Genomic DNA, 114,515 nt, shown 5'->3' on the forward strand with positions numbered 1-114,515 from the left:
AGGCAGCCCCGGCCCGCCAGGCACGCCTCAACGATTTAGAGGCCACACTCCACACCCGCCTGTAATATCTCAGCAAAAATCAAAGAAAACAGACAAAGCACAAATCCCCCAGCCACACCATACAGCACAAAAAAAACCCTTCTTGCAGCGAGGCCTGTTCGCGTAAGACCGGTGAACCGCAGAAAGGAAGACAAGGTTATTCCGCCCGGACGGCGGAATAAGGCGAACCGAGGCATGGATGCCGAGTCGAGCCGGCCGCAGGCTGACTGCCCGGAGGTGAACGCAGTGCGCAGCACCGGTCGCCCGCGAAAACGGGGATTGCAAAGGGGGCGAGCCCCCTTAGCCCGTTCACAGGCTGTGAAGCCGCATTAACCACTCGACTTCAAGTGAACGGAATAGTCACACCAGCCCGGGTGAACGGAAACAACCACACCACTAACACACATCAAAAAAACAAAACACTCACAAACTCCCCGACACCAACTCCGCCGCCCCGGCACGCCTCTTCTTCAGGTAATACCCCACCCCAAGCACCACCAGCCACACCGGAATCAAACACACCGAAATCCGAATCCCCGGTGTCATAAACATAATCACCAAAATCGCGGCCAGGAAAACCAGGCACAGAATATTCGTCAGCGGGTACCCCAGGCTTTTAAAACGCGTAGTTTTCCCGGCACGCTGCATCGCCTGGCGGAACTTCAGGTGCGTAATACAAATCATCGCCCAGTTAATTACCAGGGCAGAAACCACCAGCGCCATCAGCAATTCAAACGCCTTACCCGGCATAATGTAGTTAATCAGCACACACAGCGCCGTTGCCAGCGCAGAAACCCCGAGCGCTGCCAGCGGAATGCCGCGACGGTTGATATTTAACAACCCGCGCGGTGCATTACCCTGTTGCGCCAGGCCAAACAACATACGGCTGTTGCAATAAACACAGCTGTTGTAGACCGAAAGAGCCGCAGAGAGCACCACCAGGTTAAGAATATTGGCAACAAGGTTGCTGTCCAGCGCATGAAAAATCAGCACGAACGGGCTGCCGCCCTGCACCACTTTCTGCCAAGGATACAACGACAACAGCACCGCCAGAGAACCCACATAAAACAACAGAATGCGCCAGATAACCTGGTTAGTGGCGCGGGGAATAGTTTGTTCCGGGTTATCAGCTTCTGCAGCGGTGATCCCCACCAGCTCCAGGCCACCAAAAGAGAACATAATTACCGCCATCGCCATCACTAACCCGCTAATGCCGTTGGGGAAAAAGCCGCCCTGCTGCCACAAGTTAGTCACTGTGGCTTCAACACCACCATGGCCGCTTATCAGCAAATACGCGCCAAAACCAATCATGCTGACAATCGCCGCCACTTTGATAATGGAAAACCAGAACTCCAGCTCGCCATACACTTTTACGTGGGTCAGGTTAATCGCATTAATCACCAGGAAGAAAACCGCAGCAGAAACCCAGGTGGGCACTTCCGGCCACCAGTACTGAATATAAATTCCCACAGCACTTAGCTCAGCCATACTCACCAGCACATACAGCACCCAGTAATTCCAGCCAGACATAAACCCGGCGAATGGCCCCCAGTAGCGGTTAGCAAAGTGGCTGAAGGAACCAGCAACTGGCTCTTCCACCACCATCTCACCAAGCTGGCGCATAATAAAAAAGGCGATTAAACCGGCGACGGCATAACCCAGCAGCACCGAAGGCCCGGCCATATGAATGGTCTGCGCTATTCCCAAAAATAGCCCGGTACCAACCGCGCCTCCCAGTGCAATAAGTTGAATGTGGCGGTTTTTTAATCCACGTTTTAATTCGTTATCGTTTTGCTGAGTAGCCATTACCATCTCCGGGTCCAAAAGGTTACAGCCGAAGAGAGCAACTATCAGGCCAGGCTTAAGGTTCTCCTCAAGAAGAAAACACTAACTAATTGATACAAAGAATAATTTAAATTATCCCCACCACTCACAAAATGTGAATAATTCGTTAACAAAGGAATGATATGCGTATTTTTAGAACATATTACGCATCATTCGCGCACAAAATAGCCATTGAGTGCACGAAACAGTTCCATTTTGGTGCAGCACAAAAAATGCACATACAGCAAAGCTTCGCCGGAGGGAAAAAACTGCTAGTCTGTAAGCCACTTTTTCTGCGCTGATACCGGGCTTATGTACAATATCGACGACTTTGATGTGAAGATCCTCAACCTGCTGCAGTCCAACGGCCGCCTGACAAACCAGGAACTTAGCGAGCTGATTGGCTTGTCTGCCTCCCAGTGTTCACGGCGGCGCATCGCACTGGAGCAGGCGCAACTCATTCTTGGCTACCACGCCCGGCTGGCGCCAGATGCTGTGGGCCGCGAAGTGCTGGGGCTGATAGAAGTGCGCCTGCTGAACCACACCGCTGATTGCGTGGAAAGCTTCCATACCATGCTGCGTGATGTCGATGCCGTGATTGATGCCTTTAAAACCACCGGCGACGCCGATTACCTGCTGAAAGTCGCCGTCCAGGACCTGCAAGGACTGAGCGATTTAATCAGTAAGATCCTCTCGCGCAACAAGAGCGTTGCCCACCTGAAAACGTCCGTGGTACTTAACCGCCTGAAGGAAAACGGCCTGATGATGCCAGGCAGTGACATGTTGCCCTGAATCGGGGCATAACGCTTTATTATGGTGCAACACACAAGCCCGATTCGTGTACTAAAAAGCAATTAAATGCACACATCAACCAATATAAAGTCTTTACATGCACAAAATACGCAAAACCCAGGCCTGATGTATCAGTATGTTAGCGAATATGTCGGTGAATAATTCACCATTCAGCCTGTTTGCATGGTGATTCTGGCGTGTTTTTTGCTGGTTATGCTTATCCTGTGCCACTGAAAAATTATGATTTCTTATGGATAACGTTATAACGCCCAATAAACTCGCCCACACCTGGCTGGAAGATGCACTGGCCTTGCTGTTTGGCACACTGATGATCTCATTTGGTGTGGTTTTGCTACGCCAGTCTGGCGCACTCACTGGTGGGACTGCAGGCCTGGCTTTCCTGATTCACTATGTCACCCATATCTCCTTTGGCGCGGCATTTTTCGTGATTAACCTGCCTTTCTACTGGCTGTCTGTCCGCCGTATGGGCATGCAATTCACCCTGAAGACGTTCTGTGCCGTCGCACTGGTTTCACTATTTTCTGATTTGCATGGCCGTTTTATTCACATCGACCAGCTCAACCCGTTTTATGCCACGCTGTTTGGCAACGTCATGATGGGGATTGGTTTTGTGGTGCTGTTCCGCCATAAAGCGAGCCTTGGCGGCGTGAATATCCTCGCACTTTACTTGCAGGACAAAAGCGGGATCCGCGCTGGAAAATTCCAGATGGCGGTAGATGCCTGCATAGTGACGGCTTCTTTGTTCGTTGTCAGCCTGCCGATGCTGGTTGCCTCAATTGTTGGCGCCACCCTGCTGAATCTGATTATTGCCATGAATCACCGCCCCGGACGCTACGCGGTGTAACCTCTGACTAACCAGGAGTATTAAATGTTGTTCCAGCATGTTGACGCCTACGCGGGCGACCCGATTTTGTCGCTGATGGAAAAATTTCACCAGGACCCACGGCCAAACAAAGTCAACCTGAGCATTGGTCTTTATTACAACGAGAAAGCCATTATTCCTGAACTGGAAGCGGTAGCGCGCGCACGTCGCCTGTTAGAACAGCATCCTGCCGGGGCCAGCGTGTATTTGCCAATGGAAGGGCTGAATGCCTACCGCAGTGCGGTGCAACACCTGGTGTTTGGTGAACAACACGCCGCGCTGAAAGCCGGGCGCATCGCCACAATTCAAACCCTGGGCGGTTCTGGCGCACTGAAAGTTGGGGCTGACTTCCTGAAATGCTACTTCCCGAATTCAGACGTGTGGGTGAGCGACCCCACCTGGGAAAACCATATCGCCATTTTCTCCGGTGCAGGCTTCAATGTGCACACTTACCCGTATTTCGATAAAGAAACCCGCGGGGTAAACTTCACGGCAATGCTGGATACACTGCGCCAGTTGCCGGCACACAGCATTGTGCTGCTGCACCCGTGCTGCCATAACCCAACCGGTGCTGATTTAACCCATTCACAGTGGGATGAAGTAATTGAAGTGCTGCAGGCAAGGGAGCTGATTCCGTTCCTGGATATTGCCTACCAGGGGTTTGGGGCAGGTATTGAAGAAGACGCTTACGCCATTCGCGCTATTGCCAGCGCTGGCCTGCCTGCACTGGTCAGTAATTCATTTTCGAAAATCTTCTCACTGTATGGTGAGCGTGTGGGCGGGTTATCTGTGGTGTGTGAAGATGCCGCAGCCGCCAGCCGCGTGCTGGGCCAGTTAAAAGCAACCGTGCGCCGTAACTACTCCAGCCCGCCTAATTATGGCGCGAAACTGGTTTCCATGGTGCTGAATACCCCAGAGCTGAACGCACTGTGGCGTGCAGAAGTGGATGCCATGCGCACCCGTATCAGTGAAATGCGCCAGGTACTGGTTGATACACTGAAAACGGCATTGCCCGGGCATAGTTTTGACCACCTGCTGACACAGCGCGGCATGTTCAGTTATACCGGCTTCAGCCCGGAGCAAGTGGATAAACTGCGCAACGATTTGGGTGTGTATTTGATTGCCAGTGGGCGTGTCTGCATGGCCGGGCTTAACCATAATAATGTCGTGCCGGTTGCCGAGGCATTTGCTGCAGTGCAGTAATAACGATTTCTTAAATGTGATTATTGGTCTGGCTTGTTTTTACCCGCTGTTTTACCAGCGGGTTTTTTGTTTGTCAGCAAACAATATTCGCTATAGCGGCGATGAATATGCACTAACTTCTGGTAACTCACTGGCTAAAAAATATTGTTATGTTTCATGCAAAGATAACAGACTCAATACAATATCTGACAGTATCCGGAATGAGCATAGTCTGCATACTTTTATCGCCAGGAACGCATTATGAAAAAACTGACAGTCAATTTCCTATTACTGATGATGGGATCAACCAGCCAAATCCCTATTACCAGTGCCGCACAAGCCCCCCAGTACGTACTCGAAAAAGTGGTTACCCTGAGCCGCCACGGCGTGCGCCCACAAACCGACAGCGCCTCACTACAGAAAGCCACTGGCCAGGCGTGGCCTGAATGGACAGTGCCGGATGGTTTTCTGACTGGTCATGGCTATATGGGCGTGGCACAACAAGGAGCTTACCAGCTCCAGCAATGGCTGGCACAAGGTTTACCCTTAAAAGAACAGCAACACTGCCCGGCAGAGGGCAGCGTTTGGGTATGGGCCGCGCCAGACCAGCGCACCAAAGCTACCGGAATGGCACTGGTCGATGGCATGTTCCCGGGCTGTGGTATTGCTGTGCATTCCGCCTCCACCCCACAAGATCCATTGTTCGACACTCTGGACATGGGGCTGGCACACCCGGATATGGCGGTGGTGAAACAAGAAGTCATGGCGCGAATGGGAAGCCCGGAAGAAGCAGCGAAACGTTATCAGCCAGCCGTTGATTTATTGCGTCAGGCGGTATGCACACCAGATAAAGACAGCTGTAAGTTTCTGGATAAACCCTGGAAAGTCAAAATTAGTGATGACGGGAAGGTAAAACTGGGCGGACCGGTTTCTGAAGGGTCTTCAATGGGGGAAACCATTCGCCTGCAATACAGTGAAAACCTGCCACTGGAGCAGGTAGCGTTTGGCCACGCAGCCAGCGCGGAGCAAGTCAGTGCTTTGATGGCCTTGCATGCCGCGAAATATGACCTGGTGAGTGATACCCCAGAATATGCCCGCCACGGGGGTTCCATTCTGATGCGCCAGCTACTTAATGCGCTCACTGCCGGAACGCAAAACCCAACCAGCCAAACCATTAACCTGGCACTACAACGCCCACTGGTGATGCTGGTTGGCCATGACACCAATATTGCCCAAATTCAAACCATGCTCGGGTTTAACTGGCAGTTACCGGTTTACCCACGCAACGACATTCCCCCCGGCGGCAGCCTTAACCTGGCCCGCTACAAAAATACCCAGACCGGCGAGCAACTGGTGCGCATTACATTCAGTGCCCGTACTCTGGACCAGTGGCGCCAGCTTTCACCACTGAACGCACAACACCCGTTACCCGAAGCGGAATTCCAGGCCGCATGGTGCAAGAAAACGGATGTTGGCACCTTGTGCCCGCTTACTGAATTTGTCAGCCATGTGCGCCAGCAACTGGTCGACGATGGCAAAGATGTGGCTGTGTTTAAGTAATAACGTTTGCTCTCCATGAACAGCCTGCTGGTGGGGCTGTTCATGGTTTCAGGGGTTTACCGCTTCACTTGCCCACATCACTGATTGGCTGACGAACCAGCAGCACATAAGCCGCAGCACCAAGCACGGTAACACAGGAACAGATGGTCAGCGCCAAATGGAACGAGTGCGTGGTATCAACCACCCAACCAGTCACTATCGGTGCAAAAGAGGCACAGATGAAACTGGCAAAGTTCTGGATACTTCCCACAGAAGCCGTCATTCGGGAAGCCACCGCAACATGAATCAGCCCCCAGCAAGAAGTTCCGGCAAAGTGAATGCAAAACAGTGCCATACCAATCAATAATACAGCGTTCATGGACGAGGTAGCTTGCGCCACCAAAAATGTAAAACTGGCTGACAACAACATGCCGGCAATAATGCAAATTTTACGGCTTTTTAACGGTGCAACCCCCCTTTTTACCAGAGCGTCAGTTACATAACCATTCACCAGCATGCCAGCAGCCCCAAATAAGAAAGGTATCGCCGCCATCAAACCGGTGCTTTTCAGGTCCATGTTATAGGTAGTTTGCAGATAACCAGGCAACCAGGCCAAATAGAGCCATGCGGTGTAGTTGATGCCACTGAAACCCAGCATCATGCCCCACATCGTACGATTGCGGAACAACCCTCGCCATTCAGCGAAGCTAAGCGGCTCCCGGCGTGCATTGACACTCCCGGCATTAAGGTAAGCCTGCTCTACTGGCGTCAGAGAAAGTTGCTCACGGTTGCGATAGAATAAATACCAGCCTATTGCGACAACGATACCGAACAGGCCGATTGTAATAAACATACCCCGCCAGCCAATCAGCAGCATCATCGCAGCCAGAATCGGTGGGCTGATGGCAACCCCTATCGTAGAAGCGGCATTAAAAAAACCCATTGGGCGGCCGCGCTCTTTGATGTTAAACCAGTCATTGATAACTTTAACTCCGCACGGATTCATTGGCGCTTCACCTATTCCCATGCCAACCCGTACCAGTACAAACTGGGCAAAACTGTGCACCAGACCTGACATTGCCTGAAACAACGACCAGAAAAACATTCCCAGGCCCAGCATAATTCGCGGGCCTTTCCTGTCCAGCAAAGGTCCACAAGGAAGTTGCGCTATACCGTAAGCCAGTGAAAACACCGAGAGCAAAGCGCCAATCTCAGTGGCACTAAGCCCAAGGTCATGGCGTATTGTCATATTGGCGACAGATAGTGAACTACGATCGAGATAATTCACAACAGCAGCAAGAAATAATAAAGCCATCGCAGTAAACTGAATTTTCTTAATTCTACTACTGCGCTGTAATAAACCCTCCGGAGGTAAAACCGCTTCACCTTCCGGGCGAGTATTTATTGTCGGTGAATGCTCTGGAATAACATTTACTTTGTCCACATGCTGCTCCTGAATATTTTTTGGCAACAAGAACCTCTCGCCTCATGGAGAAGCGAAAATACAGTCAACTGTGAGCGTTAATAACGCATTGAGATAATCTTTATAAAATATCCCTTGACTGAATATGAGCTTAATCACCGACTTCCAGTGAATTGAATTAAGATAACAGTTTCGTGCTCTACTCTGAGGTTTTCTGTTTTTTATCTGTCTTTAATTTATTTTCCTGTGAATTGATGAATTGAACGAATCATCGATTGTTTTGCTGTGTTCAGGTGATCGCGTAACGCCCGAATTGCCTCAAGGTCATTACGGCAAATCAGGGCGCTCAGAATGGTCATATGCTCGTCAATGGCAATAATATTGCGCTGTTTAAGATCGGCCTCATCCCACTGGTAATGGAAATGGAAAATCACAGATATAATCTCAAGCGATTGATTAAAAAATATATTCTGTGCAGATGATAGTAACAGCGCATGAAAATCGCGGTCCAGACGGGAGAAAGTTCGGTAGCTGTCACCCACGGTATCACGCAGCATACGGTGGCGCTCCAGCAGATTTTTAGCCTGCAGCCATAAAGGGTGGTTATCTGGCAAATTCAGAAAGTGCTGCATCGCATGCATTTCCAGCATCTCACGGAGCTCGAACAGTTGTTCAGCATAGGCTTTATCGAACTGCTTCATGCGCCAAAGCCCGCGCTGTTCACTGGTTACCAGGTCATAACGGCAAAATTTTAGCAAATATTCACGCACAGTGGCGGGGCTGACATTGGCGGCTTTTGCCAGTTGTAACTCCGAAAACACTTCTCCGGCTCTGAGTTGCCGCTGGTTGATCATTGTGAAAAAAGCCATTTCAAACAGGCGGCTTTGCTCCTCTTGTGGCGGAGTGACAGCCTCATAGCCATCTGCAGTATCAGGGTTTCTCAGGCGGATGTAATCTGTGCCTATTTTTTCCAGCACACCACATTCGACAAACCAGGCCAGCGTATGCCGTACCGTGGTGCGGCTGATAGCATACATCTCTGCCAGTGCTGAAATAGATGGTAAGGGGGAAGGAATATGGTTTAACGACATGTCATGGATGAATTGATTAATCACATTTTGGCGTAAATTCTGTGAACGGCTCATAAACACTCTCCTTTTTTCCTCATTAAAACCATATTTAAGACACTTTTTTGAGTTTATTCTCACACTTTTACGCTCTGATTAATCGCAGCATTATTTTTTTAATCAATAACTCTCGCAACACAAAACAGGAGTATTGATCATGGCGATGATGAACACATTGGTATGTACTGAGCCAAAAAAAATGATATATCAACAACGCACCGTACCTATTCCTAAAAAAAATGAAGTGCTGGTTAAAATAAAAACTGTAGGTATTTGTGGGACAGATATTCATGCCTGGGGCGGTAATCAGCCATTCTTTAGTTACCCAAGAGTGTTAGGCCATGAAATATGTGGTGAGATAATTAGTGTAGGAGAAAATATTGGGAATATGCACGCTGGACAACAAGTCGCGGTAATTCCTTATGTTGCCTGCGAACATTGTCCAGCCTGCCTGAGCGGACGAACCAATTGTTGTGAAAACATCTCTGTGATTGGTGTTCATCAGGACGGTGGGTTCAGCGAATATTTAAGTGTTCCTGCACGCAATGTGCTTTTAGTGGAAGGTATCGATCCGGAAGCGGCGGCGCTGATTGAGCCTTTTTCGATCAGTGCCCATGCTGTGCGCCGGGCACAGGTAGAAACCGGTGATGATGTGTTAGTGGTGGGTGCTGGCCCCATTGGCTTAGGCGTTGCAGCTATAGCCAAAGCAGACGGTGCGCGTGTAGTAGTGGCAGATACCAGTGAGATGAGACGCCAGCATGTTAAGGAACACCTTGGGCTACCAACACTGAACCCAGCAGACAGTGAGTTTGATGAGGAATTGCGCCGTTATTTTGAGGGTTCTCTGGCGAAAAAGGTGATAGATGCTACCGGGAACCAGCGCGCGATGAACAATGCAGTGAACTTGATACGCCATGGAGGGATAGTGGTTTTCGTTGGGTTATTTAAAGGTGAGTTACAGTTCTCTGACCCTGATTTTCACAAGAAAGAAACCACGCTGCTGGGTAGCCGCAATGCAACCCATGAAGATTTTGCCAAAGTGGGGCGACTGATGTCTGAAGGCCAGTTAAATGCCAGCATGATGCTGACCCACCGATATGCATTTACCCATCTGGCAGACGTTTACGAGCAACAAGTCATTAATAACCAGACACTGATTAAAGGCGTTATCGCATTTTAAAACTATAACAGACCGGAATTACAGATTGCCTTGCTGCGCCCGGGGAGGTGTTGGGCGCTTTTTTTTTGCTGTTTCTAGCAACACCGTGCAAATGGTGAACAGGTGACAATGCAATCAATTACCACGGCTTAACACGCACAAATTGGACAGTTCCTCTTCCGAAAGGCCTGTTAATTCCATAATAAAATTCCGGTCCGAGCCACGTTGCAGAAGAGTTTTGGCGAAATTGTGCACAGCCAGCTTCTGGCCCTTTCTTATCCCGATTTGTTCGCCTTCCCGTATACCCTGCTCACGCCCGAGTTGTTCCAGTTGTTGTGCAATGGTTGCCATCGTCTTGCTCCAGGGGTGAATAATCAGAAGTCAATTTGCGCCAGTTCCTCTTCCGAGAGGCCGGTTAGTTCCATAATAAAATCCCGGTCTGAGCCACGTTGCAAAAGAGTTTTGGCGAAATTGTGCACAGCCAGCTTCTGGCCCTTTCTTATCCCGATTTGCTCGCCCTTCCTTATCCCGATTTGCTCGCCTTCCCGTATACCCTGCTCACGTCCGAGTTGTTCCAGTTGTTGTGCAATGGTCATTAGTGCCTCTCCATGTTGTGGTACACGTTGTGCCAGTGTCTTAATAAACGCTCTGGCATCTGCTGCTTCACCCGCCCGTAGAATATAGTTTACCAGGGTAACTACCTGTGATGACGAAAGATAGCCAGTAAGTAAAATTGGTGCAAGTTTATCCACCAGTTTTGCCAGATCACGCTGGTGAATATGTTTCTGTAACAACGTTAGCCCGGCCATACTGCGATGGTGCGCAATTTCATCATCAGGAATTACCGTAACATCCACCAAAGGGAAAGGCTGGCTGTACAACCTGCCCGCCTGTTCCGGGTCTGCAAATGCATCCAGCCAGCGGCTGGAGTAGGGGTAAGGGCTGCGTTTCCCGGCATAAAAGAGCACCGGGATCACCAGCGGCAGTGTGGTATGCCCGGCATCCAGGTGGCGTTTCATGGCTGCTACGGAATAACGTAATAACCTGAACGCCATCTGTTTATCTGGTGTGGACTGGTGCTCAATCAACACATAGATATAGCCTTCATCACCCGTCGTAGTCTTCAGGCTGTAAAGGATATCGCTGAAATACTGGCTCATGTTATCTTTCACAAAAGAGCCGGATTCCAGTTTCAGCGTACTGAAATCACAAACAGCCCGTAACGGTGGCGGAAGGTGAAGCTCCATAAAATCCCGGGCGATTTCTGGCTGGGTAAGAAACTGGCGAAATGCCGCATCATGCGGCATCGCCCCGGTGGTTTCCTTGTTCATTTGCTCCGTCCCTGGTCTGTTTCCTGCGCAGGCTAGCACTGCCTGTTTGCCCGGATCATGGTCTTTCATTACACAACCCGTACTTTCCTGGATTTTTGCGTACCGGTACGCAGCCCTGGTGCATACCCTATGAAATATGCACCAGCTTTGTTGATTGCCTGCACAGGCACGCAGGCAATATTTTTCCGGTGTTATTCACCCAGGCGGCGCATTAGCTGGCTTCTGTCGATTATCTTGCCATCTTTGTAATAACGCTCCGGCCAGATTTCAGACGGATGCACACCAATTGCCTGAGCTATCAGGTATTCGCCTTTCGGCCAGGGGCGGGTTAGCGCATTCGACAACGTTGAGGAGCTTAACCCTGCATGGCGCGATACCGCCGCCATTGAGGTGTCTTTCTTGCGCAGTGCTGCAATGATATCTGCCGGGTGCCAGTTCTCTTTTTGCATGGTGATTTCCTTATTAGCGTAAGCAATGAGAGGTACACGAAGATATTACGAAGGTTTTTTATGCGGGGATACTACGAGGAACGTAGTGGGGAGACAGATTAAAAATTCACTGATTACTATTCACTGAGGCGGGCAACAACAGGAAGGGAAAAAGAATATAAGGGAAAAACACCAACAGAATAATCACAAACCGCGAATAACCGGCGTCATTGATTCTGCGAACCGCGGAAGCCAGTAACGGCAGGATAAAACACAGTAACAGAATAATGCTGGTATCCTCCGCAGAGGATAATCTCAGCCAGCCGAAGTACCACAGGCACTGAAAAATGAACACGACACCATATTCAAACCGGGTATCCCTCCCTTCGTAACTGAACGTGGAGAAAATACCTTTTTTCAGAACCCTGAGTATACGCATTGAATGTCCGCAGTATTAAAAAGATGGTTGTATTATTGTGCAGGTTAGAAAGCAGGAAAGGGCGAGATAACAGTCACGCCCGGGTACGCAGGCAGCCATTATTACGCATCAGAATGGGAAGACAGCTGAAACAGCCTGTCAGCAAGCGACACAATATGCTCATGCTGCGCCAGTTTCGTTCTCCACTCTTCCGGGATGCCCTGCCAGCCATAAAGTGCACCAGCCAGTTGCCCGGCAGTGGCTGCCACACTGTCTGCGTCATCCGCCAGGTTGGCGGCGAGAGCACGGTATCCCGGAAATTATCGGTGTACCAGACAGCCCAGAGCGCGGCTTCCTGGGTATCAATCACATAGCCACTGGAACGGATTTCATCGCGGGTTTTATGCCGGTAAGTTCTGGCTGAAAGGGATCAAACTCATTGTGAAAAGAGGGGTTGATACCTCAGCTATTGCATTCAATATCAGGCGCGCCTATTTAATTCATTTAAAGAATCACTTATTCAAAACCAGCTAAACAAAACAGTAAAAATGGACATCATTAATAATAACTAATATAAATTCCACAATTAAATGATTTTGTTTCGAAAGAGACCGAGATACGCCCCCAAGAAAACTCCCATCTATAGCCATGATCTATTTTCACATAATCATCCGATAAGCGAAGCTCATTGAAAAGCCAGTTAAAAAGCTCATCAATCTCATATTCCAACATATTAATATCACTCCTTTCCTCCCAGTTAGATAGTGAGCGATAATATACCCCACCCTTATTAACAAAATATAACATGAATGGAGTATTTTCAAAACATGCAGGCCTAATCGTTAATTCAAAAACTCTCCCCATCCATAAAATATCATTGACCAAATAATGATAAGGAATTATCTGATTAGCTTCATTTACATTTTTTAATTTATCATAAATCGACGAAACGACCCACTCATTGTGGTCTTTAGCCTCCAAACGCTCACCATTAAAAAGTAGCACACCTGAAGAAATATCAATATTAAAATCAATCATATATCTATTACCTTGCCAGGAATCAATAAATGCCTTAATTCTTCTGGAATGAAGAATTGCAACCCACCACCTTTACCATATATTTCATTCGCACCAGCTCGCCCATAAGCAACATTAATATCTTCTGAAACATAGTATGCTCTAGCTTGTGTTCTAACAGGCCATCTAGGATCTAACTTAATCTGTAATGCTTGATGGTAACCAATAGGATCGCCTTTGAATTGTCTTATAGTTGGATAAGTAACTGTATAGGCTGGTTGTTGATTTCCATTAGGATGTAAAGCATACAATATTGTTCCCTTCTTCAATTTCCTATTAGTATAAACATCGACCCCTGGATAGTCATCATTCCCTGGACCTTGCCATTTAGTCGCTTCTTTAGATGGGTCATTACACTTACTCAACCCCAGCGGATCCACCCAGCCCTGCGCATTTGGCGCATACTGGTACAGGTTCAGCCCACCCGCCAGCCCTATCGGGTCCTGCTGCGTAAACCGCCCGCTGTCCGGGTCGTAATACCTGAACAGGTTATAATGCAAACCGGTCTCTCTGTCCAGGTACTGCCCCTGCATCCGCAGGTTCTGCGCAAAGCCTGCCGCATGGACCGGCGCTTCGCGTAACAGTTTGCCCCAGGCACCCGTCTGCCCATCCCAGCGCACCTGCCCTTCGTTGTCCGTCAGCCGCTCCGGCGTGCCGTTGGGCTGGCAGTGGAACCAGTAGATTTCCGGGTCAGTGATGCCGTCGATACGCGCCAGCGGTTCATAGCTCCCCTGGTCTGCATACACATAGGTCAGCGGGATGTCGCCGTGCACTTCCTGCAGCAGGCGCAGCCCTTCCCACACAAACCCTGTCGTCACCCGGGTGCTTTCGCTGCCGTCTTCCCGCACCTGCCAGCGCGTTTTGCTGACGCGCCTGCCCAGCGGGTCGTACTGGAAGCTCACATGCACCGCCGGGCGGTGCCGGGTTTCGCTTACCACGTCTGTCAGACGATGTTCCGTGTCGTAACGGTAGCGCCAGCGCTGCTGGCCGCTGATTTTCTCCACCGTGCGCCCGTGAATGTCGTAACGCCAGCGAATGCCGTTCAGTTCCGTCACCCGGTTGTGCAGTACACGGCCGCCACTCTGTGCCAGCGGGTTGCCCGCGCCGTCCTGCGGCCAGTTCACTGTGCCACTGCGGCTGTCTTCCTGCTGCTGCAGTTTGCCCGTGCTGTCGTAGGACCAGCGGCTGGCATCGAACGGGTCGCGGTTGCGCTCTTCACGCACCAGGTTATTGCGGAAATCGTATTCCCAGCGCTGCCGCCAGTGCATGTCCCCCGGGCGTTGCGGGTGACCGCTGAACACATCACGGGCCTGCAGGCGGCCCAGCGCATCGTAGCGGGTGTGGCTGCCCAGCACGCCCTGGGTACGGCTGGTTTCACGGTGCAGCACGTCCCGGGTGAAGTCCGTGACCGGCAGGCTGTCCAGCGCAATGCTCAGCAGGTGCCCGCTGCCGTAGTAGAACTGTTTTAACTGACGCCCGTCCGGCAGCGTGGTCTGCGTGCGGTTGCCCAGCGCATCGTATTCCCAGGCGAGGGTGGCGTTATCGCCGTCTTCACTCACCAGTTGCCCCAGCGCGTTATAGCCGAAGTGCAGCACCTGTTCGGCCGCATCGCTGTAAGCGCCGTCACCCAGTGCCGGGTGGCGGGAAACAGACACCATCTGGCCGCGTTTTGACCACTGGTAGCGGGTGCGCGCATCCGGGCTGGTGCGGGCCGTCAGCAGGCCCCGTTCATCATAATGGAAGCCGTGGATGATGGCGTCGGCATGGCCTGCCGCGAAGGTGCGCCGGAGTGTGCGCCCGCAGGCATCGTATTCATAGCGGGTGGACACACCGTCCAGCCCGGTTTCTGCCAGCAGCAGGTTGTCATCGCCCCAGGTGAAGCGGTATGCCTCGCCGTTTTCATTGCGCAGAGCCACCAGGCGGCTGCGGGCATCGTATTCGCGCTGAACAGTGTTCCCTTCCGGGTCCTGCGTGGCTGTCAGCCGCCCGGCGTTATCGTAGCGGAAACCGTGGCGCCGCCCGTCTGCTGTCTGGTGCCATTCCGGCAGGCCGCGCGCACTCCATTTCAGGTTCTCCTGCCAGCCTTCTGGCCGGGTCAGCCCGGTGGGGCGCCCTGCTGCATCGTACTGGTAGCCGGTCACTGTGCCGTCTGCCGCGGTTTCTTCCAGCAGCCAGCCCAGCGGGTGGTAACGGTAACGGGTGGTGCGCCCGGAGCAGTCCGTTGCCGCGCTTACCAGCCCGGCACGGTTATAATCGGTATGGCGGCGGCCGCCTTTCGGGTCCGTCTCACTAATAACCAGGCCGTATTCATCGCGCTGCACGGTGGTGGTGCCACCCTGTGCGTCAGTGATGCTTTTCAGGCCGTGGTGTGCGTCATAAGTGTAGTGGGTGCTGTTGCCGTCCGGGTCCGTCACCTGAACCGGCAGGGCACGGTGTGCCAGCCATTCGGTGGACTGCACGTTACCTTGCGGGTCAGTCACGCGGACCTGGTTGCCGTTGATGTCGTACACATATTTCCAGGTGTTGCCCAGCGGGTCGGTTTCGCTGAGCAGCTGGTCGTTCTCATCCCACTCAAACAGCCAGTTTTCACCGCGTTCATCTTCCAGGCGGGTGACCATTTGGCTGGCATTCCAGTGGTGGCGGCGAACGGCACCGTTTTCCCGGGTGACGGTAGTGATACGCGCCACCAGGTCATATTCGATTTTGCTGTGTTCCCCGGTACTGGTGCGGTTTTCCACCACGCGCCAGTGGTCTTGTTTTTCCCAGCGGTATTCACTTTCCAGCCCGCCGGGCAGTCGGTGCCACACCATTAACCGGTCATCGTTGTAACGGTATTCACGGCGGGTGACGCCGCTGGCATCGGTGGCAGAAGCCAGCAGGCCGCGGCTGTCATAGCCCCACTGCATCAGGGGCCAGTGCTGGTTGCCGTCGAAATGGCTCAGGGCGGTGACACGCTGCGGGAAATCCGGGTGTGTGTAAGCCAGTGTGACGTCCACCGCGCCAGCGGCATCATGAATGCGCACCAGGCGGCCCTGTTCGTCGTAGCTCATTTCCAGACTGTTGCCGTAATCATCACACAACATGGCCAGTTTCAGGTGCGACGGGTTCTCCCGGGTGGGTTTGAACAGCCGCCACTGGCTGCTGTCCTGGTCGCCAATCACCACATCGCCGTGTTCATTGCGGCGCACCAGGATCCCTTCGGCCGGGCTCAGCAGCATGCTGTCCGGTTTGGGCAGGGTAAACTGCACTTCGCGCCCGGTTTCTTCATACCAGGTGGCCTGGTCACCGTCGACGTGCAGGTAACTGTCGAAGGCGGTGCTCCAGCCGGTGCCGAACAGGCCGTCACGGGTGTTCAGGCTGTTGTAGGCGCGCTGCATGCGGAACGGGAAACGCCCCGGCAGCGCGACATCCAGTTCGTTGTCGTCATTCAGGACTTTTACGCCACTGGCGGCATGGACCGGGTTACCCGCCGCCATCACCGCACTGGTCAGCAGGTTGGTCATGTACCCCGTCACCCCGGACATCATAATACAGGGCAGGTTACGCAGTATTTTACTGGGGCGGCCCAACAGCATCATGATGACCGAAATGCCCAGGTCGAATCCGGGTAATTTACCGCTGTGGATCGGGCGTACTGTCAGTGTGCCGCCGCCGATGGTGACATCGGGCGACACACTGGTGGAGATGGTGGCGTCACAGGTCGTGCGGTCATTAGCACGCACGGCTGGCTGCCCGTTGATGAACACATTGCTGGAGCCTTCTGCCAGGTACTCCTGCGGGGAGTGTTTTTCACAATCAATGGTGTCCAGGGGTGAAGACTTGGTGTTAGCATCCGCGCCTGCGACTGTGGGTTGCCACATATTCGCTGCCACCGAGCTGGCAAAACCCAGCACACCCGCTGCCATATCAAGGAAGCTGATACCCGAATCCGACTCTTCTTTCTTCTCCGGTTCAGTGGCGTGGCCCGCAGCCCGGGCCGCCGGTTTGCCATTGATATTCACATTACTGGAGCCAGAGTTGATTGTCCCGGCCGGGGATGGCGGTGAAATCAGGTTGCCCAGTGCCGTGGCGGATGAACTAATTTCATCAGCCAGACCCGTTACACTGGCAAGTACGCCACCCACCATTCCGGATAATACGCAGCCCGCACCGGCAGCAAGGCCAGTAGCACCTGCCGCCGTTCCACCCATGGTTGCCATTGCGGCGGTCAGTGCGCCACCTCCGGCCAGGGGAGCGGCGGCGGCAATGGCACCACCCACCACCATACCAATGGCAGCATAGGTAGCTATCTCCGCCACAGAACTGACAATATCTGCCAGTAATGTGGTGTGAATAATTTGATCGCCCAGGCGAGCTGCGTGGTTGTCACTCATTTCAGGCGTCCTGCTCCGTAGGGTTAAACGTAATGCTGGCTTTTAACTGGCTCCAGTGTTGTTCATCCTGTTCGCTGAACGGCCGCAGAGCTGAAAAGGTAAACAGCAGCATTTGGGGTTTATCCGCCACCGGCACTGCCAGCTGTTTTTGCCACAAATCCACGCCATTACGTGCAAAGTGGCTTTCCACTTCCACACCGCGGGTCAGGTTGTCCGGGCCTATACTCACCCGGGTGAATTCGCCCTGTTGCAGGGAAGTCATTTGCGGGCGCATGCCATCCCACTGGCGGTGAAATTCTTTCTCGAAGTCGCTGTCTTCCAGCACCGGCCCGCGGGTGATCACCACAGAAAGCCCGCTGTCGGTATCTCGCAGGATATGTGTTGAGGCATCCGCCCACTGGCCGGGGAACAGGGCTATCTGCCCTTCGTTAAAGGTGTAATTCATAGGGGTCTCTGGAATGGCATTATCTGTTGCGCCGGGCGCGCAGTAACTGGCCCGGCGGCGGTGTTAATGTGAAGCGCGGTAAAGGGTTTTCAGTGCCTGGAGCGTGGCCGCGCCCTGCGAACCCAGTTTTGCTGTCAGGGCATTGTCTGGAGTGAAAGTGCCGGTTGCTGTGTTAACAGAGAAAATAACGGATTCAACCGCACTGGCGTTGGGCGATTGCGCATCATAAATAACAGCAAGCTTGATACTGTCTTTATCATCAGCCAGCACGCCCACAGCACGGGTTCCGGCACAAACTTCAGCTTCCCAGTTATCGAAACCAATGGTTGGCACCAGATTCTGAATTTTTCCGTCAGGGGCTGCCCATGAAACAAAACAAACATTGTCGTCGTTAGCATTAAAGCCCTGGCCTGCAAGAATATTCCCCAGGACCTTATCATCACTTTTTACTGAGAAAGCCTGTTTATCAACCGGCGCACCATTTTCAATTTGTTGTTTTGCCGCAGCCTCATAAAGGCTTTTTTCATAGCTGTGGGTATTTATTGCTTTGAGTGTAACGCCCGCTAAAGCAGAAACAGGGAAAAGTAGTGACAGCGCTAAGGCACATACACTTATGCGTGCTTGATTCATTCAGATAACGCCTTTTGGTAGTTATGAGCCAGTTTATTATCATAATTATTTTTACGATACGCTGGCCCATTATAATTATAAGCAAATGAAGCCCAGTTTTTATTAATCAGGGCATTTTTACGATGCGCATTATTCGCGATAAATCTGACAAAGGCATCCAGTTGCCCCTGGAGTGTTCCCATCGCTTTCACAAAATCATCAACCGAAGAAAAACCGGCTTCCTTGAAGTTGTTACCCATAATTTGAAAAGCGCCCCAGGATGCCGACCGTAGTGCAGCATTTTTATCGAGTTTCATGGCTTCTTCAAGCTTGCCATACTGGGCGCTGTATTTTCCATACCCACCCGCTGTAGGGTTAGACAGCACCGGATTGCTGTCATACTTTCCGCCGGTTAACTTATGGAAGTAATGGCGTTCATATAAAATTGACGGGCGGCCTTTTTCATCAAATGCTCCACGGGGAGACTCGGTGTACACCACCGCTTTGATGGCAGCCACTTCACAGCCTAAAGTTGCTGCGGCCTGAACAAACTGTTCCTGAGTAATGCCAGGTACCCGCGTTGTGCGGTTAACCGTAGTATGGAAATTGGCATGCAGGGTCAGGTTACGCATGGTGATGCCGTTCGGGTCAATCACGCCATCCGGGTTACGCATCCGCACCACTTTTTCCTGAAATAACCGAATTCTGGCGATGGTATTTGGGCCAATTTTCCCATCTTCTGCTAATAAATGACCCGGGGTGGGAACAACACTATTTTTATTCAATAAGGTTTGAATTGTGCGAACATCACCATATAAATTACGCTGATTTTCGCCAACAGGTGAATTTATCCTTGCCATAACGCCCTCAAAATATTTAATAAGTATTATTGTCTTAATGAATTAAATAAAAATATTTACTTCCCATGTTGAAAACGAATTCCGCGAATCATTTTACGGTACTGTTCGATATCGCTTTCGCTGTAATCACCCACGCAGGTGCCGATATAACAGACCTTCTTTTTGCCCAGAGCCGGGTCATCCAGCAATAAAACGGTCTGCTTTTGGTGAACGGGTGTGTTGTCGCTTTTAAATTCGTAGAACAGTTCAGCGGCTGGAAGGCCGTCTACATCAATAATTTCAAAAGAGTTCAGCCTGAAATCGGCCAGGCTTTCTCCCAGTTCGCGGATCATGCTGGCCGCGACATCGTGCAGTTTGTCGTCAATACTGGCGGCGCTGCGTGAGACGCTGAAGGTAAAGGCTTCGGTGGATTGCTCACTACGCGTAGATTTCTTCATAGTACGGTCTTAACGGTTGCTGGCGACTAAAGTCGGGCCACAGGCAGTGTATAGCCACTCCCCCCACCCCGTGTCGATGAATAAAATAAACGTGCTGCCCTGTGGTATTAAGCACCGCCCGTTCCCGGGCGATTCAGGCAAATTGTCGGTGCTGGTTATTCTTCGCTGGCATTAAACACAAAGAAGCTGTCCAGATCTTGCTGGATGACGGATTTAAAATTTTCACCCGGTGCTGAGATATTAGAGCCATTACCTGAGTTCAGATTTAATGGCTGCGCATTAATATCTCCCTGGCCGCTTACAGTGATATTCAATTTGGTGCCAATAATCGTTACCGAACCGTCTTTGGCAAGCTCAATGGCGCTATCACCACATGCCAGGCGAATACCCTCTCCGGTGGTCAGAATGTAGTTATTAACCACTTCTTCCTTCATATTGCCGCCGGTGATGGTTTTCACTTCTCCCTTCACACCCACCGTCTGGTCTTTAACCACGCGTTGCACTTCATTTTCACCTACAAAATGGGTGTGGTTTTTGTCGATGTTATGGTTTTCATCGTTTTCCACATCCACGTCCAGGTTACGTTCGGCGTGGAGCCACACCTGTTCTGAACCGGCTTTATCTTCAAAGCGCAGGGCGTTAGCGGTACTGGCGGTGCCGTCTTTTGAGCGGCTCAGGAAACCCATTTGGGTGGCGGCAGCAGGCAGCGCCCAGGGCGGCATGCTGGCATCGTTATACACACGCCCGGTAATGATGGGGCGATCCGGGTCGCCGTTGATAAAGTCCACCACCACTTCATCGCCCACGCGGGGAATTTGTACGCCACCGTAACCCTGGCCTGCCCAGGCGCTGGAAACACGTACCCAGCAGGAACTGGTGTCATCGCCTTTTGCCAGGCGATCCCAGTGGAATTTCACTTTTACCCGGCCGTATTTATCGGTCCAGATGGATTCCCCGGACGGCCCCACTACTTTTGCCGTCTGCGGCCCGCCGGTTCGTGGCCACTGGGCGCTGAATGCCGGGCGGAACGGAATGGAAGACGGGATAACGGTAAAATCAGTACGGTGAATGGTTTCGCCGTCACTGCCGCTGGCATAGCGGTTTTCTTCATACATGTAGTCTGCGCTAATGGTCAGGTATTCGCCGTTATCGCTGAAGAATGGCGCATTAAGCAGAGTAAAGGTATAACCCGGTGCTATACCAATTGCCGTACCGGTGCCGTAAACCTGTTGGTGTTCTACCTGCCAGCGTTCCTGGCGGATACGGGCGTAAAATTCACCGTGCCCATGTTCCACAAAGCGCCCCGGCCAGTCGTAAACGTCTATGCTGCCCGGTGCAGGTGAAACCGGGTTCTGCCGCGCCTGGTAAAGCCAGGCGTTGGGTTTGCGGAAGTCGTAATCATCCAGGCTGTAAATACCTGGCGTTACGCTGTCTTCCAGCGCCCACTGGCTGATACCTTCTTCATCGGTACTGCCGCCAGAGCCGGTTACATGGTACGGAATGTTTTCATACCCGGTGAACGGCACATGCTGCTCTACCGCATCTGTCAGCACCATCGTGTGCTTGTCTGCCTCGTGGCGGAAGTGGTAGCTGATACCTTCCAGTTCCATCAGGCGGCTGATAAACGCAAAACTGCTTTCCTGGTACTGAACGCAGTATTCCCACACCCGGTAGCTGCCGGTAAGTTTATCTTCAATGTTGACCTGATATTCGCCCAGCAGGGTTTTCACTATCTGCGGCACGGTCTGGTTCTGGAAAATACGCAGGTTGTGGTCGCGTTTCATCGGCCACAAATCGGGCTCCACTGTTAGCGCGTAAACGGCATAACGGGTGCCACTGATTTCCGTCGCGCTCACTCCCACCCGGGTGATTTTGCCGTTGATATAACGGGAAGTGAGCAGGTTTTCCGTTGGAATGGTGACGGTAATGGCTTTTCCCAACAAGCTGCTACGGTCGATACGGGCATCTGTGCCCAGCACAGTCACCGTCAGCGCAAAGGATTCAGATAATGCTTCACGCCCGGAAAGTTTCCAGAATAACAGCCCTTCAACCGGGAGCTGGACGGTAATTCGGTTCAACATAAATTCATTCCCAGGATGTGTTGTTTGCAACCGAGAACACAGCAGCACACCTGTTGGCGGCACCGCTGTCTACTGGCGAATCAGAGGACATACTCTTTTATATTTCACATTACAGGCAGGCCGCGCTTACGGAGCCTGTCACGCGAATTATTGGAGTAAAGATGAGTTAAACACAGCAAAACCGGGCAATAAGCCCGGTAAATTTACTGGTAAGAATCAGGCGGGCAGTTAACTGGCTGCCCGTTTCAGGTACTCAGGATTGCGGGTTGATAAACCAGGTGCCGGGGCGGTCAACGGTAATGTTTTCATTACGCGCATCGCCGTGGCCGGTCACTTTTAGTTCGTACTGCCCGGCTGGCAGTTGCAGTGAAGCGAAACCATTGCTGGCAGGGACAACCGCTTGTTGCTTGCCATTCAACGTCAACTGGTCGCCTTCGCGCATACGCACATAAACCAGGGCAACAGGCTCTGCGTTGGTGGCAACCGGCGCAGTTGTTGTTGCCGGGGCTGACGGTGTGTTAGCCGCCACCGCCGCGTTATTATCACTGGCAGTATCTGCCGGAGTTGCCGGTGTGGGGGCTTCGCTGGCGGTTGGCACAGATTCAGAACCACCACCATGGAATAACACGCCACCCAGCGCAATACCGACCAGCACCCCGGCGGCAACCAGGCCCGGCACCATAAAGCGTTTCAGCCCGGCAGGTTTCTGGGGTTCTTCTTCGGTTTCTACCGGCACCAGCATAGTGCCCGGGCGGTTAACCTGCGCGACATCATCAATACCGGCTACCGCGGTTTCCACCAGCGCCGCAAAGGCATCAACAGATTGCGGGCGGTCTTCCATTTTCAGCGCCAGCGCCTGGTCAATCGCGTTCAGCAACGCCGGTGAATAGCCCTGCGGGCGGCGTTTCATTAGTGGCTGGTAGTTATCTTCAATGCTACGCACCACGCTGACTGGCGGCGGTGCGCCCACAACCAGGGTATGCAACACGGCACCCAGTGCGTAGATATCCGTCCACGGACCTTGTTCGCTGTCGTTGTCATCGGTGTATTGTTCGATGGGCGCGAAACCGGGGCGCAACATGGTTTCGGTTTCATCGGAAATATTGCCGATACTGCGCCGGGCAGAGCCGAAGTCCAGCAATACTGGCAGGCCGTTGTCCTGAATCTGGATGTTATCCAGGGAAATATCCCGGTGCAGGTAACCTTCCTGATGGATGGTTTTCACTGCGCCCAGCAGCATGGGCAGCATGCGGCGGATCCAGGTTTCATCGATACGTTCCGGGTGCTGTTCGCGCAGGCGGGACAAGGTGGTGCCGCTATAAAATGCGGTACCCATATATGCCGTATCGTTATGCACCCAGAAACGCAGCACATGCAGCAGGTTCGGGTGGTTAAAGCGGGCCAGCAGGCGCGCTTCCTGAATAAAGCTGTTCAGCCCGGCGGTAAAAGCTTTGCCGAAGCGTTCGCTACGCAGCACCAGGCGCATATCGTCGTTGCGCACCGCCAGCGACGATGGCATGAACTCTTTAATGGCGATAGTGCGTTCCAGTTGATGATCCCAGGCGCGATAGACAATGCCAAACCCGCCACCACCAATGACTTCCTTAATTTCAAACTCATTGAAACGGTATCCAACGGGGAGTGCGTTAGATACAGTCCGATTGTTTTCGTATTCCGACATAATGGGAAAACTCGCTTCCTGTGGTAATGGCGTTACGCCTCAAACTGACACTGAAATTCGCCCTGTTCAACCGTGATACGCAACCGCCGGAATTGTTCATCCCGCGCACTGGCGCTCAGTAAAAGGGTACTCATTTGCGGCAGTAGCGTGTTAGTGAGAATGGCATCAACCATGCGCCCGCCAGACTCCACTTCTGTACAGCGTTGAACGATTTGGGTGATAACGCTATCGTCCACGTCTGAAATAATGCCATGGTTTTCTTCCAGGCGGCGCTGAATACGGCGCAATTGCAGACGGACAATTTCTGCCAGCATAGTATCACTAAGTGGGTAATAAGGTACGACCAGCAAGCGCCCCAGTAAAGCAGGCGGGAAAACTTGCAGTAACGGCTGGCGCAGCGCACCACTCAGGGCTTCGGGGTCTGGCATCAAATCCGGGTCAGCACACATGGCGCTGATTAAATCCGTCCCCACGTTGGAGGTCAGAATAATAATGGTGTTGCGGAAATCAATATGCCGCCCTTCACCATCTTCCATCCACCCTTTATCAAATACCTGGAAGAAAATTTCGTGCACATCCGGGTGTGCTTTTTCGATTTCGTCCAGTAACACCACGCTGTAAGGGCGGCGGCGCACTGCTTCTGTCAGCACACCACCTTCACCATAGCCAACATACCCCGGAGGCGCGCCTTTCAGGGTGGAAACGGTGTGTGCTTCCTGGAATTCACTCATATTGATGGTAATGATGTTCTGTTCACCACCGTATAAAGATTCCGCCAGTGCCAGCGCGGTTTCGGTTTTCCCGACACCAGACGGGCCACACAGCATGAAGACACCAACGGATTTGTTCGGGTCGTCCAGCCGGGCTCGCGTGGTGCGCACCCGGCGGGCAATCATTTCCAGGCCATGGCGCTGGCCAATCACACGCTGGTTGAGTGTATCGGCCAGTTGCAGCACTGCGTCAATTTCGTTTTTCACCATGCGTCCCAGCGGGATACCAGTCCAGTCGGAAACGACAGCAGCAACCACATTGGCATCTACAGCGGCAAACAGTAACGGAGCATCGCCCTGTAATTCACGCAGTTGTTGCTGGCGTTCGCTGAGTTGCTGATTAATGCCTGATGCCCGGTCATCATCGGCCTCTGGCGTTTCTGGCAATGCGTGGCGCTCGGCACGTAACGCAATAATATCATCCACCAGCGTGCGTTCCTGCTCCCAACGCGCAGTCAGGGTTTCACGCAGGGCTTCTTCACGGGCTTTGTCTGCTTCCAGGGTTACCACCCGGGTGCTGTCACCCAGGCCAATGCGCCCTTCGCGGTGGGCAATTTCCAGTGCCACTTCAATGGCTTCCAGGCGATGCAGGCAGTCTTCCAGTTGCGGCGGTGGAGCACTCTGGCTGACTGCCACACGGGCACAGGCGGTATCCAGCAGGGCAACGGCTTTATCAGGCAACTGGCGTGCCGGGATATAGCGGTGAGAGAGTTTCACTGCGGCAGCCACGGCTTCATCCAGCAGTAATACATGGTGGTGTTTTTCCAGCGGGGAAACCGTGCTGCGCAGCATTAACAGCGCTTTTTCTTCATCCGGTTCATGTACTTGTACAGTCTGGAAACGGCGGGTAAGCGCCGGGTCTTTCTCAATGTATTTTTTGTATTCCGCCCAGGTGGTGGCACCAATGGTGCGCAGTTGGCCACGCGCCAGCGCCGGTTTCATCAGGTTGGCGGCATCGCCAGTTCCCTGCTGCCCACCAGCGCCAATCAGGGTGTGGATTTCATCAATAAACAGGATGATGGGTTCCGGGCTGGACTGGACTTCGTTGATCAGGCTCTGCAGGCGGGCTTCGAATTCGCCTTTCATACCAGCACCAGCCTGCAGTAAACCGATATCCAGCAGCCAGAGCTGTACCGCCTGTAAAGGTGCCGGGACATCACCTTGTGCAATCCGGCAGGCCAGGCCTTCAACAACCGCCGTTTTACCCACCCCGGCTTCACCAGTGAGCAGTGGGTTGTTCTGGCGGCGACGCATCAGGATATCCACCATCTGGCGAATTTCTTCATCGCGGCCAACCACCGGGTCGATTTTGCCGTCACGGGCTTTTTCCGTGAGGTTCTGGCCATATTGCACCAGGGCGCTTTGCTGGCTACCCGGGGCCGCCTGTTCGCTTTGTGGTGCGCTGGCAACCTGCTGGGTTTCTTTGCTGTTGGCAAAAATCGTGTCGAACTGGTCAATAAGCTGGTCGGCGTTCAGGCGGGTAAACTGGCCGGAAATCCCTTTAAGTACATTGGCAAGGTTCCAGGTTTTCAACAGGCCAATCAGCAAATGCCCGCCGCGAATGCGCCCGGCACCAAAAGTGAGGGAGGCATATACCCAGGCGCGCTCAACTGCTGTGTCCACATGTTCCGACAAATCAGAAATCGCGGTTGCGCCACGGGGCAGGCTGTCCAGTGCGGCCACTATGTCGCGCGCCAGAGCCGCTTCGTCGAGGTCGAAGTGGCGAACCAACTGTTGTAAGTCGCCGTCCTGCTGCTGCATTAACTGATGCAGCCAGTGTGCAAGTTCAACGTAGGGGTTGCCGCGCAACTTACAAAAGGCGGTTGCGCTCTCCAGCGCGGTAAATAACAGCGTATCCAGTTTGCCGAACAAAACGGCGCGGCTGATCTCTGACATGATTATTCCTGTTGACGGTTGGCACCTGGTGCCTGAAATACAGTGTTGTTATTGTTGTAAACCCAACGCGTGTGTTAGCTGTGTTCTGGCTCAGGCATAAACACCAGATCATGGCGGTCGGGTTTTTCCGGGCGCTCGCCCAGCCAGGCGCTGTACCCCAGGCGGTTATTGCCGCCCAGCGTCGCACCCGTTGCCTCGGCACCTTTAAGAATAAGGCGCACATCCCAGGCGTAGTCCGTTCCCAGGTACTGGCGCACCCAGTCACGTAATTCGGTTACTTCTCGCTCGCCTGGCAGAAAACGCTGGTAGTCCTGCAGGCTTAACGGGCCAATTTCGAGGCGGAATTTATGCTGCACATCGCGCACGGCAATACCCACAAAGGTGGATTCCCCCAGGCGCGGCGCCCGCCGCCCCTGGCCACCCAGCCGGGTTTGGTCTCGCTGGTCTATCGGCATCCAGTGCGGAATATTGCCACGCACCCGTACCGGTACCTGGAAATAGTGGCGCAGCATTTTTTCCAGCCCTTCGGCATCGCGACCACTGCGTGTCAGGTGGCCGGCCAGCCCAAACCGGGCATGTTCGCTCAGGCTTCCCCGGTGGCGCTGCCCGGGCAACCCCATGCCAGTGAGGCAGGCCAGGTATTCTTCGAAACGGCGGTTATCCGGCCGGTCCAGCGAAACGGTGGGTTGCGCATCGGCCCAGGCACGGAAAAACAGCAGGCTCAGGCGGTGATGAAACAGGTCAGCAAACGCGCTCAGTGAGTCGTCCTGGTGGTGATAGATACGTTCACGCACGTATTCTGTCATGTGCACCGGTAACGGGCCGTTGGGGCCAAATAACCCGAAACTGAAAATCGAAACTTCGTGTAAATCGCGGCCTTCGAGTTCTTTTACCGTTGCCAGCGTGGAGGGCGCAAATGCCATTGAAGGTTGTTGAGCAACCCGTAAGGCATCAAAACGGGGTAACGGCGCACGCCCCAGGGGATAACGCCCTCCGCCCTGGGCATCAACCCGGCGCAGTAATTGAAACAGGTCATAGCGCCAGGGTGCGGCCATAACAGCCGGCCAGAAGTTATCTGCCAGGCGGGTTACCCGCTTAACAGTGGGTAGCCGGGTTTCAGGTGTTGAGGTCTCGCTCATATCAGTGCCCGTTTCCCCATGCGTGGCCCCCACCAGCCAATTTCACCGCGTTGCTGGCTGGTCAGTGTCACTTCCGTAAAACTGTTGATTGCCACCAGGCGGGAGAACACACGCTCGAGCACACTGCCGAGCAGCCAGGGGCTGAACCCGGAGAAATCCTGTTCATCCACTTGCAGGTCAATGGCGATACCCCGGGCGAAAACAATCGGGCCGGGTTCTGGTACCCGGCGGTGTACCGGGCGCAACTGGCAGCGGCGCAGGCCATCTATCTGGCGGGCGACAGGCACTTCCGCCAGGTTGCCATACAGCCCGAGCAACTGGCGCAGGGCTTCAGCCCCTTCGCCGTTTTCGCTGTCCATCAGGCTGAGGTAGTTCATTTGCAGATGGCTGATAAGCCGCCAGGTGGCAACCCCTTCGGCCAGCGCCGGGCGCGGCGGAGTGGGGCCTTTAAGCAAAGAGATACCGGCAACGGGTAGCGAATCCGGCATCACAAACTCGCCCAAATCTTGTTGCAGCATCAGCGGTAAATCCCGGCTGGTGCACAGCACTTCTGCTGTCAGGTGGCTCAGGCTGTCGGACCAGGGCGCATGGCTTTCATCTACCAGTGAAACAAACACTTCGGAACCGACATAGCCAGTACGGGTGCCGTAACGCAGGGCATGTTCTGAAAGCGCGCGTTGTTCACGGCGCAGGGAGAAGTAAGTGCCATAGTTGCCGTGGTCACCACTGAATGATTGCCAGAACGGGCGGAATAGCTGCTCTTCCCGGCGATCAGAACGTGAGCCATAGATATTTTTTACCGCATAGATTTCGTAATCCAGCGGGCGAACATTATCAACAACCAGGTGGTATTCGCCCTGGCTGTCCTGAATTTTTTGCCGCTCGGCATATTTGGGGAACAGGTTAATGACCGGTGTGCAGTGCAGGGCAAGGTACGCTTTATCTACTATGCGCTCCAGTGCACTGTCGGCTTTATCCAGCAAAATAACGATATCAAAGGCACTGGCACCGGCGCTTTTCGCCAGCAGGCTGTGCAACTGGCTGACAGCAATAAACTGGCAACGCGCCGGGAATGCGAAATATTCCTGTAGCAGGCGGTAGCCATCGAAGTTTCGCAGGTCATCGGGCAGCATAGCCTGTTCCGGCGCGAACCCTTCCTGGGTCAGGGCATCATCGCCCAGCACAATACGTTGCGGTGATGGCGCCACAGTCTGGCAAAACAGGCCCACAGAGTGCTGCATCACCAGTTCAAGTAATTTCTGCGCTTCAATGTCCGGGCCACTGAGGAAAAAGTCCAGCCGGTCGAAGTTCAGGTTTTCCAGGGTATTTTTGCCATTGCAGCTAATGCGAATGCGCAGTGCGCTGGCGGCGCCCCGTTGGCTCAGCCCCATCGCCATCAGTGGTGCATCGGCCGGTACGCCACCCAGTTCCACATTGCTGATATGCAGTGGCAACAGCGTGACATCATGGGCAGTAGTCCAGGCACAGGTGACGCCATTTTTTTTCAGCGCCAGGCTGTCCATCATGGTGCCACGCGGTACGGTGAAGCCATCACTCAAGTCGCCTTTTTGCATATCTGGCTGGAGCTGGGCAATCGCCATAGAAGGCGTGGGAGCAAGGTAGTTTGGCGCGAACATTTCCAGCAAACGCTGAGAGAAACGCGGAAATTCCGCATCCATTTTTAGCTGGACGCGCGAGGTCAGAAAGGCAAAGCCTTCCATCAGGCGTTCGACGTAAGGGTCTGCGACTTCGATACCCCGCATCCCGAGCCGACCGGCCACTTTGGGATAGCGGCTGGCAAATTCTGCGCCCATTTCGCGCAGATACGCCAGCTCGCGGTTGTAATAGTCGAGAAGTTTACTGTCCATAATCAGCCTGCGTCTTTTAACTCAAAATGCCCGTTTTCCAGATCCACATCGGTGCGGAACAGGAACTCCAGCGGCCAGGGTACACACCACAACCGGCCTTTTATTTCGATGGACAAAACGTTGTGTGCATCCAGCGATTGCGGGTCAGACAAGCAGCGCACTTGCAGCCCCTGCGGAATAATGCGGGGCTCAAAAGCCAGAATAGCTTCGGTGAGTTTGCGCTGAATATCCTGCCATTCAATTTCCGACATCCGTTTCCCGGCCAGCGGGGCGATACCGAAATTCACAACCGAACGGCGAATATGGGCAAAATCGCGCAGATCATTCTGCGCTTCATTGTTGATGGTGTTGAACAGCCACTGTAAGTCGCGCAGCACGTTGCGCCGCAGTGTGCTGTGGGAAATCAGATTATGGCTGGCCGGTTCTTTTTGCTGGTCGGGCGCGTCATCTGTCAGCCGGTCCAGCAGGGATGGCTGCATTTTGTCGCGCGCGCCTGGCGCCTGCTTACTGGCTCTTTGGCGGTAGCCGGTGCGCAGCAGATCAGAAGGGTTAGTGTTCTGGTCGCGATTACTCATGGTCAGATTCGGAGCCAGCGAATGCCAGCGTTTCCAGTGTCAGCAAGGAATAGGCATCATCGGCATTGAGCAGCACTTTCTGCCCCTGGCCGAGACAAAACGCACCGTCTTCGTCCAGTGCTGCCCAGTGGGTTTCGCGCCCCAGCAGAAAACGGTCTTCTGTGCGGGCATCCACCGGGTAACGTGCCGGGATTTGGCAAACTTGCTCGCTGCCATCCACCAGGGTTATCCGCGCATGGCGCCACACCAGGTCGGTGACACTTGCCGGAGCCTGAAAAATGATTTCGCGAATGGCGCAAAATGGCGCCCAGAAGTAATGCCCGTTGACGATAAATTCGCACACCGGCCCCAGGCGGGCATCGCCATCCATCAGCCAGTCAAACGCCACGCTGTCCTCGTTAACCTGCAGCGTACCCGGGTTCAGCTCAGCGGCTTCCAGTGCCTGTTCGCGCAGTGCCAGAGCAGCAGCACTATCGCCAGCACTTTCCCGTGCCAGTGCGGCAACCAGGTGGTGAACCCAGGGCCAGGCTTCTTGCGGCATTCTGGGTGCGGTTTCACCGGCAAAAACCTGTGCGCGCGTTAACTCGCCTTCAATAGCCTGTTCCAGTAAGGTCACTGTGGGTTGTGCCTGGGGTTTCAGCGCCGCCCAGCTTTTCAGTTGGGTACGGGCTCGCTGCCAGTTGCCCGCCAGACAGAGCAACTGAACAAACGCTGCGCGCAGGTCCGCATCCGCAGGCCGGGATTTGATGTCACTTTCCAGGCGCGTCAGGGTTTCTGCCAGCGAGTCTCCGGCCATCTGTTGGTAGAGGGTGTGCATAATCATTCCTTGTGGTGGTTAGGTTACTTCAGCGTATGGTATGCGCCTGCTGCCGGGTCTTTGAGTTGCAGATGCACGGCTTCCACCAGTTGGATAGTCAGCGCGGTATTCGGCTCCAGGTATGGGCCCCATACTTTGCGCACTTCATCCAGGCGGGCTTTCAGTTTGTCGCCATCACTGGCCTGGTCACGCGGCATTTCTACCGCTACGGTGCCATCCACCTTCCAGCCGTTAATCCGCGGGACATACTGCATAATCAGCCAGCTTTGCGGTGAACGCTCGTCGCTCACCACCATGCGTTCGTTATTCACAGAGGCAATCAGCAATGTGTTGGTGTTGGCTGTTGGGTTAAGCCCGGCCACCGGGAAGCCGTGAACAAAGGTCATGGTGATAGTCTGGCTACCATTCTGGCCCTGTTGGGTAACTTTACCCCGGCCATTCAGCCAGCCACCTTTTTCACATTTCCCGTCGTCTTTTGCCGGAATAAACAAAGCCTGTGAGGCACTGTCACCCTGCCAGAAGGTACGCAGGCGGCAGCCATCTTTTAAGTTAAATTCAAACCAGGGGGTGCGGTCTGCCTGCGGCGAGAGGTCCTCTGCGCGTTGGTTATTAGCAGGAGGAATTGCCGCAGTAATAACCTGGGCCGCCGGAGCAATATCGACACGCCAGTCATGTTTTTTCTCGGCGGTACCGGTAGCCAGTTTATTGCCATCCGGTGCTGTCATTTCCCAGCGCAGGGTATTCAGTGTGCCACACTGGCTTTGCAGCAATTTGCCAACCTGTGGCAGGAACCCTTGCAGGATTTCCGGTTTTTTCTCGCCATTCGCGACAATACGCAGCGGTAATTCATTGGTACACCAACTTTTTGCTGTGTTGTCCTGGATGTTGTCTATCCAGACATCCAGTTTCAGAGACGGTGACTGAACAATCCGGTAATTTTCTGCCCACGCGCTGGACGATGCCGCCAACAACGCCAGTAAACCCGAAAGCCAATATTTCATATAAATCCTTGTTCGTTTCAATCAATCACGAAGGGGAAAAAATTGTGCGGCTTCTGCCAGTGTGTGGATCAGCGTGGTTTCTTGTGGCTGACCAACCCATACGGCTATCGCACTGTAATTATCCTGTGTATCGTCACTGGCTTCGCCATGTTTTCGCAGGCTTTGGTGCATCAGTGTCAGCCACTCTTGTGGCGTGTTCACCATTTGTAACGACTGCTGCATCTGTTCTTGTGTTACACCATGCCAAAAGCCATCAGTACACAGCAAAAAAGCATCGCCGTCTTCTACAGGAACCACATCGCTGTAACTGGCTTCCCGGCGTTCATCGCCCATCCCTAAGGCAAAATAGAGCAGGTTGCTGCTGACACCTTCTGTCTGGTGGCCGGCATCTTTTAACTGCTGGATCAGGCTGTGATCGGTAGTGACCTGGTATAAAAAGCCACGCCGGAACAAATACAGGCGGCTGTCACCCGCATGTGCCCAGTACGCCAGGTGGTAATCGCGGTCAATAAACAGGCTGACCAGCGTGGTGCCCATTTTACTGTTGTCCTGGTCGTTTTTCTGTTCGCTGCGAATCGCCTGGTTGGCGTTATTCACATACAGGCGAATGAACTGCGGGTTAAGGTGCTGCTCGCCATCAAACTCCGCCAGGATAGTATTACGGGCGATACGCGCGGCGACCTCGCCACCTGAGTTACCCGCAACACCATCACACACCAGAAAGCATGCCGCGCGCTCGCCAATCACCTCACCGGTTTGATCCTGGTTGCTTGTCCGCTCTCCTTGTTGGGAGAGCGATGCCATGGTGATATTCATTCTTCTTCTGATCCACTTTGTGAGTCTTTGTACTGGTTCACTTCCATGTCGTAAGCGTGCAGGAATGCTTCACCAAACAAGGTGTGGAAGTCATCTTCAATTTCCCCGGCAGTTTCGCCGTAGGTTTTCACAAAGTAATCCCACAAGGCGGCTTTACGGCTGCCGGGTAAACCAATGCGCGACACCACACCATCTTCCCGGGCCTGCTCTTCGAGCTGTTCCGGGTTAAACGACTGCAGCATAGCGGCAATAATGGCCCGGATACCGGAGATCATGCCCAGTTGGTGAGCCTGCAAGTCTATCAGGGCATCACGCACGGACTTACGCGGCGGCATAAAGCCCGGCATACGCGTGCCGAACATTTGCATTAACACCGTTTTACCGGATGGCAGCAGTTTGAACGGGTTGTTGGCGTCGTCCAGCACCATGGTCATATCGGCTTTGACACCGCGTTTGAGAATGGAGCGGGAAGAGAGCAGTGCCACCGTACCCTGCGAAAACATGCTCAGCATTTGCCCAAACTGGCGCATGTTTTCTTTGTCGAACTGCGGTACGGGTTGCATGTCGCCAAGGCCCATACCTTCCAGTAATGCAGCCAGTAACTCACCCTGCAATACATCGCCTTCACCCTGCTGGCTGGTGACCGGCGCAGATTTGTCGGCAGACGACGGTGAGGCAACCGGGTCGATACGCAGGCGGCCTTTAGGGGTCTGCACATGGGCGCGTTGCACAGTCTGCGGAGTGGGCAGGGTGATGCCTTCGTAGCCGCTGGTAGCTTGTGTTGCACTGGCTGGTATGGTTTCTTCTGCGGTTTCCTGTACCGGCGGCGGCGTTACTAGTATATCGGCTGGCGTGACAGTAGTGGCTGTCTCGTCTTCAGCAAACAAGGGTGAAGACGCCAGTGATGCCGTTTCAAACAGTGCAGAAACCGGGTTTTCGTTGTGTGTGGCCGCAGGTTCTGGTTCTGCTACCGAGGGTTTTGCGACCGGCGGCTCTGCTGCATGATGCCGCTCTGCTGGTGTTACTGCTTCCTGAGGTTGAGTGATGCTGTCTGGCGCCGTTAATGGCACTGCATTACCCATCATCAGGCCCAGTGGGTCATCGTGGTTACGTGCCGCGGGTGCGGCTTCGCTGGCACCGAATAAAGCCAGTGGGTCCAGTTCACTGTTACCAGGCGCAGGTTTATTTTCTGCGGTTTCCGGCTGAACCAGCGAAGACGGGGTATTGTCTTCAAAAATGCTGTCGCCACTGAACAGTGAAGACTCAGCGAATAAGTTATCAGTCTGCGGTTTTTTCTCGTTAAACAGCGGCTCGCTGGTATTGAACTGAGCGAGCGGGTCTTCCGGGTTACGCTCAACACTTTCTGGTTCAGCGAAGGGATTGTGGCCAGACTCCGTTGTGGTGTGCTCGCCTTTCCCACTAACCGGGCTGCTGGAAATGTTGTCGGAAATGGAGAATTCCTGCATCAGGCTGTCCCAGATTTCACTGGGAACCGCCGCTGTACCATCGGCGTTAACCGCTGATGGTTGCGCTGGCGCAGCAGGCACCGGGCGAACCGGCGCAGGTGCTGCCTTATGAGGAACGGCACTGGCGGCATGGTGTGCAGCAGGTTGTTGAGGCGCAGTCGGCTGCGCCCCCAGTGCCGTAACTTGCAGGCGGTATTCGTCAATGCCCAGAATATCGCCATCTTCGAGCTCGACCTGGCGGCCGCGATCCAGCGGAATATCATTCAGCAGTACGCGGGTGATGTTGCCACGGTTAGTAATGCGGCAGGTGCCCTCTGCTGTGATATGCACTATCGCCTGCAGGCGAGAAATGGTGCGCGTTTCATCTGGCAGAACCAGGTTGTTATCGGAACCGCGCCCAATGGTGCCGCCTGGCGGATAGAAATCGCAACTGGTCTGCGGCGGTTGTTGACCCGGTTTATTGGTGATTATCGTGAATCGCATAGCGTATTCCTGCCTGGGTATGATTAGCGCTCAAACGTTGCAGGTCTTTCGGTAAGGCCTGCAGCGTTTGGGGAGCGGAGGTAGAATATCAAAATGAAGTTGAGATTTGTCTCACTTTGTAAGATAAAACGTGCTGCCCAGATAGTGGGTAGAGTTTAATAACAATCAGTTTGCAAATGATTTATAGATTTTGACTGCACCAGTGCTATTGGCAATCAAAGTACAACGCAACACGTTATATTCACCCTTGACTGAACCAGATAAACTAATTTTTCCCTCTTCATTAATCAGTTTATCTGCATTATTAAATGCATCTACAGGTAACTGGCTGTACTCTAACCATACCGCCGCACTCTGGTTTGCATCCTGCTTCAGGCGTTCTGTCTCGGCAATTTTTGCGATGCAGCGATTTTCAATCCAGTGAATGAATATTTCCTGCTGCGAAAACGTTGATAAATTTGGCAAGGCGCTTCCTGCAGGCGATGTAAAAAGGATAAAAAACAAAAAACGATTAATTTTCATCAACCTTACCCAAATTTAATATTGCCAAATAGTAAGAGCTACTGACTATAGTTTTTTCAGGAGTATCAACTCTGTCTTTTTGGCACATACAATCAATTAATCACGCCCTTATCCTCTGAAATTAATTTACTACCATGGTAGACGGAGTAAACCCATGTTTCGAAGTCATCAGTAACCAGTGAATAAGTATAAGCACCATTTTTAAACTCATAGCCTCTGAAATCACAAGTTTCCGGGCAATTAATATTTATTTTTTTCCCTTTTAAAGTAATGCTCCGCCCTGTGGCTTTACTTTTTGATTCAATAGAAACGTTATCACACGAAACGTTGCCTTCAGCACAATGCCGCGTAATCAAAGCAGTGAATTTATTGCCGCTATATTGAACGGTGCTATCCGCGTAACATAATGAAGAGCACAACACCAATGCAGAACATGCTATAAGTATTTTTATCATTACTAAGTTTCACACTAAAAGGCTGCATTATTGATATGGCATTGCTGCCAGTTGTGTAACGCGCTCATTATCCATACGTGCCACACATTTACTCTCCAGCATGTTGTTAGCATTGGTACCTTCTTCAGCCAAAAAAGCTTCCAGCCTGCACTGCCCATCCCTGAATTTAAGCCATCCACGCTGGGAATCGAGTAATGTTTTAAGGTAGTTTTGAGCTAAGTTTTTATCTGCGGCGGAAGAGTTATTAACCCGTTTTTTTGCTGCTGAATACGCAGCGTTAAGGCTGGCTTCAGCCTGTTGCTTTGCTTTCAGAGTGCATTGCAGTATATCACTGCCAGATGTCTGGCTTGCACAACCGTCATCAGCATAGACTTTCATTGTTAATATCAACCACACAGCGAGAAACAATGTTATTGTTTTCATTCCACAACCAGCAGTAATTAAAAGAGATTACTTTAACGATATTAAATAGCGCTAATGGGAAAATTCTCTCTATATTTATTTATCTGATCTTTCCAAAATCAAGAATGTACCATCCACCCAATCCATAAATAATTTATCTTTATATATAGCCGGCTCAACAGATTCTCCAGTGTCCGAATTAGAGATATCACCTGAATGGCAAGTTATTTGATAACTATTAACTCGTGTATCGCCAGGAATATTGAAAGTATAATCAGAAAAATGAGAACCATCTGAATTACTCATAATACTGTCAACATAAGTAGATATTTTAACACTGGTGTTGTGATAATTCGGTTGCTTACAAGAACCGAATCCATCAATAGTAGAGGTTATTTTTTTATTTGAAAATACAATAACTTTACCAACCAGTCGGTTATCATCAATTTGATAATCAACTGTGCGTTCTGTGTTCATATTAATGAGAACATGCTCAACTTGCCAGGCATTGATGATTTGATCATTATCCGGTATATCGGCAAATGCTCCCCGAGAGAGAAAAAAAACTCACCAATAAAACTATATATAATGATTGGCTCAATTTACTCTCCATCATATATCAAACAACCAATAGCATATCAATATGTTGATCTATGATATATCATCATAACTCAGTTCAGTGGTTGAAGTTGACTAAGCAGAATAAACCCCTGATTTTTTCCAACAGAGTCTGGCTGGTTGGCATCATATTGCGCTGCTTTAATCCACTGTTGATTTACACGCTCCAAAGTCACAATAGCCATATCAGCAGTAATTATTGCTCCATTTTTAGCGCTAACATCTGGTTCCTGTTTAAAATGCGCATCAGTTATACCGGGTTTGAGTGTATAAGAAAGGCGATAAGGCCAGGCTTCACACCCTGCAGCATTTTCCAGTGTATTAATATCGAAGTGCTGGTCAGTACCAACAGTAAATTTGATCAGTTGCCCACTGTAGTAATGGTGGTCGCATTCCGTGTTCGATGACAAATGATTTATAACTGCGGTACCCGAACGTTCCAGGTGGCCTTCTTTGAACTTCAAAAAGTTTTCAGGAACCGGGCTAAAATAACGAGTTAACAGCGCTTCACTATTTTGCTTATCGAGGTTAACAATTTTTTCAGCCTGGTTGTTAGCACTTAAAACAAAATAGCGATAGTGTAGTTCAGGTGTATTGACTGTGCCGGTATCATTCCAGACTGGCAACCAATAGACCTGAAGCACCCCTTGTTTAAGGAGATGTTCTGCGTTAGCGATGGTGGAAAGACTAAGTAGCAGAACTGAAAATATCAGTCTCCTGACCATTTACGGATCCTAACCTGTAAACATCAAATTAAAGAAGCTGACTAATTATCCTGCACGCCTTTATATTTCAGGATGATATCTGATAACTCTTTACTATGATATAAATCAATGCATTTGGCAGCAATCATAGAAACGGCGGATTTATTTGGATAATCTTTTTTCAAATACTCTTTTGCTAATTCCCTTACTGCAGTGTGCGCTGATAAAGAGTAATCACCAAACTCCAAATATCCCCGGGCTGCTGCAGATGCATCATTTTTAACTTCCTGGAATGAGTAACCCATAGCAAGGCAAGCGCTGAGAGCATAGTTTTTCAAATATACTTCAGGGCTATAATCAACTCTGGCTATAGCAGGTGCAGACAAAAGCAAGCTTAGCAGAAATAGCTTCCCGATTTTAACAGCCATATTGAGTCTCAGTAGCCAGTAGGAAGAACTGCCTTGAAAATATCTGATTTGCCAAAATATGGTTAAAAGCGATCCCTTCCGGGATCGCCATCAACAACCCGCTTACGCTTCGCTGTTTTCTTTGATATTCCAGCCAACGGAGCTTTCAGCGCCTTTGCTACCGGAAGAAGTTTGTTCCCAGTACTGCTGTTTCACTTTACCAGCCTGGAATGCATAGGTAACACCAACGGTGTCGCCGTTATCAGCGCCAGTGTACTGAACAGAAGTTACCAGAACTTCTTCCAGAGTGATGCGTGCGTATTCCACCTGCTGACCACCTGCTTTACATACAGACAGTTCAACTTTAGTCAGGTGTTTACCATTCGCACAGTATTTCATGATAGCGGTTGCTGATTTGTCGATCAGGGCATTAACGTGCAGGTCGTTAAAGTTTACTTTACCGGCACCGCCGCCACCGCCAACGCTCATGTTACCCGGCTGAGAAGCACCCCAGGAGAAAGAAGTGATATCAGTCCAGCCAGAGTGATTAGAGTCTTTGGACTCACCCGTCACACCGTCGACTTTCAAAAACATATCAATAGCCATAATAATCTCTACTCTTTGATTGGTTAGTTTTGCTGGTTACAGCACTTAATATGGCAAACAGGAAATCATGGGGCTTCATAAAACCATCCATATTTTACCTCTGCCTCGGCACTGGTTTATTATCTGGAATAATAAACCAGTAAACTCATTGAAACTGCTTAGTTGCTTTTCTCAGCAAAAGCTGAGAATGTGTAAGATGATTTAGCACTATTCATTCAGATGACAGGTTAATGGCATGAAAAAAATAATACTCTGGTTTTTATTTACAATAACATTATTTATTAGCCTGATTGCTCTGCGCAACACTTTGCTGATGATCTATTACGCAGTAACGGCTCATATTACCGCCATTTACACTCTGGGGTTTATCATGGGTAATGCCATTTACACACTTTTTATATCAGCACTTTGTTTATATTTTTTCACATCCGCCATGAGAAATAAATAAAAAAGAGCGGGATATATTATTTTCGCCATCAAGTGGTATCATAGCCATAAGTGTACCACCAGAAGTTTTAAATTATTTCTAACTCAATTCCCAAAACCAAACTTCGCGACAGTTAATATAACAATCAGAATGACATTGGATCATATTATCATTTACTGGTTCAACAAGGTCAATATGGCCGCCACCATATCCTGTTATGGCATTAAAGAAAATAACACCTTTTCTCTTTTTTAAAGATTGCCCAGCCTTACGTATGTCAGTATATATCTCAGCAAGACCAAATGCGCTGTCTTTATTTAGCTGATCTGCCAAAAGCTTTGCTCCCGGCTCAATTCTCCTGCCTTTATAAGGTCCACTCTTAATCAACAACCGCCCTTGAAAATTCACACTGGTCTTTAATAAAGCAAGGCTCATTCGGATGGCGCAAGTATTTTGGTAAGCTGGGTTTTTACTCAATAAATCTTCTTCACTATAGCCCAACTCATTAAAAAGAGCTTCCCTTGAGATAAAGTCAGGACTTGATTCATTAGACGAATAGTGGTGTTTTTTCAATTGTGAATACAGGGGTTTCATTATTTTTCCTTATTTAGAGCAAGGCAGTCTTATTTCAAGTGCCTCTATAATCAATTTTGATGCTCTTTCTTTCAATCTTTCTTTTGGAAGATGCTGGAAAAATGAATAAATATTCTCACGCAGCGTATCTGGTAATGCCGCGGAGTAACTGCACCAGCGAGTCCCTTCAGAGGCATCTATAACCCCCAACAAATACATATTTGCTTTCATTCTTTCACGCTCATCATCTTTTGAAAGCCATGCCTGATAGAATTTATCTCCGCTCAGGTTAATGTCATTTCTCGACAACAGTGTCTGATCAGCTAAGAAATTAGCTGAGTTGTCCCGGCTATAGACCGGTTCTGATGACGCATGAAGATTCACAGAGAATAGCGCCGAATAAACAAGCAAAAATGCCACACTCACTTTTCGTCTGTTCATTAAACATCCTTATTATAAACAATGATCAGCAGTGAATAAGAGATTATCGGGCCAAAAATAACCTGGCCCGATACTTCAGCTATTACTTACGCATCATTGGTTTTCAGTGATGGCAGTTTGGAAACCAGACGCAGCGAAACAGTCAGGCCTTCCAGTTGGTAATGCGGGCGCAGGAAGAATTTCGCGGCGTAGTAGCCCGGGTTATCTTCAATTTCTTCCACCTGCACTTCTGCCGCGGCCAGCGGTTTGCGGGATTTGGTTTCCTGCGAGGAGTTCGCCGGGTCACCATCCACATAGTTCATCACCCAGCTGTTCAGCCAGCGTTCCATATCGTCGCGTTCGCGGAATGAACCAATTTTGTCGCGCACAATACATTTCAGGTAATGCGCAAAACGGCAGCAGGCGAACAGATACGGCAGGCGGGCGGCCAGACGGGCGTTCGCAGTTGCATCGGCATCGTGGTATTCCGCCGGTTTTTGCAGTGACTGAGCGCCAATAAAGGCCGCAAAGTCAGAGTTTTTGCGGTGAACCAGCGGCATAAAGCCGTTTTTCGCCAGTTCTGCTTCGCGGCGGTCGCTGATGGCGATTTCAGTGGGGCATTTCATATCCACACCGCCATCATCACTTGGGAAGGTATGGCAAGGCAGGTTTTCTACTGCACCACCAGATTCCACGCCGCGAATAGAGGTACACCAGCCAAATTCTTTAAATGAACGGTTGATGTTGGCCGCCATGGCGTAAGCGGCGTTGCTCCAGGTGTAACTGTCGTGGTTAGCGCCATCCACCTGTTCTTCGAAATCGAAGCTGTCCACCGGGTTAGTGCGCACACCGTAAGGCAGGCGGGACAGGAAGCGCGGCATGACCAGGCCCAGGTAGCGGGCATCTTCGGATTCACGCAGGCTGCGCCATGCAGCATATTCCGTGTTCTGGAAGATTTTGGTCAGGTCGCGCGGGTTAGCCAGTTCCTGCCAGGATTCCATTTGCATCACGCTCGGCGCAGAACCGGTAATGAACGGGCAGTGTGCTGCGGCACCAATACGCGCCATTTCGCTGAGCAGTTCAACATCCTGCGGGCTGTGGTCGAAGTAGTAATCGCCAACCAGGCAACCAAAAGGTTCGCCACCGAACTGGCCGTATTCTTCTTCGTAGATTTTTTTGAACACCGGGCTCTGGTCCCAACCCACGCCTTTGAAGCGTTTCAGGGTACGGCCCAGTTCCTGTTTGGAGACGCTCATAAAGCGGATTTTCAGCATCTCGTCGGTTTCGGTGTTGTTCACCAGGTAGCTCAGGCCACGCCAGGCGCTTTCCAGTTTCTGGAATTCGTCGTGGTGAATAATCTGGTTAACCTGTTCGGAAAGTTTTTCATCAATTTCCGCGATCAGCGCCTGAATGGTGCGGTAGGTATCGCTGGAAATGGTGACGGTATTTTCCAGCGCCTGTTGTGCCAGGGTTTTTACCGCGCTTTCTACTGCTTCACGCGCCTGGTCTGTTTTCGGGCGGAATTCTTTGCTCAGCAGCGCGCTGAATTCATCCTGGGTAAACGTCTGAGCGCTGTTTTGCTGTTGTTCAGTTTGGTTACTCATCGATTACTCCTCGTCACCTTTGGCGGTGTCTGCCGCTTTGGGTGCCTGGCTCAGGGATTGCAGTAATGTCGGGTCCTGCAGCACTTTCGCAATCAGGGCTTCCGCGCCATTTTTGCCATCCATGTAGGTCAGCAGGTTGGACAGTTGGGTGCGGGCTTCCAGTAATTTGTTCAGCGGTTCAACTTTGCGGGCAACGGCGTCTGGCAGGAAGTCATCCATGCTGTCGAAGGTCAGTTCGACATTCAGTTTGCCGTCACCAGTCAGCGTGTTGTCGACCTGGAACGCCACACGCGGTTTCAACGCTTTCATCCGTTCATCAAAATTATCGATATCAATTTCAAGGAACTTGCGTTCATCTACCGGGGCTAAAGGCTCGACAGGTTTACCGACTAAATCTGCCATCACGCCCATAACGAAAGGAAGCTGGATTTTGCGCTCCGCACCGTAGATTTCTACGTCGTACTCAATCTGTACGCGGGGTGCGCGGTTACGGGCAATAAACTTCTGCCCACTGTTACTCATTGCCATGGTGTTCTCCATCGAATATGCGCGGTGAAGGTGAGGCGACGGCGCTGTGCCTTCGCCACAAGAGGGTGCGCCGGTTAATCACGGCGCCCGAAAATATTTTCCAGTTGGTGGACACCATCGGGCGCGAGGTCGCGAATGATGTCCATAAAGTTCATTTCAATCAGCCGCTGTACGCGCTCAATCAGCAGCGGTGCCGGGTGGCTCGGTTCATACAGCAGGAAATACTGGCGCGCTTTTTCCAGCATCAGTTGTGCATCTTCACGCGTTGCCGGTTGAACACTGCGCCAGTCCACATTACGTGGTGCAGCCGCAGCGGGTTGTTGCTCATCAGATTCAGCCACTGTGTTGCCCTCCGTCTGGCTTTCGCCTGTCAGGCCGGGGATCAGGGTGGATAAATCCGTTGCATCGCAAGCCTGAGCCACCGTATTGACTGTTTTCAGCAGCACTTCCATTTCCGGCAGCGCGCTTTCGCCCAGTTGCTCGCTGAGCACTTCACGAATGGTGAGCAGGCGTTCACGAATATGCAGCAAGGCTTCAATGCCTGGCTGCCCGCCGCGTGCCAGTTCATCTACCAGGCGGGGACGCCCGCCGGGGTAATCCGGGCACTCGGCTTTGCTGCCATCCAGTAAACTACAGGCATCACGTAGCGAAAGTGTGTCGGCCGCGCTGCGCAGTAATGCGGCCTGGCGTACAGCAGTGGTAAGTTCGGAACCATCACCCAGTGCAGCCAGCGCGTTTAAGCGGTAAAACGGATCCCGTTCGCCGTATTCTTCCAGCAGGGGATACAGCGGCTCCCAGTAGAGCACCAGTACCTGTTGAATCAGCAGCAGGCCATCTGCATAACCTTGCAGGCCGCGTCGCCGGGTCCAGGCATGGATAAGCGCCATAATTACCCGCAGGTCTTTACTGCGTTCCAGCAGGCTGGTGGCCAGTTTCTCGACTTTGGTCCAGTCTGCCGGTTCTGCCGGAATGATGGTGTCGCCAAACTGTTGCTCTGCTTTCCCCTGGCTTGCCTGTTCCATTGCCTGGAAATCGGCATCGTACTCCAGGTTATCGCCACAAGGTTTGTCGGCGCTGACCGGGGCCAGAAAAGCGTCTATGTTCATGAATTACCTGTCAGTCAAACATGGGAGGATACAGCCCGTGGCGGCCAGGTTGAGCACCACCTGCAGGGTCAAACAGCATGGAAAATAACTGGCTGGTGAAATTGCCACTGTGTACATGGGTGTACAGCGGGTAGCCATCGCAGCGGTTTGTCCACCAAAAGCTGGTTTGCCGTTGTGGTTCAAAACATTCAGCAGCCTGGCGCCAGCTCAGTGCTGCGGGTGCATCGTCATAACCAATTACATCCAGAATGTCTGACTGGGCATCCCCGTCCGGCACCACTGGCGACGGAATGCTTAATATCGCCTGGTCAAGTTGCTCACCGGCAAAACCGTTTCTGACAGCGGTCATCAGGGTGCGGCCCAGTTGTTGGTACCAGGGCTCCGCCAGCGCCAGGCACTGGGGCGACCATTCGGCCGGGCTGAATGCGCTCAGGGCGCATACCGGATACTGCCGCCCAACACTGTCTCGCCCGGGGAGCAGGCAACCCAGTTGGATAACCTGGCTGCCCAGCATGGGCGGTACTGCAAAATTCCACACGGGTGCTTTATGGAATTCGCGCTTGGCACTGTGGGGCGGGTCATTCTGGTTTTGCCAGTTATGCAGGCCGACCTGGAACCAGTGCGACCACTGGCGTTGCAGCGCATCGGGAAAGCGGCGCTGCAAAAAGTCACCGGTGCTGGGCAATTTCCCAAACCAGCACGGTACAGGGTAGTTGCTCATTCAACATTCCTTGCGGTTAAGGGCATGAGAAGCCAGAAAGCTGGAACGGGTTACGAATGCTGTTTGGGGTGAACTCAAGCGTCACACTGTGCCCGTCAACAGTAAATGTTGCCTGGCGGCTCAGGCTGTTGCTGCCAGGGGACTGTTTCGCCCGGTCAAAGAACCGGTTCAGTGCCCATGGGCCGCTGCTTACCAGCGTGGATGTCGTGCCATTGGCGAGCCCCAGTTGCATGCGCACCTGGTTGGTGCCGCCGGTACCCGGCCAGCTCACCAGTTGTACCGCCTGTGGCCCGTGGCTGTAACGCAGCAGTTGCCCGTCTACATCCAGCGAAAGGGTCAGAATATCGTTATCCATACGGATGGTGCGTATCGTCACTTTGTAACCCGGTGTGGTTGCACCATTCGAGAAGAAAGCATCGCGAATGTATTGCGCCTGCTGGAAAGGCCGCAGGATAGCTTCACCGCCTGGCAGGGTTTTGCCATCAATGCCTGGGGTAAACCGCCAGCGCGCCTGGGTGGTATCGACCCGGTTTGTCAGGTTGTCCCGGAAGAAGGCATCCATTAAGCCAGTTCCCGGCGCAAACATACGCGCCAAATCATCCGGGGTGATATCCGCATGCGCACTGCGCACCAGCGGGTAGCGCCCGGCAACAGCCTGGCGGCAGAAGCTGCCAATTTCGACATTCAGGCGTTTGCGAATGTTGTCCATGTCGCGGCGCTGGGTATCTGAGCTTGCGCCCACCGCCATGCTGGTAAACATGTTATTGAGGCCACCAGGTAAGCGCCCGGCGCTGGCCTGCAGGCGGCTGATGGCATCGCCACCAGGTGCTGGCATGCCGCTATTTGCGGCGTCCTGCACGGCAGTCAGGTAACGGTACAAGTCATCAATCTGTTTGAGAAAATCATCAAACACGATGGCTTTGCCGCCTTTTTCCAGCGGCTGTGCCAGCTCAATGATTGGCGCATAGTGATCGGTAACTTGTTGTTCCGGTGTTTGTGCTGCGGCAATAGCACCGTTACTGGTTGCGCCAAATAAATTATTCAGTGAACTGCTGTTGTCATCCGCTGCGGCTTTTTTATCTTCCGGCGCATCACTCGCCCGGGAAAGCGTGAGCACTTTGCTCAGGTTCATGACTAACTGGCGTAACGGTGAATTGTTGCTGGATAACACGCGGGCCGTATTAATGCGGTGAGTCAGGTCTGCACTGTTATTCAGTTGGATATCTGCCAGGTAGTTATCCCAGGCCGCCATAAAATCACGCGCATAAAGCTGGCGCACGGCTTCATTAATGGCTTTTTGGTCTTCTTTCTGTGGTGCGCCAAGTACCCAGGCATCGTCTTCGTGTAGCGATGCAGTCACACTGGCGATTTGTTTCTCAAAGTGGTTCCAGTAGCCTTCCGGGGTATACAGGCCTGGTACGCCTTCGGTGATTGGCTTGCCTGTTTTGCGCGAGAACACCAGTTCACTTTGTGGCCCACCCAGAGTTGCCAGCGAGACCGGCTGCAAAGAGTCATCGTGCTCCAGTAAGCGTTTCAGGCGGCCATAAACCCTGACTGACAGCGGGTTTTGGTTAATCAGTTGCTGCTCGCGCTGGATGAGTTCGTCGTCTTTGGCGTAAGGCGAAGACTGAATCTGGCTTTCCAGCAGTTGGGTCAGGTGCCACTCCATTTGGTGCAGTTCATTCTGCGTAACATTGCGCGGCAAATTACGCGACAGGTTGAACATCACCCAGGCATGGAGGAACTTGCCATCGTAATGTTTCGGCTGGTACAGCATCTGGTAGGCTTTCAGCGCTTCATAGCTGTATTCCACATCACTGCCGTTGTCGTTACGTAACCAGGTGGTAATCCGTTGAGCGACTGCCGGCAATACCATTTCCTGCAACGCTTTTTGGTACAACGACTGGGTGGCATCGCTGACTTCGTTACCGCGATACAACCCCATCCGCCAGGTGATGCCCGGCGAGTTAATATCTACAGCATCGCTTTTCGGCAGGTTCTGCAGGCTGTTGAGGAATGGCAGGAGATCGAACAAATCGCTGCTGTCGCTGGTTTGTAACGCTTTACTCTGCGCCTGAACCCCTGGCACTTTCGCCTGCACTTCAGCCAAATAGCCTTTGTTGTTACCGTAGCTGGTGAGCCATAACCCGGCAAGTACCACCAGCACGGCTGCCAGTGCAGCATAGCCCGACCAGATAACCGCCCGGTTACGAATAGCCCACCAGCGGTTTTGCCCGGCAATCCCGGCTTCCTGGAAAATCACCCGTTGCAGCAAGTTTTTAATAAAGTAACTCTGGCCTTTGTTGCCAGGTATTGGCGCTTCTTTGCTGACACTGTCCCAGGCATCATTGGTCTGTTTCTTATCGCCGCCGCCGTTATCCTGCGGTAAGTTCAGGGCGCGCGCCAGGTCACCCATTACGCGGTCAAAAGGCAGGCCTTCCTGAGTACCACTGGCAAAGTAAATGCCGCGCGGAGAAAATTCGGTTTCGAAGTTGGAGCGGGCAAAAACGGTGCTCAGGTAATCAGCCAGCAGTGGGCGCAGTGCCGCAAACTCCTGCGGGAACAGGTAGCTTTCCGCGCGGGTTTGCGGGTCGCTTTCCTGTAGCATGATGTCGGGCAGCCCGGCATCAAGGCGTTGTTGCAACAGCGCATATTCTTGAGTAAATGCGCCCATCAGGTCGAAACTGGCCAGGCTTGATTGCGACCAGGGGAAGGTGAAGCCCCAGATTTGCTCACGCTGGGCTTTATCCAGCCCGGCAAAATAGGCACTGAACCCTTTAAGTAAATCCGCTTTGGTGACCATGACATACACCGGGAAGCGAATACCCAGTTGCTCATGGAGCTCTGCCAGGCGCTGGCGCAGGTTGGTTGCCTGCTGTTGCATTGCTTCCGGCGACAGTGTCAGCAAATCAGAAATGCTGATGGTCATGATGACGCCGTTGATGGGCTGGCGGCCACGGTATTTACGCAACAGCCCCATAAAACGCTGCCACTCGCTGGCATCCAGCGCTTGCTGGCTTTCGTGGGTTGAATAACGCCCGGCGGTATCCAGCAGGACGGCTTCGTTGGTAAACCACCAGTCACAGTTACGGGTGCCGCCTATGCCGCGCAGCGCCGTTTTCCCGAATTTGTCCGCCAGCGGAAATTGCAGGCCGGAGTTAACCAGCGCTGTGGTTTTCCCGGCACCCGGTGCGCCAATCATGACATACCAGGGCAGTTGGTACAGGTACTGCTGGCTGAAGCGCTGTAGCCACGGGTGACCATGTTGGCTGCGGCTGAAGTGCGCTTTTTTCAGGAACTGGGAGGCATCGTTAAAGCGTTCTGCCAGAACCTGTTCTTCATTGGTCAGGCGCTGGCGGTTTTCCGGTGCAGTGGTATCTTCACCAGCCGCATTCTTGTTGATGTTCTCCATCATTTTGCGGTTAAGCCATGCGTTATAAATCCGCGGAATGATATGGCTGTGGATCCACACCAGGTAGATAAGGCCAATACTGATCACCCGGTTTTGCACCGACTCCAGCGGGCGAGTATCCACAATGGAAAACAGGGGGCCAATCATCCAGATAACCGCCGCAAATGCAGTTACCCCAACAAAACCCCATAAAATGCGGTTAGTGAGTATGGAAAGGAGAACTCTCAACATCCTTTAGTTTCCTTGCGCAATGCCGTTCAGCTCAGCCTGGGTATTTTCCGGCGAGACAAGTAAAGTGATTTCAACACGGCGGTTACGGGCGCGATTTTCTGCTGTGTTATTCGGTGCCACCGGGTTGGTGTCGCCACGCCCTTCCGCTTTCACCCTTTCCGGGCGGGAAAGCTGTTTTTCCAGCATGTCTGTGACTGACTGGGCACGCTCAAGAGACAGTTCGTAATTCGAGGCAAAACGCGCACTGCGAATCGGTACGTTATCGGTGTAACCGACAACCAGAATTTTACCGCTGACGTTGTCCATCGCTTTCGCTACCCGATCAATTACCGGTTTATAGCGGTCGCGCACTACAGTGGAGCCTGAAGCAAACAGGCCATCACCTTTGAGAATTACCACACTACGGTCTGATTCATCGCGTACCGCGACCAGGCCTGCTTTGATTTCCGGGCTCAGGAATGCCCGCAGGTTAAGGACTGGCGGGTGGCGCGGTGCCGGATTTTTAATAGTGACGTCTGGCAATGTGGTCTGGTACACCGCGGCGAGCACCGGGCTGGTGTAATCACCAAGCCGCCAGTTCAGGCCGATATAAAACAGGCAGGCAAGGAACCCGGCCAGGGCTGTACACGCCCATACAGGCACTACCGGGCGCCATAACTTGCGCATCACTGGCTGGTCTTCCGGGTGAACAGAAAGTGGCGGAGCATACTGGCCGCGTACACCACGGATCATCTGCCATAAACGCTGTTTAATGGTTTCCAGTTGCGTGCGGCCGTTGTCCAGCACGCGGTAGCGCCCTTCGAACCCCAGCAACAGGCAGGTATTAATCATTTCCAGTAAGTTGATGTGCTCACGCGGGTTTTGTGAAAGCCGCGCCAGTAACTGGAAGAACTTTTCACCACCCCAGGTTTCATTATGAAAAGTAACCAGCAAACCACTGCCTGCCCAAACACTGCGGCTGCCCCAGGGGGTGAGCGACGCGGCTTCATCCAGTGCGGTGCACAAGCAGTAGCGCGCACCAACAATCACTTCATACGCCAGGCCTGATTGCTGGCAACGTACTTCGAAGCGGCGAATTTCGTCTATCAACCGTTGGCGTAATCCTGCCGGGTCGTTGTGTGAAACAGAGTGGCGGATTTGAACAATGGCATTGAGTAAAGGATTGGCTGCCGCCACCAGCGGATTAGCGCTGCTGGCGCCTGCAAACATGGCATCACCGGCTGTGGCTTGAGATTCCTGCATAATTGGCGCGTATCCTTGAATTATTCTGCGTGGCTACGAATAGCCCAAAATTCCATATCCAGCCCGGGGAATTCACCGGCCAGATGCAGCGCAAATGCGCCTGATTTCTCCATCTCTTTCCATAATTCCCCGCCCTTCTCCAGTTGGAAGTAGCTGTAACCGGCGTGCCAGGGAATTTGCGGAGGAGCAACCGGCATTGCGCGCAACACCATGCCGGGTAACTGGAGCTGCACCAGGTCGCGAATTTTGGTGACCGGTGCAATCTTCATTTGTGCCGGGAAATGGGTTTGCAAGGCGTCGCCCGGGACATTGGCCCGCACTGCCAGCACAAAGCCAAACTCTTTCACCATGCTGGTTTCCGGCACAGTGGCAACATTCAGGCCATGAGAGCGTTCGTTAAGCGGCAACTGAATCGCGCTTTCTTCCATAACCTGCGACAGCCCCTGGCGTAACAGCAGAATCAGTTTGCTAAAGCACCATGCCAGGTCGTCATGGTCGTAAACAGGCAGACCAGCGGCAGGGGCGCGTTGCGGCATCCAGGTGGCCAGTTCAGTTGCGAAGCCAATCCACTCGCGCCACAGTTGTTCCGGGTGGAGTAATGGCAGGCTGCGCAGGTGTTCAGATAACCCAAGGTGGCGGTTTACTAACGCCAGCAGGCTGAACTCAATCATTTCTGAGGTATTAAACCGGCCAGGTTTACTCAGGCGCTGGCCGATTTGCTGGCTGCGTTGTGCCAGCAGGCCGTGCATGTCTGTCAGGTAAGCAAATAAATGCTCATTATTAATAGCGTTGAGCATTGGGGGAATGTAGCTGTTTTCCAGGCGGACCTGGTTGTCGTTGCGCTTTTCGATAACCTGCGCCACACCAACCGCTGTCCATTCCGCTGTCAGGTCACTTTCCAGCATCAGGCGCAGGCGTAATTTGCCAAACTGGACGGTGGCGCTGCCCACCGCCATGTCGTTGTCGTCGTCCACATCGGCTTCCCAGGCGATATACCGCGCCAGGGAGTCAGATGCTTCACTGAATATCACCGCTTCACGGCCGGAACGGCTTACAGGTAAAGCCAGAACGACACGCGCGTTATTTACGTTATCGCCAATAGCCAGCGGAGCCGGGCCATCTTCCGCCCGGGTGAAAGAGAATGTTGTACCGTCGGGTAACAGGCCCGTTGCGCTGCTCAGCGCCACACAACCCTGGCGCAGTAAAGCTTCGTCAAATTCAATGTGCTGGAAACCCCACATGTACGGACGGGTTTGCATACCCCAGTCGCGTAACTGACTTTTCAGGTAGCTTTCCGCACGTTGAAAATGATGGGGGCGCAGGAACATACCTTCTGTCCACACGACCTTTTCTGCTTTGTTCATACTGCTTTCCTGTTGTAAGACGGGTTATTCGTTAACAACGCGTATGCCATTGATATCCAGGAACAGGTGCGCCTCAAGGGTGTCTGACGACCATTTCCAGAACTTGTAGAAGCTGTCTTCGCTGGGCGCGGGTAACGGCAAGGAGACACGCCATTTTTTACCGTCAAGGGACTGGTATTCAGCCATGATGCCGATAAAGCGGGCATCCGGAGTGCTCTGGCCTGTCAGTTGTTTATTCTGCTGGCCGGGCATCAGGAAGAACTGATCGCTGTTGAGCAGGTTGGCGCCCAGAACGCCCTGAGGGTTGTTTTGTAACGAATAAAAGTCGGCTGACATAAAGTCAGCGTCTGATTTGAGCAAAAAGACCCGGATTTTAAGCGGGGCAGACTGATTTATCTGCGGGTGCGCCATAAACACCAGGTTGTATTTGGCAGGCACAGTGCGCGATGAAGAAACACAACCTGATAACAGTGCCAGCGCCACCATGAAAAACGCCAGGAGTCCCTGGCGCATCAGACGAGTTTTCATCATGAGGATTCACACGAGAAAGCGGCTTACTGGATTATCCAGGTTCCGCTGTTGGTGTTTTTGCATGCCTGGCTGGTGTTATCAACAGACACACAGTTGGGTTTTTTCGCTGCAGCACGGCGTTTGCGCGGACGATCTTTACGCAGGGTGGATTCGTACAAATCGCTTTTTACGACAGCACGCAGAGGAACATAACCAATCAGCTCATCTTTACCTTGTTCAGCAACCGCCATCCAGTAATCCTGAACGCGACCGAGAACCTGGTAAGTGCCACCGTTATCCAGATAGCGCACAACGTTACCGCCAAAATCAGGGCGGCTCATTACAGAAGCTTTGTACAGCGCACGGTACTCTTCATTAATCGGGTGGAATTCAGTCGGCGGCGTAATGGCATGACGGTAAGTCAGTTTCACACCGTCAACGGTGCTGCTGACGATAGTGTCATCATTCACTGCAGGTGGATGCTTCACACAACCAGACACACCGAACACAAATAACAGAGCAAGGACGATTCGTAATTTCATCGTATTCTTCCATTGAAAGAGGGAGTGACAAAAGTTTGATGCCGTACCTGAAGCGTTGTATGCACAGGCATGGACGAAAGCGATTGCCTTCACCGTCGCGCATAACGGCAAACCAACCATAAAAAACTTCATGCAGATTGTGGTGACATCACCACGAGTAACCCCGCTAAAAAGCCACAATGCCAGCAAACAATCTGAAGGTATAACGCGTATAAGATTAATCGACCAGCGTATCTGGCACTATACCTTTGCAACATTATTACACAGTGCTGTGATGCTCCGGCGTGAAATAATAAACCACCGAAACAATCTGCAGACACAATCTTAAAGGCAAAGCTACCGCACGAACCTTACTCAATAAGGACCGGGTTACAACATCAGATTTTATTTTCACTGCCACAAAGGCAACACAACAACCAGATGGATATATTCACCCCACCGGTTTTAGCATGGATATATTTTACTTAAGGAGCCAAAAACCCTTGTATGTAATTACAAACTGAGGAGCTGTTTGCTGGAGGCACTGCTGTGTGCTCTACATATGTCCACAAGGGGATTTTGACACGCTTATGCATCAGAAAAGTCATTCAAGCTACTGATATTTATTAAATATCAGTATGAAGTACATTTACATGTACAAAAAATACACATAAAAAAATGTGTAATCAGGTATTAATTTTATAGGCCATACGATATTTTATCACGACCACAAAAATAACCAGGAATAGTCCTAATAGTACGAAGGAATGAGGCCCAAAAAGCCCATACCTACAATATTTAGTAGGCTTTTTTAGTAACTTTTCTACTATGATAGAAATATTACGAATATATTTCGTATGCGTTTTATCCGAATATATCCTTTCAGTTGAAAGGCAATGTGATATTAATAATGAGCGGGTAAAAGGATTAACCTATAGATCATTTTTTTATGTGATTAAGATCACAGTTACCCATCACACAGACCCGCAAGGCTGAAATATGTACACAATTCAGACAATCCGCATACTCGGTATTCCAGCCAGTACCACCCCACAAAGGCCTGAACCGCAGTGATACAGAAGATGATTACCCCCGTTACTCTGCCGCTGCTGGGTTTTGCCGAACTCTGTGCAGCCAGCCAGACAGAAGGTTTCGCTATGCTCATGCGCCTTGAACAACACTGGCAGGATGGGAGCAACCGTTTTAATAAGCCAGGTGAAATTCTGCTGGCTGCCTGGTCAGGCGATGAGCTGGCTGGTATTGGGGGCCTCAACCGGTGCCCGTTCGACGCACACCCACAGGCTGCAAGATTACGCCATCTTTATATCAGCCCGGCGTTTCGCCGCCAGAAAGTGGGCCTCGCTCTGGTTAATGCACTGGAAGCCCACGCGAAGCTTGCCGGATTTCACCACCTCAACACTCATGCGCCTGAAACAGCTTTTGCTTTTTACCAGTCACTGGGATTTCTTCCCGTAACCGGGCAAGAACGGCTGACGCACCAAAAACACCTTACGCCTGCCACACACCACAACTGGCAACAATAGACTGGCAACAATAGTTGCCAACCCCTGTTTTCAGCCAAATACGCCCGAAAATTAAGAATTACCCGCGCCGAATAGAGGCATGAATATTTTCATGGTAGATTCCTCGACAAATTAAGCACCACGCAGAATCATAACCTGCAATTACAGAATAATTATCTAACCAATTTCCATGAAAACGCTTACGCACAAACCGCAGTTAATACTGCTTATTTTGTTGATCGCTGTCGGCCAGATGGCGCAAACCATTTATATTCCGGCAATGAGTAACATGGCGGCCAGCTTCCAGGTTCGGGAGGGCGCGATCCAAAGTGTCATGGCTGCGTACCTGCTGACTTACGGTCTTTCGCAACTATTTTATGGCCCAATATCAGACCGGACAGGCCGCCGCCCGGTAATTCTGGTGGGTATGAGCGTATTTATGCTGGCCACTCTCATTGCGGCAACAACTCCACACTTTTTGGTACTGGTGCTGGCAAGCGGGTTGCAGGGAATGGGCACCGGTGTGGCGGGTGTGATGGCCCGAACCATGCCGCGTGATTTATATGAAGGGCAGTCTTTACGCAAAGCTAACAGCCTGTTAAACATGGGCATTCTGGTTAGTCCGCTATTGGCACCGTTACTGGGTGGTGTGCTTAATACTTTTGCCGGGTGGCGTGCCTGCTTTCTTTTTCTGCTACTGCTGTGCCTGGCGGTTACCCTGTGTATTGCGCGTTTTATGCCAGAAACCCGCCCTCTGGCGGCACACCCTTCGTCGTTGCTGCGCAATTACCAGACCTTATTCAGCCAGCGCGCATTCTGTTGCTACCTGCTGATGCTGGTTGGCGGTCTGGCTGGTATTGCGGTGTTTGAAGCTTGTGCTGGTGTGCTGATGGGCAGTGTGCTTGGGCTTAATAGTGTTACTGTCAGTATTCTGTTCATTCTACCTATTCCTGCCGCCTTTTTTGGTGCCTGGTATGCAGGCCGGGCAGGAAAGCGGTTTGCTACGTTAATGTGGCAGGCCGTGCTCAGTTGCCTGGGTGCGGGTTTGCTGATGTGGCTCCCCGGCTGGGCCGGAATAATGAATATCTGGACACTGCTGGTACCTGCCGCACTGTTTTTCTTCGGCGCAGGGATGGTTTTCCCGTTAGCCACCAGTGGCGCTATGGAGCCCTTTCCGTTTTTGGCAGGTACTGCCGGGGCGCTGGTAGGTGGGTTACAAAATATGGGCGCAGGTTCGATGGCCTGGCTCTCGGCGCTGTTACCGCAAACCAGCCAGAACAGTGCAGGTATGTTAATGACCGCGATGGGCCTGGTGATGCTGGGTTGCTGGTTACCCCTGGCTTTGCGCCAGCAACACCGCCACCAGCAACCGGTTTAAGCTCAGTGATGGTGTGCTTTGGTTTTCCCGGGTGTTTTCACTTCTGCGGGTGGGCACTCGGGTTTTATCATTGCCTGGAGTAATGCGGCAGTCGCTGGCCGCCATGCGCCTTCTTCCCCATCGTAAAACAGGTTATCAACATTAAGCGCATAGGGAATGTGTGCCTGCTGGAGCTCACATGCCATAAAAGTCGCGAAAGCGATTTGGGAAGGCTGAACCGGGTTTTTCAATGTTGCCCCAGCTGACCAGCCACCAACCCAGGAGGCATGCCCGGTTTTTTGCTGCCAGTGCAGCGCAACGTTGATTCGGTTACGAATTGCAGCTTTTTCCGCAGCGGTTCCTGTGGTCCACGGGTATTTATTACCCACTTTAACCGGGCCCCAGGGGAAAATATGCCATTCGGCCAGCACATGGCCGTTACTTTGGGGAGGCCACTTTAGGTTGACCAGGTCTTCCGGGGTGGCGCGCTGGCGTGGCGCAATAAATACCATGCGCAGCGGGTCTGTATGGTGAATATCCCGCACGACTTTTTCATACAGGCGGTTTAGTGCCTGCTGGTCATGATTCAGTTTTTCACCGGGTTCATAAATGATATCGAACCCCAGTTCTGGGTGTGTGTTGCCAAAATAGCGGCTGACGGTATTCCACCAGGCAATAACTTTGGCTTCATTACTGTTGTTGGGGTCGTTTTTGAATTCATCTGCCTGGTAAGCAATGATGGGTATCACGCCGTATTGTTCGCAGGCCTCCACAATTTTACGCAAATGGAGCAGGTGCTGTTCAGTTGCGTCATCTGCCACCCGAATACGCACATGCCCCAGGCCTCGCTGCTGGTAGTCGCGCACCACCAGCGGGTCAAACTCACGAATGCCTTGTTCGGTTCTTGCCCAGTCAACATCCATACCCGTACCCAATGCCGCCGCATATTGCCGGGCAGTAAACCCTTCCGGCAAGGGAGAAGGCGCCGGTGTTGTAACTGGTGCAGGCACAGCCGAAGGCAATGCCTCCGTTATTGGCGCGGTGGCGGGCAATGATGTGGCACAAGCCATTACACTGACTGACCCTGTCATAAACGCGATGAAAGTCTTCAAGGCACTGACCTTCCGGCAATTGATATCAGAAATATATGTATTTATTTAGCATGCTTTGGGGAAGTATGTGCATAAATAAAATCGTTACTCTGGCGGCCCAAGATGTAACCAAATTTGGTGAATATGCACAGCAGCAAATAATAATGCCAGCCCGAGAACCCCCAACGCAATCATACATTTGCCACGAACAGTTTGCGCGCCAAGTAAATCCTGACGGGCGATGTCCATAAGCTGGCGTTGCCGGGCCCAGGCGTAAACCACGCCAACCAGGACAGCCAGCACTAACAACGACCCCCAAAATAACGGGCCTGCCCGGTGCCAGCTGTGGCGTAATGCCAGTGCCAGCAAGGCACCGTACCCCAGTAATGTGCGATACCAGGCAAGCGCGGTGCGCTCCGGTTGCAGCCCCGGGTCTTGTTCACGGCGCTGGCGGCGTGAAGATTCAGGCATAAACCATCATCACCATTGCGATGACCACCACCGCGACCATCACCAGGCTTATCAACTTCAGGCTGCCGGTGTAGGGCAGGTCTTGCTTCAGGCGCATCGCTTTTTCATTGCGTAACCAGCGTATATAGCTGTAGACCGCAAGGCCACCGGCAAACAGGCACAGAAACAGCGACAAGATTTCACGAACCAGGGGGGTGGCCAGGTCGGGAGCCAGTTGGTCCAGCCCGACACCAGCAGCAAGGAAACCTAAGGCGGTACGGATCCAGGCAAGAAAGGTGCGCTCATTCGCCAGAGAAAAACGGTAGTCAGGCGCTTCGCCCAGTTGGGTGATTTTCATTGTGCGTCTTGTGCTCCTGATGCATTTCCAAAGTGAGACCCGGCCATCCTCTTATATCAACATGTTATGGCCGGGAAATCACCAGGCAATATGCTCCGGCAAGCCGGGCTCTTTCAGGAAACGCCCCACAGCAGAATTGCCAGTAATTGTGGCGTGATAATACGCAAGAACATTACCAGTGGGTAAACCGTGGCATACGAGAGCGCGGCAGCTCCGCTGGTAGTGTGAAGATTATTGGCAAAAGCCAACGCTGGCGGGTCTGTCATGGAGCCGGCCAGCATCCCGCAAATTGTCAGGTAGTTCATTTTTGCCAGTAACCGCGCCGTAAAACCCACCACCAGTAGCGGAATGGCAGTGATTAGAATGCCGTACCCCATCCATAACACACCATCTCCCTGGGTCAGAGTGGCGACAAAGCCACTACCGGATTTTAGCCCGACAACAGCCAGAAACAGCACAATACCCAGTTCCCGCAGCGCCTGGTTGGCACTGGGGGGCATAAACCAGTAGAGCGTGCCAATACTGCCGATTCGGCCAAGGATCAGCGCCATAATTAGCGGGCCGCCAGCTAACCCGAGGCGCAGAGCCACCGGGAAGCCTGGAATAAACAACGGGATTGACCCCAGCAACACGCCCAGCGCAATACCAATAAACACGGGCAACATTTGCACCTGCTGGAGTTTTTGTTGCGCATTACCCAGTAGCGCGGCAACGGCGTCAATATCCACCTGGCGCCCAACCAGGTTGAGAATATCACCGAACTGCAGGCTGGAGTGGCTGCTGGCGACCAGCTCAACCCCGGCACGGTTCAGGCGGGATATCACTACGTCATACTTCGTTTTTATGCCCAGGTCGCGGATTTTTTTCCCCAACACTTTTTCATTGGTCACAACGACCCGCTCTACCCGCAAGTCTGTGCCGGTGGTGGAAAGCCCGGCATCAACTTGCTGGCCTATAACCAGTTGCGCACTGTGCAGGTCTTCCTGGCTGCCAACCAGGTACAACAGGTCTCCGCGCTCAATTAATGTGGAAGATGAGGGCACCATCAGCGAATCGCCGCGTTTTAACCGGGAACAGACAATGCTGTCGCCATTAAGTAGTGGGATATCCTCAAGTGCCAGATTATGGAGGTTAGGGTTCTCCACCTGAACGTTAATGGCGCTCAACTGCTGGGACTGGCCGTTAACTTTCTGGAAGCGTGCAGCTTCACGGTTGACGTTAATGCGCAGTACTACGCGTAACAACCACATACTGAACAGAATGCCGCAGATGCCAAAAGGGTACGCCATGGCATAGCTCATTCCCATTTCGTTACGTAGCGCCGCCGGGACGCCCAAGTCAGTAAGAATTTGCTGCCCGGCACCCAGTGCCGGTGTGTTGGTCACGGCACCCGAGAAAATCCCCAGCACCACGGGCAGCGGGATATCAAACAGCCAGTACAGTAATGCGGTCACCAGCCCACCCAGCACCACAATCAACACGGCAAACAGGTTCAGCCTTAAGCCAGAAACCCGCAAAGAAGAGAAGAAACCGGGGCCCACCTGAATACCGATGGTGTAGACAAACAGAATCAGGCCAAACTCCTGAACAAAGTGCAGGATATCGCTGTTGATATGTATACCGGCCATATACAGAAAATGCCCGACAATAATCCCGCCGAACAACACACCACCGACGCCAAAACCAATACCACGGATGCGAATATTGCCAATCCACAGACCAACGATGGCAACCAGTGCCAGTATGCTGACAGTCAGCGCGATGTCACTCATCATTCAGCTCCTGTTTCTGCGTTGGTTTGATTGTGGCAGAGCGTTACAAATATAACTGCCTGATAGCGCACAAAAGACCATGTATTACTCATGGTTAAGTACAATGCTTACCGGCAAAAAACAGGCAAAAAAAAGCCGCACCGGGTTACCGATGCGGCTGGGGATGCAAGTACCAAAATTAGCTGTTGAGTGCCGGGCGCTCGCTAATGGCGATACGCTGCGGTGCCAGGGCTTCAGGTACTTCACGGGTTAAATCAATATGCAGCAACCCGTTGTTGAAGGTTGCGCCAGATACCTGCATATGGTCGGCCAGAGTAAAACTTAAACTAAACGGCTCTGTTGCCAGGCCATGGTGCAACCAGGTGGTTTCCTGTTCGGGTTTTACCGGCGTACCTTTAATGGAAAGCCGTGGCCCTTCAAGCTGAATATCCAGGTCTTCCTGGCGGAAACCGGCCAGTGCCAGTGTGATGCGGTAATGGTTATCGTCCGCTTTTTCAATGTTATAGGGAGGGAACGACTGAGCTTCGCTGCTGTTCAGCATGGCGTTAGCCAGTTTGTCAAAACCGATCCACTGACGGAATAAGGGGGAAAAATCATAATTACGCATAAATAATCTCCTTCTTTGAAGCGAGTTGATACTGCCGGTATACGTAACCGGCCTGTGCTCCCTGACGGCAAGCACGTAACAGGCTGCACCACCCACAGCAATGCAGCACAAACAGAATTAGTTAATGGCGATGCGACGCGGTTTGTTGGCTTCGGGAATAACGCGTTCCAGTTCGATATACAGCAAGCCATTCACCAGGTTAGCCCCTTTAACGTGAATGTTGTCAGCCAGTTGGAATTTGCGCTCGAAGTTGCGTTCGGCAATGCCCTGGTACAGATAAGTGCGTTCTTTTTCTTCCGCTGCATGTGCGCCTTTCACTACCAGCAGGTTGTCCTGCGCAGTGATATCCAGTTCGCTCTCAGCAAAACCGGCAACGGCAATTGCAATGCGGTAGTGGTTTTCATCAACCAGTTCAACGTTGTACGGAGGGTAACCCCCATTGCTTTGGGTCTGGCTATTTTCCAGGTGGTTAAACAGGCGGTCAAAACCAATGGCAGAACGGTAAAGCGGGGAGAAGTCAAAATTACGCATCGTTAATAGCTCCTGAAATCAGCGAGAATGTTTTATGGCCTTCCTGTTGGACAGACCGCAGAACCCGGATACCCATTTGGCCTATCCGTTTTTGGCTCTGAATATAAGATGGTGACAGCCTCGTTGTTTTCAAGTGTGCAAATTGCACTTTTTTTGCACTTTATTACACTTCGCGTAGACTAAACAAAAATCATGTAGCACCTGGCGCAAATGAATGTGTCTTTTGCATGGAAGCAGGTGCGTTATGGACTGAGCGACCGCGGTTTGCTTCTGCCGTGTCAGAAGCTTCAGCTACAATGACGATAACACAATGAAAATACGCCAATTACAGCACTTATTTTTAGGGAGTGGGCTGGTCGCTTTGTGCGGCTGTTCCAGTATGATGACGCATACCGGTGGCCAGGAAGGGTATTACCCCGGCACCCGGGCAAGTTATGAATTACTGAAGGATGGCGATACCAGTTGGGGGATTAAACCGTTTGTGGCACTGGATATGCCATTCACGGCAGTGGCAGACACACTGTTGATTCCCTGGGATGCGTTTCACACCAATGATTCTGTCCGTGCGCGGGTAGAAAAAAGTGAGCAGAAAAACCTCGCAACCAATTCGGTTATCCCCCCCGCGGCGCCCTGATGTTATTGCCGGGTAACGTTACCCGGCAGAGTGTCAGCAGCCGGTCTGGCAGATGTATATTTGCCGGAAGCCTTGTTTATCGGGCTGCATCCAGGCAATAAACTGCCCGTCAGGCGAGAAGACAACTGCATCACCGGAAATTTCTTCCTGCGGTGCGGTAAGTTCACGTATTTTCCCTTCCGGATAGCTGCACATCACGATTTTTCGCTCACAGATAAAGCCCAGCCATTTGCCTGTTGGGTGCCAGTTAATCGCCGACTGTACATCATGCTCAAGCCGGGTTAACTGCCGGCATTCTCCCCCGTTGGGTGAAACCAGCCAAACCTGAACCACGCCGTTATTATCTCGCATCAGAAAAGCGATATTTTCGCCATCCGGGCTGGCACGCACCCAATGGCGCGGCTGGTTCACAAGACCTGGCCAGGCACGCTGATGCGTGTGCGTCAGGCGTTTTTGGGAAACGCTGGCTGGTGGTGCAGGCATGGTTTCGGGGGTACCCGCCAGGGGGACGTCGCCCGGTGTTTTCCAGGCGGCTTCGTTATCGGGTAAGTCGGCAATAAATAGTTCAGGTACGGTTTCGCCCTGCGCTGAACGGGTATCGCCAATAAAGGCCAGGGCATAACGCTGGCGTTCCCTGTTGGGCTTCAGGTAGCCCTGGCTGCCCACCCAGCCCTCTTCATAGGCCCGGTTAATGTCATCGCTTCCTGGTTGAGGCTCCGGTGTGGTGCGCGAAACCAGCGTACACCAGTGACTACCGGCATATTCCCGCGAATGGCGCAGCGGTGGGTTTACCGGGCCGAAAGGCACTGCAACACCAACATTACGCAAATCCAGCGCCGGATCCCGCTCGTGGAGCACATGGTCGTTATAAGTAAAGCTCAGGTATTGCCCGTCCGGGCTCCAGACATGCACATGGCTGCCGCCACGCAGTGCGCCGGGGAAATAAGGCGCGGTAATGGAAAGGGCATCCAGGTTAGCCGCCTGGCCGCCACAGACCGTTACACCACGCCGGTGATGAAAACTATACTGCCAGTTTTCATCCGGGTTTTCCGGGCCATGAATAAATACGTAGCGCTCAGGCAGTTGTGGGTTCACCGTAATAACCCCCACATGAGCACCCTGCTGCGATCGCCAGATAACTTCGGTAGCACCAGAGTGAATATGGACGCGCTCTACGGTTTCACTGGTGAATGATGCGCCAGACGGGCGAACATCAAACACCAGCCACTGGCTGTCTGGCGTCCATGTATTGATATTGGTCAGTTGGTGGTGACGGGGTGAGAAAGTGACTTGTTTCACGGGATTACCCTGGCCTTAAGCGATAATGGCTCAGGGTAATCGATTCAGACGGGTGTTGCCTGGTTTTCTCAGTTAACGCCGGGAACAAATTGTTCGATTGCCCAGGCGACACCGTCTTCCGCGTTGGTTTTACTGATAAAGTTTGCCATCGCTTTAACCGGCTCTATGGCATTACCCATCGCCACGCCCACACCTGCGTACTCCAGCATAGCCATGTCGTTTTCCTGGTCACCAATCGCCATTACGTTTTCTGGTTGCAACTGCAGGCGCTCTGCCAGTGCCTGTAAACCGGCACCTTTGTTTACCCGTTTATCGAGTAATTCGAGGTAAAACGGCGCGCTTTTCAGGATGGTATAGCGGGATTTTGCTTCCTGTGGGATCCGGGTAATTGCTTCATCCAGCAATGCGGGCTCATCAATCATCATCAGTTTTGGAAAGCGAATAGCCGGGTCCATACGGTCAGCTTCGCAGAACTGCAACGGCATACCCGTCAGTGCGGCTTCATGCACGGTATAACGGCTGATATCCCGGTTGGCGGTATACAGAATGTGGTGATCGAGCGCATGAAAGTGAACACCCAGTTCGCGGGAAAGCCCTTCCAGATAACGGTAATCATCGTGACCCAGAGTAGTTTCAGCAACACATTCGCCACTGGCCGCTTTTTGCACCAGTGCACCGTTGTAAGTTATGCAGTAGTCGCCTGCGGACTGCATATCCAGCTCTTCGAGGTAGCGTTTTACACCAATGTAGGGCCGGCCGGTTGCCAGCACAACCACCACACCTTTTTCCCGGGCTGCACTAATGGCCCGGTGGACACCTGGGGTAATGACATTATCGGGGTTAAGCAGGGTGCCATCCATATCGATAGCAATCAGTTTTATCGCCATGACAGAAATCCATAATGGGTCAGGAAGGGCATCGTAACGCGACTTTGGTCACAAAAACAACGCAGAATAAACTCACTTTCGTGCAGAACAAAAAAGCCAGTGGTATTTCACACTGGCTTTTTTTCCGGCTAACCGGTCATCAGATATCGATATTCGCCGCTTTCAGGGCGTTTTCTTCGATAAAGGCGCGGCGTGGCTCTACCGCATCGCCCATCAGCGTTGTAAACAACTGGTCGGCGGCAATGGCGTCTTTTACTGTGACGCGCAACATGCGGCGGCTGTCTGGATCCATGGTGGTTTCCCACAGCTGTTCCGGGTTCATTTCGCCCAGACCTTTGTAACGCTGTACAGAAAGACCACGGCGGGACTCTTTCACCAGCCAGTCCAGTGCCTGTTCAAAGCTGGAAACTGGCTGACGGCGCTCACCACGCTCAATGTAAGCCCCTTCTTCAATCAGGCCGCGCAGTTTTTCGCCCAGCGTGAAGATACGTTTGTATTCCCCGCCCTGAACGAAGTCCTGGTCCAGAACATAATCGGTATCCACACCGTGCGTACGCACCCGCACAACAGGTTCAAACTGGGAGAGTTCAGCGTTTTCGCGGATATCGAATTTCCAGATGCTGCCGTGCTGTTCTTTCTCTGTCAGCTCAGCTACCAGCGAAGAAACCCAGCGGGTCACTTTCTGTTCGTCGGACAGGTCATCAGCCCCCAGTGTTGGGTGGTAAATTAACTCGCCCAACAATGCGCGGGGATAACGGCGCTCCATACGATGGATCATCTTCTGGGTACCGTTGAATTCGGCCACCAGTTTTTCCAGCGCTTCACCTGCCAGAGCCGGAGCACTGGCATTGGTGTGCAATGTGGCACCATCCAGCGCAATGGAAATCTGGTACTGATCCATGGCTTCATCATCTTTAATGTATTGTTCTTGCTTGCCTTTTTTCACTTTATACAGTGGAGGCTGAGCAATAAAGACGTGCCCACGTTCAACGATTTCCGGCATCTGGCGATAGAAGAAAGTCAGAAGCAGTGTACGGATGTGCGAACCATCGACGTCAGCATCGGTCATGATGATGATGTTGTGGTAACGCAGTTTATCCGGGTTGTATTCATCGCGGCCGATACCACAGCCCAGTGCGGTAATCAGTGTCGCCACTTCCTGAGAAGAGAGCATTTTGTCGAAACGCGCTTTTTCGACGTTCAGGATTTTACCTTTCAGCGGCAAAATAGCCTGATTCTTGCGGTTACGCCCCTGTTTTGCAGAGCCGCCCGCTGAGTCCCCTTCCACCAGGTAGAGTTCAGACAGAGCCGGGTCGCGCTCCTGGCAATCCGCCAGTTTGCCCGGCAAGCCTGCCAGGTCCAGCGCACCTTTACGGCGGGTCATTTCACGGGCACGACGCGCCGCTTCACGGGCTCGGGCCGCATCAATAATCTTGCTGACAACGGTTTTGGCATCAGCCGGGTTTTCCTGCAGGTAATCAGCCAGACGCTCGTTCATCTGGGATTCCACGGCTGATTTCACTTCAGAAGAAACCAGTTTGTCTTTGGTCTGAGAAGAGAATTTCGGGTCCGGAACTTTTACTGAAACCACAGCAATCAGGCCTTCACGGGCATCATCACCCGTCGCGCTGATTTTCGCTTTTTTGCTGTAGCCTTCGTTATCCATATAGGTGTTCAGGGTACGCGTCATTGCCGCACGGAAACCGGCAAGGTGGGTACCGCCATCACGTTGAGGAATGTTGTTGGTAAAGCAGTAAATGTTTTCCTGGAAGCCATCGTTCCACTGCAGCGCGACTTCCACACCAATCCCGTCTTTTTCAGTAGAGAAATAGAACACATTCGGGTGGATAGGTGTTTTGTTCTTGTTGAGGTATTCAACAAAAGCTTTGATACCGCCTTCGTAATGGAAGTGGTCCTGCTTACCTTCAACACGCTTATCAATCAGGCGGATGGAGACACCTGAGTTCAGGAAGGAGAGTTCACGCAGGCGTTTTGCCAGAATTTCGTATTCAAATTCAACCACATTGGTGAAGGTTTCCAGACTTGGCCAGAAACGCACCATGGTACCGGTTTTTTCGGTTTCCCCGGCAACGGCCAGTGGCGCAGTTGGCACACCATGCTGGTAAACCTGGTTGTGGACTTTGCCATCGCGACGAATCACCAGTTCCAGTTTCTGGGACAGGGCGTTAACCACCGATACACCCACGCCATGCAGACCACCGGAAACTTTATAGGAGTTGTCGTCAAACTTACCACCGGCATGCAGCACAGTCATGATAACTTCAGCGGCAGACACGCCTTCTTCCGGGTGAATACCGGTAGGAATACCACGCCCGTCATCCTGAACGGAGACTGAGTTATCTTCGTGGATAGTGACAACGATATCTTTACAGTAGCCTGCGAGCGCTTCGTCGATAGCGTTATCCACGACCTCGAATACCATATGGTGCAGGCCGGTGCCGTCATCCGTGTCGCCGATATACATACCCGGGCGCTTACGCACCGCATCCAGCCCTTTCAGGACTTTGATACTGGAGGAGTCATAAGAATTCGACATCAACGTTTCTCGCTCATTTAAACTAAGTTAATCCGTTATTTTACCCTGATCCACAGCGAACATCCTGGAATTTTTATCCGCCATGTCCATCACATGTTCTGCGCTAATGGCACTCACAAAAACTTGTGACTGTGTGGCCTTCAAACGGCTGGCAAGTAAACCTCGCCGGCGGTCATCAAGCTCAGAAGCAAAATCATCTATTAAGTAGAGGCAGTGCCGCCCGCTACGCCGGGTGAGAAATTCACCTTGCGCCAGCCGCAGGGCACACATCAATAACTTTAACTGCCCTCTCGACAGGGTATCTTCCACTGGCGCGCCATCAGCACGAATGCGGAAATCTGCCTTGTGAGGGCCATGAGAGGTGTAGGTCAGCGCACGGTCGCGCTCAAAACTGCGTGCCAGCACCTCACTGTAAGGCGTCTCTTTTTCCCAGCCGCGCTGGAAAGAAAACGCCAGGTGAAACTCGGGTAAAAACAGAGCGCAGGTTTGTGCCATATCTTCGGCAATCGCTTCACTGTACTGCGCCCGCCACTGGCTGATTTGCTCCGCCAGCGGAGCCAGTTCCTTATCCCAGGGAAGTAACTGGTTGTAGTGAGTAACCTGGCGCAACGCGGCATTTCGTTGCCGGAGCAGGCGTTTAAGGTTGCTCCATGCGTTGAAAAACGCCGGTTCATCATGGAAACACCCCCAGTCGATAAACGCCCGGCGAAACTTCGGCCCGCCATTAAGCAGGGTGAAGCCTTCCGGAGTAATCAACTGCATGGGCATTAAGTGCGCCAGTTCAGCAACTTTATGCCCGTCCGTGCCATCAATTCTGACTTTGCTGTCGCCGAGGCGGTCTTTTGTCAGCCCAACGGCGATTTCCCGTGAATCCCCTTGTAACCGGCCATGCAGCACAAAATCTGGCTGGTCATGGCGAATCACCCGGCCGGTTTGCAGGCTGCGAAACGCCCGCCCGTGCCCCAGGGTGTAAATCGCTTCCAGCACACTGGTTTTGCCGCTGCCATTGGCACCGACCAGGAAATTAAAGCCGGGAGATAACAGGAGATCCGCGCTTTCTATATTACGGAAATCTTTGATAAGTAAACGAGACAGCGACATGATTAACGCATCACCCGGAGGTATTTGTTGCCGTTTTCCGGAAAATGGCTGGCTACCCACAACCCGCATAAACCGGGGATGGATAAACAACGGGCCTGAAGCGCCACTAAAAACCGGTGCTGAACGTGCCGGAATAACAAGTCAAATAACCCCAGGCTGATGACCCGCCTTACCCTGCCGCTGGTAAGGTTTCAGGTGGTAAATAAAACACACTAAAAATCAATTCATTGATTTCTATTTACTGGCTTACTGTTACTGGCTCACTGGCAAAGAGAAGGTGTTTGCACGCTTAACCTTCTCTCTTTAGCCGTTTCCCCAGTAGTTCTACAGGCGCATTGGCATAACAACGTAGGCCGCGGCCTGGCTTGCTGCATCTTCAATTTGCACACTGGAAACGGAATCGGTAAGCAGGATACGCACATTTTCGCACTTCAGCACGTTAAGAACATCCAGTACGTAACTTACGTTGAAGCCGATTTCCATTTCTGTGCCTGCGTAGGTCACATCCAGAATCTCTTCCGCTTCTTCCTGTTCCGGGTTGTTGGCTGTAATTTTCAGTTGGTTCTCACTCACATACAGGCGAACACCACGGAATTTTTCATTAGAAAGAATGGCTGCGCGGGCAAAAGCCTGTTTTAACAAATCGCAACCTGCTTCCAGGGTTTTATCCGGGTTCTTCGGCAATACGCGGCGGTAATCCGGGAAACGGCCATCAACCAGTTTCGAAGTGAAAATGAAGTCACCAACATGGGCACGGATATTGTTGCTGCCAATTTGCACCTGCAACGGTGTATCGCCGCCATCCAGCATACGCATTAATTCAATAACGCCTTTGCGCGGCACTATTACAGAGTGAGCGGGCAGTGTTTGCCCAACCGGCATGGCACATACCGCCAGGCGGTGGCCATCGGTTGCCACGGTACGCAGTTCTTCACCTTCGGTTTCAAACAGCATGCCGTTCAGGTAGTAGCGCACATCCTGGTGAGCCATAGAAAATTGCGTGGCTTCGATCAGGCGTTTCATGGTGGCCTGCGGCAGTGTGAATTCCACTTCACTTTGCCAGTCATCGAGATTCGGGAAATCGGCGGCGGGCAATGTAGACAGCGAAAAACGGCTGCGCCCGGAACGCACCAGCATGCGGTCGCCTTCCAGCGTAACCGCGATTTCCGCGCCTTCCGGCAGACCACGGCAAATATCAAAGAATTTACGGGCTGGCACCGTGGTTGCCCCCGGTTCATGAGGCTGAACCAGGCTAACACGCGCCACCATTTCCATTTCAAGGTCAGTACCAGTCAGCGACAGCGCCCCTTCCGTAACCTGCAACAGCAAGTTACCCAGGATAGGTAACGTCGGGCGACCACCTAAAGGACCGCTCACTTGTTGGAGCGGTTTTAATAAATGTTCACGTTCAACGGTAAATTTCATAGTGTCACGAAGATAGTGTTCTGATTAAATTGGAAAAATCTTCTTTGATGTCGTGACTTTCTTCACGCAACTGCTCGATTTTACGGCAGGCATGAAGCACAGTTGTATGGTCACGACCACCGAAGGCATCACCGATTTCCGGCAGACTGTGGTTGGTTAATTCTTTTGCCAGGGCCATTGCCATTTGCCGGGGGCGCGCCACAGAGCGTGAACGCCGTTTGGACAGCAAATCGGCCACTTTGATCTTGTAGTACTCTGCCACTGTCTTTTGAATATTGTCGATAGTGACCAGTTTTTCCTGCAAGGCCAGCAAATCTCGCAGCGCTTCACGGACAAAATCGATAGTAATTGCCCGGCCAGTAAAATTGGCGTTAGCAATAACACGGTTCAGTGCCCCTTCCAGCTCACGCACATTTGAACGCAGGCGCTTGGCAATAAAGAAGGCCACTTCACCGGGCAGGCGAATATCGTTTTCATCTGCCTTTTTCATCAGGATTGCCACGCGAGTTTCCAGCTCTGGTGGCTCAATGGCAACCGTTAACCCCCAGCCAAAGCGGGATTTCAGACGATCTTCAACGCCATTGATCTCTTTCGGGTAACGATCTGACGTCAGGATGATCTGTTGGTTGCCTTCCAGCAGTGCGTTAAACGTATGGAAGAACTCTTCCTGTGAACGCTCTTTATTGGCAAAGAACTGGATATCATCGATAAGCAGGGCATCAACCGAGCGGTAATAACGCTTGAACTCTTCAATTGCGTTATTTTGCAATGCCTTAACCATATCCTGAACAAAACGCTCTGAGTGCATATACACCACTTTCGCATTGGGCTTACGCGCCACAATGCCATTGCCAACAGCGTGTAACAGGTGGGTTTTCCCTAAACCTGTACCGCCATAAAGGAAAAGAGGGTTATATGCTCCGCCAGGGTTATCCGCCACCTGGCGGGCCGCAGCACGGGCCAGCTGGTTAGATTTACCTTCAACAAAGTTATCAAACGTATGTTTCAGGTTAACGTTAGAGCGGTAAGAAGGCTCAGCCGGTGCCGGGACGTTATCCCAACTGGGGCGCACGGGTACCGCCGCCGGACGCGGCGCAACGGCAGGCGCTGCTGCCGCAGAAGCGACAACAGGCTGAACAGCAGGACGGGCCCCTACTTCAAAGCGCAACTGGGGTGCATCCGCACCACAGAAATCGTTTAACAATCCGTTGATATTATTCAGGTACTTATCCCGCACCCAGTCGAGCACAAAACGGTTTGGCGCATAAAGGGCCAGCGTGTTATCGCTCAGTTCCGCCTGTAGTGGACGTATCCACATGCTGAATTCTGTGGCGGGTAACTCATCCTGCAATCGGGCAAGACACTGCTGCCAAAGCGAAAGTGACACGGCGGACTCCACTCGAACAAAGTCGATAAATGACAAAGACTGATACATTCATGATTGTTGACACACGCCGACAGCCCTGATTCTGGGTAGCATGCGAACCGCTATTCTGTTTGCGGTTTTCCCTTTTACAGGATCCCGATCCTGAGAAGGGACCGCGGATCATAGCGTAAAGTGGGCCAGAGATCTTCTGTTTCTCACAGTTTCTTCGTGATTTATCCACAGGCCCCTGTCTGACTGATCCAGTGTAATCGATCCCGGCTTAGGGGCGGCACTATTTCAGCCACAAATTGGAAAATTCAATGACCCGTAGCAAAATTTATCTTTAGTGATCTGATTAAAGATCCCTGTGATCCTTGCGCTTTATACCGGACCCCGTATAATTTGCGACCCGACGCGTCATCGCTCCGGTTTTTGTTGCAGGTAATTCGTTTGTTTTTCAAGCGAAAAGCTACTGTTACCTGTGTGCAATAAGGAAAGTGAATTGACTCTGGAGTGTACAATTATTACAATCCTGCCTCTTTATTTAGCCACACTGAGGCGTAAGTCGTTCGCAACTTGTCCGGGCATACGCAAAAGTAAGTGTTTTTTTTCCAAGCTTAGGTAGAAATCGCCATGAAACGCACTTTTCAACCGTCTGTACTGAAGCGCAACCGCTCTCACGGCTTCCGCGCTCGTATGGCAACTAAAAATGGTCGTCAGGTTCTGGCACGTCGTCGTGCTAAAGGCCGCGCTCGTCTGACCGTTTCTAAGTAATAGCTAACCCCTGAGTGGTTAAGCTCGCTTTTCCCAGGGAGTTACGTTTGTTAACTCCCAATCATTTCACTTTCGTCTTCCAGCAGCCACAACGGGCTGGCACGCCGCAAATCACCATCCTCGGCCGCCTGAATTCGCTGGGGCATCCCCGTATCGGTCTTACAGTCGCCAAAAAGAATGTTCGGCGCGCTCATGAGCGTAACCGTATCAAACGTTTGACGCGTGAAAGTTTCCGTTTACGTCAGCATGAACTGCCTTCCATGGATTTTGTGGTGGTAGCGAAACGCGGGATTGCCGACCTCGATAACCGTACGCTAATGGAAATACTGGAAAAGTTATGGCGCCGTCATTGTCGCCAGGCTCCCGGCTCCTGATAGGCCTGATAAAGGTCTATCAGCGCCTGATTAGTCCGCTTCTCGGGCCGCATTGTCGTTTCACACCAACCTGTTCGCAATACGGAATTGAGGCATTGCGCAGGTTTGGAGTAGTAAAAGGCAGTTGGTTGACAATAAAACGCGTATTAAAATGCCACCCTTTACACCCGGGTGGTGACGACCCCGTCCCGCCAGGACCTTTTGATACCAGAGAACACTAACGATGGATTCGCAACGCAATCTTCTTATCATCGCTTTGTTGTTCGTGTCTTTCATGATCTGGCAGGCCTGGGAGCAAGATAACGCTCCGCAGACCCAACAGACCACGCAGACTACGACTACCGCAGCGGGTAGCGCCGCCGACCAGGGCGTACCGGCCAGTGGCCAGGGAAAACTCATTACAGTTAAAACGGATGTCCTCTCTCTGACCATCAACACGCGTGGTGGTGATGTTGAGCAGGCGCTGCTGTTAACTTATCCCAAAGACCTTGGCTCCAACGAACCGTTCCAGTTGCTGGAAAGCACTCCTGATTTTATTTATCAGGCACAAAGTGGCTTAACCGGCCGCGATGGCCCGGATAACCCGGCTAATGGTGAACGTCCTCTGTACAATGTTGGGAGTGACAGCTTTGCTCTGGCTGACGGCCAGAATGAATTGTCTATTCCGATGACCTGGACCGATGCCGCAGGTAACGTTTTCACCAAAACCTTTGTTCTGAAACGGGGTTCATTTGCGGTGAAAGTGGATTACAGCGTGAAAAACGCCTCTGAGAAACCACTGGAACTCTCTGCATTTGGTCAGTTGAAACAATCTATCAACTTGCCAAAACACCGCGATACCGGCAGCAACAACTTTGCTCTGCACACGTTCCGCGGCGCGGCTTACTCCACGTCTGATGCGAAATACGAAAAATACAAATTCGATAAAATCGCAGATAACGAGAACCTGAACACCACATCTCAGGGCGGCTGGATTGCTATGTTGCAGCAATATTTTGCTACTGCATGGGTTCCGGACACCAAAGGCGTGAACACCTTCTCGACAGCTGATCTCGGCAATGGCGTTGCAGCAATTAACTATAAATCTGCACCGGTTGTTGTTCAGCCCGGCCAGACTGGCACACTGGGCAGCACCCTGTGGGTTGGCCCGGAAATTCAGGATAAAATGGCTGCAGTTGCACCGCACCTGGATTTAACCGTGGATTATGGCTGGTTGTGGTTTATCTCTCAGCCGTTGTTCAAACTGTTGAAATTTATCCACAGCTTCCTGGGTAACTGGGGCTTCTCCATCATCGTTATTACCTTTATCGTGCGTGGCATCATGTACCCGCTGACCAAAGCGCAGTACACCTCCATGGCGAAAATGCGTATGCTGCAGCCGAAAATTCAGGCAATGCGTGAGCGCCTGGGCGACGATAAGCAGCGTATCAGCCAGGAAATGATGGCGATGTACAAGGCAGAGAAAGTTAACCCGCTTGGTGGTTGCTTCCCGCTTGTTATTCAGATGCCTATCTTCCTGGCGCTGTACTACATGTTGATGGGTTCCGTTGAGCTGCGCCATGCGCCATTTGCTCTGTGGATCCACGACTTGTCAGCACAGGACCCGTACTACATTCTGCCTATCCTGATGGGCGTGACAATGTTCTTCATTCAGAAGATGTCACCGACCACAGTGACCGACCCGATGCAGCAGAAGATAATGACCTTTATGCCGGTCATCTTCACCGTCTTCTTCCTGTGGTTCCCGTCTGGTCTGGTGCTGTACTATATCGTCAGCAACCTGGTTACCATCATCCAGCAGCAACTGATTTACCGTGGGCTGGAAAAACGTGGTTTGCATAGCCGCGAAAAGAAAAAATCCTGATAAAATTTAGCGCAGGATAACAGCACCACAGAAGGCGGTCAGATGACCGCCTTCTTTATTTTTATGCCGTGCCGCCACTGTTAAGCAACAGGCGGGGAATAACCGAAACATCACAGAGAAAGACTTATGAGCCATAACGATACCATTGTTGCACAGGCAACGCCCCCAGGCCGGGGCGGTGTGGGTATTTTGCGGGTTTCCGGTAAACAAGCCCAGGACGTAGCCAAAATCGTGCTGGGTAAACTGCCAAAGCCCCGTTATGCCGATTACCTGCCTTTTCGCGATGTGGATAATTCACCTCTGGATCAGGGTATCGCGCTGTGGTTTCCTGGCCCCAATTCGTTTACAGGCGAAGATGTTCTGGAACTGCAGGGCCACGGCGGCCCGGTTATTCTCGATTTACTACTGAAACGCGTTTTGACCATTCCCGGTGTGCGTATTGCCCGGCCGGGTGAGTTTTCAGAACGGGCATTTTTGAACGACAAACTGGATCTTGCCCAGGCGGAAGCCATTGCAGATTTGATTGATGCCAGTTCCGAACAGGCGGCCCGTTCTGCTGTCGGATCACTGCAAGGGGTGTTTTCCAGCCGGGTAAACCAACTGGTGGAAGCCCTGACGCATTTGCGTATTTATGTGGAAGCCGCCATTGATTTTCCGGATGAAGAAATTGATTTTCTGTCTGACGGGAAAATTGAAGCAGAATTAGCAGGAGTGATGAGCGACCTGGAGCAGGTACGCCGTGAAGCGCGCCAGGGCAGCCTGTTGCGTGAAGGCATGAAAGTGGTGATTGCCGGGCGCCCCAATGCCGGTAAATCCAGCCTGTTAAATGCGCTGGCAGGGCGTGAAGCCGCTATCGTTACGGATATTGCCGGTACCACGCGCGATGTACTGCGTGAACATATTCATATCGATGGTATGCCGTTGCATATTATTGATACCGCCGGGTTGCGCGAAGCCAGTGATGAAGTAGAGCGTATTGGGATTGAGCGTGCATGGCAGGAAATCGAGCAGGCGGACCGTGTGCTGTTTATGGTCGACAGCACCACCACTGATGCCACAGACCCGGCACAAATCTGGCCTGATTTTATTGCCCGTTTGCCGGCACATTTGCCCATTACCGTAGTGCGTAATAAAGCCGATATCACCGGTGAAACAGCAGGCCTCACAGAAGTGAATGGTCACTCACTTATCCGGCTTTCTGCCCGCAATGGCGAAGGAGTGGATGTACTGCGCGACCACCTGAAACTCGCAATGGGTTTCGATACCAGCACTGAAAGCGGTGGTTTCCTGGCTCGCCGCCGCCATTTGCAGGCTCTGGAAACCGCAGCTCAACACCTGGAGCAAGGGAAAGAACAGTTGCTTGGTGCCTGGGCGGGTGAGTTACTGGCAGAAGAGCTGCGCCTGGCACAACAGGCATTGAGCGAAATTACTGGCGAATTCACCTCCGATGACCTGCTGGGGCGGATTTTTTCGAGCTTTTGTATCGGCAAATAATTGCCAGCCTGAGCAGAGCAGTAAACGTTCACTAACCCGTATTAACTACTTGTTAATACGGTTTTTTGTTTTTATAAGCACCCATTCAACTCAGTTACTCATCCACCAGCGGCCTGAGCAACATGCCCAGTTTGGGGTGAACAACACGCCGTTGGGCGGAAACCGCATAGAAGTTTTCGTATACATTAGGCAGCAGCATATAGCTTTTCAGCTCGCCGGAATCCAGCTCATCCTTCACCACCACTGGTGGCATCACAGCCAGTGCGCCGGTATCGCGGGTTAACAAGCGCAGCATTGCCATGTCGTCAGACTCAGCCACTATTTCCGGTAGCAGGTGATATTGTGCGGCAAAGGCATCAAATGCCGCACGCAGCGGGTTCTCGCCATACGGCAATACCCAACGCTGGTGGCGATAGCTTTCACCAAACTCTTCAGTTAATGCGAGCCCTGGCGGGCCAATAATCGCCACCGGCTGGCGCGCCAGAACCCGGCTTTGCCAGTTATTGGTGCTGGCACTTCTGACGGGAATATTGGTGAGCGCCAGGTCGAGCTGTAGTTCTGCCATGGCATTCAACAACCCCGTCTGGCTCATGGATTGCAGTGAAAAGCGGCAGTCATTCTGCTGAATCAATGGCTGGATGAACTGATCAATAAAGTTACGTGAAATCGTGGAAAGAATACCAATGCGCAATGGCGCGCTGGGTAGCGCGGTACCCGTTGTCAGCAGTTGTTCCAGCTCTTCACCATTTTTAAAGATCTCATCGGCATAGTTCATGGCGTGGTAGCCACTCTCAGTCAGAGTCAGTTTACGGCCTTCCCGGGTGAACAACTCAACGTTCAGGCTTTTTTCTAACTGTTTGATTTGCGAGGACAATGCAGACTGAGAAATATGTAATTTCTGCGCAGCCTGAGTCAGGTTCCCTTGCCGGGCAACCTGCCAGAAGTAATAGAGGTGATGATAATTGAGTCTGCTCATTAGATTCCAACCATTCTGTAAAACAGAACGTTTTTTTATTTAATATATATTTTACTTAATTTAAACAACATTCCAAAATACGGCTACTGTCAATTATGTGAGATCTATCATGTTTTCTTTATTCCTGGTCACACCGCTCAAACTGATGCTGCTGGGATTGATAGCCATTCTGGGTATCACTATCGTGCGTTACAGTTGGGTGGCGTTCAGTGGAGAAAGTGAACGGGGCCGCTTCTTGCGCGCGTTACTCATGACCATCACCGCAGTTGTCGTGGTGATCATCAGTAACCACTTACTCCTGTTTTGGGCCGCCTGGGTGAGTGTCAGCCTGTGTCTGCATCGCCTGATTTTGTTCTACCCGCAGCGCCCCAGGGCACAACTGGCGGCACATAAAAAATTTCTGCTTGCCCGCCTGAGTGAACTGCTGCTTGCTGGCGCTTTTATAGCCCTGTACAGCCAGTTCCACACTGCCACTATCAGTGAAATTGTACACCGTGCCAGCGAAAGCGCTGGCAGTGTTCAGCTCACTATTGCAGCACTATTACTGTCTATGGTGGCGCTGATTAAATGCGCGCAGCTGCCGGTTCATGGCTGGCTGATTCAGGTTGTAGAAGCACCTACGCCAGTTTCTGCACTGTTGCACGCCGGTATCGTTAACCTTGGCGGTATCCTGCTACTGTTTTTTTCCCCTGTACTGGCTGCAAGCCCGGCTGCATGCTGGTTTCTGGTGATTCTGGCCGGAGTCAGCACCACTATTACCGGCCTGGTGAGCACCACACGCATCAGCATAAAGGTGAAGCTTGCCTGGTCTACCAGCTCGCAAATGGGGCTGATGCTGGTGGAGATTGGTCTCGGGTTATATGAAATGGCGCTGTTACACCTGTTTGCGCACTCGTTTTATAAATCGTTTTCCTTTCTCAATAGCGGGAATACGGTTAACCACTACCTGGCGGCAAAACTGGCGGGTGGCGTTAAGCCCCGGGTGCGGCACTGGGTACTGGCGCTCACTTTCGCACTTATCCTGATTAGTATTGCACAGTGGCAATTCGCCATGATGACCAGCCTGGCGGCTACAGTGCTGATTTGGTTTGCGCTCAGTGCGTTGGTTCTGCCAAGCGTCAGCCGCTGGGACGCAGGTAGCCTGCCGCGTATCGCCATCACTCTGGCCTTCGCCGCAGGGCTACTGACCCTCTATACCACAGCAAAACACCACTTAAGCACACTGGTGGGAATGGACGCACCACTGAATATTTACGCCGACAGTTTTGTCGCCCTGCTGTTCTTCAGCCTGTTTGCCCTCTCTATTGCCTTACAGTACTGGCCCCATATCAGTTGGGTTAAACGCTTGTTTATCTGGCTCAATGCCGGTGCTTACCTTGATGAATGGGCAACCCGCCTGACACTGAAATTATGGCCGAGTGAGTCACTGATTAAGCTTCAGAATGCGCAATGGCAGCAGGTAAAAACGGAGGCCAAATAATGACTGAACAATCAACTGAACTGGCCTGGTCAGATATCGCCCTGAAGGTTGCCGCATCTATTGCGCCCGCCTGGCCACTGGACCAGTCTGTCGCCGTCAACCCCTGGTGGCAACAACGCCATAGCGATATCACTCAGATTTTTGCGAAGCAGGCGGTTATTTGCGGCATTACCGGGCTGATGAACAAAAGCTACTACCGCAAGTTGTGGGGTAAACAAATCACCCCACAGCATTTATCTCAGGCGCTGGCAGAACTGCACAGCCCACTGACGCCGGCACAACTGGAGGAAGACCTGCAGCATAATGATACTGAGCTGACTTTCCGCTGGAAAACACTGGCTATGTTGATGGATGAGGTTATCCCTTCGCAGCAAGGTCATAGCTGGGCTCAGGAAATCGTTCAGCAGGTGAGCCAGTTTATTGCGCTCTACCACCAGTACCCGGAGCGGTTTGATTCAACCGGGAAAAATGGCGAGCATCTTTACCAAAGCTGGTTAGAAGTGGTGGCACGGGATAAGGGCATCAAAACCTTGTTAGGCGTGGATTTGCTGGCTGGTTTCCGTGCACTGCCAAAGACAATTAACGGGTTATTTGAGGAAGCAGGCAACCGCTGGCAAAACACCTGGGAAAACAGTGCAGGGGCTGAAGCATTTATGCTGGCATCGTTGCACCAGTTATCGGGCTGGGCAGGCTGGCAGTCCTGGCTCGACTGGCAGGCAGGCCTTGAAAACCAGCACATTGATGTGCCACACACACTCGGGTTAAGCGCCATACTGCTGGCCTGGGACACCGTATTAATGCAGTGGTTACGCCAGCACCATGGGAATACTGCCGCAACTATTCGCCAGGCGATTCACCATCAGGCAAGCCATATTGATGCGTCCCACCACCTGGCACAACAACAACTGGCGCCGCTTTGGGTGTGGCAGCGTGCACTGGAGCTTAGTGTACAATGCCCCTGGATTGCGCAAATTAAAGCGGCAAAAACGGTTCGCGAACTGGACAGGCCAGAATTACAGGCAATTTTTTGTATTGATGTACGTTCAGAGCCCATGCGCCGGGCGCTGGAAAGCCAGAGCAGCGGGATTGAAACATTAGGCTTCGCCGGGTTCTTTGGTATTCCTGTTCGTTACCAAACCTGGGATGGCAGCCTTTCCCGGCCGCAATTACCAGGTTTACTGGCTCCCAATTTAGTCGCCCGCCAAACTCACAAACAGCCAGAGCGTATTTTGCGCCTGACCAAACTCGGCTGGCAAAATAGCCTGGAAAAACCCTCTTCCAACCTGGGTATGGTTGAAGCGGGTGGTTTACTGAAGCTTATCAGTTTGTTTAAGCGTGTTGTGTTGCAGCACGGTACAGAAAACCCCGTCAACCGCGATGTTCGCAATAATGCGCAGTGGGATTTGGAGCGCAATCAGCAGCCATTAACCGCCAGTGAAAAAGCTGAGTTGGGTGCCGGTATTCTGAAAGCGATGGGGATAAGTAAGCGGCTGGCAAAAGTGGTTCTGCTAAGCGGGCATGGTAGCCAAACCTGCAATAACCATACGTCATCCAGCCTTGATTGTGGTGCCTGTGGCGGCCAGACTGGCGAAGTGAATGTCAAAGTACTGGCCTGGTTGTTAAATGATTCAGCCGTCAGAGCAGAGATGCCTGCATTTGGTGTGACAATACCTGATGATACGCATTTCTACGCAGCCATGCACAACACCACAACCGATGACCTCAATGTGTTTGATGCACCAGACGCTCCCTGGAACACCTGGATTAACGAAGCCAGTAACCAGGCAAGGATTACCCGGGCAGCGCAGTTCGCCGTTCCTGAAGCGCCTGATGCGGCACAAGCCCACCGGTTCTTTAAACAGCGTGCGACTAACTGGGCACAAATGCGGCCAGAGTGGGGGTTATGTAATAACGCCGGGGTGTTTATTGCGCCCCGCAGCCTGACACGCAACCTGAACTTTGCCGGGCGGGCGTTTTTGCACGAATACCATGTCAGTGAAGACCCGGAATTCACCCAACTGGAAAAAATCATGACCGCGCCCCTGTTGGTGATGAACTGGATCAACCTGCAATATTACGCCTCGGTTACGGCACCAGAGAAATATGGTAGTGGGAATAAGCTGCTGCACAATGTCGTTGGCGGCCATATTGGGGTGTTTGAAGGGAACGGCGGTGATTTGCGGATTGGTTTATCGAACCAGTCGGTTCATGACGGGAAACAGTATCGCCACCAGCCCGTACGGTTAAGTGCTTTTATTCAGGCTCCGCAGGCGGCAATTGAAGCGATTATGTTGCGCCACCAGGTTGTTGCAGACCTGGTGAATAACGGCTGGTTGTTTCTGTACCAGTTGGATGAACACCAGCAAGTGTGGCAGTACCACCAGCACCAGTGGGTGGCGAAGTAAAAATAACGGCCAGTGAATCATGATGTTAGATTCACTGGCCGTGAAGAAAATTACAAGTTTATATTCCCAGCGATTACTCTTTCGGATCTTTTCCCGCCAGCAACTTATCCAGTTCGTCGCCGCCAACATGGCGGAAATCCTGGCCTTTAACGAAATAGAAGATAAATTCGCAAATATTCTGGCAACGGTCGCCAATACGCTCAATGGAACGTGCGCAGAACAACGCTGTCAGAACGCTGGGGATCGTGCGTGAATCTTCCATCATGTAGGTCATCAGTTGGCGCACGATGCCTTCATATTCCTGATCCACTTTTTTATCTTCACGGTAAATACGCACCGCTTCGTCGATATCCATACGGGCAAAGGCATCCAGAACATCGTGAAGCATTTGCACGGTATGGCGCCCTAACGACTCCAGGCTAACCAGCAAGGGCTGGTGCTGCTGGGAAAATTTCTCCAGCGCCGTGCGGCAGATTTTGTCAGCCACATCACCAATACGTTCCAGTTCAGCAATGGTTTTAATGATGGCCATTACCAGGCGTAAGTCACTGGCGGTTGGCTGGCGTTTGGCGATGATGCGCACGCAGGCTTCATCTATCTCCACTTCCATCATGTTGACTTTTTTGTCGCCGTCTACCACGCTTTTTGCCAGTTCGCTGTCCTGGTTATGCATTGCAGTAATGGCATCGGAGAGCTGTTGTTCAACCAGCCCACCCATCGCCATCACCTGGGTGCGGATATGTTCCAGCTCGGCATTAAACTGACCAGAAATATGTTTGTTGAGATTGAGGTTATCCATTCAGAACTCCTTTATGCCCGACAGGCTTTGTCAGATTGCAACACACTTGCTTTACAGCAAAGCGGTGATAACACCGCCAAATGGGTTGCTTTTTCAGTTTCAACACTGCCAGACACATCAACCATAACGGCCAGTGATGTAGTCTTCGGTTTGTTTCTTCTGCGGTGTGGTAAACAGATTATCGGTATTACTGAATTCGATAAGCTCACCCAGGTACATAAACGCTGTGTAGTCAGAACAACGTGCAGCCTGCTGCATGTTGTGGGTAACAATCACTACGGTATAGTCCTGCTTGAGCTCGGTAATCAGCTCTTCAATGCGCCCGGTGGAGATAGGGTCCAGTGCGGAGCAGGGTTCATCCAGCAGCAGCACTTCCGGGCGAATGGCGATACCCCGTGCAATACACAGACGTTGCTGCTGACCACCAGATAAAGAGTAGCCGCTCTGGTGCAGTTTATCTTTGGTTTCCGTCCACAGGGCCGCTTTGGTCAGAGCCCACTGCACACGCTCGTCCATATCTGCGCGGGATAATTTTTCAAACAAACGCACACCAAACGCGATGTTATCGTAGATGGACATCGGGAACGGAGTGGGTTTCTGGAACACCATACCGACTTTGGCACGCAACAATGCAATATCCTGCCGGTTGGTGAGAATATTATCGCCATCCAACAAAATCTCACCTTCAGCACGCTGTTCAGGGTAAAGCTCGAACATTTTGTTAAAGGTGCGCAGCAGCGTGGATTTACCGCAACCAGACGGGCCGATAAATGCCGTTACCTGGTTCTGAGCTATGTCCAGGTTGATGTTTTTCAGGGCATGGAATTTCCCGTAATAGAAGTCCAGATTACGCACCTGAATTTTGCCCGGGTTGTTGTCAGCCATACTCATGTATCTCTTTTCCTTATTCGCTGCCGCAAAGTTAGCCTCTGCGACAACGCTAAAAATGAATTAACCGTGTTTACGCTTCGCGAACAGCACGCGAGCCAAAATATTCAGTAACAGGACGCACAGTGTGATAATCAGAACCCCGGCCCAGGCCAGTTGCTGCCATTCAGCAAAGGGGCTCATGGCGAACTTAAAGATAGTGACAGGTAAGTTCGCCAGCGGTTGCATCATATCGGTGCTCCAGAACTGGTTGGACAGCGCGGTAAACAGCAATGGCGCGGTTTCACCAGCAATACGGGCTACGGCCAACAACACCCCGGTAATAATCCCGGAGACAGACGCTTTCAGGGTAATAGCCCCAATCATTTTCCACTTAGGTGTGCCCAGTGCATAAGCCGCTTCACGCAGGCTGTCCGGCACCAGTTTCAGCATGTTTTCCGTAGTGCGAATAACAATAGGCACCTGCAGCAACGCCAGGGCAATCACACCCGCCCAACCGGAGAAGTGCTGCATTTGCGCCACCACAATGGTGTACACAAACAGGCCGACCACAATAGAAGGCGCAGAGAGCAGGATGTCGTTGATAAAACGAATAACCTCAGCCAGGACAGACTTACGCCCATACTCCGCCAGGTAAACCCCCGCCAGAATGCCCAAAGGTGTGCCAACTGCTGTTGCCCAGAGGATCAATAAGCCACTACCGGCAAGGGCGTTAGCTAACCCGCCGCCTGGTGTGTTAGGTGGCGGCGTCATCTGGGTAAACAGTGCCAGCGACATACCGTCTATCCCGCGGGTAACGGTCGAGAACAGGATCCAGATAAGCCAGAACAAACCAAACGCCATGGTCGCCATGGACATGGTAAGAGCAATGCGATTTTTAAAGCGGCGGCGAGCCTGCATTTTGCGGCGGGTTTCCGCCAGTGCCTGGGCATTTTGCATTTCTAACGTTGCCATTAGCGTGCCCCCTCGTTCTTCGACAGCCGCATAATCATGAGCTTAGAAATCGCCAGTACAATAAAGGTGATAACAAACAGAATCAGGCCCAGTTCCATCAATGCTGCAACGTGCAGGCCAGACTCTGCTTCAGCAAATTCGTTGGCCAGCGCAGAAGTAATACTGTTGCCAGGCATATACAGAGAAACGCTGTCCAGTTGGTAGGTATTACCAATAATAAAGGTGACAGCCATGGTTTCACCCAGTGCGCGCCCGAGCCCCAGCATCACCCCGCCAATTACCCCATTTTTGGTAAATGGCAGAACAATACGCCAGATAACTTCCCAGGTTGTGCAGCCAATACCATAGGCTGACTCTTTCATTAACGTAGGAGTCTGTTCGAACACATCACGCATAACAGCCGCGATGTAAGGGATAATCATGATGGCCAGAATCACACCTGCGGCCAGGATCCCAATACCGAAAGCCGGGCCAGAAAACAGTGCGCCAACGAAAGGTATAGCAGAGAGGATATCGCCCACGGGTGCCTGGAAATAGGTCGCGAACAGGGGCGCGAAGATGAACAACCCCCACATGCCATAAACGATACTGGGGATAGCAGCCAGCAATTCAATGGCAATACCCAGCGGGCGGCGCAACCAGCCAGGTGCGAGTTCAGTAAGAAATAACGCAATACCGAAACTCACTGGCACTGCAATCAGCAGAGCAATAAACGATGTCACTAATGTGCCGTAAATAGGCACCAGCGCACCGTAAATATCATTCGGCGCATCCCAGTCTTTGGTCCACAGGAATGAAAAGCCGAACTTCTGGATACTTGGCCATGAAGAAAAGATAAGGGAGACAATAATGCCACCCAGCAGAAATAACACAATCAGCGCAGCCAGTCTGACCAGTGCGCTGAAGATCATATCGCCCTTTTTGCCTGGGGGATTAAACGCAGGCTTTGTTGCAGCCATATATTACTCTTCTGATTGAGCCCGGAAAGCCAGCTATTATGCTGATTTTCCGGGAAAGGTAACATCCAAATTACTGATACAACGGTTTACCGTCGCTGTCTTTTACGCTGGTTTTCCATGCCGCACGAACCTGCTCGACAACGCTGTCAGGTAAGGTTGCATAGTCCAGGTCTGTAGCCTCTTTACCACCTTGCTTATAAGCCCAGTCAAAGAACTTCAGCACTTCGATACCGCTTTCGGGTTTCTTCTGCTCTTTGTGAACCAAAATAAAGGTAGTAGAGGTGACAGGCCACGCATCAGCCCCTTTTTGATTAGTCAAATCCTGTGCAAAGGATTTGCTCCAGTCTGCCCCTTTCGCCGCATTGGAGAAGCTTTCTTCCGTTGGGCTAACAGGCTGGCCATCTGCTGACACCAGTTTGGTGTAAGCCAGATTGTTCTGTTTGGCGTATGCGTATTCCACATAACCAATCGCGCCAGGCAGGCGCTGTACGAAAGCAGCAATACCATCGTTACCTTTGCCGCCCAGGCCAGTTGGCCATTTCACGGTGGTTCCGGTGCCAACTTTCTCTTTCCACTCATCATTAACTTTTGCAAGGTAGCTGGTGAAAACAAAAGAGGTACCTGAACCGTCGGCACGGCGAACCACAGCGATATTCTGCGCAGGCAGTTTCATGCCAGGGTTGAGTTTGGCAATGGCCGGGTCATCCCACTTTTTAATATTGCCCAGGTAGATATCGCCCAGTGTTTTACCATCCAGCACCAGTTCACCGGATTTCAAACCTGGCAAGTTAACGGCCAGAACAACACCACCAATCACTGTCGGGAACTGGAACAAACCTTCTTTTTCCAGCCTTTCATCAGACAATGGGGCGTCTGAGGCACCAAAATCAACGGTATGAGCAGTAATCTGTTTTACACCACCAGAAGAACCAATCCCTTGGTAATTTACTTTGTTGCCTGTTTCTTTCTGGTACGTGTCAGCCCATTTTGCGTAAACCGGTGCAGGAAACGTAGCCCCGGCTCCGGTCAGGCTGGCTGCTGCTAATGCAGAGAAAGCACTCAGAGATAAGGTCGCGGCGACAACAGTTGCGACGGTGGTACGCATAATGTTCATAATGTCTCCTGCAGAGGTAATGAGTCTGTCTTCTATTTAGAATGATTACGCTGTGCAAAATAGGACAAAGAGATGACAGTAAAATGTATGAAATATTACAGTTTTATGACAACAAGAGATTTACCTGTTTTTATCCTTATAGATCAAGGATAAACACTGTAATAAAAACATCATATTCTTGTCAGAGGAGTATAATTCATGCTCATCGCCCCTGCTGATTATCCTCGTAATTTTTGATTTAAGGACAAAAACAGGGGCTAAAAAACAGGTGGCAGATCAGGCTTGTTTGATTTCCGGCTCACATAAAACCGGGAAATTGAGTGAGTTAGCAATAAAGCAGTATTGATGCGCCTTATGATGCAGGCTGCGGGCGAGTTCCGCATCATCCTGCGCACGAATCGTCACGCAAGGTTTTAACTGGATTTGAGTAAACCGCCCTTCTGGCTCTTCAACCATCGTACCTTCCGGGGTGTCTGTGTAGGACTGAACCACAATGCCGGCATCAGCACATAAATGCAGGTACCACAATTTATGGCAGGCAGATGTTGCCGCAACTAATAGTTCTTCCGGGTTCCAGCGGGTTGGGTCACCTAAAAAGGCAGGGTCTGCTGACCCGGCTATGGCGGCTTTATCTCCACCTCCGGCACTGATGATATGGTCGCGGCTGTAGGTGCGGTAAGAGGATGTTCCTTCGCCGGTATTACCCGTCCATTCAACATTAACAGCGTAATGATGCTGTACACGTTTCATCACGTTCTCCTTTTCAGACTCTTTTGTGTGTTTAAAAGATAGTGTCTGGCGCGTAAAAAAGCCCATCTGAAGATGGGCTTTAATTTTCTGGTAAGGCAGAACGAATAAATAATTATTCGACGGTAACGGATTTTGCCAGGTTACGCGGCTGATCCACATCGGTGCCTTTAATCAGGGCTACGTGGTAAGCCAACAGCTGCAACGGCACGGTGTAGAAGATAGGAGCAATCACCTCTTCAACATGTGGCAGAGAAATAATGTGCATGTTGTCGCTGCTGGCAAAACCAGCATCCTGATCAGCAAACACATACAACTGGCCACCACGGGCACGCACTTCTTCGATGTTGGATTTTAATTTTTCCAACAGATCGTTATTTGGTGCCACAACAATAACCGGCATATCTGCGTCAATCAGCGCCAGCGGGCCATGTTTGAGTTCACCAGCCGCATAAGCTTCAGCGTGAATATAGGAGATCTCTTTCAGTTTAAGCGCGCCTTCCAGCGCAATCGGGTACTGATCACCACGCCCAAGGAACAGCGCATGGTGCTTGTCTGAGAAATTCTCCGCCAGTGCTTCAATACGCTTGTCCTGAGAGAGCATTTGTTCAATGCGGTTTGGCAGTGCCTGCAAACCATGCACGATATCCTGCTCAACAGAAGCATCCAGGCCTTTCAGACGGGAGAGTTTACCCACCAGCATCAGTAAAACTGTTAGCTGTGTAGTAAACGCTTTGGTGGATGCCACACCAATTTCGGTGCCTGCTTTGGTCATTAACGCCAGGTCAGACTCACGCACCAGAGAAGAGCCTGGTACGTTACAAATGGCCAGTGACCCCAGGTAGCCCAGTTCTTTTGATAAACGCAATGCAGCCAGCGTATCAGCAGTTTCACCAGACTGAGAAAGAGTGATCATCAGGCTGTTATGGCGTACAGCTGATTTGCGGTAACGGAATTCAGATGCAATTTCGACATCGCAAGGAATACCTGCCAGCGACTCAAACCAGTAACGAGAAACCATCCCGGAGTTATAGGATGTGCCACAGGCGATGATTTGAATGTGCTCAACCTTAGCAAGCAGTGCGTCGCCCTGCGGCCCCAGTTCGCTGAAATCAATGGCATTATGAGCAATACGGCCAGTCAGTGTGCTTTTGATAGCATTGGGCTGTTCGTAGATCTCTTTTTGCATGTAATGGCGGTAAACGCCTTTATCACCGGCGTCATATTGCAGGCTGGATTCGATATCCGGGCGGGTTACTTCTTTACCTGTGGTATCAAAAATCGTCACACTGCGGCGCGTTACTTCAGCAATATCACCCTCTTCCAGGAAGATAAAACGGCGGGTCACCGGCAACAGTGCCAGTTGGTCTGAAGCGATAAAGTTTTCGCCCATGCCCAGGCCAATCACCAGCGGGCTGCCAGAACGGGCTGCCAGAAGGGTGTCTGGGTGACGAATATCCATAATGACCGTGCCATAAGCACCACGGAGTTGCGGAATTGCCCGCATAACCGCATCACGCAATGAACCACCCTGCTGCATTTCCCAGTGGACCAGGTGAGCGATAACTTCGGTATCTGTTTCAGAGACAAAAACATAACCACGGGATACCAGCAATTCACGCAAAGGTTCGTGGTTTTCAATGATGCCGTTGTGAACCACTACAATGTAATCAGAAACATGCGGGTGCGCGTTGCTTTCTGAAGGTTCACCATGGGTTGCCCAACGGGTGTGAGCAATACCGGTACCGCCATGCAACGGATGTTCTTCCGCTGCCTGTGCCAGCATTTGTACTTTCCCCAGGCGACGCAGACGCGTCATGTGCCCTTCGTTATCCACCACAGCCAGACCGGCTGAGTCATACCCGCGGTATTCGAGACGACGTAATCCTTCAAGAAGGATTTCAGCAATATCACGTTGCGCGACCGCGCCAACAATTCCACACATAGTTTTTAGTCCTGATAATGGCATTACGCCATGCGTTGTCGCTGACCTGTATACCCGGTTTCCCGGCCCCCGAGCCTTGTAGAGAGTGGGGTTATAGTTTTATTGCACGCATTTTGCGTGCGGGCGGGTTGTTTTTTATCCTCGCCCTTTCACAGTGAGCCGGAGCCCACTGCAAAGAATACTGTTATTACTTCTTCTTAACCGGGCGTGACCAGCCAGCAATATGCCTCTGTGGTACCCGGGTTATTACCAGTTCATTTTCGCCAACATTGCGCGTAACCGTAGTACCTGCGCCAATGGTTGCGCCTTTCGCGACACTGACAGGTGCCACCAGCTGAGTATCTGAACCGACAAACACATCGTCGCCAATGAGTGTCTGGTGCTTATTGGCACCATCGTAATTACAGGTGATGGTACCCGCGCCAATATTAACGTTGTTACCGATGTCCGCATCGCCAAGGTAAGCCAGATGGCCCGCTTTTGAGCCTTTACCCAGGCGCGCTTTTTTCATTTCAACAAAGTTACCGACATGCGCGCCTTCGCCCAGCTCAGCCCCCGGACGCAGGCGGGCAAATGGGCCAACAGTACAGGCTGGTGCCAGTTGTGCGTCTTCTATTACCGTGTACGGGCTGAGTTCGCAATCATCACCAATCACGCTGTTTTTAATAATACAACCCGCACCAATTTTTACCCGGTTACCCAGTTTAACCTGGCCTTCGATGATAACACCCGGGTCAATTTCTACATCGCGCCCATGCTCAAGGCTGCCACGCAAGTCAAAACGAGCCGGATCCCGCAGCATCACCCCAGCCAGCAGTAAACGCTCTGCATTTTCAGTTTGGTATACCCGCTCAAGGCGAGCCAGTTGCAGGCGGTTATTAACCCCTTCAACTTCACTCAGGCGAGCCGGGTGCACTGCGGTAATCATGCGGCCTTCGGACCACGCCATAGCGATAATATCGGTAATATAATATTCACCCTGGGCATTGTTATTGCTGAGATTAGCCAGCCAGCGTTTCAGGTCGCGGCCACTGGCAACCAGAATCCCGGTGTTTATTTCCTGAATCTTCAGTTGTTCTTCACTGGCATCTTTTTGCTCAACAATACCGGTCACGTTGCCGTTTTCACGAGTAATGCGCCCATAACCGGTAGGGTCATCCAAAGTCACCGTTAACAGGCCAATCCCACCTTCTGGTTTTGCTTCACACAGTTTTTGCAGTGTATTAACGCTAATCAGCGGGACATCCCCGTACAACATCAGGATATCTTCATCGTCCGCAAAAGCGGGGGCAGCCTGCTGCATTGCATGGCCCGTACCCAGTTGCTCCGCCTGTAATACCCAGTTCAACCGGGGTTCGGTGAGCGTTTGCCTGAGTAAATCACCACCATGGCCATAAACCAGGTGAACCTGATTTGCCCCAATTTGGGTCGCGGCGTCGATAACATGCTGCACCATTGGCTTTCCAGCCAGGTTATGCAGAACTTTCGGGAGGTCGGAATACATGCGGGTGCCTTTGCCTGCGGCAAGGATAACCACGCTCATCGAACGATTTAACATAAGCGTCCTGACTAGTTACGATGAAAGAAGTAAAACGATTTAGCGTTATAAATGCTACATATTTTGCATCATAAAACACATTGTTGCTAAATCCGCCATGGTTTTCCTCTTATTGCACAATATCGGCTTTATTACCCGGTTAATTGCGTTAAAACGCTGTAAAAATCAGCAGTAACATGATGGTTTAACACTTATTTTTAGTTTCAAAATAAACAACCACATTCTGACCAATAAAACAGCATTTCAAAAATCAACCTTTGTGATAAACATAAAAGAAACAGCGTTTCATTTTAGTGATAATGCGGGCAAATCAATACGGAGAGACAACAGTGTCAAAACTTCCTTTTGCCCTAACACTTTGTGGTGCGGTGCTTTCTGCACAGGTTTGCGCCCAACAACAACCGCATATCTGGCATGCCATTACTTTTGGGCAATCCACAGATGTGAATTTTTCCTCTAATGTTCTGCCTGAAAAAGTGGGAGTGAATGATGTCACTATTGCGGGCAAAAAACTGGATACCACCAGCAAAGCGGATTTATCCCAGCCGGTAACCATTGAAAGCCGTGGTGGGAAAATTGCCAACTCCCACGATGGACTGACCTTTTTCTATACCCAACTCCCGGCAGACCAAAATTTCTCGTTGCAGGCCACTGTTACTGTAAATCAATTTGGCCCGGAAAATGGTGCCAAACCCGCAGCTCAGGAAGGCGCCGGTTTACTGGTGCGCGATATTCTGGGTAACCCACGCCAGAACCCATTAAAACCCGGGTATGAAGAGTTTCCTTCGGCGTCTAATATGGTTATGAACGCCATTATGACGCAGGACCGCAAAGATGCTGACCAGGTAAAAATGCAGGCAATGTACCGCCAGGGTGTATCCCAGCCATGGGGTAATGCTGGCGCGGCCATCACTAAGAAAAGTTACAAAGAACAAATCAGCCTGGCGAAAAACGGGACTTTTCGCCTTAAATTACAGCGCACTAATGATGGCTATATTACCTCCTGGGCACCAGCAGGAAGTGATGACTGGGTGAGCCAGCAGGTAAAAGGCGCAGACAGCGTAACAGTGCAGGATAAGCAACATTATTACGTGGGGTTCTTTGCTTCGCGTAATGCCAAAATCACTATTTCAGATGCCACGCTGACTACCACACCTGCAGAAACCCAAGCGTCTCCGGCCTGGGTGGCAAAACCCTGGCCTGTCGTGGCGCAAATTGCATCTTCTGATAAATCGGCCAGCAATGACTATGTCGTTCAGGCCCGGGCAAACTACGACGGCACCTGGTCAGTCACACAAAATGAAGTGGTGATCGGGGCTAATAAAACTGTTAAAGCCGGGGAGATGATGACTCAACCCGCTTCTCTAGCGAACGGCAACCAGTTTTCCCTGGACTTCACACCTGCAAATGCACCAGACAAACCCGTGGTCCAAAAGCTGGTGGTAGAAAAAATCGCCGCCAGTTCCAGTGAGCGTATTTATGCCGGCCCTCAGGGGAAAGCAGATAACGCAGGGACATCAGGTGCACCGCTGGATTTAACCTCTGCAGTTCATATGCTGCCGCCAGGTGGCACGCTTGTGCTGTCGCCGGGTGATTATGCCGGTATCACTATTCCGCTTTCAGCCAGTGGGCTGGCAGATAAGCACAAAACGCTGGTGGCAGAAGGCAAAGCGGTTATTCATGGAGTGTTGCTGGAAGCCAGTTACTGGAACATTAAAGGTATTGATGTTACGGACAAGAGCCTGCGCATTACGGGTAGCCATAACCTGGTTGAGAATGTAACGGCTTACCATAATGATGACACGGGTATTCAAATTTCTTCGCCAGATAAGATTGGCCGCCCTCTGTGGGCCAGTTATAACCGTATCGTTAACTCTGAATCATGGGGCAACGAAGACCCGGGTAAAATCAATGCGGATGGATTCGCAGTGAAAATGCGTGTAGGGGAAGGGAACCGCCTGGAAGGCTGTTACGCCCACAATAACGTGGATGATGGCTTTGATTTATTTAACAAAATTGAAGACGGCCCGAACGGCGTTGTGGTGATCGAGAATTCCATTGCCCGTAACAACACCAGTAACGGTTTCAAACTCGGCGGTGAAGGCCAGCCAGTCGCCCACCAAATTCGCAACAGTATTGCTATTGGCAACCACCTGGACGGTTTTACCGATAACTTTAACCCAGGGCGCTTAGTCGTTGAAAACAATACCGCGGTAGATAACCAGCGCTTTAACTTTATCTTCCGGCCAAGCCCTTACGGTGGACCGGAAACTCAGGGAGTATTCAAAGGCAACAAATCACTGCGCACCACACCAGCTAAGTATGATGATGCAGTTACTGGTGACGTGGACAAATCAGATTACTTTATCCATAAAGGGAAAAGTGTGAACAGTGCGGGTAAGGAGATTAAGGCAACCGATTTTTCGTCACTGACGATGCCTGAACCACTGTTACGTAAGCCGAATGGTACGTTTGATTTTGGGTCATTCCTGCAGAAAAAATAAGCCTGTTTAATACATGCAAAAGGTCGCCACCAGGGCGACCTTTTTTTATCCGGATATCTTCGCAAGGGCTATGTTTCAGCGATCTAGCGAAGAACAACTATCACAGATGGAAAGTACCAAATGAGAAACTCATGTTATTAAAAATAGCGATGATTTTGTTAATCAGTTTCATGGTGGCATCCTAATCGGTGAATTAAATTTTGTGACTCAGCTCACAAAAAGAAGTGTACGCTTCTTGTTCGACCCGATCAAGATTTTTGAGACATAGATCACATAAAAAAGAAAAAGTGTTTTATTTTCAATATTCACCTGACTTCAGTTTGCAATAAAAAAAGCCAGCCGGGTTGCCCTGGCTGGCTTTTTACGTGCTTCAAGCCGGTGTTACATCGCTTTTTTGGTCAATTCAATAACACGCAGTTTCGCGATGGCTTTCGCCAGCTCAGCAGAAGCTTGTGCGTAATCCACGTCACCGTGAGAATTACGAATGTGATCTTCTGCTCTGCGTTTCGATTCCATGGCTCTGGCTTCATCCAGATCCTGGCCGCGAATTGCCGTATCAGCCAGCACGGTTACTGTGCCAGGCTGTACTTCCAGAATGCCGCCAGAAAGATAGATAAACTCTTCATGGCCATGCTGTTTAACGATGCGGATCATACCAGGCTTAATGGCAGTAAGCAGCGGAGCGTGACCCGGGTAAATACCCAGTTCACCTTCACTACCTGTAACCTGGATTTTCTCAACCAGACCAGTAAACATCTGCTGTTCTGCGCTGACGACATCCAGGTGGTAAGTCATAGCCATATCACCCTCCGATTACGGCGTTAAAGTTTCTTGGCTTTTTCCACGGCTTCGTCGATGGAACCAACCATGTAGAACGCTTGTTCCGGCAGGTGATCGTATTCACCGTCCATAATGCCTTTAAAGCCACGGATGGTATCTTTCAGCGAAACGTATTTACCCGGAGAACCAGTAAAGACTTCTGCCACGAAGAACGGCTGAGACAGGAAGCGCTGAATTTTACGAGCGCGAGCTACCACCAGCTTATCTTCTTCTGACAGTTCATCCATCCCCAGAATGGCGATGATGTCTTTCAGTTCCTGGTAACGTTGCAGAATAGACTGCACGCCACGGGCAACATCATAGTGTTCCTGACCAACAACCAGCGGGTCCAGCTGACGGCTGGTGGAATCCAGCGGGTCAACTGCCGGGTAGATACCCAGAGAAGCAATCTGACGGCTCAGTACCACGGTTGCGTCAAGGTGCGCAAAGGTGGTGGCTGGTGACGGGTCAGTCAAGTCATCCGCAGGTACGTATACCGCCTGTACGGAGGTAATAGAACCCGTCTTGGTTGAGGTGATACGTTCCTGAAGAACACCCATTTCTTCTGCCAGTGTTGGCTGATAACCTACCGCGGAAGGCATACGACCCAGCAGAGCGGATACTTCAGTACCGGCCAGGGTATAACGATAGATGTTATCGACGAACAGCAGAACGTCACGGCCTTCGTCACGGAATTTCTCAGCCATGGTCAGGCCGGTCAGTGCAACGCGCAGACGGTTTCCCGGCGGCTCGTTCATCTGGCCGTAAACCAGGGATACTTTATCCAGAACGTTGGAGTCGGTCATTTCGTGGTAGAAGTCGTTACCTTCACGGGTACGTTCACCAACGCCTGCAAACACTGAGTAACCGGAGTGTTCGATCGCGATGTTACGGATCAGCTCCATCATGTTTACGGTTTTACCTACACCAGCACCACCGAACAGACCAACTTTACCGCCTTTTGCAAACGGGCAAATCAGGTCGATAACTTTGATACCAGTTTCCAGCAGATCCTGGGAGTTAGCCAGGTCTTCGTAGCTCGGTGCTTCACGGTGAATAGCCCAACGTTCTTCTTCGCCGATGTCGCCTTTCATGTCGACCGGCTCACCCAGTACGTTCATGATACGGCCAAGTGTTGCTTTACCAACCGGGACTTCAATCGGGTGTTCCAGATCTTTCGCATCCAGGCCACGACGCAGACCGTCGGAAGAACCCATTGCGATAGTACGAACAACACCACCACCCAGCTGCTGCTGAACTTCCAGCACCAGGCGCTCTTTACCATTAATTACCTCAAGGGCATCGTACACTCTTGGTACGGCATCCTGAGGAAACTCGACGTCCACCACGGCGCCGATTACCTGGATAATCTTTCCAGTTGCCATCTTGAATCCTCTACGTAATTCGTAAACCTGGTTAAACCGCGGCGGCCCCCGAGACAATCTCGGTGAGTTCCTGAGTAATGCTGGCCTGACGAGCTTTGTTGTAAACCAACTGCAGCTCTTTGATCAGGTTGCCGCCATTATCGGTTGCAGCTTTCATCGCAACCATACGTGCGGCCTGTTCGCTGGCCAGGTTTTCTACCACGCCCTGATAAACCTGTGATTCGACATAACGGCGCAACAGGGTATCCAGCAGCGCTTTCGGATCAGGTTCGTACAGGTAATCCCAGGATTTACGTTTTAAATCATCATCTTCTGATGCCGGTAAAGGCAGCAGCTGAGTGATGGTCGGAACCTGAGACATGGTGTTAATAAATTTGTTGCTGACAACGTAAAGCTTGTCCAGACGGCCTTCATCGTAGGCCTGCAACATCACCTTAACCGGACCAATCAGTTCTGACAGAGCAGGGGAGTCCCCCATGCCTGTTACCTGTGCAACGACATTGCCGCCAACAGAATTAAAGAAAGAAACGCCTTTAGAGCCAATCAGAGCCAAATCACTCTGAATGCCTTTTTCAGACCACTCTTTCATTTCATTCAGCAGCTTTTTGAACAAGTTAATGTTCAGGCCGCCACACAGACCACGGTCAGTCGACACCACCAGAAAACCGACGTGTTTTACTTCGCGCTCTTCCAGGTAAGGGTGCTTGTATTCCAGATTACCGTTTGCAAGGTGACCAATCACTTTGCGCATGGTCTCTGCATAAGGACGGCTGGACGCCATGCGCTCCTGCGATTTACGCATTTTGGAAGCGGCGACCATCTCCATCGCTTTAGTGATCTTCTGCGTGTTCTGGACGCTTGCGATCTTACTACGTATCTCTTTTGCGCCGGCCATGAGCTTCTCCTCAATGCCTAACGGCTTGCCCCGAGAGACAAGCCGCAGACGTTACCAGGACTGGGTTGCTTTGAAGGAATCGAGGATGCCTTTCAGCTTGCCTTCGATTTCATCGTTGTAAGACCCAGTTTGGTCGATTTCTTGCATCAGCGGAGCGTGCTCACGGTCAACGTATGCCAGCAGTGCAGCTTCGAAGCTACCGACTTTCGCCAGCTCGACATCACTGAGGTAACCACGTTCAGCCGCAAACAGAACCAGAGACTGCTGCGCAACGGACATCGGCGCATACTGTTTCTGTTTCAGCAACTCGGTTACTTTCTGGCCGTGATCCAACTGCTTACGCGTTGCATCATCAAGGTCAGAAGCAAACTGGGAGAACGCTGCCAGTTCACGATACTGTGCCAGAGCGGTACGGATACCACCGGACAGTTTTTTCATGATCTTGGTCTGCGCTGCACCACCCACACGGGATACGGAGATACCCGGGTTAACTGCCGGACGAATACCGGAGTTGAACAGGTTGGTTTCCAGGAAGATCTGACCATCGGTAATAGAAATTACGTTGGTCGGAACGAACGCGGAAACGTCACCCGCCTGGGTTTCGATAATCGGCAATGCGGTCAGTGAACCGGTTTTCCCTTTAACTTCACCTTTAGTGAAGGCTTCAACGTATTCAGCGTTTACACGCGCAGCACGTTCCAGCAGACGGGAGTGCAGATAGAATACGTCGCCAGGGAATGCTTCACGTCCAGGCGGACGACGAAGCAGCAGAGAAATCTGACGGTAAGCGACAGCCTGTTTGGACAGGTCATCATAAACAATCAGGGAGTCTTCGCCACGGTCACGGAAGTATTCACCCATTGCACAACCGGCATAAGGTGCCAGGTATTGCAGTGCAGCGGATTCAGACGCAGAAGCAACAACCACAACGGTGTTTTTCAGTGCGCCATGCTCTTCCAGTTTACGAACCACGTTAGCAATGGTGGACGCTTTCTGGCCGATAGCCACGTACACACATTTGATACCGGAATCACGCTGGTTGATGATGGCATCGACAGCCAGAGCGGTTTTACCAGTCTGACGGTCACCGATGATCAACTCACGCTGACCACGACCGATTGGAATCATGGCATCGACAGATTTATAACCGGTCTGTACAGGCTGGTCGACAGACTGACGTTCGATAACGCCAGGCGCGATAGCTTCAACAGCTGAGAAGCCATCGTGTTCAACCGGGCCTTTACCATCAATAGGTTCACCCAGGGTGTTAACAACACGACCCAGCAGGCCATTACCTACCGGTACTTCAAGAATACGGCCAGTACACTTAACTTTCATGCCTTCGGCAAGGTCAGCATACGGACCCATCACAACTGCACCTACGGAGTCGCGCTCCAGGTTCAGTGCGATAGCGTAACGGTTACCCGGCAGAGAGATCATTTCACCCTGCATTACCTCGGCCAGGCCGTGGATACGGATAACACCGTCACTTACAGAAACAATAGTACCTTCGTTGTGAGCTTCACTCACCACGTTGAACTGAGCAATGCGCTGCTTGATCAGTTCGCTGATTTCGGTGGAATTCAGTTGCATGCTCCAGTCCCCTTAAGACTGCAAGACGTCTGCCAGGCGTTCAAGACGACCACGGACGCTACCGTCAATGACCATATCGCCCGCACGAATGACAATACCTGCCATTACAGACTTATCAATTTTGCAATTCAGCTTCACTTTGCGAGACAGACGTTTTTCCATCGCGGCGCTAATTTTCGAAAGCTGTTCTTCGCTTAACGCGCTGGCTGAAGTCACATCAACTTCAACGGTGGCCTCGAGGGCTGCGCGCAACAGAACAAACTGCTCAAGAACATCAGGAAGAACCGACAGACGCCCATTTTCAGCCATCACCTTAATCAGGTTCTGGCCATGGGTATCTACCTGGTCACCACAAATAGCGATAAACGACGCAGCCAACGTTTCAGGTGCCAGTGCACCTGAAATCAGCTCAGCCACCTGTTCGTTCTTGGACACCTCTGCGGCAAACGCCAGCATTTCCTGCCAGCGATCCACATTCTGGTGTTCAACCGCAAAGTCAAAAGCTGCTTTGGCGTAGGGGCGAGCTACAGTAACAAATTCAGACATCAGCCCCTCCCTCCTTACAGTTCAGCGACCAGTTTATCAACGATGTCGCTGTTAGCAGCTTCATCCACGGAACGTTCAATAATCTTCTCGGCACCAACGATAGCCAGTTGAGCGACTTGCTTACGCAGTTCCTCGCGGGCACGTTTACGTTCAGCGTCGATTTCGGCCTGAGCCTGTGCCACGATTTTGTTACGTTCCTGTTCTGCTTCCGCTTTTGCTTCTTCCAGAATCTGAGAACGGCGCTTGTTCGCCTGCTCAACAATGACCTGAGCTTCAGCTTTCGCTTTTTTCAGCTGGTCGGTCGCGTTGGCCTGTGCAAGGTCAAGGTCCTTTTTAGCTCGTTCGGCTGAAGCAAGTCCGTCAGCAATTTCTTTTTGACGTTTTTCAATGGCAGCCATTAACGGCGGCCAGACATACTTCATGCAGAACAGAACAAACAGGACAAACGCGATGGCCTGGCCGAGGATTGTTGCGTTAAGATTCACAGCACAATGCCTCTTATCTAGTTAATGTTCTGATATTGCTTTAGTTTTAAAGCAATGCTCACTACGCGACGGCGAACATCACGTACAGACCCAGACCCACAGCGATCATCGGGATAGCATCCACAAGACCCATAACGATAAAGAACTGTGTACGCAGCAGAGGAATCAGATCAGGCTGGCGTGCAGCGCCTTCCAGAAATTTACCCCCGAGGATGCCGATACCGATCGCAGCACCGATTGCCGCCAGACCCATCATCACAGCGGCAGCCATGTACAGCAGATCCATATTCAGGTTTTCCATGACAGTCTCCAGTTTGTTTCAGTTAAAACGCAGTAGTAGTGTTAGTAAAATTAATGCTCTTCAGATGCCATCGACAGATAGACAATCGTCAGAACCATGAAAATGAAGGCTTGCAGCGTAATGATCAGGATGTGGAAGATTGCCCACGGAACGTTAAGCAACCACTGTGACCACCACGGCAACAGACCAGCAATCAGAATGAAAATCAGCTCACCCGCATACATGTTACCGAACAGTCGCAAACCAAGAGAAACAGGTTTGGACAATAAACTGACCCCTTCCAGAATCAGGTTCACGGGAATAAACACCGGATGATTGAACGGCTGGAGCGTCAACTCTTTCGCGAAGCCACCAACGCCTTTCATTTTGATGCTGTAGAAAAGAATAAGAACGAAGACACCCAATGCCATGGACAAAGTGACGTTCACATCAGCAGACGGAACAACACGCAACGCTGGCAGACCAAATACATGCTCGCCAATAAATGGCAGCAAGTCGATTGGCAGCAAGTCCATCAGGTTCATCAGGAAGACCCAAACAAAAATCGTCAGGGCCAACGGTGCAATAACCTTGCTTTTGCCATGGTACATGTCTTTGACACTGCCATGAACAAAACCAACGATTAATTCAACCGCTGTCTGGAATTTGCCTGGCACGCCCGTCGTTGCACGTTTCGCAACACGGTGGAAAATAACCAGGAACAACAAACCCAGAACCACTGAGAAAAACATGGAGTCAATATTCAGCGTCCAGAATGTGGCCGGGGGGTTTTGCGGATCCACCATTGAGAATGTACGCAGGTCAATCTGTAAGTTATGCAGATGGTGACCTATGTATTCCTGCGGTGTAGAGATTTCTCCTGCAGACATGATGCCTCTTACCCTTTGTTGTTAATTACAGCTGGCGCCAGTATCTGTACAACCAGCACCAATAACCATGTCACTATAAGCGGCAGCCAAACCGCCTTAAATACGCCCAACGCCACAACCAGAATAGCAAACGTTGCCACTATTTTTACGCCTTCGCCAATTGCGAACGACCAGGCCATACGACCTTTAGTGAATGTTTGCGCCTGATGACGCCAGGCAAAAATCATAAAAAATACGTTAGGCAGCCAAACCGCCACACCTCCACCAAGAGCGGAAGCTCCCCATACGGGGTCTTTGAGGCAAAAAAGCAATCCACTTGCTATCAAAGCCAAAAATTGAACGAACAGAAGCTTAAGCGCTACGTTTCTACTCATGAGCGACACTGACATAACGTGAATAACTCCTGCTCCCTTTGAGGTATGTCGCGAGTCGTATAAAACTGTCTTTATGGCTCAGAGTCAAGTTCCAAAAAGCGAGCAAATTATACGGGGCGGACACGTGAATTCAAACAATAAGTAGCAAAAAGGTGAACAAATGTTTAAATAATTTTCTGTGCGCCTTTTTTCTAAAGTTTTGTTCAAACCTCAATCAGTTCACCAAAATTACCAATTAAGTGGTAACCATGTAGTTAAAAGCGTGCCACTGATCACAAATCCAACAATTTTCTGCTTATCAATTTAAGAATAAACTGGAAAACGAAAAACCTATCCTTATGAAAAATAAGTGCATTATTTAAATATTTTTAGAAAAAAGCCTAAAACACAATAAAAACCTTTTATTGACATTTAACTAAAAAATTTAACTTTTGCTCTTTTTCACCAGCTAGTATCTTTTGCCCGCTCATATTTTCCATGTTTACTATTTATAAAGTTAACAAAAAGAGTGACGTTAATTATCGGAAAATAACTGGTAAAAAAATTGTGACATGTAACCAACTATTACGCTGATTTAGCACGGCTTTTTTAACGATTAAGAAACAACTGTATTTCCACTTTTTTTGATAAATATTAATTTTTTTTTGGTCGAATAATCACCAGATGCCGTTCACCTTCCAGTTCAGGTACAGCCAGGTGAATGACTTTTTCCACCGCCAGTTCTGGTGGCAGGCTGTCTATCTCATCCTGCGGTAACACGCCTTTCAGGGCGTAGAACAAACCGTTCTCAGCAGGAAGGTGATGGCACCACGTCACCATGTCGGTCAGTGATGCAAAAGCGCGGCTAAGAACACCATCAAATGCCGGGTCCGCAGGAAAATCTTCTACCCGGCTTTGCACTGGTGTGATGTTCTCCAGTTTAAGCTCATGCTGAACCTGGCGCAGAAACCGCACGCGCTTACCCAGGCTGTCGAGCAGGGTAAAGTGTGAATCCGGGCAGACAATTGCCAGAGGTATACCAGGCAGCCCCGGGCCGGTTCCTACATCGATAAAACGCTGCCCTGACAGATGCGGTGCAACCACAATACTGTCCATGATATGGCGCACCAGCATTTCCTGTGGGTCGCGCACGGAAGTCAGGTTATATGCCTTATTCCATTTGTTGAGCAGTTCAACATAAGCCAGTAACTGGCTTTTCTGGTGAGAGGACAGCGTAATCCCCGCGTCATCCAACAGATGAGATAGTTTATTCAGCATATTGAGCACAAAGTTACCTATAAAAAAATGGCCAGGTTAACCCTGGCCAGACGGTTATCTGTATCTTATCAGCATCAGGCCATGCGACGAAGCAGCCCTTGTTTTTTCAGCCACACCAACAAAATGGAAATGGCGGCAGGTGTAACACCTGAAATGCGGGAAGCCTGGCCAATGGATGACGGTTTATGGTCATTCAGTTTCGCAGTAACTTCATTGGACAAACCAGAAACCTGACGGTAATCCAGCGTGGCAGGAAGTACCGTATTCTCGTTGCGCAGTTGTTTCTCGATTTCATCCTGCTGACGGGCAATATAGCCTTCGTATTTAACCTGAATCTCAACTTGCTCAGCAGCCTGTTCGTTTGGCAGTGCCGGTGCAAACTGAGAAAGCGAGGTTAACTGCTGGTACGTCATTTCCGGGCGCCGCAGTAAATCTTCACCACTTGCTTCACGGGTTAATGGCGTTTTGAGCAGAGAATTCACCTCAGTTGCATGTTCAGATGCCGGGTGAACCCAGGTTTCTTTCAGGCGCTGGCGTTCACGCTCAATGTGTTCCAGTTTCTGGTTAAAGTGCGCCCAGCGCTCATCGTCCACCAGCCCAAGCTCGCGCCCAGCCTCGGTTAAACGTAAGTCTGCGTTATCTTCCCTCAACATCAGGCGGTATTCAGCCCGGGAAGTAAACATGCGGTAAGGCTCTTTGGTACCCAGCGTGCACAGATCATCAACCAGCACACCTAAATAGGCCTGATCGCGGCGTGGTGACCACCCTTCCTGGTCTGCGGAATAACGCCCGGCATTAAGCCCGGCCAGCAACCCCTGAGCTGCCGCTTCTTCGTAACCTGTTGTGCCGTTGATTTGCCCGGCAAAGAACAGACCATGGATATACTTGCTTTCCAGTGTAGGTTTGAGATCGCGCGGATCGAAGAAATCATACTCAATGGCATACCCGGGGCGAACGATCTTCGCATTCGCCATCCCGTCCATAGAGCGAACAATTTGCATCTGCACGTCAAACGGCAGGCTGGTGGATATCCCGTTAGGATAAATTTCGTTGCTGGTCAGCCCTTCCGGCTCCAGGAAGATCTGGTGCGCGTTGCGATCAGCAAAACGCATGACTTTGTCTTCAATCGATGGGCAATAACGTGGGCCAATGCCTTCAATGACGCCTGCGTACATTGGGCTGCGGTCCAGATTATTACGAATCACGTCGTGAGTGCGTTCGTTGGTATGCGTGATATAGCAAGGAACCTGCTGAGGGTGTTGGCTTGCTGAACCCAGGAAAGAGAACACTGGCATTGGGTTATCCCCATGCTGTTGAGCCAGCACAGAGAAATCGATAGTCCGGGCATCAATACGCGGCGGTGTTCCTGTTTTCAGGCGGCTGACGCGCAAAGGCAACTCACGCAGGCGGCGAGAAAGCGGTATGGACGGCGGATCGCCAGCACGACCACCACTGTAGTTGTCCAGACCAATATGGATTTTGCCGTCAAGGAATGTCCCGACAGTCAGCACTACTGCTTTTGCACGGAATTTCAGGCCCATTTGGGTAACAGCACCAACAACCTGGTCGTTTTCGACAATCAGATCTTCAACTGCCTGTTGGAAGATCATCAGGTTTGGCTGGTTTTCCAAAGCTGTGCGTACTGCCTGCCGGTAAAGAACACGGTCAGCCTGAGCACGGGTTGCTCTGACTGCGGGGCCTTTGCTGGCGTTTAGTATCCTAAACTGGATACCAGCCTGATCGATAGCTTTTGCCATCAGGCCACCAAGCGCATCCACTTCCTTAACCAAATGTCCTTTGCCAATACCGCCAATAGCCGGGTTACAGGACATCTGCCCCAGAGTGTCGATATTGTGTGTCAGTAAAAGGGTCTGTTGGCCCATTCGGGCTGCAGCCATTGCTGCTTCAGTCCCTGCGTGACCCCCGCCAATGATTATGACGTCAAAAGGATCTGGATAAAACATGGTTACTAAGCCTCGCTGTTGCGAATTTGCGAAAGAGGATTTATTGCCCCGGGCCGGGGATTCTACTCAACTTTAGTCGATTGAGAAAGCACCAGGATCGAAGGTATTAAAAAGAAGATCTTTATATAGAGATCTGTTTTATTATGATCTCTTATTATGATCGCATCATGCTGTGGATAAGTGATTTTTCACCTTTCAATACAGGTGATTAGGCCAGATCATTTGCTGTGAATGATCGGTGATCCCATACCGTATAAGCTGGGATCAGTTTAGCGACTTACTCACACCCCAAAAAACGCATGATCGTTGTACATTGGATAACTACTGGTTGATCCAAGCTTTTGCGCAGAGTTATCCACAACCAACTGCGCGATCTTTACACTCTTGGGAGTAAATTTTTCCAGGAAAGCAGCCATTCTTCTGCCGGATCTTCCGGAATTTCATGATCAAGAATGTTTATTTTTAGTGGTTCGCCAAGAGTACGGGCACCACAAGCCTGTAACAGGCTGCTTAGTTTGTCTATTGCTTCGCAGAATGTGTCGTACTCACGGCTGCCAATACCTATTGCACCGAATTGTATGCCGCTTAAATCAGGCTTACCTGCTTCAATGGCATCAAATAGAGGCTGAAGGTTATCGGGCAGATCACCTGCTCCATGAGTTGATGTTACGACCAGCCAGTAACCAGATTGATTGAGTGCTTCCAGTTCCGGACCATGAAGTGTCTGAGTGGTAAACCCGTCTGCATCCAGCAATGAAGCCAGATGTTCTGCGACATATTCAGCACTTCCCAGCGTACTGCCTGTTATCAACGTTATTTCTGCCATGGTTCCTGCCTTCAACAAACCGTGGCGTATTGTACGCTGTGAATCGCATGGGATCTACCTGTGGATAATATGGGTATTTGTTTGTATGAATTAGGGAGTGATCGTCCGCATGATGGGATTCTGTAAGGAGATCAGCGTTTCCGTAGACTGTATCTCATCAATGGTCTGAATTTTGTTGATAAGTACTTGCTGTAGTGCATCAATAGATTTGCACATCACTTTAATGAAGATACTGTAATGCCCTGTGGTGTAATAGGCTTCTGTCACCTCTTCAAGGCTTTCCAGCCTGGCCAGCGCGGAAGGGTAATCTTTGGCGCTCTTTAAAATAATGCCAATAAAGCAGCACACGTCGTAACCCAGCTGTTTTGGGCTGATATCAACCCGGGTTCCGGTGATGATCCCTGCTTGCTTCATTTTTTCAACCCGTACATGAATGGTCCCTGCGCTTACGCCAAATTGTTTGGCCAGCTCGGCATAAGCCGTACGGGCGTTAGCCATTAAGGCCTTGAGGATGTCGCGATCCAGATTATCGAGAGAGTAATTTTCCATGAGCAATTCCAGCCGGGATAAGCTTTATTGATGTTAGCTACAGGCATAATAAAGAAAGTGAGGGCGTTCGGGTATGCCTGTGCTATCAGAAATGGCGTTTGAACTGGCGGGCCAGACGAGTGCCAGGGCCGGTATCAAACCGCCAGATATGGTCAAAAATACGCATGATGCCGGGTTTACCATGAGGTGACATTGCGACGGCATGGAAACGGTGGTGGTGCTGGTTTTGCAACAGTCTGACTTTGTTTATCACTTCTTCCGGCAGGCGCTGAGCAATAAAATCCGAGATGATCACTGCATCGGCATCAGCCCAGTGCGCCGTTTGCATATGTTTCACTACTTCTTCAAAGCACCCGGCAAGATCAGTACCTCCACGGAACCGCTGGCTGAGAAAACGTATTGCCTGCTGCAGGCCATCTTCTGCGGTGAGTTCATAACTGACAATTTCACTGGAAAATAGCATGATGTAGCATCGGCGGTCTTCTCTTAGCGCAATGCGCATCAACGCAAGGCAGAATGCTTTCGCGCATTGCTCATTAAACCCGCCCATAGAGCCTGAGGTATCGACACAGGCAATAAATGGCCCTTTGGGTTGCTCATCCATTTCTTGTTGGTGTGAAGGGCGCTGGACGATTTTTTCCCGCCATGCATCGCCCTGAAGGCGGTAGGTCATCAATTGCTTTTCAAGCAACCTGCGGTAAAACTCATATTCCAGTTCGGTTATCCCCAGTGCTGCCAGTTCCGGCGGCAGTAACCGCAGAATATCATCGCTCTGATGAAGTCCTTCTATTTGTTCTGGTACGGTGGCCGGTTCACGTACCATAACCCGGGTCATCTCTGGTGGTGCATTTTCTTTAGGGACACTTTTTGCGGCGTTTGCCCGGCCAAGCTGTTCCGCCAGGCGCATTAATTCAGGCTGGGTATTTAAGAACTCACTGTACTGAATCAGCTGGTTGATATTCTCTGTGGCAAGATTACTGGTGCTCATATCCCATAAACGGCCTGATGTACGGTCATTATCGCTGAGTAGAGGGTCCAGTTGCCGGGTGAGTTGCAGGCGTTTAAGCAACTCTGCCATCAGGCGTTCCTGCTCTTCCGCCAGTAATTGGTGGTTAAGTGTTGTTGCCTGCATGATCAGGCTGACACGCCAGCGTTGTAAAAAGAGGGTATGCAATGCTGGTGTTACAGGCGGAGCTTCTGCCAGAAGACTCAGACCCTGAGCGGAAAATGATGAATCCAGTTCTGTAAGTTGCCGGGCGATGTCGTGGCATTGTTGGCTGAATTGCGCCGTGGAGAGTGGCTGAACTGCCCTGAATAGCATCACTTCTTGTTCGAGTTGCTTTGGCAATAATGTACTGTTTAACCTTGACTTAAGTTCATCCTGCCAGCGGGGAAGATCGTTTTTTACCGCTTTTTTTAAGCGCGGGTATTTTTCAAAAAACGCAAGTAACTGTGGTGCCGCAAGAAGCGTCACAATCAGTTCTTCCACCAGCCCGGTTTCACTAATGGCCAGCATGGTATCCAGTGCGGAAAGCGTCAGCATTGGCGAGCCTGTTTTATTTGCGCGCCTACATCCTGCAGGCTGGCCTCGATTTGCCCCAACCAGTCACTTTCAATGAACAGGCATTTTTGTTGCTCATTAAACAGCGCATGCTGCTTACGCCAACGGGTTTCGAGGTCATCCAGTTGTTGCCTGATATCGTCGGGAAGACCTTGTTGTGGTTTCCCGGGGAGAGCCAACGTGGTGCCCTGCATGCTGACATCACGAATAACCAGGTGTTGTTTATTATCGACCTCAAGCTGCAAAGGTTGAGCAAAACCTATTCCATTCAGCTTGCCACGAATTTCACCGCCTTTCTGCAGCCACTGATCCATTGCCATACGGTCCAGTGTGATATGAATGACGTTCATATCATGCAGCCTGAGTGATTTTTGGAGCACCAGTGTCAGCGTTGTTGCTTCCAGCCCGTCTGGAAGTGAGTAACTTTGGCGCCGTCCAAAAAAGGTGTTTTGTTGTTTTATCAGGGTCAGCGCATTGTATTCACTTTGTTTTTGTTGCTGTGCCAGCCGCTGTTGCTGGATAGCACTGAGTTCGTTCAACAATGCATTCTGTTGCCAGGCTGAACCGGTCATCAAAAGTGTAATTTGCTGTTGGACCATTTTGAGACTGTCCATATCGTGCCACAGGCAATCTTTAAGCAGGATAAGGTCGATAGGGGCCAACTGTTCCCGCCCACTAAAGAAGGCACAGGCTTGCAATAAACGTAAGGCTTTTTTCCAGCGACGGTCTGAAATATAGGGGGACTCAGGCTGTTGTTCGAGCTGCTGGCGAAGCTGAAACAGCAACTCGAAAACGTTGTCCGGCAGGGTGACTTTGGTAATCGCTTTTTGCCATTCGGCAAACTCTTCGTCTGAGACTTGCAGGCCTTCTGCTACCGGGTTTTCATGCTCATCCTGATGGCTTATCAGCATGGAACGGAAGTTGTTTTTTTCCTGTACCTTATCCAGCCACAGGCGAATAAGCATACGGTCGTACAGTGCTTCCAGGCTGTTGTCCGCTTCAGGGAGTTCGTTAGAGGCAGTAACCAGAAGACGCATAGGTATGGCGGCTTCACTGGCACCATTACGAAACCGCCGTTCGTTTATTGCTGTGAGTAATGTATTCAGTATCGCCGGCCCTGCTTTCCAAATTTCATCCAGAAAAACAATCTCTGCATCGGGCAGATACCCTTGAGTAAGACGTTCATAGCGCCCTTCATCTTTCAATGCCTGGATTGATAAAGGGCCAAAAACTTCTTCCGGGGTAGAAAAACGGGTCATCAGGTATTCAAAAGCGCGGGCATGGCGGAATGCGAACTTCAGGCGGCGTGCTATCAGGCTTTTGGCAATACCCGGTGGGCCTAACAGAAAAACACTTTCACCACTGAGTGCTGCGAGCAGGCACAACCTGATGGCATGCTGACGTTCATATAAGCCTTTTTCCAGTGCCTGGCTTAGGCGCGAAATTCTTTCTGCCAGTAAATGTGCTTGAGCCATAATTTATCTGTTTCTCACCCGATTAATGCGATGTATCGGAAGTATATACGCTTCGCTCTGTATGCTGCAGTATTGCCAGGTCTTCGTTGTGTTATTCGTGATAAACGTTTTTTCACTAAGACAAGGCAGAGACTGCGTGGTTTTTCATCATGGTTGTTACGTCCGGCCCGGGTTATTCACTACATCATTCAGACCTTACTGAGATGATGTGGCCTATAGCTGTTTCTTATAGATACTAAAATAAGCCTGGAATCAGTGTATAAGTTATTTGCGCTAAATTAACTGGATACGATTTAGGGGTACGATTTTTTTCACAATCGTGCATACTGAGCGCTTTTTGTGGGCCAAGGGACTAAGCGCACGAGTTAAATCTAAACGAAAAGATTAGTCTATGAGCACTGAAAATAAGCAGGCTTTGCCAGCGGTCACACTGGCGGCTATCGGGGTGGTTTACGGCGATATAGGTACCAGTCCGCTTTATACGCTGCGTGAATGTCTCTCCGGTCAGTTCGGTTTTGGCGTTGAATATGGCGCGGTATTGGGTTTTTTATCACTGATTTTTTGGTTACTGGTTTTTGTTGTTTCCATTAAGTATCTGACTTTTGTTATGCGTGCCGATAACGCAGGCGAAGGGGGGATACTGACATTAATGTCGCTTGCCGGGCGCAATACTACGGCTAAAATGACGTCAGTTCTGGTTATTATGGGGCTGATTGGCGGCAGTTTTTTCTATGGGGAAGTCGTTATCACCCCGGCAATTTCGGTTATGTCCGCCATTGAAGGTCTGGAAATTGCGGCTCCGTCACTGGATGCCTATATCGTTCCACTTTCTATTATTGTCCTGACACTGCTGTTCATGATTCAAAAGCATGGGACAGGAATGGTTGGCAAACTTTTTGCGCCAATTATGCTGGCCTGGTTTGCCGTACTTGCCGTGTTAGGTGCCAGAAGTATTATGGCTAATCCGGAAGTTCTTAATGCAATTAATCCCATTTGGGCTGTGCGTTTCTTTATTGAGCATAAAGAAGTGTCGTTCCTGGCGTTGGGTGCGGTTGTGCTTTCTATTACCGGTGTTGAAGCGTTGTATGCCGACATGGGGCATTTTGGCAAACTGCCGATTCGTATAGCCTGGTTTGCGGTGGTGCTACCGTCTTTGATATTGAACTACTTTGGTCAGGGGGCTTTATTACTGAAAAACCCTGAAACCATCAAGAACCCCTTCTTCTTGTTAGCGCCTGACTGGGCACTGATTCCGTTGTTAATTCTGGCAACGCTGGCAACAGTTATCGCCTCCCAGGCTGTTATTTCCGGGGTCTTTTCATTAACCCGGCAGGCTGTGCGCCTGGGTTACCTGTCGCCCATGAAGATTATTCATACCTCAGAGCGAGAGTCCGGGCAGATTTATATCCCGGTTATTAACTGGATGCTCTATTTCGCAGTTGTGCTGGTGATTATTGGGTTTGAACACTCCAGTAACCTGGCGGCTGCTTATGGGATAGCTGTTACCGGGACAATGGTGCTGACTTCCATACTTGCCTGTACCGTGGCGCGCAAAAACTGGCACTGGAACAAAGTTGTGGTGGGTATCATTTTGGTGACACTACTGTGTATCGACATTCCTTTATTCTCCGCTAACTTGCAGAAGGTGTTGTCTGGTGGTTGGTTGCCGCTAACCCTTGGCTTGCTGATGTTTATTGTTATGACAACCTGGAAAAGCGAGCGTTTTCGCCTGCTGCGCCGGATGCATGAACATGGCAACTCTCTGGAAGCTATGATTGCCTCCCTGGAGAAATCGCCGCCGGTGCGAGTTCCGGGTACTGCGGTATATATGTCTCGGGCACTTAATGTGATTCCATTCGCTCTGCTGCATAACCTTAAACACAATAAGGTACTGCATGAACGCGTGATTTTACTTACCCTGCGTACTGAAGATGCACCCTATGTTCACAATGTGCGGCGTGTCTCCATTGAACAGCTTTCCCCCACGTTTTGGCGGGTGGTTGCCAGTTATGGGTGGCGTGAAACGCCAAATGTTGAAGAAGTATTCCACCGTTGCGGCCTGGAAGGATTAACCTGCCGAATGATGGAAACCTCTTTCTTTATGTCGCATGAGTCTTTGATTATTGGCGGAAAAAGGCCGTGGTATCTGCGGTTGCGTGGCAAGTTGTTTATTTTGTTGCAGCGTAATGCATTGCGGGCACCAGACCAATTTGAAATTCCTCCTAACCGAGTTATCGAACTGGGTACTCAGGTCGAAATCTAACGCGCCTATTCTGATGCTGGCAAGGACGCCAGTGTTTGCCTTCCTTTCCCTGTTACTTGCTTCATTTTGCTCCGTAGTCAAAATCAGCGAAACGTTTCGATAGCGATCACATTTCTTTAACTCATCTGTTGTTGAACCCACTTTCAGGACGCTAAACTCTTTTCAGCGAAACGTTTCGCTGATGGAGTGTAAAGATGAAAAAAGGCACTGTACTGAACGCTGACATTTCTTCTGTTATTTCCCGTCTGGGGCATACAGATACTATCGCCATTGGTGATGCCGGGCTTCCAGTTCCAGCATCAATCCAACGTATTGATCTGGCATTGACTCATGGTGTGCCTGGCTTTTTGCAAGTTTTTGGCGTGGTAATACAAGAAATGCAGGTTGAGGCGGTGACTCTGGCTGAAGAAATTAAGCAGCACAATCCCACTCTTCATGAAACGTTGCTTGAGCAAATCAGGCAGCTGCAGCAACACCAGGGGAATCAAATAGAAGTGACCTATGTCCTTCATGAAAAATTTAAAAAACAAACCGCAGATTGTAAGGCGGTCATTCGCAGCGGGGAGTGTTCCCCGTATGCGAATATTATTCTTCACGCAGGCGTGACCTTTTAGGGGTTTCTATGGACGCGTTACTGCAACTCAAAGGGATCGATAAAGCGTTCCCGGGCGTAAAAGCCTTATCAGGTGCTTCATTAAATGTCTGGCCGGGCCGGGTTATGGCGCTGGTGGGCGAAAATGGTGCGGGTAAATCCACCATGATGAAAGTGCTTACAGGTATCTATTCCCGTGATGCCGGAGAACTTCTTTGGCTGGGAAAAGAGACAACATTCAGCGGGCCTAAAGCTTCCCAGGAAGCGGGTATTGGCATTATTCACCAGGAACTTAACCTTATCCCGCAACTGACTGTAGCTGAGAATATTTTTCTTGGCCGCGAGTTTGTTAACCGGGTTGGGCGTATTGACTGGAAACGTATGTATCGCGAAGCCGATGCACTGCTTAAGCACCTGAATTTACGTTTTACCAGTGACTACCTGGTGGGTGACTTATCTATCGGCGACCAGCAAATGGTTGAAATCGCCAAGGTGCTGAGTTTTGAATCCCGCGTCATCATTATGGATGAACCAACGGATGCCCTGACTGATACCGAAACTGAGTCGTTGTTCCATGTCATTCGTGAGCTGAAAGCTCAGGGGCGTGGCATTGTTTATATTTCGCATCGTATGAAAGAGATCTTTGAAATTTGCGACGATGTGACCGTGTTTCGTGACGGGCAATTTATTGCCGAACGTGAAGTCAGCTCGCTTACAGAAGACAGCCTGATAGAAATGATGGTTGGTCGTAAACTCGAAGAGCAGTATCCGCATATTGATAACCTGCCTGGCGATATTCGCCTGAAAGTGGATAACCTGTGCGGGCCAGGTGTGCATGGCATTAGTTTTACGTTACGTAAAGGCGAAATCCTGGGCGTTTCAGGGCTGATGGGCGCTGGCCGAACCGAGCTTATGAAAGTGCTATATGGTGCGCTGCAGCGTACCAGTGGTTATGTCACGCTTGATGGGCATGAGGTTGTTACTCACTCTCCACAAGATGGCCTGGCGAACGGCATCGTTTATATCTCGGAAGACCGAAAAAAAGACGGCCTGGTGCTGGGGATGTCCGTTAAAGAGAATATGTCTTTGACTGCCCTGCGCTACTTCAGCCATGGTGGTGGCAGCCTGAAACATAAAGATGAACAACAGGCCGTCAGTGATTTTATCCGCCTGTTTAATATCAAAACCCCCTCTATGAACCAGGTTATTGGTTTCTTATCCGGGGGGAATCAGCAAAAAGTGGCGATAGCCCGCGGTCTGATGACCCGTCCTAAAGTCCTTATCCTTGATGAACCGACTCGTGGTGTGGATGTCGGGGCAAAAAAAGAGATCTATCAGCTTATTAACCAGTTTAAGGCAGAAGGGCTGAGCATCATTCTGGTCTCATCTGAAATGCCTGAAGTGCTTGGTATGAGTGATCGCATTATGGTGATGCATGAAGGGCATCATGGTGGTGAATTTACACGCGAGCAGGCCACTCAGGAAGTCCTGATGGCAGCCGCCGTTGGCAAGCTTACCCGTGTGTAACAGGAGCAAAAAATGAGTACCCAGTCTATTCCATCCCGTCGCTGGTTCAGTAAAGCCTGGCTGATGGAGCAAAAATCGTTGATTGCGCTCCTGGTGTTGATTGCCATTGTATCTACAATGAGCCCTAATTTTTTCACAGTAAACAACCTGTTTAATATTCTCCAGCAAACCTCCGTGAACGCCATTATGGCCGTCGGGATGACGCTGGTTATCCTCACTTCTGGCATTGATTTGTCCGTTGGTTCATTACTGGCGCTAACGGGCGCTGTGGCAGCATCCATTGTGGGGATTGAAGTCAATTCACTGGTTGCCATCGCTGCTGCTCTGGCACTGGGTGCGGCTATTGGTGGCGTTACCGGGGTGATTGTTGCGAAAGGGCGGGTGCAGGCGTTTATTGCCACACTGGTCATGATGCTGTTACTGCGCGGGGTGACCATGGTGTACACCAACGGTAGCCCGGTTAACACGGGGTTTTCCGATAACGCAGACTTGTTTGGCTGGTTTGGTATTGGTCGCCCACTGGGTATCCCAACACCAGTATGGATTATGGCAATCGTGTTCGCTGCTGCATGGTATATGTTGCACCATACGCGCCTGGGCCGTTACATCTATGCGCTGGGTGGTAATGAAGCCGCAACCCGTCTGTCCGGGATTAGTGTTGATAAAGTAAAGATTATTGTCTATTCCCTGTGTGGCCTGCTGGCTTCTCTGGCTGGCATTATTGAAGTCGCGCGTCTTTCTTCTGCTCAACCTACTGCCGGGACGGGGTATGAATTAGATGCGATTGCCGCTGTGGTGCTCGGTGGGACCAGCCTTGCTGGCGGGAAAGGGCGCATTATGGGAACGCTTATCGGCGCGCTGATTTTGGGCTTCCTGAATAATGGTTTGAATTTATTAGGTGTTTCTTCCTATTACCAGATGATCGTCAAAGCGGTTGTAATTTTGTTGGCGGTGCTGGTGGACAACAAAAAGCAGTAATTCATTACTCTACAGGACATCTTGATATGAATATGAAAAAACTGGCAACCCTCGTTTCTGCTGTTGCTTTGAGCGCGACAGTGAGTGCAAATGCCATGGCAAAAGATACCATCGCACTGGTTATTTCTACTCTGAATAACCCCTTCTTTGTTTCCCTGAAAGACGGTGCTCAAAAAGAGGCGAATAAACTGGGTTATAACCTGGTGATTCTGGATTCTCAAAACAACCCGGCGAAAGAGTTGGCTAACGTACAGGATCTGACAGTACGTGGCACTAAACTGATGCTGATTAACCCAACTGATTCCGATGCTGTGGGCAACGCAGTTAAAATGGCTAATCAGGCTAAAATCCCGGTTATCACACTTGATCGTGTGGCAAACCAGGGCACTGTTGTCAGCCACATCGCTTCTGATAACGTTGCTGGTGGAAAAATGGCGGGTGACTTTATTGCGAAAAAACTTGGCGATAACGCCAAAGTTATTGAGTTACAGGGGATTGCCGGGACTTCTGCTGCGCGTGAACGCGGCGAAGGTTTTGCCCAGGCAGTTGCTGCCCATAAATTTAATGTTCTTGCCAGCCAGCCTGCAGACTTCGACCGGACAAAAGGCCTGAACGTTATGCAAAACCTGCTGACTGCGCATCCTGATGTGCAGGCCGTGTTTGCGCAGAATGATGAAATGGCATTGGGTGCGTTACGTGCTTTGCAAACCGCCGGGAAATCAGACGTATTAGTTGTTGGCTTTGATGGCACAGATGACGGTATCAAAGCGGTTGAAAGTGGAAAAATGGGTGCCACAGTTGCCCAGCAGCCTGAGCAAATTGGCGTTATCGGCGTTGAAACGGCAGATAAAGTGCTTAAAGGCGAAAAAGTTGAAGCAAAAATCCCGGTGGATTTGAAACTGGTTACCAAATAATTCGACATTAAGAAAAGCATGGCAGCGCCACCAGTTATGGTGGCGCACTAAAAAGGACATCCTGATAATGAAGACCACTGAGAAGCTTGTTGTTCTGGGGAGTATCAATGCGGACCATATTCTTAACCTTGCACAATTTCCGACTCCGGGGGAAACGGTAACAGGTCAGCATTATCAGGTTGCCTTTGGTGGCAAAGGTGCCAACCAGGCTGTTGCAGCCGGCCGTAGTGGCGCAAATATCTCTTTTATCGCTTGTGTTGGGAGCGATGATATTGGCCAGCAAGTACGTCGGCAGTTAGCCAGCGACAACATTGATGTCTCGCCTGTCGATTCTGTTGATGGGGAATCAACCGGGGTAGCGCTTATTTTCGTTAACCAGGAAGGCGAGAACGTTATTGGTATTCATGCGGGCGCCAATAGCGCACTGACGCCTGAGCGGGTAGAAAAGCACAGTACACTGATTGCCAGTGCATCAGCATTATTGATGCAACTGGAGTCCCCAGTGGAAAGCGTACTTGCTGCGGCCCGTATTGCTCATCAGAACGATACCACTGTTATTCTCAACCCAGCTCCAGCCTGCCCACTTTCCGATGAATTACTGGCTCTGGTCGATATCATTACCCCTAATGAAACGGAAGCAGAGAAATTAACCGGTATTCGCGTTGAAACAGAAGCTGATGCCGCCAAAGCCGCACAAAAATTACATGAGAAAGGTATTGGTATTGTCATGATAACCATGGGAAGCCGTGGTGTGTGGGTAAGTGACGGAAGTATTAATGAGCGTATTGCCGGGTTCAAAGTTAAAGCAGTGGATACGATTGCCGCTGGTGATACGTTTAATGGCGCGCTGGTTACTGCACTGATTGAAGGGAAACCGTTGCGGGACGCCATTCGTTTTGGCCATGCCGCTGCTGCCATTGCGGTAACCCGCAAAGGGGCTCAGCCATCTGTACCATGGCGTGAAGAGATTGACCGTTTTCTTTCTGAGCAAGGATAGTTTTTGTGGCGACAATGAAAGATGTGGCGCGGCTGGCGGGGGTTTCCACATCAACGGTTTCTCATGTCATCAATAATGACCGCTATGTCAGTGACCCGGTACGTGAAAAGGTCGAGTCGGCTGTTAAACAGCTTAACTACGCGCCTTCGGCACTAGCCAGAAGCCTGAAGTTGAACCAGACCCGTACTATTGGAATGCTGATTACCGCCAGTACCAACCCATTTTATTCGGAACTGGTTCGTGGTGTGGAACGGAGTTGTTTCGAACGGGGCTACAGCCTGGTGCTGTGTAATACCGAAGGTGATGAACAGCGTATGAACCGCAATCTGGAAACATTGCTGCAAAAGCGTGTTGATGGGCTGCTGTTATTGTGTACGGAGACTCATCAGCCTTCTCCCGCCATTATTGCGCGTTACCCGGCAATTCCTATTGTGATGATGGACTGGGAGCCATTTAGTGGCCCCAGTGATCTGATTCAGGATAACTCATTACTGGGAGGCGACATGGCCACTCAGTACCTTATTGACAAAGGCTACCAGCGTATCGCTTGTATTACAGGTCCATTAGATAAAACACCTTCCCGCCTCCGTCTTGACGGTTACCGTGCCGCCATGTCTCGTGCTGGGTTAACTATCCCTGAAGGGTATGAAATTACCGGTGATTTTGAGTTTTCGGGTGGGTACCAGGCCATGCAGTCATTACTTGCGTTACCTGAGCGGCCTGACGCTGTTTTTGCCGGTAATGATGCAATGGCTGTTGGCGCATATCAGGCTCTGTATCAGGCTGGAGTATCTGTGCCTCAGGATATGGCTGTTATTGGCTATGATGACATTGAACTGGCGCAGTATATGACACCGCCACTCACCACTATTCATCAACCAAAAGATGAATTGGGTGAGTTGGCAATTGATGTGCTTATTCATCGTATGGCTGAACCAGCACAGCAGCAGCAGCGTTTACAGCTTACGCCAGAACTCATCATCAGAGGTTCCGCCTAGTCATGCATTTTTCTGGCAATTAAATTTCTCCCGTCTTTCTTCTTCAACATTAAAAAGACGGCGCCAGACAGCATCGTGATTAATCCCATAGTAATAAACGTATGGTGGAATTGCGCAACAGTATCAAGATGCGGAAATCCGGCATAGAACCGTAAAATTACAGCACTTACTGCCACACCAAGGCTTATGGATAATTGTTGTGTAACGGCCAGAACACTGTTCCCGCTACTGGCATTTTCATCAGACAGGTCGGCAAGTGTAATGGTGTTCATGGATGTAAACTGTGTGGACATTGCCATGCCTAAAATGAACAGCGGTAAAATCAGTTCCCACAGTGGCATGCCGGGGGATTGCAGGGCGAACTGAGCAATCATCAGACCAATAAAAGCGGTAATTCCCACCAGTGTGGTGCGGTAGCCGAATTTCCTTAGCACTTGTGTCACTGTCGATTTTGCCAGAATCGACCCAACAGCTGTTGGTGCCATCATGCAACCTGCTATAAACGCCGGGAAACCAAAACCCACCTGAAGCATTAACGGCATCAGGAAAGGAATGCATCCTGTACCAAGGCGGGAGGCTATATTGCCTAAAATACCTACCGAGAATGTGCGTGTTCTGAATAGAGGCAAGGCAATCAGTGGAGCCGGATGGTTATGCGCATGAGCCACATACCCCAGCAGCAAGGCGATTCCTCCCAGCGTAATACTGCCAGCCAGCCAGGGCTCAACAATCTTTTCACCAAATAACTCAACACCACTGGAAATAAGAACCAGACTCAGGCCAAATAACAAAAATCCTGGTAGATCAAAATGCCTTGGGGGTGTCGTGAAATTGGGCATGTACTTTCTGGCATAAAGCAGCCCCATAATTCCTATCGGAATATTAATGAGAAATATCCAGTGCCAGCTCGCCCATGTAACAAGAACTCCTCCCAGTAAAGGCCCTAAAATCGGGCCCACCAGGCCGGGCATAGTGACAAAGTTTAAAACCGGAAGCAGTTCACTGCGTGGGTAAGCACGCAATAGTGCAAGCCTGGCCACGGGCATCATCATAGCCCCACCAACCCCTTGAATGACACGGAAGATGACCAGTTGGCCCAGAGACCCGGATAGCGCGCATGCCAGAGAGCCTAGTGTAAACAAGGTGACAGCAATCATGAAAACCCGGCGTGTACCGAATCTGTCTGCCAGCCACCCGCTAACAGGAATCAACATGGCGACAGTCAGCGTGTAACTGATAATCGCCGATTGCATTGCCAGGGGAGAACGATTCAGGCTGTGAGCAATAGCCGGAAGCGCTGTGTTTAAGATAGTTGCGTCAAGCGCCTGCATAAAGAAAGCCATCGCGGCTATCCATGGCAGGCCAGACATGCTTCGGGCTTTATGGAGCATACCAATCCTGTTTGTACGCCTGGTGTGTGGTTATTTATCTTCAGCCAGCAATGCCTGGCAGGCAATGAACGCCTGTTGGCTGTCGCCCTTTATGATTGCATCGACAATAGCCTGATGGCTGTCGAGCTTGATAACTTCATTGTGAGCAATAGAAGAAAAATAGTTGTAATAAACAGACCTGAACAGGTTCGCAAAAGAAGAAAGAAATGGATTTCCGCTCATGATGTAAATTTGTTCGTGGTAAGTAGTATCTATATCTACCCATATTTCGCGATCATATTTAGTTCGTAGTGCTTTCATATCTTCCATTGTTGATGCCAGGCGGGCTTTTTGCTCACCGGTACCATTACTTGCCGCCAGTGCACAGGCCTGGGGTTCAAGGCTATTACGCATTATCAGGAAGTAATTAACTATTTCACTGAAGTTATCCTGGGTCATCCACCAGGTGAGTAATTCTTTATCGAGGAAGTTCCAGTTGCTGCGGGGCATAACACGCGTACCAATACGTGGTCTGGGAAGCACCATCCCTTTTGCAGCCAGGGTTTTTACAGCTTCACGCACTGCCGTTCGGCTGACGCTGTACAGTTCACCTAACTCCATTTCGCCAGGTAAAATAGACCCTGACTCATACTCGCCAGTCAGTATTTTGCGGGCTAATTTCTCGGCCAGTACCCAGGAAAGGTTCTTTTGGGCCGCCAGTTGTTGTGCATTCAGTGACATGCGGGGTAATCCTCAGGCGTTTTGACTGCTTTAGTATGCCACTCGCGACTCTTTCATGGTGTTTAATTCAGCAAATAACAGCATATTTGCTGAATTTCCCATCGGTATGGTGAAAAAAAATGCGGTTAGTAAATTTTTTTAAATTTTTACTTGCCTGTCTGAGAAGAGTCCCTATAATGCGCCTCCACTGACACGGCACAACGGCAAACAAACCGGCCTGTCAGGCAAAGTTAAGTGAAAATAAATGCTTGACTCTGCAGCGGGAAAGCGTAATATACGCAGCCCGCGCCACCCGGAAATACGGTGGCAACGCTCTTTAACAATTTATCAGACAATCTGTGTGGGCACTCATAAGCACTGATATCTTAACGTCGAAAGACGCTAAAAATTATCAAGTCTTAAAGAGTGACTAACAGTTAATTCATTACGAATAAACAGTTTAATTCTTTGAGCATCAAACTTTAAATTGAAGAGTTTGATCATGGCTCAGATTGAACGCTGGCGGCAGGCCTAACACATGCAAGTCGAGCG

The 114,515-nt window shown here is 51.1% G+C and carries 102 protein-coding genes, 1 rRNA gene and 1 pseudogene; 24 read left to right on the plus strand and 80 right to left on the minus strand.

The features are described 5' to 3' along the window. Nucleotides 1-462: 462 nt before the first annotated feature. Entirely contained in the window at nt 463-1,845 is a 1,383-nt protein-coding gene (locus DT73_RS19550) for an amino acid permease (RefSeq protein WP_036113762.1), read from the minus strand. A 330-nt stretch (nt 1,846-2,175) separates the two neighbouring features. On the opposite strand from DT73_RS19550, the gene DT73_RS19555 reads away from it, so the two are divergent. The 4 genes from DT73_RS19555 to DT73_RS19570 all read left to right on the plus strand — a co-directional run bounded on the left by DT73_RS19555 (nt 2,176) and on the right by DT73_RS19570 (nt 6,280). Further along, nucleotides 2,176-2,655, plus strand: coding sequence for an Lrp/AsnC family transcriptional regulator (locus DT73_RS19555; RefSeq protein ID WP_036113765.1), 480 nt, complete (start codon nt 2,176-2,178; stop codon nt 2,653-2,655). Nucleotides 2,656-2,905: 250 nt separating this feature from the next. Further along, nucleotides 2,906-3,520 carry a YitT family protein gene (locus DT73_RS19560; protein WP_036113768.1) on the plus strand — a complete coding sequence of 205 codons (615 nt, stop codon included), beginning with the start codon at nt 2,906-2,908 and terminating at the stop codon, nt 3,518-3,520. A 27-nt stretch (nt 3,521-3,547) separates the two neighbouring features. Further along, complete coding sequence (locus DT73_RS19565; RefSeq protein ID WP_036114067.1) at nt 3,548-4,741, plus strand: amino acid aminotransferase; 1,194 nt, start codon at nt 3,548-3,550, stop codon at nt 4,739-4,741. A 240-nt stretch (nt 4,742-4,981) separates the two neighbouring features. Continuing rightward, complete coding sequence (locus DT73_RS19570) at nt 4,982-6,280, plus strand: histidine-type phosphatase (RefSeq protein ID WP_051691484.1); 1,299 nt, start codon at nt 4,982-4,984, stop codon at nt 6,278-6,280. 64 nt (nt 6,281-6,344) lie between these two features. On the opposite strand, the gene DT73_RS19575 is transcribed toward DT73_RS19570, so the two are convergent. Both DT73_RS19575 and DT73_RS19580 read right to left on the minus strand, forming a co-directional pair. Continuing rightward, nucleotides 6,345-7,685: an MFS transporter gene (locus DT73_RS19575; RefSeq protein WP_235234557.1), complete on the minus strand. Its 1,341-nt coding sequence runs from the start codon at nt 7,683-7,685 to the stop codon at nt 6,345-6,347. 233 nt (nt 7,686-7,918) lie between these two features. Next, complete coding sequence (locus DT73_RS19580) at nt 7,919-8,827, minus strand: GntR family transcriptional regulator (RefSeq protein ID WP_036113774.1); 909 nt, start codon at nt 8,825-8,827, stop codon at nt 7,919-7,921. Nucleotides 8,828-8,966: 139 nt separating this feature from the next. On the opposite strand from DT73_RS19580, the gene DT73_RS19585 reads away from it, so the two are divergent. Further along, nucleotides 8,967-9,989 carry a zinc-binding alcohol dehydrogenase family protein gene (locus tag DT73_RS19585; protein WP_036113777.1) on the plus strand — a complete coding sequence of 341 codons (1,023 nt, stop codon included), beginning with the start codon at nt 8,967-8,969 and terminating at the stop codon, nt 9,987-9,989. A 114-nt stretch (nt 9,990-10,103) separates the two neighbouring features. Here DT73_RS19585 and DT73_RS19590 read toward each other — a convergent pair whose 3' ends face one another. The 39 genes and pseudogenes from DT73_RS19590 to DT73_RS19780 form a co-directional block, all read right to left on the minus strand. After that, nucleotides 10,104-10,319, minus strand: coding sequence for a hypothetical protein (locus tag DT73_RS19590; protein WP_036113780.1), 216 nt, complete (start codon nt 10,317-10,319; stop codon nt 10,104-10,106). A gap of 23 nt (nt 10,320-10,342) precedes the next feature. Next, entirely contained in the window at nt 10,343-11,299 is a 957-nt protein-coding gene (locus DT73_RS19595) for an Rpn family recombination-promoting nuclease/putative transposase (RefSeq protein WP_036113784.1), read from the minus strand. A gap of 191 nt (nt 11,300-11,490) precedes the next feature. Next, a complete protein-coding gene (locus DT73_RS19600) occupies nt 11,491-11,754 on the minus strand; it encodes a helix-turn-helix transcriptional regulator (protein WP_036113788.1) in 264 nt (87 codons plus the stop codon). Between the two features lie 100 nt (nt 11,755-11,854). After that, a complete protein-coding gene (locus DT73_RS19605) occupies nt 11,855-12,166 on the minus strand; it encodes a DUF805 domain-containing protein (RefSeq protein WP_036113790.1) in 312 nt (103 codons plus the stop codon). A 101-nt stretch (nt 12,167-12,267) separates the two neighbouring features. Further along, nucleotides 12,268-12,572: pseudogene (locus DT73_RS25700) on the minus strand (ADP-ribosylglycohydrolase family protein); the annotation flags it as partial. A 131-nt stretch (nt 12,573-12,703) separates the two neighbouring features. Further along, entirely contained in the window at nt 12,704-13,183 is a 480-nt protein-coding gene (locus DT73_RS19610) for a hypothetical protein (RefSeq protein ID WP_036113793.1), read from the minus strand. Next, the gene (locus DT73_RS19615; RefSeq protein WP_036113796.1) at nt 13,180-17,595 is read right to left on the minus strand and encodes an RHS repeat-associated core domain-containing protein; all 4,416 of its coding nucleotides are present in this window, start codon (nt 17,593-17,595) and stop codon (nt 13,180-13,182) included. Before DT73_RS19615 ends, DT73_RS19610 begins: the two co-directional genes overlap by 4 nt. Nucleotide 17,596: 1 nt before the next feature. After that, nucleotides 17,597-18,040, minus strand: a complete 444-nt coding sequence (locus DT73_RS19620) for a DcrB-related protein (RefSeq protein WP_036113798.1) — start codon at nt 18,038-18,040, stop codon at nt 17,597-17,599. Between the two features lie 63 nt (nt 18,041-18,103). After that, complete coding sequence (locus DT73_RS19625) at nt 18,104-18,670, minus strand: hypothetical protein (protein ID WP_036113802.1); 567 nt, start codon at nt 18,668-18,670, stop codon at nt 18,104-18,106. Further along, nucleotides 18,667-19,509: an N-acetylmuramidase family protein gene (locus DT73_RS19630; RefSeq protein WP_036113805.1), complete on the minus strand. Its 843-nt coding sequence runs from the start codon at nt 19,507-19,509 to the stop codon at nt 18,667-18,669. The genes DT73_RS19625 and DT73_RS19630 overlap by 4 nt, the downstream gene beginning before the upstream one ends. A 56-nt stretch (nt 19,510-19,565) precedes the next feature. Next, nucleotides 19,566-19,946: a DcrB-related protein gene (locus DT73_RS19635; protein WP_036113808.1), complete on the minus strand. Its 381-nt coding sequence runs from the start codon at nt 19,944-19,946 to the stop codon at nt 19,566-19,568. A gap of 155 nt (nt 19,947-20,101) precedes the next feature. Then, a complete protein-coding gene (locus tag DT73_RS19640; RefSeq protein WP_036113810.1) occupies nt 20,102-22,027 on the minus strand; it encodes a type VI secretion system Vgr family protein in 1,926 nt (641 codons plus the stop codon). A gap of 253 nt (nt 22,028-22,280) precedes the next feature. Beyond that, nucleotides 22,281-23,708, minus strand: coding sequence for a serine/threonine-protein kinase (locus DT73_RS19645; protein WP_036113813.1), 1,428 nt, complete (start codon nt 23,706-23,708; stop codon nt 22,281-22,283). A 32-nt stretch (nt 23,709-23,740) separates the two neighbouring features. Next, nucleotides 23,741-26,374, minus strand: coding sequence for a type VI secretion system ATPase TssH (gene tssH, locus DT73_RS19650; RefSeq protein ID WP_036113816.1), 2,634 nt, complete (start codon nt 26,372-26,374; stop codon nt 23,741-23,743). 74 nt (nt 26,375-26,448) lie between these two features. Then, complete coding sequence (gene tssG, locus DT73_RS19655; protein ID WP_036113819.1) at nt 26,449-27,513, minus strand: type VI secretion system baseplate subunit TssG; 1,065 nt, start codon at nt 27,511-27,513, stop codon at nt 26,449-26,451. Then, nucleotides 27,510-29,381 carry a type VI secretion system baseplate subunit TssF gene (gene tssF, locus DT73_RS19660; RefSeq protein WP_036113821.1) on the minus strand — a complete coding sequence of 624 codons (1,872 nt, stop codon included), beginning with the start codon at nt 29,379-29,381 and terminating at the stop codon, nt 27,510-27,512. The genes tssG and tssF overlap by 4 nt, the downstream gene beginning before the upstream one ends. Before the next feature lie 2 nt (nt 29,382-29,383). After that, a complete protein-coding gene (gene tssE, locus DT73_RS19665; RefSeq protein WP_036113825.1) occupies nt 29,384-29,956 on the minus strand; it encodes a type VI secretion system baseplate subunit TssE in 573 nt (190 codons plus the stop codon). Further along, entirely contained in the window at nt 29,949-30,773 is an 825-nt protein-coding gene (locus DT73_RS19670; RefSeq protein ID WP_036113828.1) for a type VI secretion system accessory protein TagJ, read from the minus strand. Before DT73_RS19670 ends, tssE begins: the two co-directional genes overlap by 8 nt. Nucleotides 30,774-30,796: 23 nt before the next feature. Continuing rightward, nucleotides 30,797-31,774 carry a hypothetical protein gene (locus DT73_RS19675; RefSeq protein ID WP_036113829.1) on the minus strand — a complete coding sequence of 326 codons (978 nt, stop codon included), beginning with the start codon at nt 31,772-31,774 and terminating at the stop codon, nt 30,797-30,799. A 21-nt stretch (nt 31,775-31,795) separates the two neighbouring features. After that, complete coding sequence (locus tag DT73_RS19680) at nt 31,796-32,590, minus strand: PP2C family serine/threonine-protein phosphatase (protein ID WP_036113834.1); 795 nt, start codon at nt 32,588-32,590, stop codon at nt 31,796-31,798. Next, nucleotides 32,587-34,539 carry a type VI secretion system-associated FHA domain protein TagH gene (gene tagH / locus DT73_RS19685; protein ID WP_036113837.1) on the minus strand — a complete coding sequence of 651 codons (1,953 nt, stop codon included), beginning with the start codon at nt 34,537-34,539 and terminating at the stop codon, nt 32,587-32,589. Before tagH ends, DT73_RS19680 begins: the two co-directional genes overlap by 4 nt. 165 nt (nt 34,540-34,704) lie before the next feature. Next, entirely contained in the window at nt 34,705-35,061 is a 357-nt protein-coding gene (locus tag DT73_RS19690; protein ID WP_036113840.1) for a T6SS amidase immunity protein Tai4 family protein, read from the minus strand. Between the two features lie 92 nt (nt 35,062-35,153). Continuing rightward, nucleotides 35,154-35,516: a hypothetical protein gene (locus tag DT73_RS19695; RefSeq protein WP_051691485.1), complete on the minus strand. Its 363-nt coding sequence runs from the start codon at nt 35,514-35,516 to the stop codon at nt 35,154-35,156. Nucleotides 35,517-35,543: 27 nt separating this feature from the next. Continuing rightward, on the minus strand, nt 35,544-35,939 hold the full coding sequence (locus DT73_RS19700; RefSeq protein WP_036113843.1) for a lysozyme inhibitor LprI family protein: 396 nt from the start codon (nt 35,937-35,939) through the stop codon (nt 35,544-35,546). A 75-nt stretch (nt 35,940-36,014) separates the two neighbouring features. Continuing rightward, the gene (locus DT73_RS19705) at nt 36,015-36,395 is read right to left on the minus strand and encodes a hypothetical protein (protein ID WP_036113848.1); all 381 of its coding nucleotides are present in this window, start codon (nt 36,393-36,395) and stop codon (nt 36,015-36,017) included. A 194-nt stretch (nt 36,396-36,589) separates the two neighbouring features. Beyond that, nucleotides 36,590-37,261, minus strand: coding sequence for a hypothetical protein (locus DT73_RS19710; RefSeq protein WP_152552553.1), 672 nt, complete (start codon nt 37,259-37,261; stop codon nt 36,590-36,592). Between the two features lie 41 nt (nt 37,262-37,302). Continuing rightward, nucleotides 37,303-37,668, minus strand: a complete 366-nt coding sequence (locus DT73_RS19715; protein ID WP_036113857.1) for a T6SS amidase immunity protein Tai4 family protein — start codon at nt 37,666-37,668, stop codon at nt 37,303-37,305. A 102-nt stretch (nt 37,669-37,770) separates the two neighbouring features. Further along, complete coding sequence (locus DT73_RS19720; protein WP_036113859.1) at nt 37,771-38,253, minus strand: type VI secretion system tube protein Hcp; 483 nt, start codon at nt 38,251-38,253, stop codon at nt 37,771-37,773. Nucleotides 38,254-38,779: 526 nt separating this feature from the next. Beyond that, nucleotides 38,780-39,274, minus strand: coding sequence for a T6SS effector amidase Tae4 family protein (locus tag DT73_RS19730; RefSeq protein WP_036113865.1), 495 nt, complete (start codon nt 39,272-39,274; stop codon nt 38,780-38,782). A gap of 9 nt (nt 39,275-39,283) precedes the next feature. After that, nucleotides 39,284-39,694 (minus strand): Rap1a/Tai family immunity protein, encoded by a 411-nt coding sequence (locus DT73_RS26850; RefSeq protein ID WP_235234554.1) that lies wholly within the window; start codon nt 39,692-39,694, stop codon nt 39,284-39,286. A gap of 86 nt (nt 39,695-39,780) precedes the next feature. Next, a complete protein-coding gene (gene tssC / locus DT73_RS19740) occupies nt 39,781-41,277 on the minus strand; it encodes a type VI secretion system contractile sheath large subunit (protein WP_036113868.1) in 1,497 nt (498 codons plus the stop codon). 3 nt (nt 41,278-41,280) lie between these two features. Beyond that, on the minus strand, nt 41,281-41,805 hold the full coding sequence (tssB, locus tag DT73_RS19745) for a type VI secretion system contractile sheath small subunit (RefSeq protein WP_036113871.1): 525 nt from the start codon (nt 41,803-41,805) through the stop codon (nt 41,281-41,283). Nucleotides 41,806-41,879: 74 nt separating this feature from the next. Continuing rightward, nucleotides 41,880-42,911, minus strand: coding sequence for a type VI secretion system protein TssA (tssA, locus tag DT73_RS19750; protein WP_036113875.1), 1,032 nt, complete (start codon nt 42,909-42,911; stop codon nt 41,880-41,882). A gap of 10 nt (nt 42,912-42,921) precedes the next feature. Further along, nucleotides 42,922-43,632 carry a type VI secretion system-associated protein TagF gene (tagF, locus tag DT73_RS19755; RefSeq protein ID WP_036113878.1) on the minus strand — a complete coding sequence of 237 codons (711 nt, stop codon included), beginning with the start codon at nt 43,630-43,632 and terminating at the stop codon, nt 42,922-42,924. Between the two features lie 16 nt (nt 43,633-43,648). Beyond that, a complete protein-coding gene (tssM, locus tag DT73_RS19760) occupies nt 43,649-47,275 on the minus strand; it encodes a type VI secretion system membrane subunit TssM (RefSeq protein WP_036113882.1) in 3,627 nt (1,208 codons plus the stop codon). 3 nt (nt 47,276-47,278) lie between these two features. Further along, nucleotides 47,279-48,517 (minus strand): DotU family type VI secretion system protein, encoded by a 1,239-nt coding sequence (locus DT73_RS19765; RefSeq protein WP_036113885.1) that lies wholly within the window; start codon nt 48,515-48,517, stop codon nt 47,279-47,281. Nucleotides 48,518-48,537: 20 nt separating this feature from the next. Beyond that, nucleotides 48,538-49,881 carry a type VI secretion system baseplate subunit TssK gene (tssK, locus tag DT73_RS19770; protein ID WP_036113889.1) on the minus strand — a complete coding sequence of 448 codons (1,344 nt, stop codon included), beginning with the start codon at nt 49,879-49,881 and terminating at the stop codon, nt 48,538-48,540. 24 nt (nt 49,882-49,905) lie between these two features. Further along, a complete protein-coding gene (tssJ, locus tag DT73_RS19775) occupies nt 49,906-50,409 on the minus strand; it encodes a type VI secretion system lipoprotein TssJ (protein ID WP_082917870.1) in 504 nt (167 codons plus the stop codon). 26 nt (nt 50,410-50,435) lie between these two features. Then, the gene (locus DT73_RS19780) at nt 50,436-50,933 is read right to left on the minus strand and encodes a hypothetical protein (protein ID WP_036113895.1); all 498 of its coding nucleotides are present in this window, start codon (nt 50,931-50,933) and stop codon (nt 50,436-50,438) included. A 1,061-nt stretch (nt 50,934-51,994) separates the two neighbouring features. On the opposite strand from DT73_RS19780, the gene DT73_RS19785 reads away from it, so the two are divergent. Then, nucleotides 51,995-52,456, plus strand: coding sequence for a GNAT family N-acetyltransferase (locus DT73_RS19785; protein WP_036113899.1), 462 nt, complete (start codon nt 51,995-51,997; stop codon nt 52,454-52,456). 169 nt (nt 52,457-52,625) lie between these two features. After that, the gene (gene emrD / locus DT73_RS19790) at nt 52,626-53,813 is read left to right on the plus strand and encodes a multidrug efflux MFS transporter EmrD (RefSeq protein WP_036113904.1); all 1,188 of its coding nucleotides are present in this window, start codon (nt 52,626-52,628) and stop codon (nt 53,811-53,813) included. 2 nt (nt 53,814-53,815) lie between these two features. Here emrD and DT73_RS19795 read toward each other — a convergent pair whose 3' ends face one another. The 6 genes from DT73_RS19795 to ibpA all read right to left on the minus strand — a co-directional run bounded on the left by DT73_RS19795 (nt 53,816) and on the right by ibpA (nt 58,601). Next, nucleotides 53,816-54,862, minus strand: a complete 1,047-nt coding sequence (locus tag DT73_RS19795) for a cellulase family glycosylhydrolase (RefSeq protein WP_051691486.1) — start codon at nt 54,860-54,862, stop codon at nt 53,816-53,818. A gap of 126 nt (nt 54,863-54,988) precedes the next feature. Further along, nucleotides 54,989-55,354, minus strand: a complete 366-nt coding sequence (locus DT73_RS19800) for a DUF202 domain-containing protein (protein ID WP_036113907.1) — start codon at nt 55,352-55,354, stop codon at nt 54,989-54,991. Further along, on the minus strand, nt 55,347-55,691 hold the full coding sequence (locus DT73_RS19805; protein ID WP_036113910.1) for a YidH family protein: 345 nt from the start codon (nt 55,689-55,691) through the stop codon (nt 55,347-55,349). Before DT73_RS19805 ends, DT73_RS19800 begins: the two co-directional genes overlap by 8 nt. Nucleotides 55,692-55,804: 113 nt before the next feature. Further along, entirely contained in the window at nt 55,805-57,463 is a 1,659-nt protein-coding gene (locus DT73_RS19810; RefSeq protein ID WP_036113914.1) for a putative transporter, read from the minus strand. Between the two features lie 178 nt (nt 57,464-57,641). After that, the gene (gene ibpB / locus DT73_RS19815; protein WP_036113930.1) at nt 57,642-58,070 is read right to left on the minus strand and encodes a small heat shock chaperone IbpB; all 429 of its coding nucleotides are present in this window, start codon (nt 58,068-58,070) and stop codon (nt 57,642-57,644) included. Nucleotides 58,071-58,187: 117 nt separating this feature from the next. Beyond that, a complete protein-coding gene (gene ibpA / locus DT73_RS19820) occupies nt 58,188-58,601 on the minus strand; it encodes a small heat shock chaperone IbpA (RefSeq protein ID WP_036113941.1) in 414 nt (137 codons plus the stop codon). 310 nt (nt 58,602-58,911) lie between these two features. Between ibpA and DT73_RS19825 the strand changes: the two genes are divergently transcribed. Further along, nucleotides 58,912-59,235, plus strand: a complete 324-nt coding sequence (locus DT73_RS19825) for a YceK/YidQ family lipoprotein (protein ID WP_036113945.1) — start codon at nt 58,912-58,914, stop codon at nt 59,233-59,235. Between the two features lie 33 nt (nt 59,236-59,268). Here the strand turns inward: DT73_RS19825 and DT73_RS19830 are convergent, their stop codons facing one another. From DT73_RS19830 to dnaA, 6 genes are all read right to left on the minus strand, one after another. After that, complete coding sequence (locus tag DT73_RS19830; RefSeq protein ID WP_036113950.1) at nt 59,269-60,534, minus strand: DUF3748 domain-containing protein; 1,266 nt, start codon at nt 60,532-60,534, stop codon at nt 59,269-59,271. 68 nt (nt 60,535-60,602) lie between these two features. After that, entirely contained in the window at nt 60,603-61,421 is an 819-nt protein-coding gene (gene yidA / locus DT73_RS19835; RefSeq protein WP_036113953.1) for a sugar-phosphatase, read from the minus strand. A gap of 139 nt (nt 61,422-61,560) precedes the next feature. After that, a complete protein-coding gene (gene gyrB, locus DT73_RS19840; protein ID WP_036113954.1) occupies nt 61,561-63,978 on the minus strand; it encodes a DNA topoisomerase (ATP-hydrolyzing) subunit B in 2,418 nt (805 codons plus the stop codon). 27 nt (nt 63,979-64,005) lie between these two features. After that, nucleotides 64,006-65,079 carry a DNA replication/repair protein RecF gene (gene recF / locus DT73_RS19845; protein WP_036114080.1) on the minus strand — a complete coding sequence of 358 codons (1,074 nt, stop codon included), beginning with the start codon at nt 65,077-65,079 and terminating at the stop codon, nt 64,006-64,008. A 324-nt stretch (nt 65,080-65,403) separates the two neighbouring features. Further along, nucleotides 65,404-66,504: a DNA polymerase III subunit beta gene (gene dnaN / locus DT73_RS19850; protein ID WP_036113955.1), complete on the minus strand. Its 1,101-nt coding sequence runs from the start codon at nt 66,502-66,504 to the stop codon at nt 65,404-65,406. A 4-nt stretch (nt 66,505-66,508) separates the two neighbouring features. Next, nucleotides 66,509-67,891, minus strand: coding sequence for a chromosomal replication initiator protein DnaA (gene dnaA, locus DT73_RS19855; protein ID WP_036113956.1), 1,383 nt, complete (start codon nt 67,889-67,891; stop codon nt 66,509-66,511). Nucleotides 67,892-68,503: 612 nt separating this feature from the next. On the opposite strand from dnaA, the gene rpmH reads away from it, so the two are divergent. From rpmH to mnmE, 5 genes are all read left to right on the plus strand, one after another. Continuing rightward, nucleotides 68,504-68,644: a 50S ribosomal protein L34 gene (rpmH, locus tag DT73_RS25710; protein WP_000831330.1), complete on the plus strand. Its 141-nt coding sequence runs from the start codon at nt 68,504-68,506 to the stop codon at nt 68,642-68,644. A gap of 14 nt (nt 68,645-68,658) precedes the next feature. Then, nucleotides 68,659-69,018, plus strand: coding sequence for a ribonuclease P protein component (gene rnpA / locus DT73_RS19860; RefSeq protein WP_036113957.1), 360 nt, complete (start codon nt 68,659-68,661; stop codon nt 69,016-69,018). Then, on the plus strand, nt 68,982-69,239 hold the full coding sequence (gene yidD / locus DT73_RS25715) for a membrane protein insertion efficiency factor YidD (RefSeq protein ID WP_072006999.1): 258 nt from the start codon (nt 68,982-68,984) through the stop codon (nt 69,237-69,239). The genes rnpA and yidD overlap by 37 nt, the downstream gene beginning before the upstream one ends. 2 nt (nt 69,240-69,241) lie before the next feature. Beyond that, entirely contained in the window at nt 69,242-70,882 is a 1,641-nt protein-coding gene (yidC, locus tag DT73_RS19865; protein ID WP_036113960.1) for a membrane protein insertase YidC, read from the plus strand. A 126-nt stretch (nt 70,883-71,008) separates the two neighbouring features. Then, nucleotides 71,009-72,376, plus strand: a complete 1,368-nt coding sequence (mnmE, locus tag DT73_RS19870) for a tRNA uridine-5-carboxymethylaminomethyl(34) synthesis GTPase MnmE (RefSeq protein WP_036113963.1) — start codon at nt 71,009-71,011, stop codon at nt 72,374-72,376. A gap of 94 nt (nt 72,377-72,470) precedes the next feature. On the opposite strand, the gene DT73_RS19875 is transcribed toward mnmE, so the two are convergent. Then, nucleotides 72,471-73,352 carry a LysR family transcriptional regulator gene (locus tag DT73_RS19875; RefSeq protein WP_036113967.1) on the minus strand — a complete coding sequence of 294 codons (882 nt, stop codon included), beginning with the start codon at nt 73,350-73,352 and terminating at the stop codon, nt 72,471-72,473. 109 nt (nt 73,353-73,461) lie between these two features. Between DT73_RS19875 and DT73_RS19880 the strand changes: the two genes are divergently transcribed. Together DT73_RS19880 and DT73_RS19885 are read left to right on the plus strand one after the other, a co-directional pair. Further along, nucleotides 73,462-74,832 (plus strand): NADH-quinone oxidoreductase subunit L, encoded by a 1,371-nt coding sequence (locus DT73_RS19880; protein WP_051691487.1) that lies wholly within the window; start codon nt 73,462-73,464, stop codon nt 74,830-74,832. After that, nucleotides 74,832-77,237, plus strand: a complete 2,406-nt coding sequence (locus DT73_RS19885) for a DUF2309 domain-containing protein (protein WP_036113969.1) — start codon at nt 74,832-74,834, stop codon at nt 77,235-77,237. Before DT73_RS19880 ends, DT73_RS19885 begins: the two co-directional genes overlap by 1 nt. Before the next feature lie 73 nt (nt 77,238-77,310). Here the strand turns inward: DT73_RS19885 and phoU are convergent, their stop codons facing one another. The 8 genes from phoU to glmU all read right to left on the minus strand — a co-directional run bounded on the left by phoU (nt 77,311) and on the right by glmU (nt 86,201). Beyond that, complete coding sequence (gene phoU, locus DT73_RS19890; protein ID WP_036113971.1) at nt 77,311-78,036, minus strand: phosphate signaling complex protein PhoU; 726 nt, start codon at nt 78,034-78,036, stop codon at nt 77,311-77,313. 117 nt (nt 78,037-78,153) lie between these two features. Next, complete coding sequence (gene pstB / locus DT73_RS19895) at nt 78,154-78,927, minus strand: phosphate ABC transporter ATP-binding protein PstB (RefSeq protein WP_036113974.1); 774 nt, start codon at nt 78,925-78,927, stop codon at nt 78,154-78,156. 60 nt (nt 78,928-78,987) lie between these two features. After that, complete coding sequence (pstA, locus tag DT73_RS19900) at nt 78,988-79,878, minus strand: phosphate ABC transporter permease PstA (protein ID WP_036113977.1); 891 nt, start codon at nt 79,876-79,878, stop codon at nt 78,988-78,990. Continuing rightward, nucleotides 79,878-80,837, minus strand: a complete 960-nt coding sequence (gene pstC, locus DT73_RS19905) for a phosphate ABC transporter permease PstC (RefSeq protein ID WP_036113982.1) — start codon at nt 80,835-80,837, stop codon at nt 79,878-79,880. Before pstC ends, pstA begins: the two co-directional genes overlap by 1 nt. 70 nt (nt 80,838-80,907) lie before the next feature. Continuing rightward, on the minus strand, nt 80,908-81,951 hold the full coding sequence (gene pstS / locus DT73_RS19910) for a phosphate ABC transporter substrate-binding protein PstS (protein WP_036113986.1): 1,044 nt from the start codon (nt 81,949-81,951) through the stop codon (nt 80,908-80,910). A gap of 276 nt (nt 81,952-82,227) precedes the next feature. After that, nucleotides 82,228-82,701, minus strand: a complete 474-nt coding sequence (locus tag DT73_RS19915) for an OsmC family protein (protein WP_036114088.1) — start codon at nt 82,699-82,701, stop codon at nt 82,228-82,230. Nucleotides 82,702-82,813: 112 nt separating this feature from the next. Then, entirely contained in the window at nt 82,814-84,643 is a 1,830-nt protein-coding gene (gene glmS / locus DT73_RS19920; RefSeq protein ID WP_036113988.1) for a glutamine--fructose-6-phosphate transaminase (isomerizing), read from the minus strand. Nucleotides 84,644-84,830: 187 nt separating this feature from the next. Then, nucleotides 84,831-86,201 carry a bifunctional UDP-N-acetylglucosamine diphosphorylase/glucosamine-1-phosphate N-acetyltransferase GlmU gene (gene glmU, locus DT73_RS19925; RefSeq protein ID WP_036113992.1) on the minus strand — a complete coding sequence of 457 codons (1,371 nt, stop codon included), beginning with the start codon at nt 86,199-86,201 and terminating at the stop codon, nt 84,831-84,833. Between the two features lie 329 nt (nt 86,202-86,530). Between glmU and DT73_RS19930 the strand changes: the two genes are divergently transcribed. Next, entirely contained in the window at nt 86,531-88,705 is a 2,175-nt protein-coding gene (locus DT73_RS19930; RefSeq protein ID WP_235234555.1) for a right-handed parallel beta-helix repeat-containing protein, read from the plus strand. 381 nt (nt 88,706-89,086) lie between these two features. On the opposite strand, the gene DT73_RS19935 is transcribed toward DT73_RS19930, so the two are convergent. The 15 genes from DT73_RS19935 to ravA form a co-directional block, all read right to left on the minus strand. After that, nucleotides 89,087-89,506, minus strand: coding sequence for a F0F1 ATP synthase subunit epsilon (locus DT73_RS19935; RefSeq protein WP_036113995.1), 420 nt, complete (start codon nt 89,504-89,506; stop codon nt 89,087-89,089). Between the two features lie 20 nt (nt 89,507-89,526). Then, entirely contained in the window at nt 89,527-90,909 is a 1,383-nt protein-coding gene (gene atpD / locus DT73_RS19940; protein ID WP_036113997.1) for a F0F1 ATP synthase subunit beta, read from the minus strand. 31 nt (nt 90,910-90,940) lie between these two features. Next, complete coding sequence (gene atpG / locus DT73_RS19945) at nt 90,941-91,804, minus strand: F0F1 ATP synthase subunit gamma (protein ID WP_036114000.1); 864 nt, start codon at nt 91,802-91,804, stop codon at nt 90,941-90,943. 51 nt (nt 91,805-91,855) lie between these two features. Continuing rightward, nucleotides 91,856-93,397 (minus strand): F0F1 ATP synthase subunit alpha, encoded by a 1,542-nt coding sequence (gene atpA, locus DT73_RS19950; RefSeq protein ID WP_036114003.1) that lies wholly within the window; start codon nt 93,395-93,397, stop codon nt 91,856-91,858. Nucleotides 93,398-93,409: 12 nt separating this feature from the next. Beyond that, nucleotides 93,410-93,943 (minus strand): F0F1 ATP synthase subunit delta, encoded by a 534-nt coding sequence (atpH, locus tag DT73_RS19955; protein WP_036114007.1) that lies wholly within the window; start codon nt 93,941-93,943, stop codon nt 93,410-93,412. A gap of 14 nt (nt 93,944-93,957) precedes the next feature. Continuing rightward, nucleotides 93,958-94,428 carry a F0F1 ATP synthase subunit B gene (gene atpF / locus DT73_RS19960; RefSeq protein WP_036114010.1) on the minus strand — a complete coding sequence of 157 codons (471 nt, stop codon included), beginning with the start codon at nt 94,426-94,428 and terminating at the stop codon, nt 93,958-93,960. 61 nt (nt 94,429-94,489) lie between these two features. After that, on the minus strand, nt 94,490-94,729 hold the full coding sequence (gene atpE, locus DT73_RS19965; protein ID WP_000429386.1) for a F0F1 ATP synthase subunit C: 240 nt from the start codon (nt 94,727-94,729) through the stop codon (nt 94,490-94,492). A gap of 50 nt (nt 94,730-94,779) precedes the next feature. After that, nucleotides 94,780-95,598: a F0F1 ATP synthase subunit A gene (atpB, locus tag DT73_RS19970; protein ID WP_036114019.1), complete on the minus strand. Its 819-nt coding sequence runs from the start codon at nt 95,596-95,598 to the stop codon at nt 94,780-94,782. A gap of 8 nt (nt 95,599-95,606) precedes the next feature. After that, nucleotides 95,607-95,987, minus strand: a complete 381-nt coding sequence (atpI, locus tag DT73_RS19975) for a F0F1 ATP synthase subunit I (protein WP_036114022.1) — start codon at nt 95,985-95,987, stop codon at nt 95,607-95,609. Between the two features lie 618 nt (nt 95,988-96,605). Further along, nucleotides 96,606-97,229, minus strand: a complete 624-nt coding sequence (gene rsmG / locus DT73_RS19980) for a 16S rRNA (guanine(527)-N(7))-methyltransferase RsmG (protein ID WP_036114091.1) — start codon at nt 97,227-97,229, stop codon at nt 96,606-96,608. 74 nt (nt 97,230-97,303) lie between these two features. Next, entirely contained in the window at nt 97,304-99,193 is a 1,890-nt protein-coding gene (gene mnmG, locus DT73_RS19985; protein ID WP_036114027.1) for a tRNA uridine-5-carboxymethylaminomethyl(34) synthesis enzyme MnmG, read from the minus strand. A 376-nt stretch (nt 99,194-99,569) separates the two neighbouring features. Next, nucleotides 99,570-100,019: an FMN-binding protein MioC gene (gene mioC / locus DT73_RS19990; RefSeq protein ID WP_036114030.1), complete on the minus strand. Its 450-nt coding sequence runs from the start codon at nt 100,017-100,019 to the stop codon at nt 99,570-99,572. 90 nt (nt 100,020-100,109) lie between these two features. Beyond that, entirely contained in the window at nt 100,110-100,568 is a 459-nt protein-coding gene (asnC, locus tag DT73_RS19995; RefSeq protein WP_036114033.1) for a transcriptional regulator AsnC, read from the minus strand. An 85-nt stretch (nt 100,569-100,653) separates the two neighbouring features. Beyond that, complete coding sequence (viaA, locus tag DT73_RS20000) at nt 100,654-102,111, minus strand: ATPase RavA stimulator ViaA (protein ID WP_036114035.1); 1,458 nt, start codon at nt 102,109-102,111, stop codon at nt 100,654-100,656. Then, on the minus strand, nt 102,105-103,604 hold the full coding sequence (ravA, locus tag DT73_RS20005; protein ID WP_036114038.1) for an ATPase RavA: 1,500 nt from the start codon (nt 103,602-103,604) through the stop codon (nt 102,105-102,107). The genes viaA and ravA overlap by 7 nt, the downstream gene beginning before the upstream one ends. Before the next feature lie 391 nt (nt 103,605-103,995). Here ravA and kup point away from each other — a divergent pair, with 391 nt between their 5' ends. The 7 genes from kup (at nt 103,996) to rbsR (ending at nt 111,873) form a co-directional block, all read left to right on the plus strand. Further along, the gene (gene kup, locus DT73_RS20010) at nt 103,996-105,867 is read left to right on the plus strand and encodes a low affinity potassium transporter Kup (RefSeq protein WP_036114041.1); all 1,872 of its coding nucleotides are present in this window, start codon (nt 103,996-103,998) and stop codon (nt 105,865-105,867) included. A gap of 194 nt (nt 105,868-106,061) precedes the next feature. Beyond that, the gene (rbsD, locus tag DT73_RS20015; RefSeq protein WP_036114043.1) at nt 106,062-106,481 is read left to right on the plus strand and encodes a D-ribose pyranase; all 420 of its coding nucleotides are present in this window, start codon (nt 106,062-106,064) and stop codon (nt 106,479-106,481) included. An 8-nt stretch (nt 106,482-106,489) separates the two neighbouring features. Further along, nucleotides 106,490-107,986 (plus strand): ribose ABC transporter ATP-binding protein RbsA, encoded by a 1,497-nt coding sequence (gene rbsA / locus DT73_RS20020; protein WP_036114046.1) that lies wholly within the window; start codon nt 106,490-106,492, stop codon nt 107,984-107,986. 12 nt (nt 107,987-107,998) lie between these two features. Then, entirely contained in the window at nt 107,999-108,964 is a 966-nt protein-coding gene (gene rbsC / locus DT73_RS20025) for a ribose ABC transporter permease (RefSeq protein ID WP_036114049.1), read from the plus strand. A gap of 26 nt (nt 108,965-108,990) precedes the next feature. Then, a complete protein-coding gene (gene rbsB, locus DT73_RS20030; RefSeq protein ID WP_036114052.1) occupies nt 108,991-109,878 on the plus strand; it encodes a ribose ABC transporter substrate-binding protein RbsB in 888 nt (295 codons plus the stop codon). Nucleotides 109,879-109,945: 67 nt separating this feature from the next. Then, nucleotides 109,946-110,875, plus strand: a complete 930-nt coding sequence (gene rbsK, locus DT73_RS20035; protein WP_036114055.1) for a ribokinase — start codon at nt 109,946-109,948, stop codon at nt 110,873-110,875. A 14-nt stretch (nt 110,876-110,889) separates the two neighbouring features. Beyond that, the gene (gene rbsR / locus DT73_RS20040) at nt 110,890-111,873 is read left to right on the plus strand and encodes a ribose operon transcriptional repressor RbsR (RefSeq protein ID WP_036114059.1); all 984 of its coding nucleotides are present in this window, start codon (nt 110,890-110,892) and stop codon (nt 111,871-111,873) included. Here rbsR and mdtD read toward each other — a convergent pair. Continuing rightward, nucleotides 111,870-113,264 (minus strand): multidrug transporter subunit MdtD, encoded by a 1,395-nt coding sequence (mdtD, locus tag DT73_RS20045; protein WP_036114061.1) that lies wholly within the window; start codon nt 113,262-113,264, stop codon nt 111,870-111,872. The genes rbsR and mdtD overlap by 4 nt on opposite strands. Before the next feature lie 30 nt (nt 113,265-113,294). Beyond that, nucleotides 113,295-113,984, minus strand: a complete 690-nt coding sequence (locus DT73_RS20050; RefSeq protein WP_036114065.1) for a FadR/GntR family transcriptional regulator — start codon at nt 113,982-113,984, stop codon at nt 113,295-113,297. A 463-nt stretch (nt 113,985-114,447) separates the two neighbouring features. On the opposite strand from DT73_RS20050, the gene DT73_RS20055 reads away from it, so the two are divergent. After that, a 16S ribosomal RNA gene (locus DT73_RS20055) occupies nt 114,448-114,515 on the plus strand; the annotation flags it as partial.

Source organism: Mangrovibacter sp. MFB070 (assembly GCF_000705335.1).
Taxonomy (GTDB): domain Bacteria; phylum Pseudomonadota; class Gammaproteobacteria; order Enterobacterales; family Enterobacteriaceae; genus Mangrovibacter; species Mangrovibacter plantisponsor.

What these genes read in the sequence shown, in the direction of transcription:
- DT73_RS19550 (WP_036113762.1), bottom strand. Translation starts at nt 1,845, where the DNA reads ATGGCTACTCAGCAAAACGATAACGAATTAAAACGTGGATTAAAAAAC.
- DT73_RS19555 (WP_036113765.1), top strand. Translation starts at nt 2,176, where the DNA reads ATGTACAATATCGACGACTTTGATGTGAAGATCCTCAACCTGCTGCAG.
- DT73_RS19560 (WP_036113768.1), top strand. Translation starts at nt 2,906, where the DNA reads ATGGATAACGTTATAACGCCCAATAAACTCGCCCACACCTGGCTGGAA.
- DT73_RS19570 (WP_051691484.1), top strand. Translation starts at nt 4,982, where the DNA reads ATGAAAAAACTGACAGTCAATTTCCTATTACTGATGATGGGATCAACC.
- DT73_RS19580 (WP_036113774.1), bottom strand. Translation starts at nt 8,827, where the DNA reads ATGAGCCGTTCACAGAATTTACGCCAAAATGTGATTAATCAATTCATC.
- DT73_RS19585 (WP_036113777.1), top strand. Translation starts at nt 8,967, where the DNA reads ATGGCGATGATGAACACATTGGTATGTACTGAGCCAAAAAAAATGATA.
- DT73_RS19590 (WP_036113780.1), bottom strand. Translation starts at nt 10,319, where the DNA reads ATGGCAACCATTGCACAACAACTGGAACAACTCGGGCGTGAGCAGGGT.
- DT73_RS19595 (WP_036113784.1), bottom strand. Translation starts at nt 11,299, where the DNA reads ATGAACAAGGAAACCACCGGGGCGATGCCGCATGATGCGGCATTTCGC.
- DT73_RS19605 (WP_036113790.1), bottom strand. Translation starts at nt 12,166, where the DNA reads ATGCGTATACTCAGGGTTCTGAAAAAAGGTATTTTCTCCACGTTCAGT.
- DT73_RS19610 (WP_036113793.1), bottom strand. Translation starts at nt 13,183, where the DNA reads ATGATTGATTTTAATATTGATATTTCTTCAGGTGTGCTACTTTTTAAT.
- DT73_RS19615 (WP_036113796.1), bottom strand. Translation starts at nt 17,595, where the DNA reads ATGAGTGACAACCACGCAGCTCGCCTGGGCGATCAAATTATTCACACC.
- DT73_RS19620 (WP_036113798.1), bottom strand. Translation starts at nt 18,040, where the DNA reads ATGAATTACACCTTTAACGAAGGGCAGATAGCCCTGTTCCCCGGCCAG.
- DT73_RS19625 (WP_036113802.1), bottom strand. Translation starts at nt 18,670, where the DNA reads ATGAATCAAGCACGCATAAGTGTATGTGCCTTAGCGCTGTCACTACTT.
- DT73_RS19630 (WP_036113805.1), bottom strand. Translation starts at nt 19,509, where the DNA reads ATGGCAAGGATAAATTCACCTGTTGGCGAAAATCAGCGTAATTTATAT.
- DT73_RS19635 (WP_036113808.1), bottom strand. Translation starts at nt 19,946, where the DNA reads ATGAAGAAATCTACGCGTAGTGAGCAATCCACCGAAGCCTTTACCTTC.
- DT73_RS19640 (WP_036113810.1), bottom strand. Translation starts at nt 22,027, where the DNA reads ATGTTGAACCGAATTACCGTCCAGCTCCCGGTTGAAGGGCTGTTATTC.
- DT73_RS19645 (WP_036113813.1), bottom strand. Translation starts at nt 23,708, where the DNA reads ATGTCGGAATACGAAAACAATCGGACTGTATCTAACGCACTCCCCGTT.
- tssH (WP_036113816.1), bottom strand. Translation starts at nt 26,374, where the DNA reads ATGTCAGAGATCAGCCGCGCCGTTTTGTTCGGCAAACTGGATACGCTG.
- tssG (WP_036113819.1), bottom strand. Translation starts at nt 27,513, where the DNA reads ATGAGCGAGACCTCAACACCTGAAACCCGGCTACCCACTGTTAAGCGG.
- tssF (WP_036113821.1), bottom strand. Translation starts at nt 29,381, where the DNA reads ATGGACAGTAAACTTCTCGACTATTACAACCGCGAGCTGGCGTATCTG.
- tssE (WP_036113825.1), bottom strand. Translation starts at nt 29,956, where the DNA reads ATGAGTAATCGCGACCAGAACACTAACCCTTCTGATCTGCTGCGCACC.
- DT73_RS19670 (WP_036113828.1), bottom strand. Translation starts at nt 30,773, where the DNA reads ATGCACACCCTCTACCAACAGATGGCCGGAGACTCGCTGGCAGAAACC.
- DT73_RS19675 (WP_036113829.1), bottom strand. Translation starts at nt 31,774, where the DNA reads ATGAAATATTGGCTTTCGGGTTTACTGGCGTTGTTGGCGGCATCGTCC.
- DT73_RS19680 (WP_036113834.1), bottom strand. Translation starts at nt 32,590, where the DNA reads ATGAATATCACCATGGCATCGCTCTCCCAACAAGGAGAGCGGACAAGC.
- tagH (WP_036113837.1), bottom strand. Translation starts at nt 34,539, where the DNA reads ATGCGATTCACGATAATCACCAATAAACCGGGTCAACAACCGCCGCAG.
- DT73_RS19690 (WP_036113840.1), bottom strand. Translation starts at nt 35,061, where the DNA reads ATGAAAATTAATCGTTTTTTGTTTTTTATCCTTTTTACATCGCCTGCA.
- DT73_RS19695 (WP_051691485.1), bottom strand. Translation starts at nt 35,516, where the DNA reads ATGATAAAAATACTTATAGCATGTTCTGCATTGGTGTTGTGCTCTTCA.
- DT73_RS19700 (WP_036113843.1), bottom strand. Translation starts at nt 35,939, where the DNA reads ATGAAAACAATAACATTGTTTCTCGCTGTGTGGTTGATATTAACAATG.
- DT73_RS19705 (WP_036113848.1), bottom strand. Translation starts at nt 36,395, where the DNA reads ATGAACACAGAACGCACAGTTGATTATCAAATTGATGATAACCGACTG.
- DT73_RS19710 (WP_152552553.1), bottom strand. Translation starts at nt 37,261, where the DNA reads ATGGTCAGGAGACTGATATTTTCAGTTCTGCTACTTAGTCTTTCCACC.
- DT73_RS19715 (WP_036113857.1), bottom strand. Translation starts at nt 37,668, where the DNA reads ATGGCTGTTAAAATCGGGAAGCTATTTCTGCTAAGCTTGCTTTTGTCT.
- DT73_RS19720 (WP_036113859.1), bottom strand. Translation starts at nt 38,253, where the DNA reads ATGGCTATTGATATGTTTTTGAAAGTCGACGGTGTGACGGGTGAGTCC.
- DT73_RS19730 (WP_036113865.1), bottom strand. Translation starts at nt 39,274, where the DNA reads ATGAAACCCCTGTATTCACAATTGAAAAAACACCACTATTCGTCTAAT.
- DT73_RS26850 (WP_235234554.1), bottom strand. Translation starts at nt 39,694, where the DNA reads ATGAACAGACGAAAAGTGAGTGTGGCATTTTTGCTTGTTTATTCGGCG.
- tssC (WP_036113868.1), bottom strand. Translation starts at nt 41,277, where the DNA reads ATGAGTAACCAAACTGAACAACAGCAAAACAGCGCTCAGACGTTTACC.
- tssB (WP_036113871.1), bottom strand. Translation starts at nt 41,805, where the DNA reads ATGGCAATGAGTAACAGTGGGCAGAAGTTTATTGCCCGTAACCGCGCA.
- tssA (WP_036113875.1), bottom strand. Translation starts at nt 42,911, where the DNA reads ATGAACATAGACGCTTTTCTGGCCCCGGTCAGCGCCGACAAACCTTGT.
- tagF (WP_036113878.1), bottom strand. Translation starts at nt 43,632, where the DNA reads ATGAGCAACTACCCTGTACCGTGCTGGTTTGGGAAATTGCCCAGCACC.
- tssM (WP_036113882.1), bottom strand. Translation starts at nt 47,275, where the DNA reads ATGTTGAGAGTTCTCCTTTCCATACTCACTAACCGCATTTTATGGGGT.
- DT73_RS19765 (WP_036113885.1), bottom strand. Translation starts at nt 48,517, where the DNA reads ATGCAGGAATCTCAAGCCACAGCCGGTGATGCCATGTTTGCAGGCGCC.
- tssK (WP_036113889.1), bottom strand. Translation starts at nt 49,881, where the DNA reads ATGAACAAAGCAGAAAAGGTCGTGTGGACAGAAGGTATGTTCCTGCGC.
- tssJ (WP_082917870.1), bottom strand. Translation starts at nt 50,409, where the DNA reads ATGAAAACTCGTCTGATGCGCCAGGGACTCCTGGCGTTTTTCATGGTG.
- DT73_RS19780 (WP_036113895.1), bottom strand. Translation starts at nt 50,933, where the DNA reads ATGAAATTACGAATCGTCCTTGCTCTGTTATTTGTGTTCGGTGTGTCT.
- DT73_RS19785 (WP_036113899.1), top strand. Translation starts at nt 51,995, where the DNA reads ATGATTACCCCCGTTACTCTGCCGCTGCTGGGTTTTGCCGAACTCTGT.
- emrD (WP_036113904.1), top strand. Translation starts at nt 52,626, where the DNA reads ATGAAAACGCTTACGCACAAACCGCAGTTAATACTGCTTATTTTGTTG.
- DT73_RS19795 (WP_051691486.1), bottom strand. Translation starts at nt 54,862, where the DNA reads ATGGCTTGTGCCACATCATTGCCCGCCACCGCGCCAATAACGGAGGCA.
- DT73_RS19800 (WP_036113907.1), bottom strand. Translation starts at nt 55,354, where the DNA reads ATGCCTGAATCTTCACGCCGCCAGCGCCGTGAACAAGACCCGGGGCTG.
- DT73_RS19805 (WP_036113910.1), bottom strand. Translation starts at nt 55,691, where the DNA reads ATGAAAATCACCCAACTGGGCGAAGCGCCTGACTACCGTTTTTCTCTG.
- DT73_RS19810 (WP_036113914.1), bottom strand. Translation starts at nt 57,463, where the DNA reads ATGAGTGACATCGCGCTGACTGTCAGCATACTGGCACTGGTTGCCATC.
- ibpB (WP_036113930.1), bottom strand. Translation starts at nt 58,070, where the DNA reads ATGCGTAATTATGATTTTTCCCCCTTATTCCGTCAGTGGATCGGTTTT.
- ibpA (WP_036113941.1), bottom strand. Translation starts at nt 58,601, where the DNA reads ATGCGTAATTTTGACTTCTCCCCGCTTTACCGTTCTGCCATTGGTTTT.
- DT73_RS19825 (WP_036113945.1), top strand. Translation starts at nt 58,912, where the DNA reads ATGAAAATACGCCAATTACAGCACTTATTTTTAGGGAGTGGGCTGGTC.
- yidA (WP_036113953.1), bottom strand. Translation starts at nt 61,421, where the DNA reads ATGGCGATAAAACTGATTGCTATCGATATGGATGGCACCCTGCTTAAC.
- gyrB (WP_036113954.1), bottom strand. Translation starts at nt 63,978, where the DNA reads ATGTCGAATTCTTATGACTCCTCCAGTATCAAAGTCCTGAAAGGGCTG.
- recF (WP_036114080.1), bottom strand. Translation starts at nt 65,079, where the DNA reads ATGTCGCTGTCTCGTTTACTTATCAAAGATTTCCGTAATATAGAAAGC.
- dnaN (WP_036113955.1), bottom strand. Translation starts at nt 66,504, where the DNA reads ATGAAATTTACCGTTGAACGTGAACATTTATTAAAACCGCTCCAACAA.
- rpmH (WP_000831330.1), top strand. Translation starts at nt 68,504, where the DNA reads ATGAAACGCACTTTTCAACCGTCTGTACTGAAGCGCAACCGCTCTCAC.
- yidD (WP_072006999.1), top strand. Translation starts at nt 68,982, where the DNA reads ATGGCGCCGTCATTGTCGCCAGGCTCCCGGCTCCTGATAGGCCTGATA.
- yidC (WP_036113960.1), top strand. Translation starts at nt 69,242, where the DNA reads ATGGATTCGCAACGCAATCTTCTTATCATCGCTTTGTTGTTCGTGTCT.
- mnmE (WP_036113963.1), top strand. Translation starts at nt 71,009, where the DNA reads ATGAGCCATAACGATACCATTGTTGCACAGGCAACGCCCCCAGGCCGG.
- DT73_RS19875 (WP_036113967.1), bottom strand. Translation starts at nt 73,352, where the DNA reads ATGAGCAGACTCAATTATCATCACCTCTATTACTTCTGGCAGGTTGCC.
- DT73_RS19880 (WP_051691487.1), top strand. Translation starts at nt 73,462, where the DNA reads ATGTTTTCTTTATTCCTGGTCACACCGCTCAAACTGATGCTGCTGGGA.
- DT73_RS19885 (WP_036113969.1), top strand. Translation starts at nt 74,832, where the DNA reads ATGACTGAACAATCAACTGAACTGGCCTGGTCAGATATCGCCCTGAAG.
- phoU (WP_036113971.1), bottom strand. Translation starts at nt 78,036, where the DNA reads ATGGATAACCTCAATCTCAACAAACATATTTCTGGTCAGTTTAATGCC.
- pstB (WP_036113974.1), bottom strand. Translation starts at nt 78,927, where the DNA reads ATGAGTATGGCTGACAACAACCCGGGCAAAATTCAGGTGCGTAATCTG.
- pstA (WP_036113977.1), bottom strand. Translation starts at nt 79,878, where the DNA reads ATGGCAACGTTAGAAATGCAAAATGCCCAGGCACTGGCGGAAACCCGC.
- pstC (WP_036113982.1), bottom strand. Translation starts at nt 80,837, where the DNA reads ATGGCTGCAACAAAGCCTGCGTTTAATCCCCCAGGCAAAAAGGGCGAT.
- pstS (WP_036113986.1), bottom strand. Translation starts at nt 81,951, where the DNA reads ATGAACATTATGCGTACCACCGTCGCAACTGTTGTCGCCGCGACCTTA.
- DT73_RS19915 (WP_036114088.1), bottom strand. Translation starts at nt 82,701, where the DNA reads ATGAAACGTGTACAGCATCATTACGCTGTTAATGTTGAATGGACGGGT.
- glmS (WP_036113988.1), bottom strand. Translation starts at nt 84,643, where the DNA reads ATGTGTGGAATTGTTGGCGCGGTCGCGCAACGTGATATTGCTGAAATC.
- glmU (WP_036113992.1), bottom strand. Translation starts at nt 86,201, where the DNA reads ATGTTAAATCGTTCGATGAGCGTGGTTATCCTTGCCGCAGGCAAAGGC.
- DT73_RS19935 (WP_036113995.1), bottom strand. Translation starts at nt 89,506, where the DNA reads ATGGCTATGACTTACCACCTGGATGTCGTCAGCGCAGAACAGCAGATG.
- atpD (WP_036113997.1), bottom strand. Translation starts at nt 90,909, where the DNA reads ATGGCAACTGGAAAGATTATCCAGGTAATCGGCGCCGTGGTGGACGTC.
- atpG (WP_036114000.1), bottom strand. Translation starts at nt 91,804, where the DNA reads ATGGCCGGCGCAAAAGAGATACGTAGTAAGATCGCAAGCGTCCAGAAC.
- atpA (WP_036114003.1), bottom strand. Translation starts at nt 93,397, where the DNA reads ATGCAACTGAATTCCACCGAAATCAGCGAACTGATCAAGCAGCGCATT.
- atpH (WP_036114007.1), bottom strand. Translation starts at nt 93,943, where the DNA reads ATGTCTGAATTTGTTACTGTAGCTCGCCCCTACGCCAAAGCAGCTTTT.
- atpE (WP_000429386.1), bottom strand. Translation starts at nt 94,729, where the DNA reads ATGGAAAACCTGAATATGGATCTGCTGTACATGGCTGCCGCTGTGATG.
- atpB (WP_036114019.1), bottom strand. Translation starts at nt 95,598, where the DNA reads ATGTCTGCAGGAGAAATCTCTACACCGCAGGAATACATAGGTCACCAT.
- atpI (WP_036114022.1), bottom strand. Translation starts at nt 95,987, where the DNA reads ATGTCAGTGTCGCTCATGAGTAGAAACGTAGCGCTTAAGCTTCTGTTC.
- rsmG (WP_036114091.1), bottom strand. Translation starts at nt 97,229, where the DNA reads ATGCTGAATAAACTATCTCATCTGTTGGATGACGCGGGGATTACGCTG.
- mnmG (WP_036114027.1), bottom strand. Translation starts at nt 99,193, where the DNA reads ATGTTTTATCCAGATCCTTTTGACGTCATAATCATTGGCGGGGGTCAC.
- mioC (WP_036114030.1), bottom strand. Translation starts at nt 100,019, where the DNA reads ATGGCAGAAATAACGTTGATAACAGGCAGTACGCTGGGAAGTGCTGAA.
- asnC (WP_036114033.1), bottom strand. Translation starts at nt 100,568, where the DNA reads ATGGAAAATTACTCTCTCGATAATCTGGATCGCGACATCCTCAAGGCC.
- viaA (WP_036114035.1), bottom strand. Translation starts at nt 102,111, where the DNA reads ATGCTGACGCTTTCCGCACTGGATACCATGCTGGCCATTAGTGAAACC.
- ravA (WP_036114038.1), bottom strand. Translation starts at nt 103,604, where the DNA reads ATGGCTCAAGCACATTTACTGGCAGAAAGAATTTCGCGCCTAAGCCAG.
- kup (WP_036114041.1), top strand. Translation starts at nt 103,996, where the DNA reads ATGAGCACTGAAAATAAGCAGGCTTTGCCAGCGGTCACACTGGCGGCT.
- rbsD (WP_036114043.1), top strand. Translation starts at nt 106,062, where the DNA reads ATGAAAAAAGGCACTGTACTGAACGCTGACATTTCTTCTGTTATTTCC.
- rbsA (WP_036114046.1), top strand. Translation starts at nt 106,490, where the DNA reads ATGGACGCGTTACTGCAACTCAAAGGGATCGATAAAGCGTTCCCGGGC.
- rbsC (WP_036114049.1), top strand. Translation starts at nt 107,999, where the DNA reads ATGAGTACCCAGTCTATTCCATCCCGTCGCTGGTTCAGTAAAGCCTGG.
- rbsB (WP_036114052.1), top strand. Translation starts at nt 108,991, where the DNA reads ATGAATATGAAAAAACTGGCAACCCTCGTTTCTGCTGTTGCTTTGAGC.
- rbsK (WP_036114055.1), top strand. Translation starts at nt 109,946, where the DNA reads ATGAAGACCACTGAGAAGCTTGTTGTTCTGGGGAGTATCAATGCGGAC.
- rbsR (WP_036114059.1), top strand. Translation starts at nt 110,890, where the DNA reads ATGAAAGATGTGGCGCGGCTGGCGGGGGTTTCCACATCAACGGTTTCT.
- mdtD (WP_036114061.1), bottom strand. Translation starts at nt 113,264, where the DNA reads ATGCTCCATAAAGCCCGAAGCATGTCTGGCCTGCCATGGATAGCCGCG.
- DT73_RS20050 (WP_036114065.1), bottom strand. Translation starts at nt 113,984, where the DNA reads ATGTCACTGAATGCACAACAACTGGCGGCCCAAAAGAACCTTTCCTGG.